A 115,343-nucleotide genomic window follows, 5' to 3' on the forward strand; every position below is an offset into this window, starting at 1 on the left:
CTGATATTTTGGTTTTTCATGAAAAAGACGATACGTTCAACACGTTTGTTTACAAAGAAAAATCTAAAAAATATTTGGTGATTGGTTCATCAAGTACATTGACTTCTGAATATCAAATTTTGGAATCTAAAAATCCTAATGGAGAATTTAGAGTTTTCCAAAAAAGAACTCGTGGATTAGAATATTCGATTTCGCATTATGGCGATAGTTTTTACATCGTTACTAATAAAGACAAAGCAACGAACTTCAAATTAATGAAAACACCAGAAACAGCTACTTCAGCTGAAAACTGGAAAGATTTAATCGGACACAGAAAAGATGTTTTGTTAGAAGGAATTGAAATTTTCAGAGATTATTTAGTTGTTGAAGAACGTTCAAATGGTTTAAATAAAATTCAAATTCGTCCATGGAATGGAAAAGGCGAGTACTATTTACCATTTGAAAGCGAAACTTATACAGCATACACAACTACTAACGTAGATTTTGATACTGAAATTTTACGTTATGGTTACCAATCAATGGCAACACCATCTTCTGTGATTGATTTCAATATGAGTACTCAGGAGAAAAAAGTATTGAAAGAACTAGAAGTTTTGGGTGGAAAATTCGATAAGAACAATTACATCGAAGAAAGAATTTGGGCAACAGCAACTGACGGAACTAAAGTGCCAATTTCAATTGTTTACAGAAAAGGTATTAAAAAAGACGGTAAAAATCCATTGTTATTATATGCTTACGGTTCGTATGGAGCTACTATGGATCCGTATTTTTCATCAACTCGTTTGAGTTTATTGGATAGAGGATTTATCTATGCAATTGCGCACATTAGAGGAGGAGAGGACTTAGGAAGAGAGTGGTATGAGAACGGAAAACTTTTAAAGAAAATTAACACTTTCACCGATTTTATTGACTGTTCAAAATTTGTTATTGCAGAAAAATACACTTCGGCAGCACATTTGTACGCAGAAGGTGGATCAGCTGGTGGTTTGCTAATGGGAGCAATTGTTAATATGGCGCCAGAATTGTACAACGGAGTAATTGCACAAGTTCCGTTTGTAGATGTGGTTACTACCATGTTAGATGATACAATTCCGTTGACTACTGGAGAGTATGATGAATGGGGAAATCCGAACGAAAAAGTATTTTATGATTACATGCTTTCGTATTCGCCATACGACCAAGTTAAAAAGCAAGATTATCCAAATATGTATGTGTCTACAGGGCTTCACGATTCGCAAGTACAATATTTTGAACCTGCAAAATGGGTGGCAAAATTGCGTGTTATGAAAACTAATGACAAACAATTATTCTTAGATACTAACATGGATGCAGGACATGGAGGAGCTTCAGGACGATTTGAAGCACTTAAAGAATTAGCTAAGGAATTTACATTTTTATTAGATTTAGAAAAAATTAAGAAGTAGTTCAAAATTTTTTGTTAAATTTGCAAGGTTTTGGAGGTGTCAAAAAGCGCCTAAAAAACAAAAAATCAAGTATAAAATACAATAAATGCTAGTAACGCATAGTATTTTGGAAACATTAAAACAAACAGTATCTTCATATGAAAGAAGAAATAAAAGCCTATAATAGTGTATTAGATTTAATAGGGAATACACCATTAATCAAACTGAGTAAAATTTCAGCTGATTTAACGGGTAATTTCTATGCAAAAGTTGAAGCCTTTAATCCAGGACATTCTACCAAGGATCGTATTGCATTATATATTATTGAAGAAGCAGAAAAAAGAGGTATCCTAAAACCAGGTGATACAATTGTTGAAACTACTTCAGGAAACACTGGATTTAGTTTGGCAATGGTAAGTATCATCAAAGGATATGATTGTATTTTAGCAGTAAGTTCAAAATCGTCGAAAGATAAAATTGATATGTTACGTTCAATGGGTGCTAAGGTATATGTTTGCCCAGCACACGTTTCAGCTGATGATGAGCGTTCTTACTACAATGTTGCTAAAAGATTACATGAGGAAACTAAAGGTTCGGTTTATATTAACCAATATTTCAACGAGTTAAATGTTGATGCACATTATAAATCTACAGGACCAGAAATTTGGGAACAAACAGGCGGTCAAATTACACACTTAGTAGCGTGTAGTGGAACTGGAGGAACTATTTCAGGAACAGCACGTTTCTTAAAAGAGCAAAATCCAAACATTAAAGTTTTAGGAGTAGATGCTTTTGGTTCGGTTTTGAAAAAATACCACGAAACAAAAGAATTTGATAACGCTGAAATTTATCCATACCGTATTGAAGGTTTAGGTAAAAACTTAATTCCAACAGCTACCGATTTTGATATCATTGATAAATTTATCAAAGTTTCAGATGAAGAAAGTGCACACACTACAAGAGAATTAGCTAAGAAAGAAGGTTTATTCGTAGGATATACTTCTGGAGCAGCTTTTCAAGCAGTGAAGCAATATGCTGAAGAAGGAGAATTTGATGAAAACAGTAAAGTAGTTATCATTTTCCCTGATCATGGTTCACGTTACATGAGTAAAGTATTTAGCGATGATTGGATGAACGAGCAAGGTTTCTTTGATTCGGTTAACCAAGAAGAAGCTTTAAAAATTGAAATTATCAAGTAATTTGATTTTAGATATAGAAGAAATCCTGAGTGAAAGCTCAGGATTTTTTTGTTTCACGCTTTTTAAAGTCTACATTAATTAAAAAATAAATCGTAATTTTATAATACATCGATGTTACATTTTAAAACAGTATAACGTGAAGCTAACCAATATAGCAGTAAAGAGCATTTCGCTTGCATTAATAACAGCATTTACAATTGTTGAGATAATTAATAAAGAAACTACGGTTTTTTATATCATCTATTTGTTTTGGTTCGATGAATTCATACGAACGGTTTTTGATAGAGTAGCGTATCGTTTTAAGAAAGAAAACATTGAAAATCCAATTCAATTTCAGCAGCAGAATAAAGAGCGATTCTTCTTGTTAGGTGTTTATTTTATATTTATCGTTGTTTTATTTGGCATCTTAATCGATTGGAAGCAAATGGATTTAATAGGATTGAATTATTCGGTTTTACTCTTTAAAAATCAGATTTTTAACTTTAGTTTACTAACCATTATTGCTAGAGAAATTTATTTGTATCAAAGTAAAATTGATAAAATACTAGCAAAAAGTGTAGCTTCAAATGGAATCATAATCCTGCATATTTCAATAGTTTTAGGGCTATTGATTTGGTTTTTATCCACTCAAAAATTCCAATTCATGCTTGATTATTCTAATGTAATTTCAATTATTCCTTTTTTACTTTTAAAAATAGGGTTTGAATTGAAATCAGTTGAGTAATTTTTGTTTTAGATATAAAAAAATCCCAATTGTAAGATTGGGATTTTTATTTTTTAATTATCTGGAATATTAGGTTCTACTAATTTCTTTAGTTTTTCTAAAGATTCCTGCCAACCCAAGTAACACATCTCAGTAGGAATCATTTCGGGAATGTTTTCTTGTAGTATTTTGATTTCTGTACCACACGAAACTTCTTTTAACCAAACCGAAGTTGTCATTTCGCCTGGTAAGTTGGGGTCATCAAAAGTGTCAGTGTATTTTAAAAATTCGTTGGGTTTGACATCGAGATAAGTTCCTCCAAAAGAATGTCCGTTACCGGTTGTAAAGTTGATGAACGACATTTTAAAACTACCTCCAATTTTTACCTCCATACTATGAACTTCACACAAGAAACCATACGGTGGAACCCACGAAGCCATTGCATTTTTCTCTGTAAATGCACGAAATACCTTTTCAGGTGGAGCCGTTACTACACGATGTAACGATACAAAATTATCTGCCATACTTTTTTGTTACTAATTTACGAAAAAAAAATAATTGGGTTTGATCATGAATTATAAATAGAGATTTTTTGTTTTGTGGCATGTAGTGCAGTTCCGAACTATTGGCTGTAAAGATTAATCATATTTGGGTGTTAAGTATATCTCTTCTTTGTTATTTGTTTTGATAGAAATTCTGATTTCTTTTAAACAAGTTCCTTTTTCATCTTTTGCCACACAATTTATTGAAATTTCATCAATAAGTGTATCATTTTTGTCTTTGATTACAATTTTAGAAAGTTCTTTATTACTGTAATAAAAATGCTGTGTGTGGAACGTTTCAAAATTATCTTCTATTTTATTTAATGTTCCATCAGAATTATAATAATAAATGGCTTCATTTTCTTTGTATTGTTTTTTAGTGTAACAGCTGATACGTTCTCGTTGTTTAGGTTTCCAACGTGTTTTACAATAATAAGGTTCTTTATCAGGATACAATTCTACTACAAACCATAATCTCTTTTCGGTTTCTTGCAATAGATTACCTAACGAATCGACAGTTTTGGAGTATTTGATGCGACCATTTCGAGTAAAAACCATTTCTTTTTTATGCAAAAGTTTTTTCTGATTATTTTCTACTACATATTTTTCTTCGATTGCAGATTTTATTCCATCAGGAAGTAGTTGCTTCTTAGTATACTTTTTAGTAGCGCACGATTGAATTGTTAAGAGTAAGATAATAATAAAAATAACTCTCATAATCGTAAAGTTTAGGAATACACTAAGTTACGAATTTTTAATTGTTTTTTTATGTGGGCACGGAATACAATTCCGCGCTATCGGGTTTTTTTAAGATTTTCAATTTATTTAAAAGCATCTTTCAAATCGGACAAAATTACGAGAATTAAAATAAATGCTAATAAGCAAAAAATAAAATGACCAAGGAAATATTTTAAACGTGTAATAGAATTACTTTCTTTTTCTTTATAACTTTTCCAACTATAATATACTCCGATAGGAGCTAACAATATGATTAATAGAATAGGGAAACCATTTAAAAAATCCAGAATAAAGTATGATTCTTTAACAAATGGTTTTATAATTATACTTGTAAATATGGCAACTAAAAGTCCAATTCCATAAACTTTATAAATTTTAACAGACTTACTTAAATATTTATGCTTTTGTGGTTTTAGTTTATTCATATTGTGTTTATAATTTTGATTTTAAACTAACTTCTAACGTTTCGCGGTTTACGAAAAAAAGGATTGTTTTTTGTTTTGTGTACACGGAATGCAATTCCGCGCTATTAGATTTTATAAAACAACTTATTAATTAATATTTCCTTTTTTAGTTTTCAAATCTTTAAAATTTGCTAAAATTAAAATTAAAGTAATAAATGCTGTTAGCATTTCTGTTCCTACGAATAGTTTGGCATATAGGCTATTTGCTTGTATCTCACTTGAATTATTCATAATAAAAATGCCAAAACTATAATATAAAAACTCTAAGAAGTGATTTGTATTTTTAACATTTATAAAGTTTTCATTATTGTAATCATATAAACACCAATAATATGATGCGAAAGTAAGAGATAAGAAGAAAACAATTCCTAAAGTGTGAGCTAAGAATTTAAATCTTCCTTGACTATTTTCTGAATGCTGATGTATTTTTTCGGTATGAAAAGTAATAAAATAAAAGTTGCTTAATAAAAGTGTGAAAAAAAAGAAAAAACCAAAAAAATATCTTTCAAATTCATTAAATTCTTTTTGGAATATGATGAAAACTAAATATGTGAAAAAAGGTAGAATTACAAAAACGCCATGTTTGTTTAAATAATTAATTAAGTTTTTCATTTGCAAAATATTTACAAGATTAATTCATTTACTATCATTCAGAGTATGTCTCTAAAGTATAATATTCGCTAATATATAAAAAAATCCTCACAATTTCTTGCGAGGATTTCGTATATAAGTTAGAAAAAGGATTACTCAGCGCTTTCTTGCATCGTATGATACACGTTCATTACGTCATCGTCTTCTTCAATTTTTTCTAATAGTTTTTCAACATCAGCTACTTGGTCTGGTGTTAATTCTTTTGTTATTTGTGGTATTCTTTCAAATCCAGAAGATAAGATTTCTAATCCACGAGTTTCTAATTCTTTTTGGATAGTTCCAAAGCTTTCAAAAGGAGCGTACATTAAAATACCGTCTTCGTCAGCAAAGATTTCTTCTACACCAAAATCAATCATCTCTAATTCTAATTCTTCCACATCTTGTCCTTCTGCTGGAATTCTAAAATTACACGTATGATCAAACATAAATTCTACCGAACCTTGAGTTCCAAACGTTCCATTGCATTTGTTGAAGTAACTTCTAATGTTAGCAACTGTTCTGTTGTTGTTATCTGTAGCCGTTTCAATTAAAATTGCAATTCCGTGAGGTGCATACCCTTCAAACAACACTTCTTTAAAGTTAGCCGTGTCTTTATCCGATGCTTTTTTAATAGCGCGTTCTACGTTATCTTTAGGCATATTAGCAGCCTTCGCATTCTGAATCACTGCTCTTAAACGTGAGTTGGTTTCAGGATTTGGTCCGCCTTCTTTAACGGCCATTACAATATCTTTTCCTATTCTAGTAAACGTTTTAGCCATTGCTGACCAACGTTTCATTTTACGGGCTTTTCTAAATTCAAACGCTCTTCCCATTGCTATATAATTTCAATATTCTTTATTCGTTGTTCAAAATTTCGATGCAAAAATAATAATTTCAAGTTCAAGTTCAAGTTCAAATTCAAGTTCAATTTTCAAGTTTGTTCTTGAACTTGAATTTGTCCTTGCTCTTGACTACTTTTTATAAAATGGCATTTTAACCACTTTAGCTTTAATATCTTTATTTCTAATTCTAATATAAATTTCAGAATCTGGTGTAGCTAAAGCCGTTGGAACATAGCCCATTCCGATAGCAATTCCCATTGAAGGTGATTGCGTTCCAGAAGTTACGATTCCAACTACATTTCCATCAGCATCAGCAATTTCGTAATCGTGACGAGGAATTCCTCTTTCGATCATTTCGAAACCAACTAATTTACGAGAAACGCCCGCTTCTTTTTGTTTCTTTAAGTTTTCAGAATTCGTGAATTCTTTATCGAATTTCGTAATCCATCCTAAACCAGCTTCTAATGGAGAAGTCGTATCGTTGATATCGTTTCCGTATAAACAGAATCCCATTTCTAAACGTAAAGTATCACGCGCTGCTAATCCAATTGGTTTGATTCCGAATGCTGCTCCAGCTTCAAAAACTTTGTTCCAAATGTATTCTGCATCTTCGTTTTTGAAGTAAATTTCAAATCCTCCAGAACCTGTATAACCTGTAGCCGAAACAATTACATCGCTTTTTCCAGCAAATTCACCAATTTGGAATGTGTAATATCCCATATTCGTTAAATCGATAGAAGTCAATGATTGCATAGCTTCTGCAGCTTTTGGTCCTTGAATAGCTAATAATGAATAGTCATCTGAAAGGTTTTGCATATCCACACCAAAATCATTATGTGAAGAAATCCAATTCCAATCTTTTTCAATATTTGAAGCATTCACAACCAACATGTAATGATTGTCTGCAATTTTATAAACGATTAAATCGTCAACAATTCCACCTTCGTTATTTGGTAAACAAGAATATTGTGCTTTTCCATCAACTAATTTAGAAGCGTCATTTGAAGTTACTTTCTGAATTAAAGCCAACGCATTTTCTCCTTTTAAGAAAAATTCTCCCATGTGAGAAACGTCAAAAACACCAACGCCATTTCTAACGATTTCGTGTTCTGCATTTACTCCTTCGTATTGCACAGGCATGTTGTATCCTGCAAACGGAACCATTTTAGCTCCTAAACTTTCGTGAATGTGCGTTAACGCTGTATTTTTCATGATTTGATGTTGTATTATTTGAGAGCGCTAATTTATTGAAAATTCTTAAAAATGCACCCAGAATTCCCTTAAAATTTGAGCGATATTTATTTTTTATTAATAATGCTGATAAATCTTGCATTTTAACAATTGTTTGCGGAATTTTGGACTTTTAAAATTAACAAAATGGAAACTACACATTATATAAGTTCAGATTTATTGTCTATCGATATGATTAACGAGATTGTTTTTCAAGGAAAACAGTTGGCATTATCAGAGGAAGCTATCGTAAACATTGAGAAATGTAGAAAATACTTAGACGATAAAATGAAATCAAACTCAGATCCAATTTACGGAATTAACACTGGTTTTGGTTCGTTGTGTAATGTGAAGATTTCGAATGAAAATTTATCAAAACTTCAAGAGAATTTGGTAAAATCGCACGCTTGCGGAACAGGGGAGGAAGTACCTCATGAAATTGTAAAAATCATGTTGTTGTTGAAAATCCAATCGTTAAGCTACGGACATTCAGGTGTTCAGTTGGTAACGGTGCAGCGTTTGATTGATTTTTACAACAATGATATTTTTCCAGTAATTTATACACAAGGTTCGTTAGGTGCTTCGGGCGATTTAGCTCCGTTGGCGCATTTATCGTTACCATTATTAGGAGAAGGTGAAGTATATTTAGATGGTTTCAGACAACCTTCAGCTAAAGTATTAGCCAAATTTGGTTGGGAACCAATCGTTTTACAATCTAAAGAAGGTTTGGCGTTGTTGAACGGAACACAATTCATGAGTGCTTACGGAGTATATTGCTTAATAAAAGCTGATAAAATTTCGTATTTAGCAGATGTAATCGGAGCGGTTTCATTAGAAGGATTTGATGGAAGAATTGAGCCTTTTACTGATTTGATACACTTAGTTCGTCCTCATAAAGGTCAAGTGCAAACAGCTGAAAGAATGCGCGATTTGTTAGAAGATAGTGAAATTATTGCGCAACCAAAAGTGCATGTGCAAGACCCATATTCATTTAGATGTATTCCGCAAGTACATGGCGCTTCGAAAGATACAATTGATTATGTGAAAAAAGTATTCCGAACTGAAATCAACTCGGTTACCGATAATCCTAATATTTTCGTAGGAGAAGATTTGATTATCTCTGGAGGGAATTTCCACGGACAACCTTTAGCATTAGCGTTAGATTTCTTAGGAATAGCGTTATCAGAATTAGGAAGTATTTCGGAAAGAAGAACCTATCAATTGATTTCTGGATTAAGAGGTTTACCAGCGTTTTTAGTAAACGATCCAGGATTGAATTCAGGTTTCATGATTCCACAATATACAGCGGCAAGTATTGCTAGTCAAAACAAACAATTAGCAACACCAGCAAGTATTGATAGTATTGTTTCGTCAAACGGACAAGAAGATCACGTGAGTATGGGAGCAAACGCTGCGACTAAAACGTTACGTATTGTTGAAAACGTAGAACGCATTTTAGGAATTGAATTATTAAATGGTTCGCAAGCTTTAGAATTCAGAAGACCATTACAATCAAGTGAATTCATTGAAAGTTTTGTGAAATCATATAGAGAAGAAGTTCCGTTTGTATCAGAAGATAGAATTTTACATTACGATATTGAAAAATCGGTTTCTTTTTTGAATAGTTTTCAAATTGAAATGGAAGACTAATAATCAAAATATATAAAATTAAAAAGCTCAAGATTTTCTTGAGCTTTTTTTATAAAAATAGAATTGTAATAATAGTTATAATTGCAGGAAGTGCTTGCACATAAAATATTTTTTTTGATGCGGAATAAGCTCCGAAAATTCCAGCAACAGTAACACAACAAAGAAAGAAGATAGCTATATTTCTACTCCAAATTTCATCGGAAATAGCCAAAGACCAAAGTAAACCAGCAGATAAAAATCCGTTATACAAGCCTTGATTGGCTGCTAAGACTTTTGTTTTTTCGAACAAATCTTCGGGAATGGTTCGGAATACTTTTTTAGCTGCAGTTGTCCATGCAAACATTTCTAGCCATAGAAAATACAGGTGAAATAAAGCTATAATTACGATGAGTATTTTACTAATGAAATGCATAATTATTCTTTTTCGTTAAAAGTGCGTTCGATTCTCTTGTCTGGAATTAACCAAATTAAAGCCACCAAAATATAAATGGCTCCTGAAATTTCAACAGAATATTTGGTTGCAATAACAGCGATTAAATATAAAACTACCGATAATTTTCCTTTGTAATCTTTTCCAATAGCCTTAGCTAAAATAGAATCTTTTCCATGGTCAATTAAAATGACTTTTTGTAAAATAAAATAAGCAATCGCATTCATTAATAAGACTAAACCATATAACATCATTGGAAATGAATTAAAATGATGTTCACCAATCCAAGCCGTTGTAAAAGGAATTAAAGACAACCAAAACAATAAATGCAAATTTGCCCAAAGTATTTTACCATTTACCTTTTTTACGGTATGCATCAAATGATGGTGATTGTTCCAGTAAATTCCAACATAAATAAAGCTCAAAATATAACTCAAAAACTTATGCGATAGTTTAATGACGGCTTCAAATGTAGTATCATCTGGTACTTTAAACTCCAAGACCATAATGGTGATAATAATAGCTAAAACACCGTCGCTAAAAGCTTCTAATCGGTTTTTGTTCATTTCGTATTTTTAAGTAAAAATACAATTAATGTAATTAAAGCAATAGCTTCAGTAAGCATTCCAATAGTTAACATAAAGTTAGCTCCAGGCCAATGCATAATTTTGAATAAAGCGCCAATTATTGTAATCGCCATCCCTAAAAGGAACAACACCAACGGAATTGTATATTGCTTTTTCATAATCTATCTAATTTTGAACACTGAACTATTTCCACTTAAAGTTTTTCTCAATTGCTTTAATCATTTCGCCTGCAATGTCTTTTTGAGTTGCACCTTCAATTCCTTCTAAACCTGGAGATGAATTTACTTCTAACAATAAAGGACCTTTTGACGAACGAATAATATCAACTCCAGCCACTTTTAAATTCATAGCTTTTGCTGCTTTAATAGCAATTTTCTTTTCGTCAGCAGTAATTTTCACTACCGAAGCAGTTCCGCCCATATGGATATTCGCTCTGAATTCTCCAGGAGCAGCTTCACGTTGCATAGCAGCAACAACTTTTCCATCTACAACAAAGAGTCTCAAGTCTTTACCATTCGCTTCTTTAATGAATTCTTGAACTAAAATATTGGCATTTAAACTCTTGAAAGCATTAATAACTGATTCGGCTGCTTTTTTGGTTTCTGCCAAAACGACACCTTTTCCTTGAGTTCCTTCTAATAATTTTACAATTAAAGGAGAACCACCCACCATTTTAATTAAATCGTCTGTGTCTAAAGGTGAATTGGCAAATCCAGTGGTTGGAATATCTACACCGTTATTCAATAATAATTGTAATGAAAACAGTTTGTCTCTTGATTGTGTAATGGCAGAAGCATTGTTCAAAGCAAATACTTTTAAAGCTTCAAATTGACGCGTTAAAGCACAACCATAATAAGTCATACTTGGTCGAATTCTTGGAATTACGGCATCAAAATCGTTTAGAACTTTTCCTCCACGATAATGAATTTCAGGTTTTGTTGCGTCTAATTTCATGTAGCAGTATTTCAAATTTAAGAAATGCATTTCATGACCTCTTAATTCGCCTGCTTCTAAAATTCGTTTGTTGCTATATAATTCTGGATTGCTTGCTAATAAACCAATTTTTAAACCTTTTTTGGATTCATTAGAAGCGTAGTAATATTCTTTTAGTTTTTCGGTTGTCGGTTGGCCCAATAAATAACGTTGCTCTGGATCGACCAAAACACGTCCCGACATCGCTTCACGACCTAATAACATTCGGAAACCCATCGAATCACGGTTGGTAAGTGTAACCTCGATTTCCCAAGTTTTCCCACCAATTTCTAGTTTGGTTTTGATAACGTAGCGTTGTTCTCTAAAACCACTAGAACTTTTAACGACTCTTTTATCAATTAAAGGAGCTTCACAATGTATAACTGCTTTAGCATTATTTTGAATTGGGTTGATATCAAATTTCACCCAACTTTCACTATCTTTTTCAAACGTAACAATATTGATAGCATGAAGTGCAGAAGTTTTTGCTCCTGAGTCAACACGTGCTTTAATTGTTGGGATTCCTAAAGTAGGGAAGGAACACCATTCTTCGCTACCTACAATAACTTTGTCTAACATTTTTAAACGAATAAATTAAGAATCTAATGTAGTATTTTTTTTAATATAATTTTAAAATTGCATAAAATAAAAAAACCAAGCTATGAGCTTGGTTCTTCTAATTTCTTAATTTCTATTTTGAGTTCTTGAGCCGTTTCATCTAAGTCCATGAAAATTTGATCGCCTTCATGAATTTTTTGAGTAATAATCTCTTCAGCTAGAGCATCTTCAACATATTTTTGAATGGCTCTTTTTAACGGACGCGCTCCAAACTGCTTATCAAAACCTTTTTCAGCAATGTAATCTTTGGCTGCTTCTGAAAGTTTTAAAGTGTAACCTAAATCTTTAACGCGGTCGTATAATTTGTCCATTTCGATATCAATAATTTTATCAATATCTTCTTTTTCTAGAGCATTGAAGACAATTACATCATCAATTCTGTTTAAAAACTCAGGAGCAAAAGCTTTTTTCAAAGCGTTTTCGATAATTCCTTTTGAATGTTCTTCTGTTTGTGCAGTTTTTGATGCAGTTCCAAATCCAACACCGGTTCCAAAGTCTTTCAATTGACGAGCACCAACGTTAGAAGTCATGATAATAATCGTATTTCTAAAATCGATTTTACGACCTAAACTATCTGTTAAATGTCCGTCATCTAATACCTGAAGCATCATATTGAAAACATCTGGATGTGCTTTTTCAATCTCATCTAAAAGTACTACGCAATATGGTTTTCTTCTTACTTTTTCAGTTAATTGACCACCTTCTTCGTATCCAACGTATCCTGGAGGCGCTCCAACTAAACGAGAAATAGCAAATTTTTCCATATATTCACTCATGTCAATACGAACTAAAGCATCTTCAGAATCAAATAATTCCTTTGCAATAACTTTAGCCAATTGTGTTTTTCCAACACCAGTTTGACCTAAGAATATAAACGAACCAATTGGCTTGTTCGGATCTTTTAAACCAGCGCGATTTCTTTGGATAGATTTTGCAATTTTTAATACTGCTTCGTCTTGTCCAATTACCTTACCTCTAATAAGTTCAGGTAAGTGAGCTAATTTATTACTTTCAGTTTGTGCAATACGATTTACAGGAATTCCAGTCATCATAGAAACTACATCAGCAACGTTATCTTCTGTAACGGTAACTTTGTTGTTTTTAGAATCTTCTTCCCATTGTTCTTGAGCAATTGCTAAATCTTTTTCGATGCGTTTTTCATCATCACGAAGTTTAGCAGCTTCCTCATATTTCTGTTTTTTAACGACCGTATTTTTCAGTTCGCGCACTTCTTCTAATTGACGTTCTAATTCCAAAATTTGTTTAGGAACATCAATATTAATAATGTGAACACGAGAACCTGCTTCGTCTAAAGCATCAATAGCTTTGTCTGGAAGAAAACGATCTGTCATGTAACGATTTGTCAATTTAACACAAGCTTCAATTGCTTCTGGTGTGTATAAAACGTTATGATGGTCTTCGTATTTTGGTTTGATGTTATTTAAAATCGTAATCGTTTCTTCAACAGATGTTGGTTCTACAATTACTTTTTGAAAACGTCTTTCTAAAGCGCCATCTTTCTCGATATACTGACGGTATTCGTCCAATGTTGTAGCACCTACACATTGAATTTCACCTCTTGCTAATGCCGGCTTAAACATGTTAGAAGCATCAAGCGAACCTGTTGCACCTCCAGCGCCTACAATAGTGTGAATTTCATCAATAAATAAAATGATATCATCATTTTTCTCTAATTCATTCATTACCGCTTTCATTCTTTCTTCGAATTGTCCGCGGTATTTTGTTCCAGCAACTAAACTTGCTAAATCAAGTGTAACTACACGTTTGTTGAATAAATTACGAGATACTTTCTTTTTAATAATTCGCAAAGCTAAACCTTCAGCAATAGCCGATTTTCCAACTCCAGGTTCTCCAATTAAAAGCGGGTTGTTTTTCTTTCTACGACTTAGAATTTGAGAAACACGCTCGATTTCTTTCTCACGTCCCACAACTGGGTCTAGTTTTCCTTCTTCTGCCATTTCGGTTAAGTCACGACCGAAGTTATCTAAAACTGGAGTTTTTGATTTTTTATTGGTTTTTCCACCTGAAGGCGGATTGTTAAATGAGCTTTCTTTTAAACTGTCATCTTGTCCTGAATCGTCATTGAACGACTCCGCTTTTGGCAAGTTTTCTAAATAATCGTCTTCGTTTGTCATCATGGCTGTATACTGTTCTTTAACGGTTTCGTAATCGATTTTTAATTTGCCCATCAATTTAGTTGTTGGGTCGTTTTCATTGCGTAAAATGCATAGCAATAGGTGAGCGGTACTTATTTCAGAGTTGTTGAAAAGTTTCGCTTCTAGAAAAGTTGTCTTCAATGCACGCTCGGCTTGACGCGTAAGGTGTAAGTTCTTCTTTTCAATATTTTGAATGCCATTAGGGTTAGCAGGGCTAAGTATCTCTACTTTTTTTCGTAAGTGAGATAAGTCCACAGCTAAATTATTCAAGATATTAATTGCTTTCCCATTGCCATCTCGAAGTATTCCTAGCATTAAGTGTTCGGTACCAATAAAGTCGTGACCTAATCGTAAAGCTTCTTCTTTACTGTAGGTAATTACGTCTTTAACTCTCGGTGAAAAATTATCGTCCATAGCATTAGTAATATAAGTAAATGTACAAAATTCTATAAGGAAATACAAAAATCATACCTTATAAAAAGACAGATAGGCTAAATGACAAAAAATATTTGAAAAATGAAAGAAAGTAGGATAGGATTTATAAGCAATTTGTAAACAAAATTGTTAATAAATAGTCGAAATTAGTGGTTCAAAATTTGTGTTAAAAGTTCAAAAAGCTGTATATTGGCACGTTTTAGTACTAATATATAATTTTAATGTAAATACTTATGTCAGAAGGAGAAAAGTTAATTCCTATTAACATAGAGGAAGAAATGAAATCAGCTTACATCGATTATTCGATGTCTGTTATTGTGTCAAGAGCACTTCCTGATGTTAGAGATGGTTTAAAGCCTGTTCACCGAAGAGTACTTTATGGAATGTATGATTTGGGAGTTAACTCAAGATCTGCCCACAAAAAATCGGCGAGAATTGTCGGAGAGGTTTTAGGAAAGTATCACCCACATGGAGATTCCTCAGTTTACGATGCTATGGTACGTATGGCTCAGGAATGGAGTATGCGTTATTTATTGGTTGACGGTCAAGGTAACTTTGGTTCTGTCGATGGAGATAGTCCAGCAGCAATGCGTTACACGGAAGCCAGAATGAAAAAGATTTCGGAAGAAATGTTGGCAGATATCGATAAAGAAACAGTTGATTTCCAATTAAACTTTGACGATACATTACAAGAGCCAACGGTTATGCCAACTAAAATACCAACTTTGTTAGTAAACGGAGCTTCGGGTATTGCGGTAGGTATGGCTACAAATATGGCACCTCACAACTTAACTGAAGTTGTTGATGGTATTTTGGCCTATATCGATAACAATGATATTGAAATTGATGAGTTAATAAATCATATCAAAGCTCCTGATTTCCCTACAGGAGGAATAATTTATGGTTACGAAGGAGTAAGAGAAGCATTCAAAACTGGTAGAGGTCGTATTGTAATGCGTGCTAAAGTTGGTTTTGAAGAAGTAAATGGAAAAGAAGCGATCATTGTAACTGAAATTCCTTATCAAGTGAATAAGGCAAATATGATTAAACATACTGCCGATTTAGTTAATGATAAGAAAATAGAAGGTATATCAAATATACGTGATGAATCGGATAGAAATGGTATGCGTGTGGTGTATGAATTAAAACGTGATGCGGTTCCAAACGTAGTTTTAAATACACTATATAAATATACGCAATTACAAGCTTCGTTCAGTGTAAATAATATTGCATTGGTAAAAGGGCGTCCGCAAATGTTGAATCTTAAAGATTTGATTTACCATTTCGTAGAACACCGTCATGATGTTGTAGTTCGTAGAGCACAATATGATTTAAGAAAAGCAGAAGAAAGAGCTCATATCTTAGAAGGTTTAATCATTGCTTCTGATAATATCGACGAAGTAATCAAAATTATTAGAGCTTCTAAAGATGGTGACGAAGCTAGAACGAAATTAATTGAACGTTTCAAATTATCAGAAATTCAAGCACGTGCAATCGTAGAAATGCGTTTGAGACAATTAACAGGTCTTGAGCAAGATAAATTACGTGCTGAATACGAAGAAATCATGAAATTGATTACGTATTTAAAAGAATTATTGGCAAGCAAAGAAATGAGAATGCAAGTAATTAAAGACGAATTAGCAGAAATCAGAGATAAATATGGAGATGAGCGTCGTTCGCAAATCGAATATTCTGGTGGAGATGTTAGTATCGAAGATTTAATTGCTGATGAAAGTGTTGTAATTACGATTTCTCATGCGGGTTATATCAAACGTACTTCATTATCAGAATACAAAACACAAAATAGAGGAGGAGTTGGACAAAAATCGGCTGGAACTAGAGATCAAGATTTCTTAGAGCATTTATTTGTAGCAACAAATCACCAATATTTAATGTATTTCACGCAAAAAGGTAAGTGTTATTGGATGCGTGTTTACGAAATTCCAGAAGGAACAAAAACAAGTAAAGGTCGTGCTATTCAAAACTTAATCAATATCGAAAGTGATGATAAAGTAAAAGCATTTATCTGTACTCAAGACTTAAAAGACCAAGATTACATCAATAGTCATTATGTGATTATGGCAACGAAACAAGGTCAAGTTAAGAAAACACCATTAGAACAATATTCACGTCCACGTCAAAACGGAATCAATGCGATTACGATTAAAGAAGACGATGAATTAATCGAAGCAAAATTAACTACAGGAAACAGTCAAGTTTTATTGGCAGTTAAGTCTGGCAAATTAGTTCGTTTTGAAGAAGAGAAAACACGTCCAATGGGAAGAACTGCTTCAGGAGTTAGAGGTATTACTTTAGCCGATGAAAAAGACGAAGTAATTGGAATGGTTTCTATCGATAAAGATCATGTTACAGAATCACAAATCTTAGTTGTTACTGAAAATGGTTACGGAAAACGTACAAAATTAGTTGATGACGATGGAGAAGATGTATACAGAATCACGAATCGTGGTGGTAAAGGTGTAAAAACTCTTAATATTACAGATAAAACAGGGGCTTTAATTGCAATTAATAATGTTACTGATGCTGATGATTTAATGATTATCAATAAATCAGGATTGACAATTAGAATGATGGTTTCTGATTTGAGAGTAATGGGAAGAGCAACGCAAGGAGTTCGACTAATCAACATCAAAGGAAACGATTCAATCGCTGCTGTAACTAAAGTACTTCGTGAAGATGAAGAAGTAGTGTTAGATGAAAATGGAGATATTTCTGATGCTGAGACTGGCATAGATATTGATTCGTCAGAAGAAGAAACACAAGAATAAATAAGATAAGGCCCAAATTTATTTTGGGCTTTTGTTTAACCCAGATTTTAAAACAATGAAAAAATTAGTATTAAGTGCAACACTTTTATTGTCAGTTGCCACATTTGCTCAAAAAGACGAGCTTAAAGTATTAAAAAAGATTTATGCTAAAGAATCTATTTCTGACAAAGATTTACAGGAGTATAAAACCGCAAGCGACGCATTACAAACTTTAGCAACAGAGGAGTCTGATAAAGTATATGCTAAATTTTACAAAACCATGTATCCAACAGTTGTTTTGGCTTCAAAAGGCGCAAAAGCAACTATGCAAGATCAAATGAATTTATATAAACCAGATTTTATAAAGGAATATGGTATTGTAATTAATGAAACACTTGAGTTTGAAAAAAAGTCAGGAAAAAAGATTTATACAGATGAATTAATTCAGGAGAAAGATGAATTTAAAAAAACATTAAATTCACTTGCTATGAGTTTAAATGGTGCTTCTAAGTTCAAAGAAGCATCTGAGGCATTTTATTCACTTTATACTTTTGATCCGAAAAACGAAGGTAGTTCTCTACAAAATGCAGCTCAGTTGGCTGTAAATGCTCAAGATTATAAATTGGCTGAGAACTTATATGAGCAATTTTATAATAGTGATTATTTTAATAATGGGATTCAGTATTTCGCGGTTAATAAAGCTAACGGAATAGAACAAAATTTTGGTAGTTCCAAAGAAGCTAAAGATTTGAGAACTAATTATATTTCTAAAGGTATTTTCGAAAAACCAAGAGATGAGAAAGTTAATAAAAGTAAAGGAGATGTTTTAAGAACTTTATCTATTTTAATTGCTCAAAATGAAGGTGATAAGAAAAAATTAGAATTGTATGTTTCAGAAGCAAGAAAATTACTTCCTAATGATCAAGATTTATTATTAACTGAATTTAATTTGTATTTCAATCAAGGTTATGAATTAATCAAAGATGATATGAAAATGGTTGAAGAAATTAATAAAGTTATTGATAACAAAAAGAAATATGATGAATTGGTTGCTAAAAGAAAAGAGATTTTCACAAAAGCGTTACCATTTTTTGAGAAAGCATATCAAGTAAAACCATCAGATGAAAATACTAAAAATGTTTTAAAGATAACATATGAAACTTTAGGTCAACCTGAAAAAGCAAAAGCTATCAACTAAAACAAAAAATCCCGATGAAAATCGGGATTTTTTTATATTATTTTTTTAATAACTCTCAGTTTGTGTGTGTGTCTATTGACTTCTGCATTATAAATTCCTAAATGGTCTAAACGATCAATTCGTACTTTTCCAGAGGCGTGAATGATGTAGTTGTTTTCCATCATAATTCCTACGTGAATGATATTGCCTTCTTCGTTATCAAAAAATGCCAAATCACCTGGTTCACTTTCCTCAATAAAACTTAAAGCTTCTCCTTGAGTGGCTTGTTGCGAAGCATCTCTTAAAAGAGAATACCCATTTAATTTATAAACCATTTGAGTAAAACCGGAACAATCAATTCCAAAAGGAGTTTTTCCTCCCCATAAATAAGGGGCATTCAAATACATGAAAGCGGTTTTAACTAAATCTGATTTTGGTTTTTGACCGCAAACTTTTATTCCTTCAAAACTATATTTGCTAGTGTTTATTTCTTCATTATCTAAAAAAGATAACGAAGCACCTAATGTAATCGAAGTTAATTGATTGTTTGGAGTAGTTATATATTCAACTAAATCAGAATTAAGAACGATAGGAGTATTATTTAACACAGTATAATGCTCTTCGGTTATAGGTTGATATTGTTTGGCGTCAATCCAACCAATGTAATTATCAAATGCCAATTCTATCTGCACCCATTTGGCAGTCATTTCAATAATTTTAAAGTGTTCGCCAAAGAGCAATTGCGAAACTTGTTCGCTTCGGTCGCTGGCTTCCGCTCTTACGGGAACTATGGCTAAATTACAAATTCCAAACATGTTGGTCTAAATAAGAAATGATGAATTAAGAATTTAATTACAAATGTAACTAAAATTCAAAATTCACCATTAATAAAGTTATAAATTATGCTCTTTCAATAACAATTGCCGAAGCACCACCACCACCATTACAGATAGCAGCCGCACCAATTTTTGCATTGTTTTGGTTTAAAACACTGATTAAAGTAACGATAATTCTAGCTCCAGAACATCCTAGAGGGTGACCTAAAGAAACCGCACCACCGTTTACATTAATTTTATCATTGTCTAATCCTAAGATTTGTGCATTAGCTAATCCAACTACAGAGAAAGCTTCGTTAAATTCAAAGAAATCAACATCAGAAATTGAAATTCCTGCTTTGTCTAATGCTTTTGGTAATGCTTTTGCAGGCGCAGTTGTAAACCATTTTGGTTCTTGAGCCGCATCAGCGTATGATTTAATGTAAGCTAAAGGAGTTAATCCTAATGATTGTGCTTTTTCTTCACTCATTAAAACTAAAGCCGCAGCTCCGTCATTAATAGTAGAAGCATTAGCCGCTGTAACAGTTCCTTCTTTTGTGAAAACTGCAGCTAATGAAGGAATTTTATCTAATTTAACATTAGTGTATTCTTCGTCTTTAGAAACTACGATAGCGTCACCTCTTCTTTGAGGTACTTCTACCGGAACAATTTCTGCGTCAAACTTACCAGCTTCCCACGCAGCCGCAGAACGCTCATATGATTGAATTGCGAAGTTATCTTGCGCTTCTCTTGTAATGTTGTATTCTGTCGCACATAAGTCAGCACAAACACCCATAGCGTTGTTATCGTATGCGTCAGTTAAACCGTCTTTCTGCATTCCGTCAACTAAAGAAGTTGGTCCAAATTTTACACCGTTTCTTAAGTGAACGTAATGTGGAATCAAACTCATGTTTTCCATACCACCCGCTACTACGATTTCAGCGTCTCCAGCCATGATAGCTTGAGCACCTTGCATAACGGCTTTCATACCACTAGCACAAACTTTATTTACAGTAGTACAAGCTACACTTTCAGATAAACCAGCATATAAAGCGGCTTGTCTTGCAGGAGCTTGGCCGTTTCCAGCTTGAACTACATTACCCATTAATACTTCGTCAACTAATTTAGGGTCTAAATTGATTTTATTTAAAGCGCCTTTGATGGCAGCAGCACCTAATTTTGTAGCAGGTACACTAGATAAAGCTCCCATGAAACTTCCAATTGGAGTTCTTACGGCAGAAACGATAACTACTCTTTTAGTCATGATAGAAAGGTTTTTTATTTGAATTGCGAAATTACTATTTTTATTCGAATTGAGGCAAGGTTTTTATTGATATTCTAAGTTAAAATCGAATTTTATTTTGATATTACCAATTTGATTTCATTTTTATTAAAAAGCTATTGTATTGATTGTAAGCGTTTTTTTAGGAATAAGAAAAATTTATTGAAAAAAACTCCCTAAAATGTTGTATAATTAAGAATGAAAATATACATTTGCAACCGCAAAAAAGATAAGTTCTTACAACAAAATAGGAGAGGTGCCAGAGTGGTAATGGAGCAGATTGCTAATCTGTCGACGGGTAACCGTCGCCTGGGTTCGAATCCCTGTCTCTCCGCTTTTATTTGTTTTTGCGGGGTGTAGCGTAGCCCGGTTATCGCGCCTGCTTTGGGAGCAGGAGGCCGCAGGTTCGAATCCTGCCACCCCGACGATAATAAAATAGGTTGCGTAGCTCAGCTGGATAGAGCAACTCACTTCTAATGAGTAGGTCCCAGGTTCGAATCCTGGCGCGATCACAAAAAGCCTTGCAATTGCAAGGCTTTTTTGTTTTAATCAATTCTGAGTAATCTTAGAGTCCCTCATATTTTCCATCTTCATCAACAAGATACACTTCTTCTAAAAACCAATTGTTTTCGATTTTAATAAAGTGATATTCGTAATCAGCATCTCGAAAACTGTTTTTTGGATCTTTAAATTTTGTTTTAATTATTGCGCTATTTTTTTTAATAATCTCTTTGCTTATTTTTTCTTTTTCTGGACAGTGGTTAGAATCGCTACCGAATGAAATTCCTTGATGTATTTTGCCTAATTGACAATATTTAGAAATTATTTTTTTATATTCTTTTTCAATATTCTCATCATTATTTTTAGTTTGGCTTAAATTATAAGCGTAATCGTTCCATTTTTTATAGTCTTTTATAAACTCAATAGTAAGTTTTGAAGGATCGTTTGATTTGATCTCCTGTGACATAACTCCATGTTGAGTAAGAAGACTTAAGATGATTAGGTAAATAATTTTCATTTTTTATAAATATTACTCCACACACTTCAAAAACTCCATAAAATAATTAGCGGGATTTGTTTTTATTTTCAAAGACTCAGAAATCAATTCATTTTTAACGACATAATCTTTTGATTCTCCTGAAAATTGAATTCTCACTAATGAAATGGGACTATTTTTTAACTCTTCAAAATTAGTTTTAGTAAAGTAAAAATAAGCTGTTAATAATCTAATGTTGCTTTTCTCTTCTGAATTATAGTTTAAATCACTACAAACATCATCAAAGGCATGCAAAAGGGTTACAATTTTGCCGTTCATCAATTGAATTACAATCTTCGAGTTTTTTGATAAACAATTTACGGGTATAAAATCATTACTTTTTTGTAATTGCTGCAGGCTCAACATTGGAATGCCATTGCTATTAAGTAATCCAAAAAAAATAAATTCTTTATTGTTTCCAAAAATTCTTTCATTCATCAATTTATGGGGTAATGATTTAAGTGAAGTAGAATCTGTTTTTTCTTCAATGTCGTATTTACAATCTTTATTTTGAGCGTTAACACTTAATGTAAGTAACAATAGTAGCGATAAAAGGTGTTTCATTTGGATTATAATTTGGTGCAAAGTAAAATTATTTTTTCATTATTTATATTCGTGGTGAAAAATGCAAAAATTGTTCCACCATCTGTAATTTTATATTTTTTCTTTATTTCTTCAGGTTTTATTGGGAAATTCCGTGTGGAAACATTCATTTTTTTACCTTGAATATGTTGCGAAATTTCATTTTTCTGAAACGGAACAATCGCATCAATTTGAAACTTTCTTCCAGGAAAATCGATGATTTCGTCCGAAGTGTACAAATGCGAATGTTGGTGCAATTTTCCAACAGCAAATAATTCGGAAACCGCTTCAAATCCACCTGATTTCATTAAAGACACATTAGGTTCGTAAAGATATTTTTTTGGCAAATTATAACGTGCTGAATACGATTTTGAACTTTCAATTTTGGTGATCGTTTGTTTTTCTTTTTCTTTTTCGATATTCACCGCTATAATTTCTGGAGAGTCATTGAAATTTTTCTCTATTTTCCAAAGCAATTCTTTTACTTCATTATCAACAGCTACGATATGTATTTCTGCTACATTTTTCAATTCTAATAATCCAGCATGAAGATCTAAAATAGGAGCGGTCTTAATTAAAATGATATCTGTAAATTGATAATAAAAATCTTGTAAATCAACTACATTTGGTAAACAATCAGCCAACATGAAGACTTTGCCTTTCGCATCATTTCTTCTAGAAGGATCAATGTAAATACAATCGAAATTTTGATTTAATTGTTCTAAGATTTGTGTGCTATCACCTTGATAACATTCGATATTAGTCGCTTTAAAAACTTCGAAATTGTGTTTTACGATTTTAGACAAATCAGCATTCAATTCGCAATGAATAACCGATTTGAATTGTTTTGAAAAGTAGAAGTCATCAATCCCAAATCCGCCCGTGCAATCGATTAAATTTTCGCCCGAAACTAGTGAAGCTTTATATTTTGCTGTAGTTTCTGAAGATGTTTGTTCGATAGAAATTTTCTCTGGATAAATAATATTTTCGGATAAATACCAAGTTGGAAGTTTATCTTTCGCTTTCTTTTTTGCAATGATTTGATTGATAATTGTCGTGTAATTTACTTCAGGAAAAGGGTTTTTCTTTAAAGCCAATTTTGAACTATCCGTATTCAGATTTTGGTTGATAAAATTTTGGATATCAATATGTAAAAGAGATTCTAAATTCAAAACTATAAATTTTTGGTAAGCGCTTTTATGATTTTATTATTGGGTAAAAATTCTTTACCAATTACTTTTAAAGAAGTATAAAATGGAACCGCAATAATCATTCCAGTGATTCCAAATAAAATTCCAGCAATTAATATCACTAAGAAAATTTCCAAAGGGTGTGAGTTGGTGCTTTTAGAAAAAATAAGTGGCGAACTAAAATTGTTGTCAATTACTTGTACTAAAGACATCCCGATTAATACATAAATTGCTGTTGGAAGTGTTTCTGTGGCAAAATCGGCACCAGAACCTATGCCGCTTGTCATAATTAACAAACCGGCAACTATTGAAGCAATTAGCGGACCTACATAAGGAACAATATTAAAAATAGCGCATAATAAGGCAATTATAATAGCATTTTCAACACCAAAAATTATAAATATAATTAGATATAAAAGCATTATAATGGTTAATTGTAGCAATAATCCTAAGAAATAGCGTGATAATAAATGATTGATATCTTGTATAGAATTCAATACTTTTTCTTTTTGATTTTCAGGAAGTAATCGTTTGAATTTTAGATATAACACGTCTTTTTCTTTTAAAAGAAAGAACGTTATGAAAAGTACCGAAGCAAACCCCATACTAAAACTTCCTAATGTGCTTAAAAAACTATTTAAGAAATTCGGAATAAATTCAAAAGTGGCAAAAGATGATAGTTTACTACTTTGAATCAGTTGTTTAGTATTAATATTATAAGAATCTAAAAAAACAGTAATATTTTCAAGCAATAAATGATAGTTTTTCTCCAAAGAGCTAACATCTAATAACGATAAGTTTTCGCCTTGTGCTAATAATAAAGGTACGAAAAGCAATACAAATCCAGATATAATAAGAAAAGCTATTAGTAAAGACGAAATAACAGCTAAAGTATTTCTGAATTTGAATCTTTGTTTTAAAAAATTAACCAAAGGATTCAATAGCAAAGAAATTACAATTGCAATAATACAATACAGTATTACAGTTGTAATTTGATACAAAAAAAACAAAACCAAGCATGATGCAACTAATATAGCAACCGCTCTTACAATTCCTATTGATAATTCTTTTGATGTCATTGTTTTCTTTTTGGCTAAAATAAAAAAAACTCACCACATAATGGTGAGTTTTCCTAATTAACTCAAATGTTTCATTTGATTATGGCTGTGCAAATGAAAATCTGGAACCTCCAGAAGCAAAAATGGCTAGCATTCTGCTTTTCTGTCCGTTTGAGAACATGTACATTCCAGCATCATCTGTGTAGTCCATGTAATTCATTGTCATTTCTATAGGTGTTCCTGTACAAGTAGAGTAGTGAGGGAAAGCAGGTAATCCGTAATTAGCTGTATTATGAGTTGGAGTATCGCTTACTAAATCGCTTCCGCAAGTAGTGTCACCCCAAATATGTCTTAAATTCATCCAGTGACCAACTTCGTGAGTAGCTGTTCTTCCTTTGTTGAAAGGTGCAGTTGCAGTACCTGTAGTTCCTAAATATTTTGAATCAATAACAACTCCGTCTGTTGCAGATGAACCACCAGGGAATTGTGCGTAACCTAAAATTCCACCACCAATAGTACAAACCCATAGGTTTAATTTAGTGGTTGGAGAAGTAGGATTGATTCCACCTTGAGTTGATTTTTTCATAGCATCACGAGTTCCCCACGATGTTTTAGTAGTTGATTTTCTGTAAACAGCATCAAGCACGAATGAAATTCCAACGTTAGCTTTTACTCCTGAGAAAACAGTAGGAACCTGGTTAAAATCTGAATTTGTTGCGTTGAAATCTTTGTTCAATACATCAATTTGAGATTGAATTTGTGTTAAAGAAATATTTTCAGCAGCAGTTCTATATAATACGTTTACAACTACTGGAATTTGAATTTTACCATTAACAAGTCTTCCATTTGTAATAGCATTTTGAGTAAATCTCTCAATTTCCTGCATTTTTGCAGCTAATTCAGGGTTTTCTCTTAATTGTTGTTCGTGAACTTCGTGTGATGCACATCCTCTGTGATCATGTTTTGAAGTTGCTGCCAATTCGCTAGAAGAACTAGATTCTTCGTTACTACAAGAAACTAATAACAGTAATGAAACTGCTGATAAAAGAAGTTTTTTCATAAATAATACATTTTAGTTAGTTGATTTTGGTTAATTAACAATTTAATAACGATATTTTATTTTTTTTATTATAATGTTTGTTTTTTTTACAATAAATCAAAGTTTTTGCAAAAAGGTATTCATTATTTTTCTCAAATAGTTATTAAATGTTTCTTTTCAAAACTAAAAAACTTTTGTAGAATTATTGTTACAGATTTTCTGTACTTTTTCAATTTATTTTTTCAGTGTTTATTGAGATTTTGAAAAAAAAAATGAAGTTTTTTAAAATAAAGAGGAAATAAAAATGAATTTTTAAGTTTAAAAAAAATTAATTCTTAAAAACGTAATTGATAATATTGGCACCCATTTTCAATGCTTTTTCTCTGGTTGATTGTGGATTATTATGCACTTCGGCATCTTCCCATCCATCACCTAAGTCGGTTTCGTAGGTGTAAAGCAAAACGATTCTACCATCAATGAAAATTCCGAAAGCTTGTGGTTTTTGATTGTCGTGTTCGTGAATTTTAGGCAATCCACCAGGAAAAGCAAAAGGTTCTTGAAATAAAATGTGATTGGAAGGAATTTCTGTAAGTGGATTATCAGGGAATATCTTTTTGATTTCTTTTCGAATGAATTCGTTCATTCCGTAATTGTCATCAATATGTAAAAAACCACCAGAAGTAAGATAATTTCTCAGGTTAATCACGTCATTAGCACTAAAAACAACGTTTCCATGACCGGTCATGTGAACAAATGGATAGGTGAATATTTCAGCACTTCCCACTTCAACAGTTGCGATTTTAGTATTAAAATTGGTCTTGATGTTTTGATTGCAAAATTTAACTAAATTGGGTAAAGAAGTTGGATTTGAATACCAATCGCCACCACCAGAATATTTAGCAACGGCGATTTCTTGGGTAAAGCCCAAATTCCAAACTAATAAAATTCCAAAAGCTAAAAATTTATTCATTTATCAACGCAATGGTCTGGCACGCTACTAAAGCTGCAGTTTCTGTTCGTAATCTTGTATTTCCCAAAGTTACAGGAATAAAATTATTTTCAATAGCCAAATTGATTTCTTTTGTTGAAAAATCGCCTTCCGGTCCAATTAAAATAGTTACTTTATTATTTTTATTAACTTCGTTTTTAAACGATTTCTTATCTGTTTCTTCGCAATGCGCGATGAATTTTTGTCCGTCGATGTTTGATTTTACAAATTGAGAAAGCGAAATTGGTTCATTAATTTTAGGTAAATAATAATGTAACGATTGTTTCATAGCGGCTTGAATTATTTTCTCCGCTCTATCAATTTTATATACTTTTCTTTCTGAATGATCGCAAATGATTGGGGTAATTTCATGAATGCCAATTTCAGTTGCTTTTTCTAAAAACCATTCTAATCGGTCGTTCATTTTGGTAGGGGCAACAGCAATATGTGTGTAAAAAGAATCTGGTTCTTTGAATGTTTCTTTGATGATTTTAACTTCGCACTTTTTCTCAGAAGCTAAAATAATTTCAGATTCAAATAAAAAACCTAATCCATTAGTAATAAATATTTTATCACTTTCTTTTTTACGTAATACTTTAACTATGTGTTTGCTTTCTTCTTTGTCGAAAAAGAAGTTTGAATCACCTTGTTTTATTTCTGAATTATAGAATAATTGCATAGGATTTAAAATTCAATTCGTGCTTTAGACGTTATTTCAGCGTTACTAAAATTTTCTTCTAAAAAGTTATAATAACCTACAATTCCAATCATGGCTGCGTTATCGGTTGTGTATTCAAATTTAGGAATATACGTTTTCCAACCATATTTCTTTTCTGCTTCTTTCAATGTAGTTCTAATTCCAGAATTTGCCGAAACACCACCACCAATTGCAATCTGATTAATTCCCGTTTCAGCAACCGCTAATTTCAGCTTATCCATTAAAATATTGATAATGGTATATTGAATGGAAGCACAAATATCCGCTTTGTTTTCTTCGATGAAATTAGGATTCAATGCTACATTTTTCTGAACAAAGTATAAAATTTGAGTTTTTAATCCGCTAAAGCTAAAATTCAATCCGTCAACTTTTGGTTTGGTAAATGGAAACGCTTTCGGATTTCCTTCTTGAGCAAATTTATCTACTAAAGGTCCGCCAGGATAGGGAAGTCCTAAAATTTTGGCGCTTTTATCAAATGCTTCACCAACAGCATCATCGGTAGTTTCTCCAATAATTTCCATATCGAAAAAGCTATTGACTTTTACAATTTGGGTATGTCCACCTGAAATAGTTAAAGCAATAAAAGGAAATGTTGGTTTTTCATAACCTTCTTCGGCAATAAAATGAGCTAAAATATGCGCTTTCATGTGATTAATTGCAATCAACGGAATATCTAATGCCATACTCATCGATTTCGCAAAAGAACCACCCACTAAAAGCGAACCCATTAATCCTGGACCTTGCGTAAAAGCTATGCAATTCAAGTCATTTTTAGTTATTCCTGCTTTTTTAATTGCAACATCAACAACTGGAACAATATTTTGTTGGTGCGCTCTAGAAGCTAGCTCAGGAACTACGCCACCATATTCTTCATGAATTGCCTGACGCGCTACAATATTAGATAATACTACATCGTCACAAAGTACAGCAGCAGCAGTGTCATCACACGAACTTTCGATAGCTAAAGTATATATTTTTCTTTCTGTCATTTTAGGCATGAAATTTGAACTAAAGATATTACAATTATCTTACAAAATTCCCTATTTTTGTTGGGTTATACCCAAAAGGGATAATTTTGACGCAAATTTAAAACAAAAGAACGTATCAAAAAATTTAAAAAAATACTATTTAGAACCCTAGTTGCAATATTATTGCTTCTATTGTTGTTGGGTATTCTTTTATCGTTGCCTTTTGTTCAAACTGCTTTGGGTAAATATGCAACTGATAGTTTAAATAAATCATTTGGAACCAATATTTCAATAGGTAAAGTTGCTATAACGCCTTTTGGTAGTGTAAAATTAGGAGAAGTGTTGGTTTTAGACCATCATCAAGACACTTTGTTTTACATTAAAAAGCTAAATACTTCTATTTTAAGTTTCAAGAAAATTTACGATCCAGGTCATCCTTACATGAAAGATGTAATTCTTAATGGATTAGATGCTCGTATTGTGAATTATAAAGGTGAAAAGTATACCAATCTTGATAAATTTATTGAAGCATTTGATGATGGATCACCTTCTTCTGGAAAATTTAGAATGAAAGCCAATAAAATGACCGTTTTCAATAGTCGTTTTCAATACATCGATCACAATCTTAAAACTCCAAAAATGCTCGATTTTACTCAGCTTAATGGAGAAATTAAAGATTTTTTCATAAAAGGTGCAAATGTTACTACTTACATTGAAAAGTTATCGTTTAAAGATCATCGAGGATTAGTGGTTGAAAATATTACATCTGATTTTACCTATACGAAAAAGAATATTTTGTTAGATGGTCTATCGATGAAAACGCCTGAATCAGAAATGAAAGGTAGAGTAGAGTTGAAATACGACCGAAAAGATTTTTCTGATTTTAATAACAAAGTAGTTTTTGATGTTCAATTTGATAAAGCTTCGATTGCATCAAACGATTTGAATTATTTCTATAACGAATTTGGTAAAAACAATGTTTTCTATGTGGATACGCATTTGATTGGAACATTGAACAATTTCACTACACATAATTTAAAATTAGTCGATAAAAATCAATCGGAGATTGTTGGAACCATTAATTTTCAGAATCTTTTTGGAAAAGGTGATCAAGCTTTTTACATGAAAGGAAATTTTGATAGACTTACTTCTAGTTATGATCGATTAAAAGCGATTTTGCCTCGAATTTTAGGTAAAAATTTACCATCAACTTTAGATAAGTTAGGAACGGTAAACATGATTGGCGGAGTAGAATTAACCCAAAAATATATTAATGCGGATGTTTATTTAATGTCTAAATTAGGCGAATTAGAAAGTAATTTGTCAATGCAAAATATTGATGTTATTGATAATGCATTGTACAAAGGAAATTTAATTTTAAATGATTTTGATTTAGGAACTTTGTTAGGTAAACAAGAAATAGGAAGAGCAACCCTGAATTTAGATGTTGACGGGAGAGGATTTACTCAAAAATTGTTGAATACTGCAATTAAAGGTGAAATCAGAAAATTCTATTACAACGGTTACAACTATCAAAATATTACGGTTGATGGAAGTATGAAAATGCCTTATTATAAAGGATATTTTAATAGTAATGATCCTAATTTGAAAATGGATTTTGACGGAACAATCGATTTGAGTTTAAAAGCCAAAAAGTATGATTTTAAAGCCCAAATTGACTATGCCGATTTACATATCTTAAACTTCTATAAAACAGATTCTATTTCCATTTTTAAAGGAACTATCGATTTTAAAGCTGATGGAAATTCAATTGATGATTTAGCTGGCGTATTGCATGTAAATGATGTTTCGTATCAAAACAGTAAAGATTCCTACTTTTTTGATGATTTTGAAATTGTTTCTTCTTTTGATAGTGATAGAGTACGAACAATCGATATCAACTCTCCCGATATTATAACTGGTCAAATTGTTGGAAAATACAAAGTTAGTCAGGTACAAAAAATGGTAGAGAATGCACTAGGAAGTTTGTATGCCAATTATTCTCCAAATAAATTAGAAAAAGGACAATTCATAAACTTCGATTTAACGCTTCACGATAAAATTGTTGAAGTATTTGTTCCCGATGTTAAAATATCTGAGAATACTAAGCTTAAAGGAAAAATTAATGGTGATGAAGGGAAATTTGTCTTCGATTTTACTTCGCCAAATATCATTGCATATGAAAATACTATTGAAAATGTAAATATTGAAATCGATAATAAAAATCCATTATATAACGCCTACATTACTGTTGATTCAATTAAAAATGACAAGTATAAAATTGCCGATTTTAATTTGATCAATGTTACTTTAAATGACACCTTATTTGTACGTTCCGAATTTAAAGGAGGTCCAAAAAGTGAAGATACTTACGACTTAAACTTATACCACACTATAGATGAAGACAAACAGTCAATTCTTGGATTTAAAAAATCGGAAATTAAATTTAAAGATTATGTATGGTTCATTAATGAAGGTGAAACGAACGATAATAAAATAGTTTTTGATAAATACCTTAAAAATTTCAATTTTGAAAAGTTGACTTTATCTCATAATGACCAAAAAATTGATTTCTTCGGTACCATGCGCGATTCAACGTATAAAGATTTTAAATTAACTTTTGATGATGTCGATTTAAACAAAGTCACACCTTCATTAGATAGTTTGTCTTTTGGTGGAAAAGTAAATGGAAATATAACGTACAAACAAGATCGAAATAAATACGAACCTATTTCTAATCTTACTATTGATAGCTTAAAAATCAATCAGTTTTTATTAGGCGATTTAGATTTTAAAATTGAAGGAAATGAAAATTTTAACCAGTTTAAAGTTAACTCTAGTTTGAAGCAAGAAGGACAAGAACACTTTTTCTTAGATGGAAATGTAAATTTTGTTGGTCAACAATCTAGTTTGGATTTGGTAGCTGGGTTCGATAAGTTTAATTTGGCGCCTTTTGGTTCCTTACTTGGTAATGTTTTGTCAGATATTAGAGGAAATGCAACAGGGCGAGCTACAATTGGAGGTTCATTGACTGAGCCCGAAATGGATGGACGTCTCTATCTTAACGATGCAGGAATGAGAGTTCCGTATTTGAATGTAGATTATGCGTTTGAGAAAAATGCCATAGTAGATTTAACCGAGCATCAATTTAGCTTGAGAAAAATTGAAGTAACCGATACCAAATACAAAACCAAAGGAGTAATTGATGGTACTATCCGACATGAAAATCTTGGCGATTGGGAACTTGATTTGCATTTAGTTTCTGATAATATTTTGGCTTTAGATACCAAAGATTCGGAAGATGCATATTATTACGGAACAGCTTTTATGAAAGGAAAAGCTAGTATTACTGGTTCTGTAGATGCTTTAAATATCAAAGTAGCAGGTGAATCTGAAAAAGGAACTTCTATAAAAATTCCTGTAAATGATGAAGAAGATTTAGGTAACAATTCGTTTATCAATTTTATGACAGTTGAAGAATTTCAAAAATCATTAACTGAAAAAATTTCTAAAGAAAATAGATACGAAGGAATAGAACTTGATTTTAATTTTGATATTGATACCGATACTGATATTGAGATTATTTTAAATCGAGAAACCGGACATGCCATGAAAGGTAAGGGCTATGGTTCTATGCAAATGAATATTAATACTTTGGGTAAATTTGAAATGTATGGAGATTTTCAAGTTCAGGAAGGGGAATACAATTTCAAATATGGCGGAATTATCGATAAAAAATTTAGTGTCGAAAAAGGGGGAACTATCCGTTGGGATGGTAACCCAATGGATGCTGTTTTAGACTTAAAAGCAACTTATAAAACTATGGCAAATCCAGCAGTTTTAGTTGAAAGTGCTTCTTTTAATAGAAAAGTTGATACCAATGTAACTATTTTACTAAACGGAAATTTAAGCAATCCACAACCTGATTTTAATATTGATTTCCCAACAGTTAGTTCAGTATTAAAAAGTGAAATTGATTATAAGCTACAAGATAAAGATACAAGACAAACTCAAGCTTTTGCTCTAATGGCAACTGGTTCTTTTGTAACAGCAGAATCTACAGGTAATGCCGCTTATGGTTCTTTAATTGAAGGAGCAAGTTCTATTATTAATGGTTTGTTTGCCGATCAAGATAGTAACTTACAATTAGGATTAGATTATTCGCAAGGAAATAGATTAACTGATATATCAGATAGAGTTGGAGTAACTATGAACACTCGAATTAATGACAGAATTTCAATTAATGGTAAAGTAGGAGTTCCTGTTGGTGGTGTAACTGAATCTGTCATTGTGGGTAATTTAGAAGTTTTAATTCAAATTAATGAAGATGGTTCGCTTAACGCACATGTATTTAACCGTGAAAACGACATCAATTACGTAGGAGAAGGAATTGGATATACGCAAGGTCTTGGAATTACGTATAATGTTGAATTTGATACATTTAAAGAAATGATGCAAAAAATATTCAATACAAATAAAAAGAAGACAGATCCATCTAAATCGCAAGATGATTTACCTGATTCAGAATTTCCACCGGAGTTTATTGAATTCATCAATCAAAGAAAAACAAAATCAACAGAGGCTATTAAACCAGAACCTATTCATGTTCCTGAAATCGATTAATTCGTAGTTTTTTAGTAGAAAAATCAAAAAGTTATTAACGAAAACGTTTGAATTTGCGACTATAATTAAATAGTTTGCAAGAATCACTGTTTTTTTATTTTTCGTTTTATAACTTTACATAAACAATCAAAATATATGTCAACAAAGATTAAAAGAGTAGGTGTTTTAACTTCTGGTGGAGATTCTCCAGGAATGAATGCTGCCATTCGTGCAGTAGTTAGAGCTTGTGCTTATTATAATGTAGAATGTGTTGGTATTTACAGAGGATACCAAGGAATGATAGAAGGTGATTTTAAAGAAATGGGACCTCGTGATGTGAAAAACATTATTAATAAAGGAGGTACAATTTTAAAATCAGCTCGTTCGGCAGATTTTCGTACCGCAGAAGGAAGAAAAAGAGCATACGAAAACTTAGTAGCCGCTGGAATTGATTCATTTGTAGTAATAGGTGGAGATGGTAGTTTTACAGGTGCTGAAATCTTCAATGAAGAATATAAATTTCCTGTAATCGGAATTCCAGGAACCATTGATAACGATATTTTTGGAACAAGTCATACATTAGGATACGACACCGCTTTGAATACCGTAATTGATGCTATTGATAAAATTAGAGATACCGCAAACTCTCACAACCGATTATTTTTCGTAGAAGTAATGGGAAGAGATGCAGGTCATATCGCATTAAATGCTGGAATTGGAGCAGGAGCAGAAGAAATCCTAATTCCAGAAGAAGATTTTGGTTTAGAACGTTTAGTGGAATCATTAAAAAGAAGTAAGGATTCAGGAAAAACTTCAAGTATTGTGGTAGTTTCAGAAGGAGATAAAATTGGTAAAAATGTTTTCGAATTAAAAGATTACATAGAAGAAAATATGCCAGAATATGACGTACGTGTTTCAGTTTTAGGACACATGCAGCGCGGTGGTTCTCCATCTTGCTTTGATCGAGTTTTAGCGTCTAGATTAGGAGTTAAAGCAGTTGAAACTTTATTAGAAGGAAAATCAAACTTCATGGTGGGTTTATATCAAGATAAAGTAACACTAACACCATTAGAACAAGCCATTAAAGGACAAAGTGAAATAGATATGGAATTGGTAAAAGTATCCGATATCGTATCATCATAATAAAAATAGTAAACAAAAGAAAAGAAAATGTCAAAAGTAAAATTAGGAATTAACGGATTCGGAAGGATCGGAAGAATTGTATTTAGAGAAACGTTCAATAGAGATAATGTAGAAGTAGTAGCCATCAACGATTTATTAGATGTAAATCATTTAGCTTATTTATTAAAATACGATTCAGTTCATGGTCGTTTTAATGGAAAAGTAGAAGTTAAAGAAGGTAAACTATATGTAAACGATAAATTTATAAGAGTCACAGCAGAAAAAGATCCTAAAGTAATTAATTGGGGAGATGTAAATGTAGATGTAGTGGCTGAATGTACTGGAATTTTTACCACATTAGAAACAGCGCAAGCTCACATTGATGGTGGTGCGAAAAAAGTAGTCATTTCATCTCCTTCGGCGGATGCACCAATGTTTGTAATGGGAGTAAATCACACCGAAGCAAAAGCTTCGGATACTATTGTTTCTAATGCTTCATGTACAACAAACTGTTTGGCACCATTAGCAAAAGTTATCAATGATAATTTCGGAATTGTTGAAGGATTAATGACAACCGTTCATTCATCAACAGCAACACAAATGGTAGCTGATGGTCCTTCTAAGAAAGATTGGAGAGGTGGACGTGCTGCAAGTGTAAATATCATTCCTTCGTCAACTGGAGCTGCAAAAGCGGTTGGAAAAGTGATTCCAGAATTAAACGGAAAACTAACAGGAATGTCATTCCGTGTACCAACAGTTGATGTTTCGGTTGTAGATTTAACAGTTAAATTAGCTAAAGAAACTACTTATGAAGAAATCATGAAAGTATTAAAATCGGCTTCAGAAAACGAAATGAAAGGCATTTTAGGATATACTGAAGATGATGTAGTTTCTCAAGATTTTGTTGGCGATTCAAGAACTTCTGTAGTAGATGCTAAAGCTGGAATTGGGTTAAACTCTACTTTCTTTAAATTGGTTTCTTGGTACGATAACGAATACGGATATTCAAGTAAATTAATTGACTTATCAGTACATATTGCTGGTTTAAAATAATATTTCTTTAAAAAAATCCCGTTACATTTGTGTGCGGGATTTTTTTGTTCCTTAAACTAAACTAACACCAACCAAATGAAATTATTAGTTGACAGTGGTTCTACTAAAGCCGATTGGATTGCTATTGATGATAACGGAAAAGTATTATTCACTACTCAAACTTTAGGATTAAACCCTGAAGTATTACACAAAGAAGAAATTATCAATCGTTTAGACGATAAATTTGATATTTCGCACAACAAAGACAAAGCAACTCACTTGTTCTTTTACGGAGCAGGTTGCGGAACCGATAGAATGAAAGACTTTCTAACATTAGTTTTTCAAGAATATTTTACAAATGCTAATGTAGTTGTTCATGAAGATACGTATGCTGCGGTTTATGCTACAACGCCAAAAGATCAAAAAGCCATTGTTTGTATCTTAGGAACTGGTTCGAATTGTTCTTATTTTGATGGAAAAGTTTTGCACCAAAAAGTACAATCTCTTGGTTATATTGCCATGGATGATTGTTCTGGAAATCGTTTTGGACGTCATTTAATTCGTGGATATTATTTTGGTAAAATGCCAAAAGAATTAGCACAAGAATTTGAAGAAGAATATAATGTGGATGCTGATTACATCAAGCAAAACTTATATAAAGAACCAAATCCAAATGCGTACTTAGCAACATTTGCAAAATTCTTAATCAAGCATAAAGACACCGAATTCTGTCAAAAATTCATTCAAGAAGAAATGGAATGTTTTGTTGAAAACTACGTTGAGCAGTTCGAAAATTGTAAAGAAGTTCCAGTACATTTTATAGGTTCGATTGCGTTTTATTTGAAAGAGGAATTAACAGAAGTATTAAAAAAACGCGGAATTACAATAGGAAATGTGTTACGAAGACCAATTGACGGATTAATTGAATATCACATTTTAAACAAATAATTAAAATGAAATAGATAAAATCTCAAATCAGAAGCAATTGATTTGGGATTTTTTATTTTTATCTTTGTAAGGAAATTAAAGAATATGGAAATAGCCATTATAGCGCACGACGGAAAAAAAGCCGATATGGTGCAGTTTTTAAATAAAAACAAAGCCCTTTTATTAAGAGACAATCTTAAAATTATTGCTACTGGAACAACTGGTTCAAAAGCAGAAGCAGCTGGTTTTAAAGTAAAGAAAATGCTTTCAGGACCATTAGGTGGTGATGCTCAAATTGCAGCAAGAGTAGCAGAAGGAAAAACCAAAATGGTATTGTTTTTCAAAGACCCAAACTCCAGTCACGCCCACGAAGTGGATATTAATATGCTAATTCGTATTTGCGATGTTCATAATGTCCCTTTAGCTACGAATGAAGCAACAGCGCAGTTGTTATTGTTGGGATTGGATGAAGTTTAACTTTTATTTATTTTGTGGGCAAGGAATGTAATTGCGTGCTTTTGATTAAATTCAAAAGTATCCATTGAAGCAAACCGCAGTTAGTGGCTGGATTCAATTTTTCCCAATCCATTTTCCTTTACACCAATTTATAACTTTACCATAAATATCCATTTCAAAAAGATAATTGATAACTTCGTTTTTGTAGGTTTCGACAATTGTGACAAAGTTTTGATTTTCATCTCTTTTCAGATTTGATATAACAAAAGTTCTTGGATAATCACCTTTTTTAAACTTCTTTATTTTTTTAAATCTATTATCATTACTTAAATTAATGTTTTTTAACTTAATATTATTTTTACTTTCAACTAAAGCAAACATAGTGTCTTGCCATTTAAGTGCGTATTTTTCAGTACAATCTGATTCCCAATAATTATAATCCTGAACTTTAATAACAAAGTTAATTTTCGATGAAGTTTTATCAATTATAGAATCTTTATAAAATTCAAATGCTTTTTGTTCAAAATTAATGTTTTCTTGTCCGAAAAGCGATAAAAAACTAATAAGGATAAATGATATAGAAAATTTTGATTTCATTCTTTTAATATAATTTTATACTTATGATTAATAAATAAATAGTGTATTAAAGTTATTACTTTTAGCTAATATATAAAAAAATCCCCACAAAAATTGTGAGGATTTCAAATTATAAAGTGTAGCAAATTTATTTCACTGCTATCATTGAGATTTCAATATTTACATTTTTTGGTAAGCAGGCTACTTGTAAGGTTTCTCTTGCTGGCGCTGTGGCTTCATCAAAATAACTTCCGTAAACGGTATTAATTCTTGCAAAATCACCCATATTCATAATAAAAATGGTAGTTTTAATTACGTTTTCAAATGTCATGTCGGCTGCAGCTAAAACGGCTTTCATGTTTTCCATTACTTGTTTGGTTTCAGTTTCAATATCGTCTAAAACCAACTCCATAGTGGCTGGGTCTAAAGCAATTTGCCCTGAAGTGTATAAGGTGTTGCCTACCAAAACAGCTTGGTTATAAGGTCCAATAGGAGCAGGCGCTTTATCGGTATAAATAATTTTTTTCATGTTGTATGTTTATTATTGTGTGAAAACGCGGTCTGGTAATTGGCGTTTGTCGTATTTAATATCACTTAATATAGAAGATGAAATTCCTATGAAAAAGCCCCAGTAGGTGTTTTGTCCAAATGGTACCCAGTTGAAACTCATTCTCCAACTTTCTAAATCACGTTCAAAACGCAATTGCGTAAACGTAACGCCTTTTTGCACAAAATCATATCCTGATGAAAATCCAACTTTCCATCTTGGCGCTAATTCGATATTTCCTGATGCCATTAAAGAGTGAGAAGCAATTTCGTTTTGTCTGTTTGTATTGTTGTAATTCATTGAATAAGCAATAACTAAATCCCAAGGCAGTTTAGTATTGTACCATTCTGAATTAGAATCTTTTTTTTCACCTTCTTCGTCTTTTTTAAACAAACTTTGGCGGTTATCACTTAAATCAGCACCTACACCAAATAAATCGTCTTCACGACCTCCATTTTGAACATTTTGTTCATTTGATTTATTTTTATTGTCACCATCAGCACTTGAAAAACTATAGTTTAAAGTTAAATTGGCGCGAGGCAATCTTAGTAAACTCCCACCATTATCAATATTGAATTTTTCTATTCTTCTTCCCGAATTGTCAATCGCATACGGATCAAGAACGGCTGCAAAATTGACACTCATCTTTTGTTTGAACAATTGTGTTCCACCACTAACCGAAATTTCTTTTAATTTTAAAGAATCGGCTGTAAAATCGTATCGAGTAGCAAAATTTAAGTTGTTTAAAAGCATTACTTTCTTAGTCTCACCTTTTTTACTTTCCTTGTCTTTTACTTTGGCTTCAAAAGTATTACTTACGGAAAAATTTAATGCGTTGGAAATATTATTTGAAGGCGAACCAAAAAGACCGTTATCAAATTTTGTATAATCGGCAAAATTTATTCCAGTAGCATCTAAAGCATATCTTTCAAAGTATTGATCAAAACTTGGGGTATAACCATATGAAATATTTGGTCGAACTACATGGCGAATAGCTTCAATTTTTTTACCTTCTCCAAAATTAAAAGTACCATAAAGTGTTGTTCCAATTCCAGCATTGAAATTATAAGTACGGTAAGATTCAAAACCTTTTTGATCTATAGTAACTACTTTGTTTTCTGTAGCGCTATAAAATTTTTCGATAGTATTTAATGTCCAAACTTCATTATAGTTAGCACTAGCTGTAACACTAAAGTGTCTAAAAACTTTAAAATTGGTGCTAATAGGAATAGAGTGTTGAAATCCAGTTCTTGCATCTCTAAACATTTGAGGCTTAAAGAATAAAGAATCAGTAGTACGAATTCTGTTTTCTCCTCTAATATTATATTGTAAATTAATATTTTTTATGAATCCTTTTTTAACTCCATCTTTGGAAGCAAAGGGAAAAATACGATCAACACTTGCTTGAAACGTTGGAAGTGTCATGTCGATTTGTTGCGTATTTGTATTTTGAGAATGCGTTGCAGACAAAGACATGTTTACTTGAGGAACCGTTTGAAAGGTTTTTGAATAGGAAACAGAAGAACTTAAATTGTTATTTACTGTTGAACCAATGTTATTCAAATTTACCGATTGTCTAAAGTATTGACTACTTCCTAAATTTACCGATGCCGAAAATCTAGAATTAGGTGAAGCTTTAGTGTCTTGGCTATGCGACCATTGAATATTGTATTGTCTGGATTTTAAATAATCTGGAAAACCTTTTTCACTTTGAATGTTGTTTTCAAATCTAAGATTTACACGACCATTAAATTTATAGCGTTTGGCGTAACTACTTTCGGCTCGTAAACCATAACTACCATTTGTATAATAATCTCCTAAAACGGCTAAATCATAATAATCACTTAGTGCAAAATAATAACCTCCGTTTTGTAAAAAGTAACCTTGTCTGTTGTTTTGTCCTGGAGTTGGCATGATAAAACCTGAAGTACTTTTCTCGGTCATTGGAAAATAACCAAACGGCAACCAAATAGGAGTAGGAACATCCGCAATGTACATTTGAGTAGAACTAATTACAACTTTTTTCTTAGGTACAAACTTTACTCTTTTAACTAAAAAATAATATTCTGGTTCTTCTATATTTTTAGAAGTAGTCATTCGGGCATTTTTCATAAAATAAACCGAATCATTTTCTTTTTTAGAAATTTCAGCTTTTATAAAAAGTTCACCTTGTTGCGTTCTCGAATTCCAAACTTTAGCTCTTTTTGATTTGGTGTGAAAAATAATAGAATCGGGTTCAACAACATTGTCTCCTTGTTTGAATATAGGACGTTGAATATAATTTCCAGCCGAATCTTTTAATCTTCCAGCATAAACTAGATTTTTTTCATAGTCTAAAACAATTCTACCAGCTTTAAGTTCAAAATCGGTATAGTAGATTTCTGCTTCATCGTGAAGAGTAACAGTTTTTTTCTTTTGGTCAAGTTTTTCATATTCTTTCGCTTTCATATTTACCACACCATCTAAGAAAGGTTTTTTCTTTTTTATAGTGTCTTTAGTAGAAGCAGTAGAATCTTTAACTTTTTCAAGATCAGACTTCGTTAAAATAACGGTACCTGGAATTGGATTTTCTTGAGAAAAAATAGAGGTGGTTCCTAATGTTAGAAAAATTACTGAAAAAACGATATGAAATAACTTTGTATGCAATGCTTTTAATAGTATTTTTGTAAAAATTTGGCTCACTTTTTGAAGTGTCAAACTTACATATATTTTTTTGCAAAAATAATGTTTTAATATAATTATAACTTATAAACTTATCAATTGTTTTATGCCATCTAAAAAAAACACTAAATACTTGTCTTTACTGGTTTTATTTTTCACTTTCAGCTTTGGATTTAGTCAAAACACTTCTAAATTTAAGGTGGTTTTAGATGCTGGTCATGGAGGAGAAGACCCAGGCGCAATAAAAAACGGAATAAAAGAGAAAGATATCGTTTTAGATGTGGTGCTTAAAATTGGTAAGATTTTAGAGAAAAATAATAGTATCGAGGTAGTTTATACTCGAAAAACTGATGTTTTTATAGGATTAAGAGAGCGTGCTAATATTGCTAATAAAGCAAAGGCAAATTTATTTATTTCAGTGCATTGTAATGGAGTTAAAAGTACTGCAGCAAGAGGTACAGAGACTTTTGTAATGGGAATGTCTCGAACCGATACTAATTTAGATATTGCAAAAAAAGAGAATGGTGTTATCTTTTTAGAGAAAGATTATAATGAAAAGTATAAAGGTTTTGATCCAAATAATCCGGAAACGTTGTTAGGTTTAAAAATATTGCAAGAAGAGTTTCTAGATCAAAGTATTAGTTTGGCATCTGAAATAGAAACTAACTTTGTTAAAAATAATAATAGATTTTCAAGAGGAGTAAAGCAACAACCTATTTGGGTTTTAGATGCTACCGTTATGCCAGGAGTTTTAATTGAATTAGGTTTTGTGACTCATCCTGAAGAAGGAAAATACCTAAGTTCTGAAAAAGGGAAAGAAGAAATGTCGGAATCGATTTCAAATGCAATTGTATCGTATAAAAATAATTTCTTTAATGGTGTAGTTGCTGAAAGAGAAACGGTTGAAAATGTAATACCTACAAAAGTTGATTCAAATTCTGAAAGCAATAGTTCTGATAATTCAAATAACGAAAAATCAAACAAGACGTATTATAAAGTTCAAATTTCAGCTGGAACAAAAAAACTGGATACAAAACCATCAAATTTTAAAGGTTTAAAGCAAATATCAGTTGAAAAAGACAAAAAGGTATATAAGTATTTTTACGGAGAAGAAACGGATTTAGTTGCTTGTAAGAAAAAATTAGAAGAAGCAAAGAAAAAAGGATTTACTTCGGCTTACATAGTAACATTTACAAAATAAAAAGAAAAGCGTATGTTTAAGAGAATTGTATTTGTAGTTATTGCAATGCATTTTTTATCAGGATATAGTCAAGGTCAAAAGTTTAAAGTAGTTTTAGACGCTGGCCATGGCGGAAAAGATTATGGTGCCGTATATCATGGTAACATTGAAAAAAATATTGCTTTGCAAACAACACTTCGAGTAGGAGCTATTTTAGAAAAGGATCCTCAAATTGATGTGGTGTATACACGTAAATCGGATGTTTTTATTGAATTACAGCAACGTGCCAATATTGCCAATAAATCGAAAGGAAGTATTTTTGTTTCGATGCATTGTAATGCGAATAAAAACCAAGCCGCTTCAGGAAACGAAACTTATGTAATGGGTATTACCCGAAATGCTTCGAACTTAGAAGTAGCAAAAAACGAAAATGAAGTAGTTACTTTGGAAACCGATTATAAAATTAAATATGATGGCTTTGACCCAAATTCGCCCGAATCAGTTATCGGAATTTCAATTTTACAAGAAGAACACCTTGACCAAAGTATTGAGCTAGCAGGAAGAGTTCAGGAATTTTTCACGAAGAAAACCGACAATAAGAATAGAGGTGTAAAGCAAGCTGGATTTTTAGTACTGCGCCAAATTACGATGCCAAGAGTTTTGGTTGAAATGGGATTCGTGTCTAATAAAGAAGAAGGAGAATTTTTAAATTCAGAAGACGGTCAAAATAAATTAGCTGAAGCTATTGCGGGAGCTATCATGGATTATAAAAATGAATTCTTCAATCCTTCAAACAATGACGATGTTAAAGAAGACGTCAAAATCATTGCTAAAAAAGAAGAAACAATTGTAAAAGAAACTCCAAAGAAAGAGGAAGCTGTTAAGAAAGTAGAAAAAGCTACAGAAAAAGGAATTGTATTTAAAATTCAAATTTCGGCTAGTACAAAAGAATTAGCAACATCGCCTTCAAATTTTAAAGGATTAAGCCCAATTTCGGTTGAATCTACAGGTAGTTTATTTAAATATTTTTACGCCTCAGAAAAAAATTACGATGTAGCTAAACAAAAGTTAGAAGAAGCCAAGAAAAAAGGATATTCTTCTGCATTTATTGTAGCTTATAAAGATGGAATAAAAATAAACGTTACCGATGCAATAAAATAAAATAAAAGTTTATTTTTGTTAAAAATTATAAAGCTTTGAAACTAACTAAAGAAATCAAAACCGCCATCCTCGTTATTGTCTCAATATTTTTATTTATTTGGGGATATAATTTTTTAAAAGGGAAAGACTTATTTGATAGTAGCACACGTGTTTATGTTGTGTACGATAATGTAGCCGGACTTGTGAATTCAGCACCAGTTACGTTAAACGGATTAGCTATTGGTAAAGTTAATTCCATTAATATTCAACCTGATGGAAAGTTATTAGTAGAAATGCAAATCACAACTGATTTTCCAATTGCTAAATCTAGTGTTGCCGAAATCTATGATTCTGGTTTAGTAGGAGGAAGACAAATTGCTATCAAACCTAATTTTCAAGATAAGGATTATATCAAAACGGGTGATTACTTAAAAGCGAGTAGCAAGTTAGGATTAACGGATGCTTTAGCCCAACAATTAGAACCTTTACAATATAAAGTTCAAAAATTATTAGACAATGCTGATGTTTTATTTACAAACGTAAATGAAATTCTAGACGAAAAAACAAAGCAAAATCTTAAAAATAGTATTGCTGAACTAAACAAAACACTTTCCGAATTTAGTGTAGCTTCAAAAAACATCAACGAAATGATTGCTGATAACAAATCGAAAATCAATTCAACGATGACTAATTTTGATAAAACAGCTGCTAATTTTTCAAAAATGTCTGATTCTCTAGCTAAAGCTAATTTGGGACAAACGGTTAAAAATTTAGAAAAAACATTAGCAAATGTTGATAAAATAATGACCGACATAGAACAAGGAAAAGGAACTATGGGGAAATTAATGAAAGACGATGCTATGTATAATAACTTTACTAATACTTCTAAAGAATTAGAATTGTTATTACAAGACGTTCGACTAAATCCAACACGTTATGTAAATGTTTCTGTTTTTGGCAAGAAAAACAAACCTTATGTAGCGCCAGTAAACGATACAATTAAAAAGTAAATTTTATACGATGCAATTTTTAGATAATATTTTCTTCGCATTGCTTTTAGCAATTGGTATTGGTTATTTTGCAATTAATGTAAAAAAACTAATTCGTAATATTAAATTAGGACACGATGTAGATCGTAGTGATAATGCTTCTGAACGTTGGAAGAATATGACTATGGTTGCTTTGGGTCAATCTAAGATGGTAAAACGTCCTGTTGCTGGATTTTTACACATTATAGTATATGTTGGATTCGTAATTATCAACATCGAAGTAATCGAAATTATTATTGATGGACTTTTCGGAACCCACAGAGTGTTGTCATTCATGGGAGGATTTTACGATGTTTTAATTGGTTCATTCGAAATTTTAGCTTTCTTAGTTTTAATCACAGTAATTATCTTTTGGATTAGAAGAAATGTTACCAAATTAGGTCGTTTCGCTAGTTCCGATTTAGATGGAAAACCAAGAAACGATGCCAATTATATTTTATATTTTGAAGTTGTATTGATGTCATTATTCTTATTAATGAATGCGGCTGATTTTCATTTGCAAAATTTAGGAATAGGACATTATAATCAAGCAGGAAGTTTTCCGATTTCTCAATTTATCGCTCCAATGTTTAATGGAATGAGTGAAGGTTTGGTTGTAATTATTGAAAGAGCTGCTTGGTGGTTACACATTGCCGGAATTTTAGTTTTCTTGAACTATTTATATTTCTCTAAACACTTACACATTTTACTAGCTTTCCCTAATACTTACTTTGCAGATTTAAATGCAAAAGGGAAATTAAACAATTTAGAAAGTGTTACAAATGAAGTAAAATTAATGATGGATCCAAGTGCTGACCCGTTTGCAGCGCCAGCAAATCCAGATGCAGTTCCTGCTAAATTTGGAGCTTCTGATGTTCAAGATTTAAACTGGGTGCAGTTATTAAATGCATATAGTTGTACCGAATGTGGTCGTTGTACGTCTTCATGTCCAGCAAATCAGACAGGTAAAAAATTATCGCCTCGTAAGATCATGATGGATACGCGTGATCGTTTAGAGGAAGTAGGAAGAAATATCGATTTAAATAAAGGTGTATTTGTTGATGATGGAAAATCATTATTAAACGATTATATCACACCAGAAGAATTATGGGCTTGTACAACTTGTAACGCTTGTGTTGAAGAATGTCCTATTAATATTAGTCCGTTATCAATTATTATTGATATGCGTCGTTATTTGGTAATGGAACAAAGTGCAGCACCAATGGAATTGAACAATATGATGAGTAATATTGAAAACAACGGTGCGCCTTGGCCTTACAATCAAATGGATCGTTTAAATTGGGTAAACGAATAATTTTACATTAACTATCATAATAGTATATAATATGTCTGAAAATTTAATTGTACCAACAATGGCCCAAATGATGGCCGAAGGAAAACAACCTGAAATTTTATTTTGGGTAGGTTCTGCTGGTAGTTTCGATGACAGAGCAAAAAAAATCTCAAGAGCTTTCGTTAAAATTTTAAATAAAGCAAATGTAAATTTTGCAGTTTTAGGAACTGAAGAAAGTTGCACGGGTGATGTTGCAAAAAGAGCTGGAAATGAATTTCTATTTCAAATGCAAGCATTAATGAATATTGAATTGCTTAATGCTTACGAAGTAAAAAAAATTGTAACATGTGATCCTCATTCATTTAACTGTTTAAAAAATGAATATCCTAGTTTGGGTGGAAATTATGAAGTTTTGCACCACACTCAGTTTATTCAGCAACTTTTGAAAGAAGGGCGTATTGATTTTAATAAAGATACTTATAAAGGTAGTCGTATTACTTTTCATGATCCGTGTTATTTAGGTAGAGCTAACAATGAATACCAAGCTCCTAGAGAAATATTATCTCAAACAAATGCACAAATTGTTGAGATGAAGAGAAGTAAAAGTTCTGCTTTATGTTGTGGAGCTGGTGGAGCTCAAATGTTTAAAGAACCTGAAAAAGGGAATATGGAAATCAATGTTTTAAGAACACAAGATGCTCTTGAAACGACTCCCAATATTATAGCCACAGGTTGTCCTTATTGCAATACAATGATGACCGACGGAATAAAATTTGCACACAAAGAAAATGAAGTTAAAGTCTTAGATATTGCTGAAATAATTGCAAACGCACAAATTTTATAAATTAAAACCAAAACATGAAAAAAATCTTATTATTACTTGTCCTTGTAGGAAATGTTGCTTTTGCTCAAAAACTTACTAAAGATCAATTATCTGATAAATTAGCAGAAAAAGCTTGTGAATGTACTGAAAAACAAGAGCTTACAAAAGAAAATTTTGAATTAACCATCGGAATCTGTTTGATTGAAGGTATCAATGCTTATGAGAAAGATGTAGAAAAACATTATGGGAAAAATGTAATTTCTAACGATAAAAAAATGGAAGAGTTAGCAACTAATATTGGCGCTAGAATGGGATTAAAATGTCCGGCTGTTTTTAAATTTATGTTAGATGAAGAATCAGGAGAAGCTGAAGAAGTTGTTGATGCTGAAGAACTAACAATTTCTGGAAAAATTTCAGAAATTAAATCGGAGCAATTCATAACATTTATTGTAAAAGAAGATTCAGGTAAAACTAATCAATTCATCTTATTAAGTAGTTTTGATAATGCCTTTTTGTTAACGGATAAAGTCTTAAAAGCATCTGATGCTGTTGACGTTGTATATTATGAAATGGAATTGTTTGATGCTAAATTAGGCAAGTTTGTATCGTATAAAATTGTTACTGATATCATAAAAAAATAAACATGTTTGTACCATTTGATAGCTTACCAGAAGAATCAAAAATTTGGATTTATCAATCCAATAGAAAATTTTCTGACGAAGAAATTCAAGAAATTGAAAAAGATTTGACTTCTTTTTTAGAAGATTGGTCTGCTCACGGTCAACAATTAGAAGCTTCTTTTATAACAAAATACAATCGCTTTATAATTATTGCAGTAAATCAGGAAGTACAAGCCGCAACTGGATGTTCAATTGATGCTTCTGTTGCATTTATTCAAAATTTGGAGCAAAAATATGAAGTTGATTTATTGGATAAAATGAATGTAACCTTTAAAATGGGTGAACACGTTGCTTTTAAACCACTTATCGATTTCAAAAAATTAGCAAAAGAAAAAGCTGTTTCTGGAAATACTATTGTTTTCAATAATTTGGTAAACACATTAGGTGAATGGCAAGATTTTTGGGAAGTTCCAGCTAGCGAAAGTTGGCATAACAGATTTTTTTAGATTCATTTCTCAAAATATTTCATGGATAGCGATATATTCTTATTAAGTATTTCCGGGCATGACAAGCCCGGATTAACTTCTTCTTTAACTGCTGTTTTAGCAGAATATGATGCAAATGTTTTAGATATTGGTCAGGCTAATATTCACGACACACTTTCATTAGGTATTTTGTTTCAAATCAAATCGGGAAAAAAATCAGCTGCTGTACTAAAAGATATCTTATTCAAATCTTATGAATTGGGTATTAAGGCTAAATTCAAACCCATTTCGCTAGAAGATTACGAAAAATGGGTAAAACTCCAAGGTAAAGACCGTTATATCGTAACGCTTTTAGGTGAAAAATTAACTGCCGAACAAATTTCAGAAGTGACAAAAGTTATTTCTGAAAAAAACTTGAATATCGATGCAATCAAGCGTTTAACAGGTAGAGTTTCTTTAGTTAAAGAAGATGATTATCCAAGATCTTCAATTCAATTATCTATTCGCGGACAAATAAAAGATAAGTCTGAATTTACTGAAAAATTCATGGCAATTTCTTCCGAATTAAATCTAGATATCGCCTTTCAAGAAGATAATATCTTTAGAAGAAATCGTCGTTTAGTTTGCTTTGATATGGATTCTACTTTAATTCAAACCGAAGTAATTGATGAACTTGCCGAACTTGCTGGTGTTGGCAAACAAGTTAGAGCCATTACCGAATCTGCCATGCAAGGTGAAATCGACTTTCAAGAAAGTTTCAAACAAAGAATGCTACTTTTAAAAGGTTTAAGAGAAGAAGTTCTTGAAGAAGTTGCTGTTAATTTACCGATAACCAAAGGAGCTAGAAGATTAATCGATACTTTGAAATCGTATGGTTTTAAAACCGCAATTCTTTCTGGTGGATTTACTTATTTTGGAAAATATCTGCAAAAAGAATTGGGAATCGATTATGTTTATGCCAATGAATTAGAAATCAAAGACGGAGTTCTTACCGGAGGTTATCTTGGTGAAATTGTTGATGGTAATAAGAAAGCTGAATACCTAAAAGAAATTGCACTTAGAGAAGGAATTGATATTAACCAAACTATTGCTGTTGGTGATGGTGCTAACGATTTACCAATGCTTAATCTTGCTGGTTTAGGAATTGCTTTTCATGCAAAACCTAAAGTAAAAGATAATGCGCAAAGTTCAATTTCGAGCATTGGATTAGATGGTGTTTTGTATTTATTAGGCTATCACGACCGTCATATCGATTTGATAGATTAATTTTCAGGTCTTCCAAAAAAAGATTAGAAACTCTAGTTAACAACTTTCTTCATAAAATAAACCTAAAACGCTTTATTTTAAAGTAAAGATGTAGTATTTTGGCATGGATTTAGTTCTAAGTTAAAAAATCAAACTATAATTTATGCAAAGAGTGCTCACACTACTGTTTTCGGTAGTTTTTATACATATATCATTTTCCCAAAATACAACTAAACCTGTTTTAACTGCTAAAAAAGTAGTTTCACAACAAGTTTGGGTCGACAGTATTTACAATCAATTTTCATTTGAAGAAAAAGTAGGGCAGTTGTTTATGGTTGCGGCTTATTCTAATAAAGACGAAGCGCACAATAAATCAATCGATAAATTAGTAGAAGAATATAAAATTGGAGGATTAATTTTTTTTCAAGGTGGACCTGTGCGTCAGGCTAAGTTAACCAATCGTTTTCAAGCAAAATCAAAAGTGCCATTATTCATTGGAATTGATGCAGAATGGGGATTAAGTATGCGATTAGATTCTACGTATCGTTATCCTTGGAATATGACGCTTGGTGCTGTTCAAGATATGAAATTGATTGAAAAAGCTGGAAATCAAATGGCAAAACAATCAAAACGAATGGGAATTCATTTCAATTTTGCGCCAGTCGTTGACATTAATACCAATCCAAAAAATCCAATCATTGGAAATCGTTCGTTTGGTGAAACTAAAGAAAATGTGACCACAAGAGCTATTGCATTAATGAAAGGTCTTCAAGATGAAGGCGTTTACGCAACAGCGAAACATTTTCCAGGTCATGGAGACACTTCAACCGATTCGCATCATACCTTGCCGGTAGTTAATTTCGATAGAAAAAGATTAGATGATATTGAGTTGTATCCTTATAAAGAACTGATTAATAATGGTTTGTCGAGTGTAATGGTAGCGCATTTGAATGTGCCTAGTTTAGAACCAAGAGCCAATTATCCAACCTCAATTTCGTATCCAGTTGTTACTGATATCCTAAAAAATGAACTGCAATTTGAAGGTTTAATTTTTACCGATGCCTTGAATATGAAAGGTGCAAGTAATTTTAAAAAACCTGGAGATATTGACTTAGAGGCTTTTTTAGCTGGGAATGATGTATTGTTATTTGCTGAAAATGTTCCAGTTGCAATAAAAAAGTTCAAAGAAGCTTTTGACAAAGGAATTATTACCGAAGAACGTTTGATGTATTCGGTTAAAAAGATTTTGACTTATAAATACAAAGCTAATTTAAACAACTATCAACCCATTGTTTTGGATAATTTATACAAAGATTTGAATGCAGTTGAATATGATGCTTTAAATTACAAATTATATGAAAATGCAGTAACTGTAATTAAAAATCATGATAAGTTAATTCCGGTTCGCGATATTGAAAAAGAGAAAATTGCCTACATCAAATTAGGAAACGATAAATCAGATACGTTTTTGGCTAATTTGAGAAATTACGCTTCAGTAAGTGAAATTACTAACAAGAATTTAGATTCGGTTTTAGTACAATTACAAGATTATACAAAAGTAATCATTGGTTATCATAAACAAGATGGAGCATGGAGAAATCACAATTTGAACTTCAAAGAAATGTTGTGGATTAACCAGATTGCGAAACAAAATGATGTGATATTAACGTGTTTTACCAAACCATATTCATTAACCAATTTAAAAAATTTCGAAGATATTGAAACCATAGTAGTTGCCTATCAAAACAATGATATTGCTCAAACTATTGCGCCTCAAATTATCTTTGGATCAATGGGAGCAAAAGGAAAATTACCTGTTTCTATTGATGATGAATTTAAGGTAAATGAAGGAATCGAAACCTTAGAAATTAAACGTTTAGGATTTTCAATTCCAGAAAATGTTGGAATGAATTCAAAAGTTTTGACTAAAATTGATTCGATTGCCAACTATGCGATTTCTAAGAAAATGACACCTGGACTTCAAGTAGTTGTGGCTCGAAAAGGAAAAGTAATTTATCAAAAATCATTCGGAAATCATACGTATGAATCTACTCAAAAAGTTAATAATACAGATGTGTATGATATTGCTTCTTTAACCAAAATTGTTGCTACTTTGCCAAATGTAATGCAAGAATTTGATCAAGGTCATTTAACGTTGGAAACCAAGTTAAAAACCATGTTGCCAGAAGCTAAAAATTCAAACAAAGCAAATGCAACAGTTTTGGATATGTTAACGCATCAAGCTCGTTTTCAACCATGGATTCCGTTTTATAAAGCTACTTTAGATAGTTTAAATAGACCGAGTACACATTTTTATAGAAGTGAGTTTTCAGATGAATTTCCAGTTCATGTAGCTGATAAATTGTATTTGAGAAAAAATTATAATGATACGATTGTAAAAACCATTTTAGACAGTGAATTGTTGCCTAAAAAACAATATAAATACAGCGATTTTACTTTCATTCTTTTTAAAGAATATTTAGAATTACACAATAAAAAATCACTTGAAGATTTGGCACATGCTAATTTTTTCGAGCCATTAGGAGCTAATTCTATTATGTACAATCCATTGCGAAAAATGAATGCAAATAGAATTATTCCAACGGAAAATGACAACTATTTCAGACATCAGATAGTTCAAGGATATGTACACGATATGGCTGCTGCTATGCAAGGCGGAATTTCAGGTCATGCGGGTTTGTTTGCCAATGCTCTAGATGTTGCAAAAGTGATGCAAATGTTTCTTCAGAAAGGAAGTTATGGCGGAAGAACATATATTTCTGAAAGCACTTTTAATATTTTCAATACGTGTTATTTCTGTAAAGATGGGAATAGAAGAGGAGTTGGTTTCGATAAACCACAATTAGGAAACGAAGGTCCAACATGCGGTTGTGTTTCACTAACAAGTTTCGGTCATACCGGATTTACAGGAACCATGACTTGGGCTGATCCTGAAAAAGAAATTGTTTATGTTTTCTTATCTAACAGAACGTTTCCAGATTCTAATGCAACTAATAAATTATCAAAAGAAAATATTAGAGAAAATATTCAAAAAGTGATTTACGAAGCGATAATTGAGTAATTTTTGTAAATTTATTCAATACAATCTTCAACCAACTAATTATGACATCAGCAGCAACTACAGTAGATCAATACATCAACGAAGCTCCAGAAGATAGAAGAGAAGCGTTGCAAAAATTAAGAAATGTAATATTAGAAAATCTTCCCGAAGGTTTTCAAGAAGCTATGGGTTATGGTATGGCAGGTTATGTTGTGCCACATTCAATTTATCCAAAAGGATATCATTGTGATCCCAAGCAAGCTTTACCTTTTATGGGATTTGCGAGTCAAAAAAACAGCATCAATTTTTATCATATGGGTATTTATGCTAAGCCAGAATTATATGATTGGTTTGTTACTGAATATCCAAAATATTCGAAACAAAAATTAGATATTGGTAAAAGTTGTTTACGCATCAAAAAACCAGAAAACATTCCGTTTGAGTTAATAGGCGAGTTGGTGAAAAAAATCACGGTTGCCGATTGGATTACTACTTACGAATCTGAGTTTAAAAAATAATTTTAACAAATGTTTTATAATTGCCAATTCTAGAAGTGGTAATTTTATTTCAAAATTTACCTAAATGAAAATTGCTATAGTTTGTTATCCTACATTTGGTGGAAGCGGTGTTGTTGCGACTGAACTTGGTTTGGAATTAGCCAAAAGAGGTCACGAAATTCACTTCATTACTTACAGTCAACCCGTGCGATTAGCCTTGTTGAATCCAAATGTACATTATCACGAAGTTCACGTTCCAGAATATCCTTTGTTTCACTATCAACCTTATGAATTAGCACTTTCTAGCAAGTTGGTTGATATGGTGAAATTGTACAAAATTGATGTTTTACACGTACATTATGCCATTCCTCATGCGTATGCAGGTTATATGGCAAAACAGATGTTAGCCGATGAAGGTATTCATATTCCAATGGTGACTACTTTACACGGAACCGATATTACTTTGGTTGGAAATCATCCATTTTATAAGCCAGCAGTTAGTTTTAGTATTAATAAATCAGACGTGGTTACAAGTGTTTCTCAAAGTTTAAAAGACGATACGTATCGCTTGTTCGATATTAAAAATGAAATTGATGTTATTCCAAATTTTATTGAATTAAATAAAGACAAATTAAAAGAGAATATACCTTGTCATCGTTCTCTAATGGCACCAGATAATGAAAAAATCATTACTCATATTTCCAATTTCAGAAAAGTCAAACGAATAGATGATATCGTTAGAATCTTTTTTGAAATCCAAAAAGAAGTACCTTCAAAATTAATGATGGTAGGTGAAGGTCCTGAAAAAGAAGGAGCAGAGCAATTATGTGAACAATTAGGTATTCAAAACAAAGTCATTTTCTTTGGAAACAGTAACGAAATTGATAAGATTTTATGTTTCTCCGATTTATTCTTATTGCCATCCGAAACAGAAAGTTTTGGATTAGCCGCTTTGGAAGCTATGGCTTGTGGTGTTCCTGTTATTTCAAGTAATTCTGGTGGTCTGCCAGAGGTAAATAAAGATGGTTTTTCTGGATATTTAAGTGATGTAGGAGATGTTGCTAAAATGAGTAGTGATGCTATTTCACTTTTAAAAGATGAAAATAAGTTGGCTCAGTTTAAAGTAAATGCATTAGCAACGGCTAAACTTTTTGATATTCAAAACATTATGCCTTTATACGAACAAGTTTATTTTAAAGCCTTAAATAATTCGAAATAATGATTAAAATTTTACCTTTATTAGTCTTAATAATGTCTTGTAGCGCTCCAAAAGAAGTTACGGATAATTCATTCTCTGTTATTTACAAAAGTGAAATGGGTGGTGCTGAAAAACCTGGTCATCTATTAATTCAAGATAATGAAACCTATATTCAATTTATTGAATCGCTTAAATTGGATGAATCTGAATATGCTAAATTTTTAGCAGTAGATTTTAAAAAGAAGAATGTTTTGGTTTTGTATCAGGGTCAAAAAAATTCAGGAGGCTTTGGTATTGATATTGAATCTGTGTTAAATGAAAATAATTCTATAATTGTTAAGAAAATAGAAATAGGTCCTAAAAAAGGGGAAGTGGCAACAACAGTTATTACATCACCTTATTGTATAGCTTTAATTCCCAAAGGAGATAAAATAATAATTGAATAAAAAAAGTCCCAATTTAATTGGGACTTTTTTTCTATAATTAAAATCGGTATCTAATTCCTAATGCGATATCTGGACCAAAACTATCTTCTCTAAATTGGTTATCACCACTATTGTTTAAATAGAATTCAGGTCTAATGTCTAATGATAATTGAATTGGTGCTTCATTAAAATTATACTCAATTCCTAAATCTCCAGCAACTAAAGCAAATGCTCCGCTGTCGCTAATTCCATTTTTGTCATAACTCCAGCTTCCTAAACCAGCACCAACACCAGCATACCAGTTGAAACCGCCTTCAATGTTCCAAACCCATTGATATAAACCAACTAATTTTAAAGCATCAACATCTTTGCTGTTTCTCCATCCTAAATCAAATTCTAAACGATTGTTAGAACCAATTCCTCTTTGATAAGAAATTTCTCCTCCGAAACCATCATTGTCTCCAATACGTAATCCCAATGCGTTTTTAGAAATGTCCTGAGCTTGTGCGTTAAATGCTAACCCAATTAGCATAAAAGCAGATAAAAATAATTTCTTCATATTAAATGTTTTTACAAATATAGCTAAATTTTTACAAATTTCATGCCAATTTAGTCAATCATATAAATATCAAGGTACTCTTTTTGGTTTTGTGTTCCTGTTGCAGGTATACCAAATTGTTCAGCTACAGTTGAATTTATAGAATAAGAAGTATCTGTATTAGTATAAACAACTCCAATTCCTTCTGCAGTATATAAGGTAGAAATTATTAAGTCTTGTGGAGCTAAAACAGTAATTGGAATTGTAAAACCACCAACAGTTTGTTCAGTTGTGACAGATACATTAAGCTTAATTTTTGTTGCTTTTACATTATTGTAAGCCTCACCATTAGGTGAAGTAAACGTAGTAAAGCTTTCTCCTCCATAACTTTGTAATGAATAGTTAATTGTTAACGGAAATCCATTGAATGTTTCTTGAATAGTTCCTGTTACAGGATTACTGTTTAAAGCTTGATTATTAGATGCATTACTATTAAAAATAACAAAATCATCTAAGGATAAATCAAAATTAATTGGTAAATTTTGACCAGATGCTAAAGACAAATCTCCTGATAATAATAATTTTGAGTCACTTTTTCGCACACCATTATTTCGTAAAGATGATGAATAAAATCCTGTAGCAACATCATCTCTAGTTTGAAATTTTTTATAGGTTTTTGTATTAAAAACAACATCTCCAGAAATATACAAAGAATCACGAGTAAAAGTTCCTTCACTATCAACATCGTAAGTCCAATAATTTCCATCAGTTAAAGGAATTGTAAAATTATCAGCTCCATTTCCGTTTTCATCGTCATTAGAACAAGAAATAAATAATGAAGAGACACATAAAAATGTTAATAATATTGTTTTTTTCATATTGAGTTAAGTTAAATTAGTAAGCTAATATAGTATTTTTACTTAATTAATTGAGAATTTTCAATACAATTTTTACTCATAGTATTTTATCTAAACTATTTTTTAAATTATCATTACATTTGTTAATATTTATCAATTTAATTAACGTAGTCTTTAGTTATGGCAGGAAATACTTTTGGAAAATTATTAAAATTAACCACTTTTGGAGAATCTCATGGAGAAGCTTTAGGAGGAATTATTGATGGGTGTCCAGCTGGAATTCATTTAGATTTTGATTTTATTCAAGCCGAAATGCAAAGAAGAAAACCTGGTCAATCTTCTATTGTTACACAACGAAAAGAAGAAGACGAAGTACAGTTTCTATCTGGAATTTTTGAAGGTAAAACTACAGGAACTCCAATTGGTTTTATTATTCCAAATACCAATCAAAAGTCAGATGATTATTCGCATATAAAAGACTCGTACCGACCAAGTCATGCCGATTATGTATACGAACAAAAATACGGCATTCGTGATTATCGTGGTGGAGGAAGAAGTTCGGCTCGCGAAACCGCAAGTAGAGTAGTAGGTGGTGCCATTGCAAAGCAAATTATTGCTGAAATTAAAATAAACGCTTTTGTTTCATCTGTAGGCGAAATTTTCATTGATAAACCTTATCAAGATTTAGATTTTTCAAAAATTGAAAGTAACTCAGTTCGTTGTCCAGATTTGGCCACAGCTGAAAAAATGGAAAATCATATAAAAGAAATTAAAAAACAAGGTGATACTGTCGGAGGAACAATTACTTGTGTAATTCAAAATGTGCCAATAGGTTTAGGAGAACCTGTTTTTGATAAATTACATGCCGAATTAGGAAAAGCAATGCTTTCAATAAATGCAGTAAAAGGATTTGAATTTGGTAGCGGATTTTGTGGAGCCAAAATGAAAGGAAGTGAGCACAACGATTCATATAATACTGATGGAACTACAAAAAGTAATCTTTCAGGAGGAATTCAAGGCGGAATCTCAAATGGGATGGATATTTATTTTCGAGTAGCATTTAAACCTGTTGCAACATTGATTCAAAAACAAGAAGTTTTAACGAATCAGGGTGATATTATAGAGCAGCAGGGAAAAGGCCGACATGATCCATGTGTGGTTCCAAGAGCGGTCCCTATCGTAGAGGCTATGGCAGCTTTAGTAATTGCAGATTATTTTTTATTAAATAAAATGTATTCATAAAAAACAATGAATATCTTTATTTAAGATTCGGTTAAAATGTAGATTTATTTTAGAATAAAATGCACAATAAAAATAAAAAACCCTGTAAAATCAATACTTTACAGGGTTTTCTGTGGAGCAGAGTAGAGGTGTTTCGAACTTTTTTAAGGAAGATCTGAGACAATTATATTTGATATTTCTAAAATTCCAATGACAAAATCAATTGAAAACAAGAAGAAATGACCTTGGTCTTAATTCGTTTTCTTATAGCTCCACACAGCTAAGCCATTAATTAATATTGCAAAAATTAAAATTACTACTAAATTAGGTAGTACTTCTTTAAGGCCAGCACCTTTTAATAAAACCATTCTTATAAACTCAACGAAGTAACGAATAGGATTTAATAAGGTGATGTTTTGAGCCCATTTTGGCATACTTTCAATAGGTGTAAATAAACCACTCATTAATATAAAAATTACCATAAAAAACCACGCAATAAACATCGCTTGTTGTTGTGTTTCAGTGTGGTTAGAAATATAAAGTCCAAATCCTAAAATTAAGAGTAAATAAATAGAAGTAAATCCATAAACTAAAAGAATACTTCCTAACATTGGAACATTAAAAACTACTTTTGAAATAACTAATCCAACACTCAATATAATAAGTCCAAGCACCCAAAAAGGGAATAATTTTCCAATTATGAATTGATATTTTTTAATAGGTGTAACATTAATTTGTTCTAAAGTTCCTAATTCTTTTTCTCTAACAATATTCATAGCTGAAAGAAAAAGCGTTAGCATTGTTACCAATAAAACTAATATTCCAGGTACCATAAAGGTCTTGTAATTTAAAGTGTTATTATACCAAAATGAGGGTATAGTTTCAATCCTACTAAGAATAATTTGATTTTCAGTTGTATTATAAATTTTAACAGCAATATCTTGATTTACTTGTTGTACTATTTGAGAGACATAAACATTTTGAACTCCTGCTGTAGCAGCATCTATGGCATTAATTTGGATTTGTAATTCTGCTTTTTTTTCGTTTTGAAGCATTTTTTCAAATTGATTGGGAATTTCTATCACAATGTCTGTACTTCCTTTTTGTAAAAAATCTAAACCTTCTTTTGGGTTTGTAAGTTCTTTAGTCACACTAAAATAACTGTTAGCATTAAATTTATCTTTTAAAACACGTGAAGAAATAGAATTATCTGAATCTATAAATGAAATTCTAATGTTTTTGACATCAAAAGTTGCTGCATTAGAAAGGATTAATAGTTGTAATATTGGTAATATAAATATCAATCTCAGCATGCTTTTATCTCTAAAAATTTGCTTAAACTCTTTCTGTATTATGAATAAAATAGTTCTCATTTTTTAAATTTTTATTCTAATCGGGTTTTGTAATTTTTGATACTTAGCCCAATAAAAATCAATGTCATTAATGTCAAAATCAATGTTTCTTTGATAATATAGCTTATTCCTACTCCTTTAAGCATAATTGATTTTACAATAATAATAAACCATTTTGCGGGAATTATATTACTCATAATTTGCATGGGTAATGGCATGGACGAAATAGGAAAAATAAACCCTGAAAGTATTATAACAGGAAGCATTAACCCCATTAAAGAAAGCATCATTGCGGTTTGTTGCGAATTTGAAACTGTTGAAATCAAAATACCTAATGAAAGTGCCGTAATGATAAATAGAATACTTTCAAAAGCTAATAAAAAAAGACTTCCTCTCATTGGCATTCCAAAAATAAAATAGCCCATTGAAACAATAACAACGGCATTTATAATTGATAAAAAAACGTAAGGAAAAACTTTTCCAATAATCACCTGAAAAGGTTTTAGAGGTGAAACCAATAATACTTCCATAGTTCCTAATTCTTTTTCTCTTGTAATAGAGATAGAGGTCATCATGGCAGAAACTAACATTAAAATCACTGTCATTACACCAGGTACAAAGTTAAAAACGCTTTTTAGTTCAGCATTGTATAACATTCGAGTTTGCATAACAATTGAAACACTTTGTTCTTGAGTTGTGTTTTTTTGATTTTGATAATTTTGAATTATTGATTGTGTATAGTTTGTAATAGTATTAGCAACATTAGGTTCTGTTGCATCGGTAATAACTTGAACAGTTGCTTTTTTTTGATTTTCTAATTTTTTTGCAAAGTCTCTTTCAAATAGTAATACAGCTTTTATTTTTCCATTTTTGAATTCGGATTCAATAGCTTTTTCATTATCTATTTGATTCTCTATATTAAAATATTTTGATGCTTTTATTTTTTGGATAATTTTCTCAGATTCAGCATCTTTTGCATAATCTAAAATGGCAATATCTACATTGTTGATTTCGTTTGTTATAGCAAAGCCAAACAGTAAAATTTGAGCAATTGGCATACCAAATAGGATAAACAATGATCGTTTGTCTCTAAAAATATGGTAGAATTCTTTTTTTACAAAACCTTTAAATCGTTTCATAGTATATATTTTTATTCAATATTTCGAGCTAATTTTAAGAATACTTCATTCATAGAGTCCACATCAAATTGCTTTTTTAAGTTTTTAGGTGTATCCAAGGCTTCAATAACACCGTCTACCATAATAGAAACACGATCACAATATTCGGCTTCATCCATGTAATGTGTGGTTACAAAAATAGTGGTTCCTTTATCTGCTTCCGTATAGATAAGTTCCCAAAATTGTCTTCTGGTTATAGGGTCTACACCACCTGTAGGTTCATCTAAAAAAACAATTTTTGGTTCATGTAACAAAGAAACTGAAAAAGCTAGTTTTTGTTTCCATCCCAATGGTAATGATCCTACTCTTGATTTTGTAATATCTCCTAATTGCAATTCTTCAATAAGTTCAGCTGTTTTTTTCTTAATTTGTTTTCTTGAAAGACCATAAATTCCTCCAAAAAAGGTAATATTTTCCTTAACAGTTAAGTCATCGTACATTGAAAATTTTTGGCTCATGTAGCCAATACTTTTTTTAACTTCGTCGCTTTGGGTATGCACATCAAAACCCGCCACGTTTGCATTACCGCTTGAAGGATTTGAAATACCTATTAGCATTTTCATTGCTGTAGTTTTTCCTGCGCCATTTGCTCCAAGAAAGCCAAAAATTTCGCCCTTATTCACATGAAAAGAAATTCCTTTTACAGCAGTAAAATCACCAAATTTTTTGGTAAGATTTTCTACTTCTATGACTTTTTCATTACTAATATGGTTTACCATTTTTTCATTTTTTATAAATCCATAAAAACATCTTCAATTGTTGTAGTTGCTTTTTGAATAATAATATTTGTATGCTGTTTTTCTTCGAGATAAATTTTTAATTTTTGAAGATCTAATTCGATATTATTGTCGATGTAATGCACATACTCGCCAAATGCAAAAACACTATATTGAGTTGGGAATTTTTTTAAATGTTCAATCAATTGATGCATTTTATTGGTTTTTATGTCATAAATCGTTTTTTCGTATGAGCTAACTATATTTTCGGGGGTATCAATTTTTAGAATTTCACCTTTTTGAATTAAGGCGATTCGGTCACACAAAACCGCTTCGTCCATATATGGAGTAGATACTAAAATTGTAATTCCTTTTTGTTTTAAGCGTTTTAGCATTTCCCAAAATTCTTTTCTTGAAACGGGATCTACACCAGTTGTAGGTTCGTCTAAAAATAATACTTCTGGTTTGTGAATTAAGGCACAACAAAGCGCTAATTTTTGTTTCATCCCACCTGATAATGCACCAGCTCTTCGATTTTTAAAAGGTTCTATTTGCACGTAAATATCTTCAATCAAATCGTAATTTTCTTCAATAGTTGTTCCGAAAATTGTCGCAAAAAAAGCTAAATTTTCAGCAATCGTTAAATCTTGGTATAACGAGAATTTTCCGGGCATATAACCTACTGAATTTCGAATTTCTTTTACGTTTTTTATTATATCGTGCCCTGCAACAATAGCATTACCTTCGTTTGGAATCAATAATGTAGTTAAGGTTCTAAAAAGCGTTGTTTTTCCAGCACCGTCGGGACCAATTAAGCCAAACAATTCTCCGCTTTTCACTTCAAATGAAATGTTTTGTATGGCAGAAACATTTTTAAATGATTTTGATATGTTTTGTACTGAAATACTCATTTCGCTTTATTTTATCAAAAGAAAGTTACTTTCTTCATGAGCGTCAATCCAATGTTTTATGTTGATAGGAATATTTACATAACTACCAGATTTTAGATTTATTTTTTCTCCTTTTTCATCATTATAAGTTGCATTTCCAGATACACAAACTAAGAGTGCTGGTACTTTTGTTATATGCTCTGCTAATTGTTCATTTTTTGCTATTTGTAATGAAATTACTTTAGCCTCTGTTGGTTGAAATAAAATTTGAGTTTGTACTGCTTTTTGTTCAGTATGTAGGCTTTTTAAATTCATAGTATTTGTTGTTTTTAAATTTGATTCAGATGTTTTACATCCAATAACTATTGATAATACTGCGATTATGGCAATTTGTTTCATTCTTTTATTTTTTTTGATTAATTAATACTATTTATTTTATCCAGATTTCTGCAGGCATTCCAATTTTTAAGCTTCCATCATTTTTTACTCTTATCTTAACTGCATAAACCAGATTAGCTCTTTCTTCTTTGGTTTGTATAATTTTCGGCGTAAATTCTGCTTGTGAACTTATCCATATAATGTTTCCAATATACTCTTTGGTTTGTTCAAAATCATCTATTTTTACTTTAACTTGTTGTCCAATTTTAATACTTGATAATTGAGTTTCTGAAATATAAACACGTAGATTCATTTCTTCAAGATTGGCAATCTTGTAAAGTGGTTTTCCAAATGTTGTAACTTCATTAGGTTCAGCATACTTAGTTAAAACAGTTCCTTTAATAGGGTTTACTAAATTGCATTTTTTTATTTGATCGTTAATTTTTTCAATTTGCACCGAAAATGAATTGGCTTCATTTTTAATAGGTGCATTTTGAGTTCCCACACCTTTAATTTGTTCTTCAATGACTTTTACTTTTCCATTAATTTCATCAACTTGCCTTTTTGTAGCAGCATTTTCTGAAAACATATTTTTAATTCGGGTTTGTTCTATTTTTGCTGTTTTTAATTGTTCTTGTAAAACTTGTTTTTGAGACAACACATTTCCTGATTTTGAACTAACTGTTTTTTGAGATGCTATAAGTTGCATTTTAGTATAATATAATTGCAAAGTATCAATTAAACCAACAGTTTTACCTTTTTCCACAACGTCACCCTCTTCGAGGTTTAGAAACTCAATTTTTCCATTACTCTCAGACGAAACAGTTATTTCTGTAGTTTCAAAATTTCCATAAGCATCTGCTTTTTCATTATTTTTATTGCAACTTATTATAAACATTGCTAATACAAGTAAGGCTATATTTTTCATTTTAATTTCCTTTAATAATTTGATAATTTGCTTGAGTTAATTGTAGCTGTATTTGGTGTGATTTTTGATTGTTTTTTGATTCAAAAAGTTTATCAATTTCATTTAAATATTCCGAAGTTGTAATAACACCATTTTTCATTTGAGCTTCAGACGATTTTACTATTTTTTGGCGTAAATCAATTATTTCTTCATCCGATTTTAGTTGTTGATTTATTTTTTGAATTTCAAAATCTGTTTCTTGTAATTGTCTATTTAAGTTTAATTGAAAAGTTTCTTTTTCAGATGCTATTAATTGTTTTGATATTTCAAGAACTTCTTTTTCTTTTTTTGTTTTATTCCAATCAAATAATGTCCAATTCAATCGAATTCCTGTCACATAAAAAGCTTCAAATGAATTATTTAGCATGTTCAATGCGGGGTTTCCGTAACCGCCTTGTATAAAAGCATTTAATTTAGGGAGATTTGATTTAGAAACGATGATTTGTGAAGCTTCTAATTGCTGGTTTTGTAAATTAAAAAAATCAAATTCAGGACGTAATGCTTCTGTAGTTTCTAATGATATTGAATTTTCTAAAATTGTATTCTCATCAAAATTTGTTGCGGTTAATTTTTCTAGATGATACAGTAGTTTTCTTTTATCAAATTGTAAATCGTTTATTTGTTGTTGAATTTTAATGATTTCAGCTTCTAAAACTTGCTCAGAAGCTGGCAATATTGCACCGAATTTAACAGCCGTTTTCACTTCTTTGTTCTTCTCTATTAATAAACTCATTTTTGATTGCAATAATTCATTTTTTTCTTGCAATAATAAGATGCCAAAAAAGTATTGGTTAACAATATTTTTTAATTGATATAGAGACACTTCAATTTGTTGTTGTTGTGTTTTAAATTGAATTTCTTTTAGTTTTGACTGAGCATTTAACAATCCACCATTATAAATCAGCTGATTGACATCAAGAGTTGCTCTGTATTGGTCTTTGTTTAATGGCTCTACAGTTGCATTAGGTATTGAAAATGGAATTTGTGTTACTTCTGACTGATAGGTTGCTTGAGCGTTTAATGATACTTTTGGTAATTTATCTAATCCTATTATTTCATTTTGTAATTTGAGCTGAGAATTTAAAGCTTCATTTTGTTTAGATAACGGATAATTAATTCGTACTAATTCATAACATTTATCAAGAGAAATTTTCTCTTGTGCATTTGTATAACCATACAAGGTTACAAAAAAGATTAAGATTAGATTTTTCATTACTTTTTAATTGAGGTGATAATTTGTTCGTAAATATATTTTTTACGTTCTTCCATTAGTTGCATAAATTCTTCATTAGATACCTGAATCATACCTTTAAGCAAAGCTTGAGCTGCAAAAGGAAAAACTGTCATTGAAAAAATATCTATCAATAATTGTTTTGGATTAATTGGTTTTAGAATACCTAACTTGATTTCATTTTCAATTTGATGAATTAATTTTGTTGGATCTGGTCGATTCTCTTTTTTAAGAAATTTTGTAACAAACTCAGGGTTATTATTCATTTCCTGAATTATGAATTGTGGTAAGAATGGATAATTCATTACAAATGAAATATAACTATCAGTGAATTTTTTTATCTTTTCAAAGATGGAATCTTGAGATTTAAATATTTCATTTATTTGTGGAGCTAATTTTCCAAATGCATTCATAAATACAGCTTCAAATAATAACTCTTTGTTTTTGAAACAATAGTGAAGCATGGCCTTATTTATACCTGCTTCATCTGCAATTTCTTGCATTCTTGCTCCTTTAAACCCTTTTAATTGGAATACTCTAAATGCAGCCTCAAATATTTTTTCTTCTGTTGTCATAAGTTAACTATTTGGTTTAACCATTTGGTTAACAAATGTACTTTTTTTATTTCAGTTTAACTATTAATAAATCATTTTAATATTTTTTTAACTTTTTTTTGAAACATGATTTTTATCATATTAAAGGATGTTTTTGTCTTTTAATTTTGACCTATAAAATGATAGTAACGAAACTATTATTTAAACCAATATTTAAAACTAATTTTTCTACCATGAGTAATTTTATTAAAAAAGTTTTGGTATTATGTGTAGCTTGTGCGGCAAGTATAGCATGTAAACAAAACGGTGACTCAACCACTAATTATGCTGATATTGCAGTTGGTGATCAAATGATTGCAGAACTAACAGCACCTCCATTTGTTCCAAAACCTATTGGAGATCGTCCTGCTAAAAAATTAATTGTAAACATGGAAATCAAAGAAATCGAAGGAGAAATGGCCGACGGTGTTAAGTATGTTTACTGGACTTTTGGAGGTAGTGTTCCAGGAAGTTTTATTAGAACTAGAGTAGGTGATGAAGTTGAATTTACTTTGAAAAATCACCCAGACAACAAATTGCCTCATAACATCGATTTACATGCCGTTACAGGTCCAGGTGGTGGAGCAGCATCTTCTTTAGTAGCGCCAGGACATGAAAAAACATTTAATTTTAAATGTATTAATCCTGGATTGTATGTGTACCATTGTGCAACAGCTCCTGTGGGAATGCACATTGCAAACGGAATGTATGGTTTAATTTTGGTAGAACCAGAAGGTGGTTTACCTCCAGTAGACAAAGAATACTACGTAATGCAAGGTGATTTTTATACGAAAGGTAAATATGGAGAACCAGGAATGCAACCTTTTGACATGACAAAAGCAGTAGATGAACATGCGGATTACGTAGTCTTTAACGGAAAAGTAGGTGCTTTAACAGGTGATAAAGCTTTAACCGCTAAAGTAGGTGAAACAGTTAGAATTTACATGGGTAATGGTGGTCCAAACTTAGTTTCATCCTTTCACGTTATTGGAGAAATTTTTGATAAAGTACATATAGAAGGTGGTGACATGATCAACAAAAATGTACAAACTACTTTAATTCCTGCTGGTGGTTCAGCTATTGTAGAGTTTAAAGTGGATGTTCCTGGAACATTTATTTTAGTAGACCATTCCATTTTTAGAGCATTTAATAAAGGAGCCTTAGGAATGTTAAAAGTAGAAGGAGCCGAAAATGCTAAAATTTACTCAGGTACAACTCAAGAAGGAATATATCATCCAGAAGGAGGAACCATCCAAAATATGCCAAAAACTGGTAATGGTAAAGAAGTTGTCGTTAATAAAACTTTAAGCCAACAAATGACAGATGGTAAAAACATTTATTCAAGAACTTGTTTTGCATGTCACCAGTCAGAAGGACAAGGTATTCCTGCAGCGTTCCCTCCGCTATCTAAATCAGATTTTTTAAATGCAGATCCAAATAGAGCTATAAGCGCAGTACTTCATGGTTTAAGCGGCGAAATTACAGTGAATGGTAAAAAATTTAATTCAGTAATGACTAGTCAAAACCTTACGGATCAAGAAATTTCAGATGTTTTAACTTATGTATATAATAGTTGGGGAAACAACAAAACAAAAGTAACTCCAGAAATGGTTAAAAATCAGAGAGCAAAACCAGCACCAAAAACAAAAGATATACATTAATATAAAAAAAATAAAGAATGGAAGCTCAATTTATTAAACGATTTCACTACTGCCTAATTTTATTATTTTGGGTTTCCATTTCTTTTTCTCAGGTATCCGAAGATATGGTAACCATAGGAGCAGGGAGTTATGTTCCTTTATATGGAACTGCAGATAAAAAACCAGTCTACATCAAATCCTTTTTGTTAGATGTATATCCGGTTACAAATCAAGAATATTTAGAATTCTTAAAAACCAATTCGGCTTACCGAAAATCAAAAATCAAACGTCTTTTTGCCAATACTACTTACTTATATGAATGGAGTGGCGATTTGAATTTCGGTAAATTAAATCCAAATGCGCCTGTTACCAATGTTTCTTGGTTTGCTGCAAAAGAATATTGCGAATGCCAAGGTAAAAGATTAGCAACATTAGATGAATGGGAATATGTAGCCATGGCAGACGAAAAAAGAAAAGATGCTCGTTCACGAGAAGAATTCAATAAATACATCTTGAGTTGGTACGAAAAAAACAAAACCTATAATAATTCTGTTGGGAAAACATTCAAAAATTACTGGGGTGTTTACGATATGCACGGACTAGTTTGGGAATGGACTTTCGATTTTAATAGCATCTTTTTATCAGGAGAATCTAGAAAAGATAAAGATACCGATAAAGATTTGTTCTGCGGAAGTGGTTCTGTCAACGCAACCGATTTAATGAATTATGCCGCTTTTATGCGCTATGCTTTTAGAGGCAGTATAAAAGCGAATTACACTACAAAAAATTTGGGCTTCAGATGTGCCAAAAACATCTCTAATTGAGTTTTCAATTAAAAAAATATGTCATGAAAAAGATAATTTTACTAGTAATTGCCTCTATTTTTATTTTAGGATGCAATTCAAAAGAAGAAAAACAAAATATAAAAGATAAACCTATAACCGATTTATCAATTTATAATTTGCCTGAAAAATGGACCAATCAAGACGGAAAAGATATTGAGCTGAAAGATTTGAGAGGAAAAGTACTAGTTATGGTGATGATTTATACTTCATGTAAATCTGCTTGTCCAAGATTAGTAGCTGATATGCGAAATATTGAATCTAAAATTCCGGAAGAATACAAAGATAAAGTCCAAATGGTTTTAGTAAGTATCGATCCAACAGTAGATACTCCAGAACGATTAAAAGATTTTTCTATCGAAAATAAAATGACTGGAAATCAATGGGTTTTCTTACGTTCTAATGAAGAAAACACTAGAGAGTTTGCAGCGGTTTTAGCAGTAAATTATAAAAAAATATCTCCAATTGATTTCTCACATTCCAATATAATTAGTGTATTTAATGCGGAAGGTGAATTAGCATTCCAACAAGAAGGTTTAGGAGTTAGTTACGATAAAACGGTTTCAAAAATCAAAGAAGAAGCAGAGAAAGTAGAGTAGTGGCTTCCAATTCAAAATCTACAAAAAAACATGAAACTTCACAATAAATTTATGGTTGCAGTTGCTTTTGCAATTTCAACAGCGGGTTCTTTTGCTCAAGAGTTAGAAGTTAACCTACAAATAAGACCTCGTTTTGAATACCGAAATGGATTCAAAGAACTAATGAAAGATGATTTTTATCCAACTTCGTTTGTTTCCCAACGCTCGAGAATGATTTTTTTCTACAAACAAGAAAAATTTAAAGCCAATTTATCACTTCAAAACGTAAGAGTTTGGGGCGATGTGGCTACAACTTCACCATCTGATAAAAATGGAGTGGCTCTATTCGAATCTTGGATTTCGTATGATTTCAATACAAACTGGACAGCTAAATTCGGTCGACAAGTGCTTTCATACGATAATCAAAGAATTATGGGTGGAATCGATTGGTTACAACAAGGCCAAAGTCACGATGCGGTTTTGGTTACAAATAAAAAAAATAACTACCAAATGGATTTCGGAGCTGCGTTGAATAATAACAATGAAGCTCTTTACGAATCTGCATATGTGACGAACTATAAAAACATGCAGTTTATTTGGTTCAACCAAAAATTTTCAAAACTAAGTTTGAGCTTTTTAGCGTTGAATAATGGCTATCAATATGAAAATTTAACCGAAAATAAATTCCAAGTAGCGTATTTGCAAACCCTTGGAACTTATGGAAAATGGGATACTTCAAAATTCTATGGTGATTTCGGTTTGTATGCTCAAACAGGTGAAGCTGCTGTTACTAACGATAAAGTTGATGTTGGTGCGTATTATGCGGGATTTAATTTAGGATACAAATTCACAGCTCCATTTAAAGCCGAATTAGGTTTTGAATATTTATCAGGAAAAGATCAAAATGAAACTGATACAAAAGTAAAATCATTCACGCCAATATTTGGAACCAACCACGGCTTCAATGGTTTTATGGATTATTTCTATGTTGGAAATCATAAAAACTCAGTAGGATTGCAAGATGTTTACACTAAGTTTATTTACGATAAAAATAAATGGCAAGTAACGTTATCTCCACATTTATTTTATAGTTCGGCATCAGTTTACAACATGACTACTTTAGAAGAACAAGACAATTATTTAGGAACAGAAATCGATATAACAGGGACTTATAAATTAGATAAAAACTTTATAATTTCTGGAGGTGTTTCTAAAATGTTTGGAAGCAACACTATGGAAATTTTAAAAGGAGGGAATAACAACAATTGTAACAATTGGGCTTGGGTAATGGTATCATTTAATCCGCAATTGTTTACATATAAAAAATAGGTTAATTAATTATAAATAGGGTTATTGTTAATTAAAAAAGGACTGCTAATATAAAATTTAGCAGTCCTTTTACTTTAAAAAGAGTCGCCATGTAATTATGACGACTCCGTTTAAAGAACCTAATTAACTAATAAAACTTATCTTGTAAAACAACGGCACTTGGAAACAAAATATTATTTTCTAAATGAATGTGCGCATGTAAATCTGCTTCAAATTCTTGTAACATTTGGTACGTTACTTTGTACGTGTTACAAGCATCTGCAGGTGGTATATAATTGTTTGATAATTCTACAATTTTTTCAAATCGTTCACCTTCATTTTCATGTTCTTCCATCATCATGGCAATTGGGTTGGCTACAGAACCAAATCCAGGAATATTTATAGGTGAATTATTTCTATTGGCTTCCACCATTTTTTTGATGAATGGAAATAAAATTAACTCTTCTTTTTTCATATGTTGAGTTAATTCATCAGCACTTCTTTTGAATAATTTTTTAATTTCAAAAAGTTCTGGATGTTGTGCACCATGTACTTGCTCTAGCTTAATTAAAAACGAAAGCAATTGCGGGATTTTCTCTTCCACATAACGATGGTGTTTTTTTTCAATATAATCAATCAGTAAATCTAATTCCCAAGATTTAAAATCAATGCCTTGATTATTGTTGTTAGATGTAACTCTTTCTAATTCATCTAAAAGAGCAAATTTATCTATCCCTTTTTTTGCACATACTTCATCAATAGTTCGGTTCCCTTTGCAACAAAAATCGATACCTAGTTGACTAAAAACACCTGCGGTTCTGTAATCGTCAGCTACTATTGTGCCTACTGTTTTGTTTGAATCTATTACCATATTTCTATATTTAATATTATAAAAGACAAATTTATCCTTAATTTAATTTTCATTATATGATTTTAATCATATTTAATGTTTTTTTTTGGTGTTTATTTTGCTGTATAATTAAAAAGGATGAAAAAGTCCTTAATTATAAATTATTCTTAACTAATATCTAAAATATGTTATCAAAATCACAAGCACGAGCATTTTTTTTAGGCGGAACAGTAGTTACCTTTTTAGTCTTTATTGGCTTAACTATCTATTCGTTCATGCCTAAAAATGATCAAACTTATCATGATAAGATTGATGCAAAAGTTATTCGAGGAAAAGAAATTTGGGAATCGAATAATTGTATGGGTTGTCATACCATACTTGGTGAAGGAGCGTATTATGCTCCTGAGCTAACAAAAGTTATAGAAAGAAGAGGAGAAGGCTACGTAAAAGCCGTTTTACAATCTCCTGTTCCTTGGGGACCAAAAGGCAGAAAAATGGTCAAATACGAAATGAATGATGCCGATGCAGAAGCGATGGTCGCTTACTTTAAATGGATTGGTAACATTGATTTGAATGGTTTTGATCGAGTGGTTTCTCCTTTAGCTAAAGACAAATAATAATCCAAAATATAGAGTTATGAAATATAAATCACAAAAAGTAGCGTATTGGTTCTTTGGATTATGCATGTTATTATTTGCATTACAAATTATCTATGGTTTTATTATGGGCTTTGCCCGAATAGGAATGGATGGTCTTCATGACTTTATTCCGTTCAATACAGCGAGAGCCGTTCACACTAATTTATTAGTAGTTTGGTTATTAACCGGTTTCATGGGAGCCGCATATTATATTATTCCTGAAGAAGCACAAAGAGAATTAGTCAATGTGAAATTGGCTTATGTACAGTTGATTTCATTAGCTGTTGTTGGAGTTTTAGCTATTGTTGGGTATCACTTTAATATTTGGGAAGGCCGAAAATTCCTCGAAATTCCAAGAGAATTAGATGTTTTAGTAGTAATCAATGTCTTACTGTTCTTAGGATTAATCCTAACCACTTTATACAAAGCAGAACGTAGAACTACAACAGCATTAGTCTTGACTATGGGATTGGTTTTTGCTGCCTTATTATATTTACCAGGTATGATTTGGTTTGATAGCCAAGTAACCGATTCATTCTTCCGTTGGTGGGTAGTACATTTATGGGTTGAAGGAGTTTGGGAACTAATCATGGGAGGTATTTTATCGTACTTATTAATCAAACTTACTGGTGTTGATAGAGAAGTTATTGAAAAATGGTTATATGTAATTGTAGGATTAACGTTCCTTTCAGGTTTATTAGGAACAGGTCACCATTATTATTATATAGGAGTTAATAAAATTTGGTTAATCGTAGGTGGAATTTTCTCAGCATTAGAACCATTAGCGTTCTTAGCGATGGCATTATTCGCAGTGTACATGTATAGAAAAGGTGAAAAATCACATCCAAACAAAATTGCTTTATTCTGGACAATCGGCGCTTCTATTGTATCTTTTGTAGGAGCTGGGTTATTAGGTTTTGCACATACATTACCACAAACGAATCTTTACACACACGGAACATTAGTAACGGCAATGCACGGTCACTACGCATTCTGGGGTGCTTATGCTATGATTGTTTTAGCAATAATCAGCTATGCGTTGCCCAATTTAACAGGAAGAAAACGTTACAACAATACAAGTGGTCATATGGCTTTTTGGTTGTCAAATGTGGGAATGTTAGGAATGACGGTAGCTTTTGGAGTCGCTGGTGTTGCTCAAGTATATTTAGAACGTAAAATGAAATTAGATTTCATGGATGTGCAAAATGAAATTGCAATTCACTTCGTAGTGTTACTGCTTTGTGCAACACTTTTTACAACAGGAATTACATTATTCATTATTGAGTTTATCAAATATGGTAAACCCACAGATGAAGCACTTGTAAAAGAAGAATAGTTATTAATTATTTTGGTTAGAAATTTAAAATTAATAGCTAACCGAGACCAAGTGCCCAGAGTTGTCGCTGCCAGCATTTGGTTTCGGTTTTTTTTAAAATAAATTGTCATGATAGTAGCAGAAAAAACAATATTTTATAAAGCAGTAGGTTCAGAAATTGAAGTTTTCAATCAGATTAACCAATTGCAATTACCTTTATTATTGAAAGGACCAACAGGTTCAGGAAAGTCGCGTTTTATCGAATACATGGCTAATGAACTGAATAAAACATTAGTTACTGTAAGTTGCCACGAAGAAACTTCAGCAACCGATTTAATTGGACGTTTCATCATCAAAGGAGCTGAAACCATTTGGATTGATGGACCTTTATCCATAGCCGTAAAAAACGGATATATTTTATATCTAGATGAAGTTGCCGAAGCACGACCAGATGTCATCGTAGCCATTCACTCCTTAACCGATCACAGAAGAGAACTTTTCATTGATAAATTAGGAGAAACTATTAAAGCACATCCTGATTTTTTATTAGTCGCTTCGTTTAATCCTGGCTACCAAAAAGGATTTAAAGAATTAAAACCATCAACTCGTCAACGATTTGTAGCACTTTCATTCGATTATCCTAATCCAAAAGTTGAAACAGAAATTTTAATTAACGAAACAGGAATTGAAGCTGATATTGCTCAAAAGTTAGTTACTATAGGAACTAAAATTAGAAATCTTACCGAATTAGGTTTAACCGAAACCGTTTCTACTCGATTATTAGTTGACGCAGCCAAATTGATCAACAACGGATTACCAAAACGATTAGCGGTTCACGTTGCCGTTGTAGAACCTTTAACAGACGAACAAGAAACCATTCAAGCCTTAAAAGATTTGTGTGATTTAATGATTTAAAAGAATTGAAAAATGGGCTTTGAATTAGATGAGATTATTTATAAAAAAGTACTCAAATACTTTAAAAACAAGCGACTAAATGATGTTGAAACTCTTAGCCGTCAAATCAACTTGTCTGATATTAAACCACGATTAACACTTTTTGCAAGAGCCATCTCTGGTGCTCCAATCGAAATTTTTCCTGCCGAACGCGAAGGGGGTTACAAAAACAAAAACTTTTTCTTACCAATTAATTGTTCGCTATTTCCAACAAAAGAAGAAAATCTAAAATTCTATTTTTTTAGAACGGTGTATTTGAGTGTTCAAAAACAATTGAATTTGAATTGGGATAACCAAGACAATTCACCTGAACTTTCCTTGGAAAAAGCTACTGAAACTGCACCATTGGTTTTAGAAAAAATGTTTCAGGATTATCCATCCATGCAAGAGTTTTATTATGATGCGGTGTCAAAATTACCCATCAATAAAAAAGACCAAACCATTGATTATTCTTGGCTGTATGGAAAATGGATGAAAAATACGCCCGAAATTGAAGATGAAAATGTGTTACAAAATTTTGATGACAATACTAAGAAAATTCAAAATAACGTCGTAGCCGAAACCACACTTCATGCCAAAGCTGTAGAAGAAATCGAATCGCTAACTATCGACAAAAAACAACAAGAAGATTATGTGTTAATGCACAGTTTCGAGAAAATTGAAACTGCAGAAGAATTCAACGGAAATTGGCGCGATTTTGATGGTGCCGATGATTTAGAACAACATCAAGAAGCGTTGGAAGAGATGAATATGAAGTTTACCGTTCGTGTTGACGATATGGTACATTCCGTATATCAAGCAGATTTTGTGGAAAATACTTCTATTGCCGAAAGTGCTGAGGTTGATGAAAAAGGCTTCCATTTAAAATATGATGAATGGGATTTCAAAAAACGAAATTACTTAACAAACTTCTGTAAAGTATATCCGAAAACCCAACTTAAAACTCACGCAACTTATTATAAAAACACGATGGCAAAGTACAAAACCACTTTAAATGGTTTACGAAAAATGCTTACTAGCGTGAATAATAAAATGCAACAACAACGAAGACAATTACAAGGTGACGCTTTCGATTTAGACGCGTTAACCGATTTATATACCGATATTCATTCTGGAAAATCGCCTGACGAACGCATTTATTTATCCCAAAGAAAAAAAAATAAAGAAATTGCTATTTTGGTTTTGTTAGACATTAGTCTTTCAAGCGATGGTTATGCCGCTGGAAATCGGGTGATTGATGTAGAAAAAGAAGTTTCCATTTTATTTGGTGAAATTTTACATGAGTTCGACATCGATTTTGCGATTGACGGATTTTATTCCAAAACCAGAAATTTCACAACCTATTTAACTTTGAAAGATTTCAACGAAAGTTGGGACAAAGCCAAACATAAAATAGGCGCAGTTGAACCTAATGGCTACACTCGAATTGGTCCCGCTTTACGTCATGCAGGAGCAAGAATGGATCAATTGGATGCTAAAAACAAATGGATTATCGTGCTTTCCGATGGAAAACCAAACGATTACGATAAATACGAAGGTCAACACGGTATTCATGACATCAAACAAGCGTTACGAGAACTAAATGAACGAAAAATTAATTCCTATGCGTTAGCTATTGAAGCGCAAGCCAAATATTATTTACCGCAAATGTTCGGTCAAAATCATTATCAAATATTAACATCTCCTGAAGCTTTGCTGAAATCATTGGTAAAACTTTATGAGAAAATCAAACATCAATAAAATGTCAACATCAGAAACACATACAAACGTGATTGAAGGACATCCCATTCATACTTATTTCGTAGAAACCGATTTAATACATCAATTATTAGAAGAATTAAATACCATTAATCCAAAAGAAGAATTTCAGAAATTCTATAATGTCTTTAATCATTTAGCAACAGTTGAAAAACGTTTTGAACGAAAAGAAAATCAATTATTTCCGTTTTTAGAGCAAAAAGGTTGGACAGGACCATCGCGTAATATGTGGTCGTTTCATGATACGATTAGAGAAATGTTTCGCATAGTCAGAAAAAATTTGGAAGACCAAGATTTTACTTCAGCCAAACACAATACCAATTTAATATCTCAAAATTTATATCGTTTATTGGAGGTAGAAGAAAATGTTTTGTTTCCGAATGCGTTGGATTTATTATCTGAAGAAGATTGGATTAAAATGCGAAAAGGAGAAGATGAAATAGGGTGGATGTTGACCGAAGCACCACCAAAATTCCCAAAAGAATCGGAGTACATTCATCCATCACAAGATACAGAACGCAGAACAGATGTTGTTTTTGACGAAAAAGCAGCACATTATGATGAAGGTTACATGACGGTTGAACAAGTAAACTTGCTTTTCAAAACCTTGCCAATCGATTTAACTTATGTAGATGAAAACGATAAAGTAATTTTCTACAATCGAGGTGAAGAACGTGTTTTTCCAAGAAGCGCTGGAATTATTGGCAGGGAAGTTCGTTTTTGTCATCCACCGAAAAGTGTCGATACCGTTTTACAAATTTTAGAAGCCTTTAGAAAAGGAGAAAAAAATGAAGCATCCTTCTGGATAAATTATAAAGAACGTCTGATTTACATTCGCTATTTCGCAGTTAGAGATGCACAAAAACGTTACAAAGGCGTAATCGAAATGTCACAAGACATCACCGAAATCAAACAAATTGATGGCGAAAAACGATTGTTAGAATGGAAATAATAAATTAGAAAATTATGAGAATTATAGGAACCATTTTATTCAGCATTTTTATCCTTTTTATTTTTTCTTGCGAAACAGTAGACCATCATCATGCACCAAAAACAGCGAATGAAGCGTTGAAAGAATTGATGGATGGAAACCAGCGCTACGTGGATAATATGCCTATACATCATGATTTTATTGATGAAGCACACCATTCAGAAAAAGACCAACATCCGCACACTTTTGTGTTGTCGTGTATCGATTCTCGTGTGCCGCCTGAAATTGTTTTTGACCAAGGAATTGGAAATTTATTTGTAGCGCGTGTTGCTGGAAATATAGAAGATGATAATATTTTAGGAAGTATGGAATATGCTATTCAAGTAAAAGGAACAAAATTGTTGGTGGTGTTAGGACATTCCAATTGTGGTGCGGTTCAAGGTGCAATCGATAATGTCAATTTGGGACATCTTACGCAGTTAACCAATCAAATTAAAGTTGCTTTTAGTCACCACAGAACGTATCCACTACCGGAACATTTATCCGATGAAGCTGGACGATTAAATGTGCTTTCAACCATAGACCACATTCTTACATCTAGTAAGATTATTAGAGAATTGGTCAAGCAGAAAAAAATCAAAATAGTAGGAACATTTTACGATTTACACACTGGTAAAGTCGAATTAATAAAATCATGAACAATACAAAATCAATATACTATCCGCCAGGAGGAGTTTTAATTTGGATAATCATTTACTTAGAACTCATCACTTTCGGAATGGCCATTTTAGCATTAGCCTATTACGGTTCGGAAGAACGAGAATTGTTTCACAATAGCAGTTTAAAACTGAATAAAACAATTGGAACAATAAATACGATTCTTTTATTAACCAGCGGATTTTTTGTAGCCAAAGGAATTCACTTTTTTAAAGCATCCAATATAAAAAAAACTTTATCCTATTTCAATTGGGCAATGATTGGAGGTTTCGGATTTCTAGTTTTAAAATCAATAGAATATTATGAAAAATTAGAAGCAGGATTACACATGGATTACAATTCGTTTTTTAGATTTTATTGGCTATTAACGGGTTTTCATTTTATACATGTTTTGGTGGGATTAGTAATTTTATTAGTAATTACATTTTCCATCAGAAAAAAACAAACAGAAGCATCCTTTGAAGATATAGAAGCAAGTGCTAGTTTTTGGCACATGTGCGATTTAATTTGGTTGCTTTTATTTCCAGTTATTTATTTACTTTTTTAATTATATAGGTTATGAAAGATACAATTACTTCAACGTTTGTTTTATTGCTCACGCTCACTTTAGTGGCTGCGTTTGCGGCATCTAATGTTAGTCCAGAAATTATTGTTACCACAGTTGTTGCTCTGGCGTTTATTAAATTTTGGTTAGTTGCTTTTCAGTTTATGGAATTAAAAAAAGCGCATCCTTTTTGGAAATATTTGATTATAGGTTTTGGAGGGTTGATGGGACTTATTTTAATGATTTTACTCTAGTTTCTTCAAATTTCAAAGCATGATAATAATCATATATTAATCTGATAGATTGTGTTTTATTTGTTCCTATTTATTTTGGGAAGAAATAAATTGAAATCGCAACGAACAAAAAATATAAATAATGATTTTACAAAAAAACGTACACAGCTTTCATATTCCAGTTATGGGATTAGCTTTTACTATCGACAGTCCCGTGCGAGTAGCGCAATACGGAATTGATTCTGTAATTTCCATAATGGATGACGATTTGATAGAAAAAATGACCGCTTTTTACGCTGAAAAATTCAAACATCCTTACGAAGAAATATCACAAAAGGTAGAAGATTTCAGAGCAAAGCGAATTACCAATTATTTGAATTTATTAGATAAAGTGGTGACTCAAAAATTCGAATCATTCAAATCAGAATTGATAGAAAAAAGAACACAATTAGAAGATTTTATCTCCATTTTACCCTCAAGTTCTGAATTAAAATTGCAATTGGAACAAGTAATAGCGTCTGGAAAAAACAATATGATGGAGTTAAAAACTATTCTAGACCATCATTTTGCATCAGGAAGTATCGATGTGAATATCATGACGAAAATTGATAAAGATAACTTTATTGATGACGAACAATTGCCAGTAATCTACAACGATGCTCATGCCGCTTTGAGAGGTTTTGTAAACAGTACAACAAATTCATCAGTAATCTTTTCTGCTGGAATGAATCCAAGATTATACGGTTACATGGAATCCTTTAACGAATTTTATCCCGATACCAACGGACAATTTCAAAAGAGAATTGTTCTAAAAGTAAGCGATTTTCGTTCGGCAATGATTCAAGGAAATTTTCTAGCTAAAAAAGGACTTTGGGTTTCTGAATATCGTATCGAATCAGGACTAAATTGTGGCGGACACGCTTTTGCTACCGACGGATTTTTATTAGGACCAATTCTAGAAGAATTTAAAAATAAAAAAGATGAATTGATTCAATCAGCTTATTCGCTATTTACAAATGCTTTAGCGTCAAAGAATAAAATAGTTCCAAACGAACCACCGATTTTAAAAATCACAGTTCAAGGTGGAGTAGGAACAGCAGAAGAACATCAGTTTTTATTAGATTATTATCAAGTGGATGCAGTAGGTTGGGGTTCTCCATTTCTTTTAGTTCCAGAAGCGACTTCTGTTGATGTAGAAACCCGTAAACTATTAGCAACAGCAAAAGAAGAAGATTTGTATTTGAGTAATATTTCGCCTTTAGGAGTTCCGTTCAATACCATCAAAGGCACAACCAATGACTTTTTTAAAAGCCAGCGTATTGCGTCTGGAAAAGCTGGAAGTTCATGTCCTAAGAAATATTTAGCATTAAGTAAAGAATATAAAAAAGAAGGAAGTTGTACCGCATCTAAAAAACATCAGGACAAGAAAATAGAAGAATTAGAAGCAAAACGCAACTCGATTTCTTATGAAGCATATAAGAAAGAATATACAGCTATTACCGAAAAATCATGTTTGTGTGTTGGGTTAGCCAATGCAAGTCATTTAGAATTAGGAATTCCAATGAAAGGACAAGCACAAGGCGTTGTGGTTTGTCCTGGGCCTAATATGGCGTATTTTTCAAAAGAAGTGTCTCTAAATGAAATGATTCAGCACATCTATGGAAAAAAGGAAATCGAAAATCACACCGATAGACCAAATATGTTTGTTAAAGAATTAGGATTGTATGTTTCGTATTTAAGCAATCAAATTAATGAGGCTTTCGAAATAACGCCTCAACAAATAAAAAAATGGGAAACGTTTAAAACCAATCTTTTAAATGGAATTTCCTATTACAAATCGGTTTTTGAAAACAGTTCTTATTTTCAAGGGAACAACGAAAGATTAGGAAAAGAAATACTAAAAATGGAATCCCAACTAATAAGTTTTGAATTCAATACAATACCCGTTTAATTATGGAAAAACACAGTTATAATTTAAGTTTAGAATGGACAGGCGATAGAAAAGGAATTTTATCATCACCCGAGTTTCCATCTACAGTTGAGGTGGTTACGCCTCCAGAATTTGATAAAGGAATCGCAGGTCATTGGTCTCCTGAACATTTATTTACTGCTTCGGTTTTAAGTTGTTTTATGACTACTTTTTTGGCCATTGCCGACTATTCCAAGCTAGAATACGAAAAATTTGAATGCAAAGCAGAAGGAATTTTAGAATCGATTGAAGGAAAATTTTTGATGACAGAAATTATTTTAAAACCAATAGTGTACATCAAAAATCAAGAAGAAATAGAAAAAACAGAACGCATTTTGCACAAATCAGAAAAGGCGTGTTTAATTTCCAATTCGATTATTTCAAATGTGGTTTTAGATTTTGAAGTGAAGGTAGTGTAATTTTTATAAATAGGTTGTTGTAAAGGTTGTTTCCAGTTTTGGAGACAACCTTTTTTTATTAAACAATTGTTAATAATAAAGATAAAAATATCCTTTTTTATGATTGTAATCATACTTTTAAGCGGCTCAATTTCAGAAATTTGTAGTAATAATTTTAATATTAAAAAATCATGAACAAATCAATTTTACTTGTTTTATCTCTTGCTTTAGCTATAGCATGTGGTAAAAAAGAAGCGTCTGCTGAAGATAATTATCAGCCTGGTGGAGGCGAAGCTACAACTGAAGCAGCAGATCCTGCATCGTATGATCCAAAACGAGGTGAAGGAAAATACGATACCGTTGAGTTAGGAGCAACTTTAGATCAAGCGATGGCCACAAAAGGTGAAGAAGTTGCAGGTGTAAAATGTACATCGTGTCATAAAATGACAGATGAAAAATTAGTTGGACCAGGATGGAAAGGAGTAACCGAAAGAAGAACTCCTCAATGGATTATGAACTTCATTACCAATCCAGATCCAATGATTGACAAAGACCCTGAAGTACAAGCGCAATTGGAAATTTGTTTAGTTCGTATGCCTAACCAAGGTGTTTCTGATGATGAAGCTAGAGGAATTTTAGAGTACATGCGTAAAAATGACGGTGTAAAATAAACGTAAAAGGGTATTGTGTTAAGTGAAAGTAATGCAATACCTTAATTTAACTACATATATCATGAAAAATAAATTTGTACAAGCAATTTTAGTAATTGCTCTAGGAGGTGCTTTGGTTACTTCCTGTAAACCAAAAAGCTCAGGAGATGCTGTAAGTGGAGATGCTGCTGAGAAAGCATACGTTGCTCCAGGAAAATACGATGAGTTTTACAATTTCGTATCAGGTGGTTTTAGTGGACAATTAAGTGTTTACGGATTACCAAGTGGACGTTTATTCAGAGTTATTCCAGTATTTTCTGTTGACCCAGAAAAAGGTTGGGGATACAGTGAAGAAACAAAACCAATGTTAAATACCTCTCACGGATTTGTGCCTTGGGATGATTTACATCATACCGAAATGTCTCAAACTAACGGTGAAGTTGACGGTCGTTGGGTTTTTGGGAATGCTAACAATACCCCTCGTATTGCTAGAATTGATTTAAAAACATTCAAAACGGCTGAAATTATCGAACTTCCAAACAGTGGAGGTAATCACTCTTCTCCATTCATTACTGAAAATACAGAATATGTGGTAGCGGGTACTCGTTTTAGTGTTCCAGCCGATTATTCTAATGGAGACGTTCCAATCAACACTTATAAAGAAAATTACAAAGGACATATCAGTTTTGTAAGTGTGGATAAAAAATCGGGAGAAATGGATTTGGCTTTCCAAATTGTAACTCCAGGTGTAAACTTTGACCTCTCGCATGCTGGTAAAGGAAAATCTCACGGATGGTTCTTCTTTTCTTGCTATAATACAGAACAAGCCAATACTTTATTAGAGGTTAATGCTTCTCAAAAAGATAAAGACTTTATCATGGCAGTGAACTGGAAAAAAGCAGAAGAATACATCAAAGCTGGAAAAGGTAAAAAACAAAAAGTGAAATATGCACACAACACTTGGGATGAGCATACACACTCTGCAAAATCTGTTATGAAAGACGAAGTATTGGTTTTAGATGCTTCTGAATTAAAAGATATCTGTTATATGATTCCTTGTCCAAAATCACCTCACGGATGTGACGTTGACCCAACAGGTGAATTCATAGTAGGTTCAGGTAAATTAGCAGCATTGATTCCAGTATTTAGTTTTGATAAATTACAAGCTGCTATTAAAGGGAAAAAATTTGAAGGTAACTACGGAGGAATTCCAGTTGTTAAATACGAAGCTGCTCTTCATGGTGAAGTTCAAAAACCAGGTTTAGGTCCATTACACACAGAATTTGACGGAAAAGGAAATGCTTATACAACATTCTTCGTTTCTTCTGAAGTAGTGAAATGGGATATCAAAACCTTAAAAGTATTAGATAGAGTTCCTACTTATTACTCTGTAGGTCACTTATGTATTCCTGGTGGAGATAGTAAAAAACCATTTGGAAAATACTTAGTTGCTTATAATAAAATTACAAAAGACCGTTATTTACCAACAGGTCCTGAGTTAGCGCAATCAGCACAAATATTTGATATTAGTGGCGATAAAATGAAGCTAATTTTAGACTTCCCAACCATTGGAGAACCGCATTATGCACAAGCGGCTCCGGCTGATTTAATTCGAAACAATGGTCAGTTGAAATTCTATAAATTAGACGATAACAAGCATCCTTATGCTGCCAAAGGTGAAAAAGAAGCAAAAGTGGTTAGAGAAGGAAACAAAGTACATGTTTATATGACATCTATTCGTTCTCACTTTGCTCCTGACAATATTGAAGGTGTTTTCCTTGGTGATGAAGTATATTTCCACGTAACCAACTTAGAGCAAGATTGGGATGTACCTCATGGATTTGCTGTAAAAGGCGCTAATAATGGTGAATTATTAATCATGCCTGGTGAAACTACCACATTGAAATGGGTTCCAGATAGAGTAGGAACATTCCCATTCTACTGTACCGACTTCTGTAGTGCGTTACACCAAGAAATGCAAGGTTACATTAGAGTTTCTCCAAAAGGTTCAAATGTTCCACTACAATTTAGTTTAGGAACAAACCTTCCTGCAACAAAATAAATTTTTAACAAAAGGGGCAAAATAACTTTTGTCCCTTTTTTAAACTCAATTTTATGGAAACTACAAAAATTTCTTTAGTTTCAAAAATCCTTTTATTCCTTATTTCTGGATTGTTTATTGGTTCATTATTTGTTCCTATGTGGCAAATCGATTTGGATGCGCCTCAATATCCTGAAGGATTAGTTTTAAAATTACATGCCAACAAAATTGGTGGCGATGTAGAAATCATTAACGGTTTAAATCACTACATCGGAATGGCAACTTTGCACACCGAGAATTTTATTGAATTTAAGATTTTACCTTATATTTTCGGAGTTTTTTCTTTAATTTCAATAACTTTAATTTTTATCAATAACAGAAAATTCGTACTAGCATTTTTCGGAACCTTCATTCTTTTCGTTATCTTAGCAGGTGTAGATTTTTACCGCTGGAATTACGAATACGGACATAATTTAGATCCGAATGCGGCTATTAAAGTTCCTGGAATGGCTTATCAACCACCTTTAATTGGATACAAACAATTATTGAATTTTGGAGCGTATTCAGTTCCTGATATTGGGGGATGGTTTTTAATTGCAGCTGGTGCCATGTTATTTTACATTTTAGTTAAAGAATTCAACTTATTCAGAAGAAAACAAACTATATAGTTATGAAGAAGATTGTACTTTTATTTTCGTTTATTTTTATGATTTCGTGTGTTTCAAACGAACCAAAACCTATAAAATTAAATGTAGATACTTGCGAATTTTGCAAAATGACCATTTCAAACGGTAAATTTGGAGCCGAATTATTGACCAAAAAAGGACGCTACTATAAGTTTGATGATTTGTCTTGCATGTTGTTATACGCAAAAGAAAATGCGGATGTACAAGTACAATCTTTCTTTGTTAACGATTATGCAAAAGACAATACTTTAATTCCAGCCGAGCAAAGTTTTTATTTACGTGGTGGTTCGATAAATTCTCCTATGCGAGGCAATTTTGCAGCTTTTACTTCCGATAAAGACCAAGACAATTTTCAAAAACAACTTAATGCCAAAACGTTAACTTGGGAACAAGTTTTCACAATGTATTAATGAAAAAAATTAGTTTCATATTATTCCTTTTGTTTTTTTCAATTGGGAAAGCGGCTACTATTAATGTAGGTGCTAACTTTCCAATGAAGAAAATCAAGCAAGCCCTTGCATTAGCAAAAGATGGCGATACGATTCTTGTACATTCGGGCATTTATAAAGAGGGAACGATTTTAATCAATAAAAAAATCTATTTTATTGGTAAGAACTTCCCTGTTTTAGATGGTCAGAATAAAAAAGAAGTGTTGTCCATAAACGCCAATGATGTGGTGGTTAAAGGATTTAAAGTCATTAATTCAGGTCATGCCGCTTTAAATGATCCTTGTGGAATTCGTGTTTACGATAAAAATAATGTCACAATTCAAGGCAATATTCTTGATAATAATTTCTTCGGAATTTACCTTCAAAACAGCAATAATTGTATTGTAAAAAACAATGTTGTTAGAGCTTACGGTAAAGCCGAACAGTTAATTGGAAACGGAATTCACTGTTGGAAAAGCAACAATCTGCAAATCATTGGAAATAAAATCAGTGGGCATCGAGATGGAATTTATTTCGAATTCGTAACCCAATCCGTTATTTGGAGAAATATTTCAAATAATAATATCCGCTACGGATTGCATTTTATGTTTTCCAACGATGATGCTTACATCACTAATGTTTTCAAGAACAATGGAGCTGGTGTTGCCGTTATGTTTACTAAAAATGTAAAAATGTTTAATAATTATTTCGAGGAAAATTGGGGCGATTCTGCTTACGGATTGTTACTGAAAGAAATCGCAGATAGTTATATTTTTAATAATCGATTTGCTCGAAATACTTCCGGAATCTATATGGAAGGAACTTCGCGAATCAAAGTAGAAAAAAATGTGTTTGAATCGAATGGTTGGGGAATGAAAATCCAAGCCAGTTGTATGGAAAACGAAATCGTGAATAATAATTTCTTGAAAAACACTTTCGATATTAGTACCAATGGAAGTTTGGTTTTGAATACATTTAATACGAATTATTGGGATAAATATGAAGGCTACGATTTGGACAAAGATGGAATGGGCGATGTTCCGTATCATCCACTGAGTTTATTCGCGGTGTTAACTGAAAATACGCCATCTGCCATGTTGTTGTATCGCAGTTTTATGATTACACTGTTAGACAAATCTGAAAAAGTATTGCCCAGTATAACACCTGATAATTTTATAGATAATAAGCCTTTAATGAAGTCACTGCCGCTATGATTGAGATAAAAGAATTGCAGAAAAAGTTTGGAAAATTTGAAGTTTTAAAGAACATTAATCTTTCTTGTAAAAAAGGAGAATGTATCGCTTTAATTGGTCCAAATGGTTGTGGAAAAACCACTTTAATAAAAGCTGTTTTGGGAATGGTTCTGCCTGATTCGGGTACGATTCATTTTAACGGAAATTCCGTTTTAGGTGAGTATTTGTATCGCGAAAAAATTGGCTACATGCCACAAATAGGAAGGTATCCTGATAATATGACGATTGGTCAAATTATCGAAATGATAAAAAAGATTCGAAATTCATCAGATGATTTGGATGAGGATTTGTTACACGCTTTCGAATTAGAGAAAATGTTCGACAAGCAAATGCGAACGTTATCAGGCGGAACTACGCAAAAAGTAAGTGCTGTTTTAGCCTTTCTTTTTAATCCAGATGTGTTGATTTTAGATGAACCCACCGCTGGTTTAGATCCGTTAGCGGCTGAGGTTTTGAAAGAAAAAATCATCAAAGAGAAAGAAAAAGGAAAATTGATTTTGATTACGTCGCATTTATTAAGTGAATTGGATGATTTAATTACCGAAATCATTTTTATGCAAGAAGGAAAAGTACATTTTCATCAAAAAGTAGAAGAATTAAAAACCACTACTGGCGAAGAAAAAATCTCAAAAGCGATTGCCAAAATTTTAAAGAACAAACAAAATGAACCGAATAATTAAAATCATATTATCAGACATTATCCGAAACAAAATTGTTTTAGCTTACACGCTGATTTTGTCTATTTTATCGTGGAGTTCTTTTGCATTAGAAGACAATTCGTCAAAAGGGTTACTAACGATTTTGAATGTGATTTTGTTCACAGTTCCGTTGGTTTCTATTTTATTTGCTACGATTTATTTGTACAACAGTGCCGAGTTTATTGAGCTTTTATTAAGTCAACCCATAAAAAGGAGAAAAATTTGGCTGAGTTTGTTTTTCGGATTGTCATCGGCTATGGTATTTGCTTTTTTCATTGGTGCTGGAATTCCGTTATTAATCAATTCGCCTGATAGTATCGGTTTAATGATGTTACTCAACGGATGTTTAATTTCGGTCATCTTCGTTGCACTAGCTTTTTTGAGTTCGATTTTGACTAGAGATAAAGCAAAAGGAATTGGTTTAGCGATTATGATTTGGTTGTATTTCGCACTATTATTTGACGGAATGGTCTTGTTCTTATTGTTCCAATTAGCCGAATATCCAATTGAAAACATGATGGTAGGAATCACCACATTTAGTCCGATAGATTTAGCTCGAATTCAAATTCTTTTGCATTTAGATGTTTCTGCTATGATGGGATATACGGGAGCAATTTTTAAAGATTTCTTTGGAACTTCGGTTGGATTGGTAGTCTCATTTGTTTTGTTGAGCTTGTGGGCGATAATTCCTTTTTTCATTTCGATGCGAAAATTCAACAAGAAAGACTTGTAATTTTTATTTAATCAAATTACAAAATGAAAACAGATATTAGAAATAGAAAAGATATTGAACTTTTAGTAGATACCTTTTATGATAAAATTAAAACCGATGCAGTTATCGGTTTTCTGTTTACCGAAATTGCCCAAGTGAATTGGGAAACTCATTTACCCAGAATGTACGATTTTTGGGAAAACATTCTTTTTTATACCGGAAACTACAACGGAAGTCCGATGCAAGTGCACAAAGACTTACACAGTAAATGTCCTATGAATCCAGAACATTTTCAACATTGGGTAATTGTATTTACTACGACTGTTGATGAATTATTCGAAGGCGAAAAAGCCATCGAAATCAAAGAAAGAGCACTCAATATTGCGAATGTTATCATGTATAAAACGTTAGCGTAATGTATCATCATTTCTTATTAATTATCCATTTATTAGCGGCAACCGTTTGGATAGGAGGGCATCTTATTTTAGCGACTCGTTATTTACCTGAAGCTATCAAAACTAAAGATTTAGAAAAATTAAAAGCTTTCAAAGATAAGTTTGAACCTATCGGAATGCCTTCTTTAATTGCGCTTGTAATCACTGGAATTTTAATGGCCTATGATTATGATGTTACCATTACCAAATGGTTTTCCTTCTCAAACGGAATTGAAAAAGTAATTTCCATCAAACTTATTTTGTTTATTACTTCGTTAACATTAGCCATTTCAGCCCAACTTTTTATTTTTCCCAAACTTACCTCAAAAAGATATCATTACGTTACGATTCTTATCGTAATTGTAACTTTGATTGCCATTTCGATGTTGGTTTTAGGTTCCTTAATTCGATTAGGAGGGATATAAAATAAAAAGCGTAAACTATTGAAGTCTACGCTTTTTACCTTTATAAAAGATGAATTAATAATTGTTTTCTATTTTGGAAGTAAAACGTCGCCAATTACATGGATAATTCCGTTTGATGTTTCAATGGAAGCCACAATTTCTGAACCGTTTACGAATGTTTTTCCGTCTTTTTTAGTGATTTTCACTTTTCCACCAAATACCATGTCAAACTCTTGTCCGTCTTGCATGTATTCCGTTTTTAGTGAACCTACATAAGTGTGATAGCCTAAAATGTTTTCTAAATCGCCTTTTTTCTCTGGTTTTAATAAGCCTTCAACGGTTCCAGCAGGTAATTTATCAAATGCGGCATTGGTTGGTGCAAATACAGTAAATGGTCCAGCATTACTTAGAGAGGTTACCAATCCTGCAGCTTTTACAGCGGTAACCAATGTGGTGTGATCTTTACTTCCAATTGCGGTTTGCACAATGTTTGGATTTGATGTTGCATCAACTACATTTTCTTGTCCTCCAGAAGGTGCTTCAGTAGTCTCTGATGTTGATTCTGATGCCGTTTCTTCACCTTGTTTACATCCAAAGGTGATTAGTAAACTAGCTAATAATAAAGTTTTAATGGAATTTTTCATAATTTGAATAATTTATACACACAAAGTACTTGATTATCTGCTCATTATTTTATGCGTAGAATCATAAAAAATACTTTTTTATCCTTTTTTTGTAAAAAAAGTTGTCCATAAAATACTTGTGAAAAGAAGTATAGCAATTCCAAACAAAACTTCATTAATGTTAGGAATTAAAGTATAACTTAGTGATGCTATTCCTTGAATTCCAAGTACAACTTCATTCAATACAACTCCAATACTAAATAAGACTAATCCTAAAATGGTTTTCTTATTCACCGCAATAAAATCATTCACATAAATGTAAAACAGTAGGGAAAGCGAAATAATAGCTAATAAAATCAAGTGTAAATACGCAATCACAATAGGTCTAAAACCAAAGGCTAATTTGCTAATTGCAGGAACGGTGGAGCCCAATTGCAATAAGAATTTCGCACTCAAAGCAAAACTTATAAATAAAATCAAATATTTTAAATATCCAGGAAGCGTAACGAATATAGATTTATTTTCTTTGATAATGGTTTTAAACAATAAATACCAAATAACAACTTGAATAACAGCCGAAATAGCAGTTAAAATGTAGATTACGAGAGGTAAGTCTAACCAAAGCGTAGATAGAAAATATCCTGCAATACACGACCAAAATAACCAAATAAACGATTGCGAATAAATTCGATTAGCGTTTGAAGATACTTTTAAATAATCCAATAACAATCCCATACAAGCAAAGAAAAACCAACCGTTGTATTGAAAATGTAAATAATAATAAATGGAAGCCAAATATTCATTCTGATGAATGTTTTTAGTGGCCATCATGTATGCCAAAGCAAAAGTACCTAAAGACGAAATCACATTAAAAAACAAAGCCGCTTTGAACCATTTTATCGCAACAGCATTTGTTTCAAGTTGTTTGCAATCTTTAAAGAATACATAAGCAAACCAATAAGAAACAAAAATAGAAAGGGTTGAAAAAGTAATTGAAATTGCACCATAACCTTGCATGATAAAGGAAATCAGCATTACATAAGAGCAAATTAAATTCGCAATTAAAATAAGATTGTATTTTTTAAATGCGATTTTGTTGAGTGTATCGTGTTTTTGTAAAAAAGCAATGAGTAAGGTAATTAAAGTATGCGAAACCCAACCCGCAAAAGCAAAATGAGAATGCGAATGTTGTAAACTTTTTTGATCGAGAAGCGGAAATTCAAACAGAATCTTATAACGCATTAAAAGTCCTAATAATGCAACAAGCATCAGATTAAAAATCGAAAACCGAATCCAAAAAGTGGTTTTAAAAGACATCAGTAATATAATTTATGATTAATAATTTCCACTTTATTCGTTTTGCTCATTCTTGAAAGTTCTCGAATCACAGTTTCCACACGTAAACCTGTAAAGTTGGCAATTTCTTGTCTTGTAAATTCTACCAATTCTTTTTTAGGACAATCGGGGTTTTTGTGGGCATTTAAAAAGGCTAAAATTCGAAACTCTGGTTTTTGATTTACAATGTCTTTTGTAGTTCTAGCTTTAGTGTGAATTCGTTCGGCCATCAGATTCAAGAACTGTTTCTGAATAAATGGATATTCCTCTAAAATCCTTAAAAACTTCTCTTTCGAAATTTTAATTAGCTTAGAATCTTTAAAAGCTATCGCTGTTGATGGATAAACTTCATCAATAAATAAAGGAGGTTCTCCAAAACTCTGACCACATTTAAAGTAGCCCTGAGTAAATTCTTTACCTTCTTCATTTGAATTAAACATTCTTACGCAACCATCAATGATTTGATAGTAAAAATTTGCCGATTCCTCTTCATGGAAAATAATTTCGTTTTTCTTATACTCTTTGGCAATAGCGCCCCAAGTAAATAATAAATCTAAGTCTATCTGCATAAGGGGGATGTTATAGGCTTCAGTTATTTTAGATAAAGCACAAATTAATCTCAATAAAATTAAACAAAATATGACTGAAATCATATTAAACCCTTATTTATTTCATTTAAATTTGTACCATGAAGCAATTACTAGTCATACTAACCCTTTTAATGTTTTTAAAGCCAATACTTCCGGTTTTAGAATACGTGGTTAATTATGATTATATTGTTAATGAACTTTGTGAAAATAAATTGAAACCTGAACTAAAATGTAATGGGAAGTGTCATTTAACAAAAGAATTAGCAAAAGCTTCAGAAGGTAATTCTCATAATTCTTCTGATAAAAAAATAACTTTCGAGCAAACTGAAATTGTATTTTTTCAAGAAATTAAACCTATTGAGATTAGACAAATTTATTTTTTAAATAAAACTTCTATTGGTAACAATTATTCTAACTTATACTTTCACTTGAATGATTGTGCCTTCTTTCATCCGCCTACATTTATTTCTTAATTAAATATTGGTTTTTGTTAGTTCTTACAATGAATTAACCCACTCAACTTATGTCATAATTTGTCTGAAAATAGATTTCGGATACAATTATAATACACTTTAATTAAAAATAAAATGAAAACTTCAATAAAATATTTAGTAGCTATTTTTGCTATCGCCTTCACTTTTGTGTCTTGTTCAAATGATGATGAAACTACAGTAAATGAATTAGACGGAATCACTAAAATAAAAGAAATTACAAACGATACTCATACGATTGAATTGTATTCTCAAATGGGAAGTTTAGAGCAAGGATACAATGAAATTAGCCTAAGAATTAAAGACAATACAACAGATAAATACATAAAAAATGCAGAGGTAAGTTGGGCACCATTAATGCACATGACTTCTATGTCGCATTCATGCCCATATTCAGCGGTAGAAAAAGTAACCGAAAATGGTACTTTATATAGTGGTTATATTATGTTTCAAATGGCTCAAAATGAAACAGAATATTGGGATTTAAAAATTGATTACACAATTGATGAAGTAACTTACACTATAACTGAAGTTATTGATGTACCAGCTTCTGCAAAACGTAAAGTAAATACATTTATGGGTTCGGATGGTACAAAATACTTAGTAGCTTTAATTGAACCGAATACCCCAAAAGTTGCAATTAATAACATGCAAGTTGGTGTTTGGAAAATGCAAAATATGATGACTTTCCCAGTTGTGGATGGTTATACTGTAAAAATTGACCCAAGAATGCCAAGTATGGGAAATCATACTTCTCCAAATAACGTTCATGCGACACAAGCTACTACTGGTGGATTATACGATGGAAAATTATCGTTGACTATGACGGGGTATTGGAAAATAAACCTACAATTAGCAAATGCAGAAGGAACTGTTTTAAAAGGAGAAGAAATAACAGAAACCGTTACTGCTAGTAGTATTTTCTTTGAAATTGAATTCTAATAATCTCATCTAAAAAAGGTCATTATCTCTTTTAGTAATGACCTTTTTTAAAAAATACTTATCATGAAAAAATTAGTAGTATTTTTTCTGTCATTTTCCTTTTATTTTTCATTCAGTCAGGAAGTAGATTCTCTAAAAACCAAAGAACTTAAAGAAGTTTTGGTGGTGGGAACAAAAGCACCATTGCATGAAAAACAAGGAAAAACACTCGCTACTTTAGATGAATTTTTGCAAAAATCAACCAAAGTAGATTTAATAAAAAGAGGTGCATATGCCTGGGAACCTATTATTAATGGTATGGCATCCGAACGCACTGTTATAACTATTGACGGAATGCGAATTTTTGGCGCCTGTACTGATAAAATGGACCCAGTAACTTCGTATGTTGAAGTATCTAATTTATCAGAAGCTACGATTTCATCAGGGCAACAAGGAAGTTGTCATGGAAATACGATTGGTGGTTCAATAGATTTAAAAAGAAGCCAACGCCAATTTACCAATGCAGGTTGGGAATTCTACGTCAACTCAGGTTATGAAACGAATAATCGTCAAAAAATCATTGGTTCAGCAATCAATTATGCCGATAGTTTGTTTTATGTAGATACTGATGTAATGTATCGCGATGCCGAAAATTATAAAGCAGGAAATGATAAAGAAATTCATTTTTCACAGTTCAGAAAATTGAATTTATCGGCTACTTCTGGTTATCGATTGTCTCCTAATAAAAACATTGAAGCTTCAGTAATTTTTGATAGAGCTACCGATGTTGGTTATCCTGCATTACCAATGGATGTTTCTTTGGCGGAAGCTTTAATTACTTCGTTGAAATACAATTATAAACCTAATTCAGAGCAAATCGATAATTGGGAAACTAAACTCTATTTCAATACAATTACGCACACCATGGACGACACCAAACGTCCTGATGTCCCTATTCACATGGACATGCCAGGTTGGAGTGATACCTATGGTTTTTATTCAAAAATCAATGGAAAATATAAAAAACATCAATTTTTAGGCAATTTGAATTCGTTTTATAATCGTTCCGTTGCCGAAATGACGATGTATCCATCTGATCCAAATGAAAACTTAATGTTTATGTACACTTGGCCAGATGTTCGTACCTTGTACACTGGAATTTATTTGGAAGATAATTTCGAAATCAATTGTCATTCTAATTTGAAATTTACTACGAATTTAGGGTTTCATAATAACAACGTTGCGAGTGATTTCGGCTTGCAAAGTTTACAGATTTTTTATCCAGAAATGGAAGCTTCAAAATCTCGATTTCTAAAAAGTGTTTCCACTAATTATTTCTACAACAAAGACGGAATTTCTTATGGATTCGGAATGGGGTATGGAGAACGTGCTCCATCAGTTTCAGAAGGATATGGTTTTTATTTATTTAACAGCTTTGACGGATTTGATTACATAGGAAACCCCAACTTAAAAAACGAAAAATCTTTAGAAGTGAATGCCAATATTGGTTTCAAAAATGCGAAATGGCAAACTAAAATATCAGCATCGTATTTTCACATTTACGATTATATCATCGGAATTCCTGATGCTTCGGTAGCGCCTATGACTATTGCTGCCAATGGAATAAAAGTCTATACCGCTTTAGATTATGCTACTATTTTATCTTCTGATTTTACGGTAAGTTATCAATTATCAGATTTCTGGATTTGGAAAGGACAATTTGTCTACAACTTAGGTAATGATAATGAGAGTAATGGATTACCTTTCATGAGTCCGTTTAACTACATGACTTCTTTAGGATTTAGACCAGGAAAATTCAGTTCGGAATTACAGTTAAAAGGAAATGCCACACAAACTGAATACAACCCTTTTTATGGTGAAGACAAAACACCAGATTATACGATTGTAAATGCTAATTTTGGTTATAAATTTACCTTTGAGAAATCAAAAATGATTGTAAATACAGGTATTGAAAACATTTTCGATGCCAATTATACCACTTATACAGATTGGAATAACCTACCAAGAATGGGACGAAATATCTTTATCAATTTGATGTATCAGTTTTAAATTACAGTTTAGAGGAATTGGTTTTATAACGATTTCAAGAAAGTTTCTCCTGATTTAATTCCCAAAGCTAATTCTTCTAAATTCGTAGTTTCTAGCATACGGGCTAATTCATTTCGGATGCTTTTAAATTTATCATGTACTGGACAAGGATGAGTTTCTGAACATTGCGATAAACCTAATCCGCAACCATGAAAAACAGTATCACCATCTATTGCATTTACAATTTCAACTAAAAAGGTAGAATCAATTCGTTTTTTGGGAATATAAAATCCGCCATTAACACCTTTAACAGAATCAATGATTCCAGCTTTAACCAATATTTGTAGAATTTTGGCCGTAAAAGCTTGTGGTGAATCAATTTCTTTAGAGATATCAACAAAACCTACTTTTTTTTCTTCTAAAGAATGTTTGGCAATAAATATGGTAGCTTTTATAGCATAATTACATGATTTTGAAAACATAATCAGTTGTTAATTATAAAATTAAGTGCCAAATATACAATGTAATTAGTATTAATAGGATGATTTTTATCATCACTTTTTCAATTAAATATTCTTTAATAAGGAAAATCGAATTTGTTTTTTTTCCAAGATTTGACAAACAAATACACGATAAAAGTTCCCATACTTAAAAATAAAATCGTTCCAAATATAATGAATAGCAATACCCAATTTCCACTAGAACTACTCATTTTGTTAAAGCTTTCATTAGCTAAACCGGCTTGCCATAGCGCACGATGAATTCCCATCCCAATCAATGAACTCAGAAAAAAGAAGAGTGTACCTTGTACTACCCAAAAGGTAATGGTACCAAATTGTTTCCATTTACTGTTATTAAAAGTAGGTTTTATGAAATAAAAGGCAGCAGCAATGATAATCATGGTGTTAATTCCAATGGTGGTTCCCATCGCATGAGCCACTGTAATGTGTGTTCCGTGTGTGAACAAGTTAATCGCGGGAATTGACATAAATAGCGCAAGTGATAAGTTTATGGTTACCCAATAATCAGCAGCCATTAAAAATCGGTAAGGAAAGAAATAATAAAACTGCTTATTTTCCTTAATTTGTTTGCTCCATTTATAAAAAATTCGAATCAAGATAATCCATTCGGTCATACTCACGGCATAGGCAATGTAATGAATGAATTTTTCAGTTGGAAGCAAGTAAATATGATGTCCCCAATTGAACATCAAATTAAATATTCCTAAAAAATACATCGCAAATGATAGTTTTTGGTAGGACGATTTTTCGTCGCCACTAATTTTTTCCATCAAGTAAAATGCAACACCATAAATGATTTGATTTATAGCACCCACGAGCGAACCATTTACTTTCCACTGAATGGTCATATCGGCAATAAAATGTTCTCTGAAATAAGGGGAAATCCACAAATAGTTTTCAATAAATGTAAAAATAAAGAACACCAATCCGGTTAACCACATCCAATAATAAACGGGCCATTTTACTTTAAATCCAATTTGATGAATATAGAACACCAAGAAGACAATAAAAGAAATAAAAATGGGTAAAGCCCAAACGGGATTGAATTCCCAATATTCTCTTCCTCCAAAATCACCTGTAAAGTAACTGTAGAAAATCCCAGTTAAAGCAATTATCCATAGCGTAAAATGAAGGTATTGTAGAAAGGTACCAAACCGTGAAGTTCTTTTTTTCTGAATAATTAAAGTTAAAAAACCTAAGCCCGCTGTTATGATGCCTAAATAGGCACTACTCACATGAAGTGGTCGAAGCGATAAAAATCCCATTACACCCGATTTTGGTTCGGTTATTCTGTAGCTTTCGGAAGCTAAATGTCCAAAAAAAAGTCCTGCTAACAATAATAACAAGGCGATTCTGATGAGCCAAATTCCAATATTTCTCATTTCTTTTCTAAGCTAAAAGTTCCTAGTATTTCAGGCTGATAATCCTGCGGATTTGAAGTTCCCGATTGATCTACATTTTTTAAAAATAGTAAAAGTACTTTCATTTCGTCTTCTGATATTTCAAAGGCTGGCATTTGCTTAACACCTGATTTTACTATTCCTCTAATGTAATGTTCGTTGTTACCACTTCTAGAATAAACATTGGTTAAATCAGGACCCAAATAACCGCCTAAACCATACAATTGATGACATGTATGACAGTTGTATTTCTGCCAAACCAATCTTCCTTCGGCTACTAAATGAAGTTCTTTTTCAGAATATTGACTTGGACTAAAAAGCGGAATAGTATAAATCCAAACACTAAACGCTATGAAACAAACGAAGAGCACAAAAAAAATGTGTTTTGGATGGGCAAATAGGTTCAGCATTACGAAATAGTTTTTTCTTTTTTAACAGATTTTGCTCGGTATCTTTTGGGTAAACTATCTTTTAAAATAATTTCAGCCGTTTGAATCAAATTATAAGTTTCACACAAAAACGGATGAGAATTATAATTTTTGAATTTCTTTTTGAAGCGTTTGCTCATCTCGGTGACCATTTCAAATACTTTTTCGGTGTTTTTCATATTTTCATATAATGAATCATATTTCATGAAATGTTGTAGTTGATTTCTAAATTGTAAGATTTCATCATGATGAATATTTTTATAGCGAATAGGAGTTATTATAGCTTTACTGTTTTTAACGTCGTCAATAGTAGCTTCAAGATTTTTAGCTAAATCATGCGCATAAACAATCGCTTCTAATAATGAATTGGATGCCAATCGATTCGCACCATGAAGTCCGGTGTGAGAACATTCTCCGATTGCAAACAATTGTTTGATAGAAGTAGCTCCCGTTTCATCCACCACAATTCCGCCACATTGATAATGTGCAGCTGGAGTTATCGGAATTAAATCTTTGGAAACATCAATACCATTTTCAAAACAATAATTATAAACCTTTGGGAATTTCGTTTTGAAAGTTTCTATCGGTAAATGTCTTACATCGAGCCAAACGTGTTTAGAATGTTCTTTCTTCATTTCGTCAGAAATGGCTTTCGAAACAATATCTCGAGTTGCTAATTCACCATCAGGATGATATTCGAAAACAAAACGCTCCATTTTATGATTTAAAATATGAGCTCCAAATCCTCGAATCGCTTCGGTAATTAAGAACGCCTGACTTTTATTAGGTTCGTAAAGCGCTGTGGGATGAAATTGAATATGTTTCATTTTTTCCAATTTAGCGCCCGCTCGATATGCCATCGCCACGCCATCTCCTGTAGAAACAAATGGATTAGAAGTAACCCCAAACACTTGTCCTGAACCACCAGTTGCTAAAATGGTTGCTTTTGCTACGATGGAAGTCACTTCACTTTTTTCATCAAATCCAATGATTCCGATGCTTTTTTGATTATCTAGCAAAACATCTGTGGCAAAAAAAGAAGTTCTTATGGTAACATTCGCCAAATTTTGAACGACTTGAATCAACTTGGTTTCAATTTCTAATCCTGTTTTGTCTTTGTGATGTACAATACGATTTTGAGAATGGCCGCCTTCTAATCCTAAATCCAATTCGCCTGAATTATTCTTATCTAATTCCACGCCCCATTGAATCAATTCTTGCAATCGGGCAGGAGCTTCTGTAATCACATGTTCGACTACTTTTTTATCGCAAATGCCTTTTCCTGCAAGTAAGGTGTCTTGAATATGTTGTTGGTAACTGTCTTTGATAAAGTCGTGTACTACGGCAATTCCGCCTTGAGCGTAATAGGTATTGCACTCGTCAATGGAAGTTTTGCTAAGTAAGGTGATTTGTAGGTTTGGATTTTGTTCACTGAGATATTTCGCTAGAGATAATCCTGCTAATCCTGTGCCTACTATTAATATATCTGTTTCTAAATTTTGCATGATGTTTTAGTTTAGCGCTAACATTCTTTGAATAGGAAGTAAAGCTTTTTCGATGATTTCGTTGCCCAAAAGCACTTCTGGACTTTCATCTTGTAAACATTGATAGAGTTTCTCTAAGGTGTTGACTTTCATAAACGCACACTCACTGCACGCACACGTATTGTCTTCTTTTGAAGGCGCTGGAATTAATGTTTTGGTTGGATTATCCAATTGCATTTGATGTAAAATTCCCGCTTCTGTGGCTACGATAAAAGTGTCGTTTGTGCTGTTTTTCACATGATTCAACATGCCTGATGTCGAACCAATGTAGTGTGCTACTTTTAAAATATGCGTTTCCGATTCAGGATGAGCAATGATGGTAGCGGTTGGATGTTTTTTATATAAGTCGATTAATTTTTCTAAAGAGAATGCTTCGTGAACAATGCAAGAACCTTCCCATAAAACCATGTCTCTTCCAGTTTCAGCAATTAAATATTTACCTAAATTTTTATCAGGAGCAAACACAATGGGTTGGTCTTCTGGAATGGAACCAATCACTTTTTTAGCATTAGAAGAAGTGCAAACAATGTCAGTTAATGTTTTTATTTCTGCAGTGCAATTAATGTAAGTTACAACGGTATGATTTGGATATTTTTCTAAAAAAGTTTTGAATTCTTTGGGTGGACATCCATCGGCAAGCGAACAACCTGCTTTTACATCAGGAACGATTACTTTTTTATTAGGATTGACAATTTTAGCTGTTTCTGCCATGAAATACACTCCTGCAAAAACAATAATATCAGCATCAACTTGAGATGCTTTTCTTGATAATTCCAGACTATCACCTACAAAATCCGCTATTTCTTGGATAGCTTCTTCTTGATAATAATGGGCTAGAATAACTGCATTTTTTTCTTTCTTTAAAGCAAGAATCTTTTCTTTTAAATCCGTAATCGTTTTCATTAAAGGATGTTTTTATCTTCTATACAAATAAATTTTTTAAAGCTTAAGAAAAGTCTCTCCAGTATTGAATTCACTAATTAAATCAAGAAGGGAAGTCTCTCTAAGGGTTTTCTTCAAATTTTCACGTAATGGCTTATATTTATGATGAAATGGACAAGGTTGTTTGTCGGAACAATCGTGAAGTCCTAAACTGCATCGGTCAAATAAGTCATTTCCGTCGATAGCTTTTACCAGCTGGTCTAATTTTATTTTTTTCAATTGTGCTTTTTCAATTTCAAATCCACCACCATTTCCTTTAATCGATTTTATGATGTCGGCTTTTACTAAACGCTGTAATATTTTAGCTGTAAAAGGTTCTGGCGATTCAATTTTTCTAGCAATATCCCGAATACCACAACGTTTGCCTGCAGACGATTCTGAGGCAATGTAAATTGTAGCTCGTATGGCATATTCACAGGTTTTCGAAAACATATTTAAAATTTACACAAAGTTAGGCATTTTAAATCATCGAATTATGATTTTAGTCATATTCTGATTTATATCCTTTTCCGAAATAGATTGCGAATCGGGGAGTGGTGCAATGGTGTTTTGATAGTTTCTAAAGTTTTGAATGAAATAGGTTTTATCGTAACCTAATTCTACTAAAACGTTTTGCATCGAAGCAATATCTTCAGGATTTAGTAAAGAAGAATGATACGTAGTACGAATTTCAAACGGAATCGTACTTTTCTGAAGCAATTCAAAGCAAGAAATGAATTGTGAATAAAAATCCGATTTTGTAATAGCAAAAAATTTCTCTTTGGTGCCTTTGAAATCCAAAGCTACATAATCAATAAGCTTTTCTTTAATTAGTTTTTCAAGTACTTTAGGCTGACTTCCATTGGTATCCACTTTAATTAAAAAACCCAAACTTTTGGCTAATTTGATGATGGGTATAATGTCTTTATGAATCAAACATTCGCCACCACTAAACACAACAGCATCTAACAGATTTCTTCTGGTTTTTAAAAACGAAAAGATTTCGGAAAAGTAAAACAAGCCTTTCCCGAAAACTATTTCTGGATTATAACAATAATCACATTTCATATTACACCCTGCAAACCACAAGATACAAGCTGATTTATCAGGATAATCTAATAGGGTGAAGGGTGTAAAACTATGAATGGCTTTTTTGTTTAGAAAATCAAGATTTACATTCTCTAAAATGGGTACGTTGTTTGTGTTCACCTTTTTTTCCAATATTAAAACTTTCTACGGGTCTGTGATAGCCCATTACTCGTGTGTAAACCAAACATTTGGTTCTCTTTTCATTGTGTTGAAGCAAGGCTTCAGTGGTTTGTGTTTGCATAAGATGTTGTTTTTAAGGTTGCTAATAATTCTTCATCGCATTTAGGACAATATTCGTGTTCGCCATTTAAATAGCCGTGTTTAGGACAAACGCTAAAAACAGGAGTCACCGTGATGTAAGGCAATTTGAAATTGGTAATTACTTTTTTAACAAAATTGCGACACGCTTCTACCGAACTCAATTTTTCATTCATATACAAGTGTAAGACCGTTCCGCCAGTGTACTGACATTGTAAATTGTCTTGCAACAACAAAGCTTCAAACGGATCTTCTGTATAATCTACTGGCAATTGTGAACTATTGGTATAGTAAATATTTTCACCTTCTCCTGCTTGAATGATGTTGGCATAACGTTTCTTGTCTTCCTTAGCAAAACGATAGGTTGTACCTTCTGCTGGAGTAGCTTCTAAATTGTATAAATTACCTGTTTCTTCTTGATAAGCTCTCATTTTGGTTCGGATGTGTTCCAATATTTCGGTTGCGAATGCCATTCCGTAATCGGAAACAATGTCTTCTTTTCCATCGGTGAAGTTTTGAATCATTTCATTAATACCGTTTACGCCAATTGTGGAGAAGTGATTTCTGAAATGTGGTAAATAACGTTTGGTATAAGGGAATAATCCTCTATCATACATTTCCTGAATGAAAACGCGTTTTTTCTCTAAAGTTGCTTTCGAAATTTCTAACAAACGATCTAAATCGGAATATAATTTGGCTTTATTGCCTTTGTTTAGATAACCTAATCTTGCCATGTTGATTGTCACGACACCAATACTTCCCGTCATTTCGGCACTTCCAAATAAACCGTTGCCTCTTTTTAATAATTCACGTAAATCGAGTTGTAAACGGCAGCACATGCTTCGTACAGCATTAGGTTTGTAAGCATTTGGATTTTCAATTTTATTGCCGTTTTCATCATACGTATATTGACTTCCAATGAAATTCTGGAAATAAGACGAACCAATTTTAGCTGTATTTTCGAAAAGAATATCTGTGTTTTCTCCGTACCAATCAAACTCTTCAGTAATATTAACCGTTGGAATAGGGAAGGTGAAGGGTTGTCCATGCGCATCGCCTTCAGTCATAACAGTATAATACGCTTTGTTGATGAGATTCATTTCTTTTTGAAAATGTTCGTAACGCATTTCGGTTATATCAGAAACGCCTCTTTCTTGTACTCTTTGTATAAAGTCATCATTGTTAATTCCTTTGAAAAGATGTTGTTCATTTCGAGTCGGAATTTGCTCTTTTAAATCGTCTGGAACTACCCAATCCAAAGTAATATTCGTAAACGGCGATTGTCCCCATCGTGCTGGAACATTCAAATTGTAAACGAAACTTCGAATCGCTTTTAAAACATCTTCATACGCTAAATTATCTTTGAAAACATAAGGAGCCAAATACGTGTCAAAAGAACTAAAAGCCTGAGCACCTGCCCATTCGCTTTGTAAAATTCCTAAAAAATTGGCCATTTGCCCTAATGCTTCTCTGAAATGATTAGGTGGTCTGCTTTCCACTCTGCCTCGAACACCGTTAAAACCTTCATTTAATAAAACACGTAAACTCCAACCCGCACAATAACCTGTTAAACAATCTAAGTCGTGAATGTGAATATCGCCATTACGATGTGCGTAGCCTTCTTCTTTCGAATAGACTTTGTCTAACCAATAATTCGCAATGATTTTTCCAGCGACATTATTGACTAAGCCTGCATTTGAATACGAAGTATTAGCGTTGGCATTGATGCGCCAGTCGGTTTGGTTGGTGTATTCTTCTATGGTTTGGGTACTGTCAACATAAGTGGTGTCATCATTCAAGCCTAATACGTGTTCGCGTTGAAGTTTTCGAGTATGACGAAACAACATGAAAGAACGCATTACTTCATAATGTCCATATTCGTAAAGTGTTTTTTCAATTTTATCTTGAATGTCTTCTACTGCCCAAGTGTCTTGATGAGACAACAATTGGAACACCGTTTCAATAACTTTTAGGTTTAAAGTTTCGCTTACACTGGCAAAAGCTTTTGTAATGGCTTCTTCTATTTTGAAAGGTTCAAAGGGTAAATAGGTGCCGTTTCGTTTGATTACAAATTTGTCCATATTGCAGAATTTTATTGTGGTATGGAGCAAATTTAGATATTAAAAAGACTTTTTAGTCTTATTTGAATAAATAGTAATCAACAATTTAATTGTAATTATTGTTAATAAGTTATTTTGTAAATAATTATTTTTAATCCACTCTTAATTGTAAACGAACATATTTTGCTATTTAAAAAAAAGATGAAGTAAATTGATTTTATAAATGATCAAAATATAGACAGTTTAGTTATTGGTTGTCTGTTGATTTGGCTCAATAATTAATTTTTGAGAATATTTCTTTTTTTAATATGGTTTACGGTTTTCCGTAAAATTTATTGAAACCCTTTATTTACTTTAGCTCCCGAGAGTACCCCCGTAAAAATACCTGGTTTGAAAATCAGGTATTTTTACGGGTTGTATGAGTACTTTTTTTTTCTTATGTTTGGGAAGTAAGTTTTTTATGACAATGGTTAATCAAAATCCAGTGCAAATTGCTAGAGATAGAATAGATAAGCAGTTGTTTCCTAGTATTAGTGTGATATATAATAAGACGTAAAAACAACTTAGCGTATAGAGTACCAAAAATATTCTGCAGATTAAAAGCCATTTTGATGATTTATAAAAAATAATACGCAACAATAGTTGAGCATATCTACCCCAAAACAGCTAGCTATGTTCAACTAAATAGCAAAAAACTGAGCATATATACATATTATGCTTCATGCTAAAAAATCACCGACACAAACAATACGACAAGAATGGAAATAGACACTTTACTAAAATTGATACAAGATTGGACAAACCGAGTTCCATTAATCATTCTCGGAAGTGGAGCGTCTGTTCCGTTTCGACTTCCTTCTATGTGGACACTTGGAGAACATTTAAAAAACAACATATCATTTTCAGAATCTGACGACATTGCCCAATTCGAAGATTTCAAATTAACACTTGACAAGGTAAATGATTTAGAAACAACATTACTTCAAATACAATTAAGACCAAAAGTATTAGAAAAAGTGATTTTTGAAACTTGGTCGCTTGTAAATAAGCATGATATTGAAGCATTTGAAATTTTACTCGAAGGAAAAGTGGAATTCCCATTGGCAGAATTGACAACTCATCTATTAAAAGCCGCTCAAAGAAAAGTGTCAATTGTTACAACTAATTATGACAGACTTGCAGAATATGCAGCAAGCTTTTCTAATGCTTTTATCTGTACTGGATTTTCTCAAAATTTTGTAGGTCATTTTTCCAAGAGTATACATCAACAAGACTTAACAAAATTAAATGGTTTTAAAGGACAAGTGAACATCTGGAAGGTTCATGGTTCTTTAGATTGGTTTAAGTCTCATGAAGAAACAGACAGACAATTACCTTATCGATCAACTATTCCTGTAAATCATAAACCATTAATTGTTACACCTGGGCTTTCCAAGTATTATGAAACACAATTGGAACCATTCAGGACAATTTTTACCGAAGCTGATAATGAAATTGAAAAGGCTACTTCTTTTCTCTGTATCGGCTACGGTTTTAATGACATTCATGTCCAACCAAAATTAATAGCACAAATAAAAAGTGGCAAACCAATAATAGTAATTACAAAAGAGTTGACACCGAAGACAAAGCAATCAATAATTGATGCAGGCTGTAAACAATACATTTTGATTGAAGAAGCCAACGGAAAAGATACTCGAATTTACTCATCTTCATTTACTGGAGAATTAATAATTCCTGATGTTAACTATTGGGCACTTTCTGAGTACCTCAAACTAATAAAAAACTAAAATGGCAATATTTAATTTTGACGACAGTCAGGCAATCGGAACAGTTTTTAGTGTTGATACTGCAACAGTAATTATCAAAGTTCAAGAGTTAGATAAACTTAGGAAACTTCATGTAAACCAGCTCGTAGCAATTAGAAGTGCAAAAGCTGGACAACATTTAATTGGTTTGATAAATAGAATAACTCGTAAGGCGTCAGATGAAGAAAACCCAGTTGAAAGTGATTTAGGATTAAGTGGATTTCTTTTTACGGAGAACATTCTCAAAGTCAATCTTATTGGAACTTTGCTCGACAGGCATGGACTTAAGGAAAACGTATTTAAACGCAATCTTGACACCGTTCCTGAGATTGAAGCTCAGTGTTTTCCAATAGATGGCGAAAACATTACTAAGTTCATGACAACAATCTCAAGTCAAGAAAACTACAAAATACCTTTAACAATTGGGAAATATTCAATTGATGAACAAGCACAAGCATTTTTAGATGGTGATAAATTGTTTCAACGACACGCTGTAATTGTTGGAAGTACAGGTTCAGGAAAATCATGGTGTGTGGCAAAACTAATAGAGCAAATTGCACAACTTCCAATGGCAAACTGTATACTTTTTGACATTCATGGAGAATACAGCGGTAAACAATTCAAAATGGAAGGTTTGCAACACTTACGTGTTGCGAATCCTTCCGATTTAGGAAAGACCGGAAATTTAGAGAATGATGTTTTAATGTTGCCTTATTGGCTTCTTACATATGAAGAAATGCTTGCAATGCTTCTTGACAGAAGTGATAGCAATGCACCGAATCAAGCTATGCTGTTTTCCAAAACAGTGTTTGCAGAAAAAATAAAATATTTGGATGAAATTGGAGATACAACTTTCAAAAGTAGCATCACAATAGATAGTCCAATCCCTTATAAAATTGATAATATCCTGAATGAACTTGCAGAATTGGACGAACAAATGGTTGAAGGAGCGAGACCAGGAACTGAAAAGCAAGGTCCTTTCTTTGCTAAACTGACAAGGTTTGTACAAAGACTCGAAGCTAAAAAACAAGACAAACGACTAGGTTTCCTTTTCCAAATTTCTGATGATGAATTAGACATTAATTGGTTGAATAAACTTTGTGAGCGATTAATGTTGGGTACAACTTCTAATCCAAGGAATGCTGGCGTGAAAATTATTGATTTTTCAGAAGTTCCATCTGACGTACTTCCATTAGTTATAGGATTAGTAGCAAGACTTGTTTTTACAGTTCAACAATGGACAATTAAGGAAAACCAACATCCAATTGCTTTGCTTTGTGACGAAGCTCATCTTTATATTCCCGAAAGAACAAATCAAGATGCAGCCGCTGAATTAGGTTTGAAAAGTTTTGAAAGAATTGCAAAAGAAGGAAGGAAATATGGCGTTAGTTTGACAGTAATAAGCCAAAGACCAGCAGAAGTAAATAGAACAGTTTTAAGTCAATGTAATAACTTTATTGCATTGAGATTATCAAATGCAGAAGACCAAGCTGTAATTAAACGTTTACTTCCTGACAATTTATCTGGACTGACTGACGTGCTTCCTATTTTAGATATTGGGGAAGCTTTGGTTGTTGGTGACGCATCTTTACTTCCTACAAGAATTATAATTGATGAACCAAATATCAAACCTGAAAGTGCGACAGTGAAATTTTGGAAAGAATGGAGTGCTGAAACATCAAAACAAGATATAGAGGCGGCAGTAAGTGGACTAAGAAAACAATCAAAATCGTGAAAGAAGCACAAAGGCATAACATTGGTTTTGCAAAATGGCGGGTTCAGTACTTCTATGAAAGTTTAGAGTAAGGTTCAAGTTCTGTTTTTCAAATAAACATTTGTGCTAAAAATCAGCTACTTCACAAAGCCTCAAACCTTTAGTAGTAAGTTTAAATATGAGAACATACCAACACATTACAGATTCAAAAGCTATCAAATTAATGGTGAATTCTATTCCTGATCATTGGGTAATAAGAGAACTCACAGAAAGAGATTATGGTATTGACTTAATGATTGAGTTATTTGAAAAAGCAGGAATAGATGAAGATGGATATAATTTTTTCGAGTCAACGGGTCACGTTTGTTATTTACAAGTTAAAGGAACTAATAAAGATTTAAAAGTTAATGAAGATGATACATTAAGCTTCAGTATTGATAAGAAAACTTTATTTTATGTTGAAAAATTTTCAACACCTTTTTTACTAGCTAGAGTTTATGTAAAAGATGGAATTCAAAATATTTATTTTCTTTGGTTACAGCGATATATAAGTGATGTTTTGGATATCGAAGAAAAAGATTGGCGAACAAAGTCTTCCAAAACAATAACATTGTATATTCCGGCAGAAAATATTTTCAAAGAAAATTTTAAAAAAATAGAGAAGATTGCATCACGTATTAAATATCTTGAAGAGCTATTAGAATTCCAAGAACGATATAATGAAATTGAAAGAGCACTCATTCTCATTATACAGTATCAGGATGAATTTGAGCACTATTTGGATATTTTTACCTCGTTAAGAAGACTACTAAATTTGACTACACTTCTATCCCAAAATAATTGTTGTATTGATAAAGATTGTGTATTAGAGTTAATTGAATATCTTAAAAAGGTTAGAAATGGAAATGAAAGTCCAACACAAATGGAAGATTTTCCGTATAATTTCAATTTCAATCAATTATTACAATCTTCAATAAATACTAGATTTATAGAGGAATTCATAGCTGAAAATGATGGCGATACAGTTTATTAAACCTGCTGTTTGCAGCTGTTTGCTTCAATTGCTACTTCCTGATTTTCCTATGGAAAATAAGCTGCTGTATGAAATGTTTTGATATATTTTTAATTTGCAGAAGAAATTATAGAAAACATAGAAGTAGTCTAGAGAGTTTCAGAGCGATAATTGAGAGTTTTAAAGGTTAATGACCTATGAATTATAAAGAAAAACTAGTATCTTCATAGGTGAGATACTAGTTTTTTTTGTTTTCATATAGATCATTTTAATCAAAACTTTACATAGGTTATAGATGTGTAATTATCTATATTGTTCCGAATTAATATGTTTTAAAACGTATTAATTTTAGTAGTTGGTTTTTAAACTTAATCATGATCTTGTTTATCTATTTTTGACCTAAAGTATATCTATAAAATTCTATCTTCAGACCTATTTTTTTAACTATTTCTTTGACCTATACTTATCTACTTTTTGATAGATTAATTATCTATTTTTTTTTCACTTTCGAATCTACTTTTTTAATTTTTCCTTTTATCTATTTTTGACCTTTAGTATATCTATAAAATCACATTTTTAGACCTACATCTTTCAACTATTTCTTTGACCTATACTTATCTACTTTTCGATAGATTAATTATCTATTTTTCAATTATTTCTTTGATTTATTTTTGACCTATTCTTATCTACTTTTCGATAGATTCTTATCTACTAGTTAACCTATTTTGCATAGATTTTAAGACCTACTTACAAATCTATAATTTCATCTGTTTTTTATCTATTTACGACCTATAGCTTACCTGTAAAGATTTGGTTTGTATTGTTTTTCAAATTATTATATAAAAGTTTGTTTTATTACAAACTTTTATATAAATTCGTAGGGTATTAAAAAATATTACTATGATTAACGTTGCAGATTACTTTTCCGTTTTAGAGAAAGCACCTGATTTATTTAATAAAGTTCAGGAAAAAGTATTTTTAAAAACAGAGATCGACATAGTTTATTCAGATATAAAAAATTGGGAAAGATCTAATTTGCTTTCAGAATACAACGAAGCAGAAAAAGGAAACTGGAATAAAATTAGTTATTCTGAATATGTTTGGATAAAAATTGTAGAACAGTTAAAAGATTTTGGATGTAACAACGAAGATATAATAGTATTAAAAAAAGTACTTGTAAATAAATTCAAAGTAAATGATTACATCGCACTATTTGATGAGATAAAGAAAATTATAGGAAATACAGAGTTTGAAATGTATTCTCAACTATATAAAGAGTTAAATGAATTAGATCCTCATAAAGAGTTTAATTTTAATCTTTTAGATATTTTTATTGTAAATATAATCTATACAGGTGAGCAACTTTCTTTATTTATAAGAAAAGATGAATCGCAATATTTTCTTCCTTTTTCTGATACAATGTTAAAAGAATATAGTAACTCTAATGTTAGAAGTTTAGTTGATGATTTTCTGAATTTTCCGTTCTATAATATTCCAATAAGTAATTATGTTTCTAAATTTTTAAGTAATAGAAAAGATATAAAAAATAATTTATTTACAATGATACTTACGGAACAAGAAAGTAAGTTATTAAAAATTATAAGAAAGAATTTTGAAAAAATTAAACAATTAAAAGTAAAATACAAGACAGGAAATATTGAATTAATTGAAGTTACTACAATAAAAAAAGTAGCTTTAGAAAGCAAAATAATCAATCACATTAAAAAGGCGGATTATAAAAAGATAACTATAGATATTGCTAACGGAAATATAGTAAACTTTGAAGATACCGAAAAAATAAAATTATGATACTGAATAACTCAGATCTATAAATAAATAGTAAGCTTATCGTAGAAAGCGAAAGTGATGCACATGTGTAATAAACATGGTTTCATTTAAAGAATGTAAAAAAATATTAAACAAAAAAGGAGTTAAATATTCAGACGAGAATATTAGAGAAATTAAAGAGTTATTAGAGTTTTATGCAAAATTAACTGTTGAAGAATTTTATAAAAAAAATGATTATGAAAAGAGCAGTCATAATGTGTCGTGTAAGTAGTGATGAACAAGCTAAAGGATATAGTTTAGATATTCAACATGAACAATTAGTTACCTATTGTAGAAGAAACAATATTGAAATTGTAAAAGATTTTCGTGAAGACCATTCTGCTAAAAATTTCAACAGACCAGAATATCAAAAGTTTCTTGCTTTTTTAAAGAAAAACAAAGGAGCTTTAGATTTATTGCTTGTTACTTCCTGGGACAGATTTTCAAGAAATCTAACAGATTCACTAATAATGATAAGAACTCTTGAAAAATATGGGGTAGAGGTACAGGCTATAGAACAACCAATAGATATGAGAATTCCAGAAAACAAAGCTATGTTGGCAATGTTTTTAGCTATTCCCGAAATCGACAATGAAAGAAGATCAATAAAAATTAGAGGTGGAATTCGTGCAGCTCTTAAATCTGGAAGATGGTCTAGAATGGCTCCTTTAGGATATAAGAATTCCAGAGATGCGAATAACAAACCAATTGTTATTGTGGGTCATAATGCTAATTTAATCCAAAATGCTTTTAAAGAATTTAGCGAAGGTAAACCACAGAGTGACATTATAAGAGATTTGAGAAAAAATGGAATTAAAGTAAGTAGAAGCAATATGTCTAAATTACTAAGAAACCCATTTTATATGGGTAAAATAATTATTCCAAAACTAGGTGAAGAACCTACTCAAATTATTAACGGTATTCATGAAGCAATTGTATCTGATAGTTTGTTCTTTAAAGTACAAGATGTATTAAATGGAGTTAAATCAAATAAGAAAGAAGGATATTCCTTTCAAAGAGAAGAATTTCCTTTAAGAGGTATTCTTTTTTGCTCTTCATGTAATGCAAAGTTAACGGCTAGTAAATCTAGAAGTGCAACTGGGAGAAGATATGCTTACTATCATTGTAATTATTGTAAAAATGAAAGATTTCCAAGCGAAGATGTTAATTATAACATGGAATCTATTTTGGGAGAATTTCAGTTTACAAAAGAATCAAAATTACTATATGAGTTGATGGTAAAAAATTTGTTGAATAATAAAACTGGTGAAGATGAATTATCACTTGATAAATTAACTACACAATTGAATGAACAAAATATTCGAATACAAAAACTTCAAGATCTATATGTAGATGGTAATATTGATAATGAAAATTATATGTTAACATTACAACGCTATGAAGGAATAAGAAGAGATTTAAAAGATAGAATTGAAGCATTAAATGTTACTGATCTTACATATGGTAAATGGTTAAAGTCAGGTATTTCAGTTCTAGGTAATCTAAATAATTTTTATAATAATGGCTCTGTTGGAGATAAACAAGCTTTATTAAGTTCGATATTTCCTGAAAAAATTTATTTTGACGGAAAAAAATGTCGAACTCAAAGAATTAACGAAGTTTTACGCATTATAATGCTGAATAACAGTGTTTTAGAAAATAAAAAAAGTGAACAAATCTACAAAAATATAGAGTTGTCCACTTTAGTGGAGTCGGAGAGAATCGAACTCTCGTCCAAACAAGCAATCAAAAAGCTTTCTACACGCTTAGTTTCATCTTGAATTTTCGACTAAAAGCAAGGCTAGAAACCGCCACTTTTAGCTTAGCTTTATCAGTGTCAAGAAGGATTTAAAGCATTACCTTCTCTAGGTTTACATTTACGGTTCTCCTAAACCAACCGCCATAAACCAAGGCTTTTGAGGAGAATCCAGCTTTCCTACCTAGTAGGAACTTGGCAAATCTTACTATAATTCAGATTAAGCAGCTAAAGCGTAATTATTTTCGCCGTTTATAGGTTTGTACATTTGGATTTACGAGCTAAACATACAATGCTCGACGTGCTTACTAATCAATTCCACTCGCTGTCAAAACCAGTCGACCCCATGTGTAATAAGTAATGTTTTTTGAATAATATTATACTCAAAAAGTGAGCCAAAAATACTACCAATTTTTCAATAAAAAAACTATTGTGCAAACTAAAGTAAAAAGTTATATTTGTAACATTAAATCAATATTCAGTTATAAATACTGTTGGCTATGAAGTTTGGAATCATCAAAGAAAGAAAAAATCCACCGGATAGAAGAGTAGTTTTTACTCCAGAAGAGTTAGTACGCTTACAATCAGAACATCCAGAAGCGGAAATAAAAGTGGAAAGTTCAGATATCAGAATCTTCTCTGATGACCAATATCGTAATTTAGGATTAAATGTCACTGCCGATATGTCGGATTGTGATGTTCTTTTTGGAGTAAAAGAAGTTCCTGTTGAGGCTTTAATTCCAAATAAAAAGTACTTTTTCTTTTCGCACACGATTAAAAAACAGCCATACAATCGCAAATTGTTAAAAGCTATTTTAGATAAAAATATCGAATTATACGATCATGAAACTATTGTAGATGCAACCAATCACAGATTAATTGGCTTTGGTCGTTATGCTGGATTAGTAGGGGCTTATAATGGATTCAGAGGATTCGGAATCAAATACGATTTGTTCACTTTACCAAAAGCAGAAACCTTAAGTGGTAAAGAAGATTTAATTGCGCGACTAAAACGCCAAACGCTTCCAAATATTAAAATTGTACTTACCGGACATGGTAAAGTAGGAATGGGAGCTAAAGAGATTTTAGACGGAATTAAAATCAAACAAGTAAGTGTTGAAGACTTTTTAAATAAAAACTATACAGAACCTGTTTACACTCAAATCGACGTATTAGATTATAACAAACGTATTGATGGTCAGGTTTTAGATAATACTGATTTTTATAAAAACCCACAAGATTACGTTTCTAATTTTGAACGTTTTACGAAAGTTGCTGATATGTACATCGCTGGACATTTTCACGGTAACGGTTCGCCAGATATTTTAACTCGTGATATGCTTCGTGCAGCTGATAATAAAATTCAAGTAGTTGCCGATATTTCTTGTGATGTTGATGGACCAGTAGCTTGTACAATTAAAGCATCAACAATTGCAGAGCCTTTCTTTGGATACTTACCAAGCGAACACAAAGAAGTTTCGTATACTCATCCGGCTTCTATCATGGTGATGTCAGTTGATAATTTACCTTGTGAATTACCTAAAGACGCTAGTGAAGGTTTTGGAGAAATGTTCATGAAACACGTAATTCCAGCTTTCTTTAATGGAGATAAAGATGGAATTTTGCAAAGAGCCAAAATTACAGAAAACGGTCAACTTACAGAACGTTTTAAATATCTACAAGATTACGTTGACGAAAAACAAGAAGCTATAGCTACTAAATAATAACAAGCCCGATGTGAATCGGGTTTTTTGTTTTTATAATAAAACGTATATATTTGTTAAAACTAATCAAAAACTAATGAGCAATCAAATCAAAACCAATTATCCTGCATTATATACACTAATTACAGTGTTTTTCTTTTGGGGATTTATCGCAGCTGGAAACAGTATTTTTATACCTTTTTGTAAAAGTTATTTTTCACTAGATCAATTTCAATCTCAGTTGGTTGATTTTGCTTTTTATACCGCTTATTACATAGGAGCCTTATTATTGTTTGCTTTGGGTGATTTATCAGGAAAAGATATCGTAGGAAAATGGGGCTATAAGAAAAGTATTGTTTATGGATTATTATTTTCAGCACTAGGAGCTGGCGCCATGATTATTGCCGTTGAAGCAAGTGTTTACGCGGGAATGTTAGTAGGATTATTTATAGTTGCTTTAGGTTTTTCATTACAACAAACTGCAGCCAATCCTTTTGCTATTTTATTAGGTGATCCAAAAACGGGAGCGAGTAGAGTAAATCTTGGAGGCGGAATCAATTCTTTTGGAACTACAATAGGTCCTATTATAGTGGCATTAGCATTATTTGGTACAGCTGCATCCATTTCAGACGAACAGATTAAAACATTAGAACTTAATAAAGTAGTATTACTATATGTTGGAGTAGGCTTATTATTCGTGGCTGCTGCAGCTTTATTTTGGTTTTCAAAAAAAGTGCCTAGCGGAATTGCAAACGAACCAATGGAAAAGGCTAATAAAGCATTAAGAACATTAGTGATTATGACAGTTTTATTAGCTGCTTGTTTTGTGCCAATTTTTAAAACCTATCAATTAGATACAACTAATTATTGTGATGCAGATTTTTCAGATTTAGAACAATATAGAATGCTTTGGCTTTCAGGTGCTTTATTAGTAGTTGTTGGTGGTTTGATGTTTTCTTATACATCCGCAAAAAAGAAATCGGAAGGTTGGGGTGCGATGCAATATCCTCAATTGGTTTTAGGAATGTTAGCGATATTTACCTATGTTGGAGTAGAAGTTGCTGTTGGAAGTAATTTGGGTGAATTATTAAAATTAGATGAATTTGGAGGTTTACAATCTTCAGAAATTGCACCTTATATTTCAATGTATTGGGGAAGTTTAATGATTGGAAGATGGGCAGGAGCTATCAGTGTTTTCAATTTGCAAGGAATGAAGAAAACATTAGCTTTACTGATTATTCCAATTATCGCATTCGGAATTATTTTAGGAGTGAATATCATTTCTGGAAAAGATATGAAACCCTTGTATTGGTATATCGTTTGTGTGATTATTCAAATTATAGCTTTCTTTTTGAGTAAAGATAAACCGGCAAGAACCTTAATGATTTTTGGAACTTTTGGTGTAATTGCAATGTTAATTGGATTGTTTAGCACTGGAACAATTGCTATTTATGCCTTTTTATCTGGTGGATTGGCTTGTAGTATTATGTGGCCTTCTATTTTTAGTTTGTCAATTATTGGATTAGGAAAATATACTTCTCAAGGTTCGGCATTCTTAGTAATGATGATTTTAGGAGGTGGGATTATTCCTCCCTTACAAGGAAAATTATCAGATATAATTGGAATTCACCAATCGTATATTGTTGCAGTTGTTTGTTTCGCTTATTTAACATTATTTGCTGTATTAGTGAAGGGAATTCTAAAAAAACAAAACATTGATGTAGATGCCATTGAAGCGGAGGGAAGTCATTAATTAGTAAAAAGTAATTAACTTATAATATAGTAAAAAACTCCAATTAAAAACTAATTTTCATTTGGAGTTTTTTTAATTTCATTTCTATGGAAACACGTTTTATTGTCCTTTTTTCAGTTGCTTTTTTTGTTTTTGTTATTGGTTTATGGGTTCTTAAAATTGATCAAAAAAGAAGATTAGCAAAAAAAGAAGAAAAGCCATTATCAAATAAAGAAATTATTGCTCTTTTAGATGATCCTTTAACTGGAGAAAAAATGAAAGTAAGCGAAACTCAGAATGAATATGAATATTCTGATGAAATACCTGATGAAATTGTTTTCTATGATGAAAATAGGAGAACATCCGAGCATGTTTTGAATAAATACTATACAGAAGATGGTGATTTAGAAAGAGAGTTTATCTTAATTAAAAATTATTTATTGGATAATGGATTTAATTTTCAAATCTTCTCCGAATCTGAAATTGAATTTTTAGAAAACTCTATAACATTTACAAGTTTTGAAGATTGGACTTGTACAGATATGTATCATAAAAATAATCTGTCTTTTTTTATAGCTAATACAACTTCAAAAGCTATTAATAGTAAGTATCACTCTAGAAATGAGAATACAAATATTGTTTTGTGGGTTAAGGATTTCAAATTTTCTGGACATTATTGTTTTATTAAACAGCCCATAATTCATAATATTGTGAATGTATTTATTGATGAAAATACCGAAATAATTAAAGGGTATAAAACAGAGATAATTAAAAAATCTACTCAAGAGAAAGTAATCACAGATTATTTTAAAAATTTAAATTCAAGTTTTGATTTAGAAATCGAAGTTTTTAATTCAAATATTATAATTAGGATGATGAATGTAGCTTCTTATGAGAATATGATAAAATTATTAAACTCTTTAAAAACCTCCGATTGATAATTTTCAATCGGAGGTTTTGTTTTTATTTATTCCACTCAATCTTTCTAGAGAAATACATCACGGCTGCTAATATTAAGAATAATCCAATACTTCCTACTAATAGCGCATAATCTTCCAATTGGATAATCACATAAATAAAAGTATATAAAACACTCAATGCGGCTCCAATAAACATAGGGAATTTTTTATCTTTTAAAATCGAAATCGAATAGAGAGAAATCATAATGATAACGGAAGCTCCAGCTATTAAATAGGCAAAAGAAAAAGTACTGTGTTCTGTAATCGAAATTAGCAAAGTGTAAAACATAATTAAAGCAATTCCAATCATTGAATATTGAAAGATATGAATATTGATTTTACTAATTGATTGAATCAAAAAGAAAATCAAAAACGTTAATCCAATTACCAAAAAACCATATTTTGAAGCACGCTCGTTTTGTTGGTATTCGTCAACTGGCGTAATGAAATCTGCAGCAAAAGCGTATTTTCCTAGTTCTGGTAAACTTTCAAAATAGTGTTGTGCAAACGGACGGTTGAAATGTAATACTTTCCAATTTGCTTCAAAACCTTTATCCGTAATTTCTCTTGAAATAGGAGAGAAGTTGCCATTGAAGTTAGGCGAATTCCAATTCGATGTCATTTTAGCATCGGTAGTTTTTCCTATTGGAACTATTTTTACTTGCTTACTTCCGTTGAATGAAATTGTAAAATTAAATGAAGCTTTGCTTTCCATCGTTTTATAATCAAAGTAATTAGTTTCTAAACTTTCAATACTATCGTTCACATTATTAGCAACCGATTCAAAAGCTAAATTTTGATTTCCAATTTTCATTTTCACTTCGTCTTTCAAGCTTTTTAAATTCGTGGTACGAATCATAATTTTAGCTCGATTCCAATAAATGTTTTCGGCTGGTATTCCTTTCGAAGCGAAATTAGGAGTAGTATAATTTCCATCAAATTGCATTTTGGTGGTAAAAACATTCGATTTGTAAATGCTTCTTTCCAAAGGTTTTACCATGGTAACTTCGGTTTTGTTATTCAAGGTTTCTGGAAAGAAATAGGCATAATTATTGGCACCCGACATAGGGTCTTTGTACGGCACTTTTAAAATAGGACCATAAAAATAAACGGAATTTCCCCATTTGGAAGTCGTTTCAGTAATAACTTCTTTTTGGCGCTGACTTCTCTCTACAATTAATTCTTGCACTAAAGCAAGTGGAATGATTAATACTAAGGTTAGAATCCCAACCATGATCATTTTAGCGGTTGTGGTTTGAAAGAACGATACTTTTGGTTCTTGTTGAAATTGTGTTTCCATGATGTTTGATTTATAGTTTTATTAAGTGAATGTGTTTAAAGAGTATAGATTACAATTAAAAAGTAAACGAATGTAATAGGAACATTTGCAAATAGAATTAATGCTTGTCTCTCAATTTGAGGTCTGTTTAGAGGTTCAGTAATCCAATCAATTATGAGTTTTAAAAGCATTAAACCATTTATAAGAAATGAAATCAGGACGTAATAAATTCCGACTGTTACTATTATATCAGAGTTTTTAAATATGAAATGAAGTAATAATAATAGTGTACCAATTCCAAATGATACAATTGCCATTTGGGTTGATAATGGCAGTTTTAAAAAATCTTTTTCCATAATACAATGATTCGTTTATTTATTTCTGATGATAGGTTTTTTATGATTTCCATTCCGATAAAGAATAAAATTCCGATGGTCATACTAATGTTAATGAGTTTGTTCATGTTATTGAATATTAAAGGTTTGTTGAATGTGAGTTAGTGGAATCGAAAGCATATTTAAAAAATCCAATCTGTAGAATTCATGTGCTTGTTTTCCTCTTTGATATTGTTGTTTGAAATACGAAAATCGAGTAGGATAGAAGAGTGTTCCAGAAACGATTACCATTATCAAATACAAACTTCGTTTACCGTTGCCGTACAAATAATATTGCATACCTATTTCTTCCACAACTGAAATTCCAGTGTTGGTTAGCACGTGAATAATATCATGGTCTTCTAACTTAGGTTGGATTTCAAAATTAAATTTCAGTAAAAAGCAACCTAAGTGAAATCCCAAGCTATCATTAGGAAGTTGTATCAACTGATTAATTTCAATATCCCAAGCTTTTCCTTTTTTAAAGAATTTTTGATATGGTTTTTTACTGAGTTCGTACATTTTTTCTATAAATAAATCTCTCATAATAAATATTTAAAAGTACTTTGAATTTCAAAGTATTTAGATAAAAAAATAGGTTTAACTTTTTTTGATTAATTTTTCAAGCGCCTCGATGTGAGAAGTAAAGGCAATTCTTCCTTCTTTTGTAGCACTATATTTTGTGTTGGGTTTTTTGCCAATAAACTGTTTCTCAATTTGAATGTAATTTTCTAATTCTAGCGCTTTAGTATGCGATGCTAAGTTACCATCTGTTACGCCTAAAAGTTCTTTTAGCATATTAAAATCGGCACTTTCATTCACCATCAATACCGACATAATCCCCAAACGAATTCGGTGATCAAAGGCTTTGTTGATATTTTGGATGATGTTTAGCATTTTTAAAAGTTTATAGGTTAAAAAGGTTAAAAGTTGTCGAAAATTGTTTCAACTATTTCAGAATCATATAACTGAGATGGAGCTACTACAGCTTCATTGAAAGGGATATTATTTCCATATCTTTCTTTCATAATGCTTTTTACCAATGGATTATCAAGATTAAAATCTTTCAGTTTTTTGGTTTTACATAGTTCTATATTGGCTCCATTTTTATAAATTTTCCAAACTAATTCCGAACAATAAATTTTATTATCACTCCATTCAAAATACAAATCATAATCTTTGTTATTCATTGATTTTCCGTATGACTTCATTTTTTGTAAAACTTCATTAGTCAATATTTTATCTGAGTTTTTTAATCTTTTTACAACATATTTAGCATCTTTTCCATGAGAAATCCAATCTTCAAGCAAAGTCATTTTAACAGGTTGAACCGCTTCATATACGTAAGTTTTACCATTTTCAATAAAGATGATTCCACAATGAGAAAAATTTGAATTGGTTGCAATTTTAACTGCTTCACATTGTTTAGATTGTGAAGTTTGAAAAATGATATCACCATTTTGAAAAGCAACTTCTTTACTATTTATTTCTTTACAATTAAATGAAATAAAAATTAAGCCAAAGAAAAGCGATACAATTAGATTTTTCATCTTACTTTCTCTCGTATTTAAAATACATTAAACTTCCATATAAAATGTGACAACCTCCAAAACCTAATGCCCAGAATAATAAGCCATAACCTAAGAACCAAGTCGATAATAATCCCAAAGCAATCATGGTTATTCCTAAATAACGAACGTCTCCTAAAGTATATTTACTAGCATTTACACAGGCTAATCCGTAGAATATCAAAGTTAATGGAGCAACTAAACCCAACATGTCTTTTTCGATTAAAAAGATAATAAAAAATCCACCGGTTGCCAAAGGAATCATAAAGTTGATAACCAATCTTTTTGAAGCGGTATTCCATACATTTTCATGACTTTTTCT

Annotated in this window: 111 protein-coding genes, 3 tRNA genes, 1 other RNA gene and 1 pseudogene (2 of these 116 running past the window's edge); 61 read left to right on the forward strand and 55 right to left on the reverse strand. The window is 31.8% G+C overall.

The window, feature by feature from the left end; genetic code table 11:
* The 3 genes from C8D80_RS01485 to C8D80_RS01495 form a co-directional block, all read left to right on the forward strand.
* Positions 1-1,424, forward strand: the 3' portion of a protein-coding gene (locus C8D80_RS01485; protein WP_162845021.1) for a S9 family peptidase. It extends 712 nt beyond the left edge of the window; 1,424 of the gene's 2,136 nt are visible here — the last part of the coding sequence; its start codon lies off the left edge, out of view; it ends in the stop codon at positions 1,422-1,424.
* A gap of 137 nt (positions 1,425-1,561) precedes the next feature.
* On the forward strand, positions 1,562-2,602 hold the full coding sequence (locus C8D80_RS01490; RefSeq protein WP_133606644.1) for a PLP-dependent cysteine synthase family protein: 1,041 nt from the start codon (positions 1,562-1,564) through the stop codon (positions 2,600-2,602).
* A 136-nt stretch (positions 2,603-2,738) separates the two neighbouring features.
* Positions 2,739-3,326 carry a hypothetical protein gene (locus C8D80_RS01495; protein WP_133606646.1) on the forward strand — a complete coding sequence of 196 codons (588 nt, stop codon included), beginning with the start codon at positions 2,739-2,741 and terminating at the stop codon, positions 3,324-3,326.
* Positions 3,327-3,379: 53 nt separating this feature from the next.
* Here C8D80_RS01495 and C8D80_RS01500 read toward each other — a convergent pair whose 3' ends face one another.
* From C8D80_RS01500 to gcvT, 6 genes are all read right to left on the reverse strand, one after another.
* Complete coding sequence (locus tag C8D80_RS01500; protein ID WP_133606648.1) at positions 3,380-3,829, reverse strand: SRPBCC family protein; 450 nt, start codon at positions 3,827-3,829, stop codon at positions 3,380-3,382.
* A 114-nt stretch (positions 3,830-3,943) separates the two neighbouring features.
* Positions 3,944-4,564: a hypothetical protein gene (locus C8D80_RS01505; RefSeq protein WP_133606650.1), complete on the reverse strand. Its 621-nt coding sequence runs from the start codon at positions 4,562-4,564 to the stop codon at positions 3,944-3,946.
* Between the two features lie 104 nt (positions 4,565-4,668).
* Complete coding sequence (locus tag C8D80_RS01510; protein WP_133606652.1) at positions 4,669-5,010, reverse strand: hypothetical protein; 342 nt, start codon at positions 5,008-5,010, stop codon at positions 4,669-4,671.
* 126 nt (positions 5,011-5,136) lie between these two features.
* Entirely contained in the window at positions 5,137-5,661 is a 525-nt protein-coding gene (locus C8D80_RS01515; protein WP_133606654.1) for a hypothetical protein, read from the reverse strand.
* Between the two features lie 131 nt (positions 5,662-5,792).
* Positions 5,793-6,512 carry a YebC/PmpR family DNA-binding transcriptional regulator gene (locus tag C8D80_RS01520; RefSeq protein ID WP_133606656.1) on the reverse strand — a complete coding sequence of 240 codons (720 nt, stop codon included), beginning with the start codon at positions 6,510-6,512 and terminating at the stop codon, positions 5,793-5,795.
* Positions 6,513-6,650: 138 nt separating this feature from the next.
* The gene (gene gcvT / locus C8D80_RS01525) at positions 6,651-7,733 is read right to left on the reverse strand and encodes a glycine cleavage system aminomethyltransferase GcvT (RefSeq protein ID WP_133606658.1); all 1,083 of its coding nucleotides are present in this window, start codon (positions 7,731-7,733) and stop codon (positions 6,651-6,653) included.
* 165 nt (positions 7,734-7,898) lie between these two features.
* Here gcvT and hutH point away from each other — a divergent pair, with 165 nt between their 5' ends.
* Positions 7,899-9,401 carry a histidine ammonia-lyase gene (gene hutH / locus C8D80_RS01530; protein WP_133606660.1) on the forward strand — a complete coding sequence of 501 codons (1,503 nt, stop codon included), beginning with the start codon at positions 7,899-7,901 and terminating at the stop codon, positions 9,399-9,401.
* A 49-nt stretch (positions 9,402-9,450) separates the two neighbouring features.
* Here hutH and C8D80_RS01535 read toward each other — a convergent pair whose 3' ends face one another.
* The 5 genes from C8D80_RS01535 to C8D80_RS01555 form a co-directional block, all read right to left on the reverse strand.
* Entirely contained in the window at positions 9,451-9,813 is a 363-nt protein-coding gene (locus C8D80_RS01535) for a DUF1304 domain-containing protein (protein WP_133606662.1), read from the reverse strand.
* A gap of 2 nt (positions 9,814-9,815) precedes the next feature.
* The gene (locus C8D80_RS01540; RefSeq protein ID WP_133606664.1) at positions 9,816-10,397 is read right to left on the reverse strand and encodes a TMEM175 family protein; all 582 of its coding nucleotides are present in this window, start codon (positions 10,395-10,397) and stop codon (positions 9,816-9,818) included.
* A complete protein-coding gene (locus C8D80_RS01545) occupies positions 10,394-10,576 on the reverse strand; it encodes a GldL-related protein (RefSeq protein WP_133606666.1) in 183 nt (60 codons plus the stop codon). The genes C8D80_RS01540 and C8D80_RS01545 overlap by 4 nt, the downstream gene beginning before the upstream one ends.
* Before the next feature lie 25 nt (positions 10,577-10,601).
* Positions 10,602-11,969, reverse strand: a complete 1,368-nt coding sequence (gene rimK / locus C8D80_RS01550) for a 30S ribosomal protein S6--L-glutamate ligase (RefSeq protein WP_133606668.1) — start codon at positions 11,967-11,969, stop codon at positions 10,602-10,604.
* A gap of 80 nt (positions 11,970-12,049) precedes the next feature.
* Positions 12,050-14,599: an ATP-dependent Clp protease ATP-binding subunit gene (locus tag C8D80_RS01555; protein WP_133606670.1), complete on the reverse strand. Its 2,550-nt coding sequence runs from the start codon at positions 14,597-14,599 to the stop codon at positions 12,050-12,052.
* A gap of 254 nt (positions 14,600-14,853) precedes the next feature.
* On the opposite strand from C8D80_RS01555, the gene gyrA reads away from it, so the two are divergent.
* Together gyrA and C8D80_RS01565 are read left to right on the forward strand one after the other, a co-directional pair.
* A complete protein-coding gene (gene gyrA, locus C8D80_RS01560) occupies positions 14,854-17,409 on the forward strand; it encodes a DNA gyrase subunit A (RefSeq protein ID WP_133606672.1) in 2,556 nt (851 codons plus the stop codon).
* A 55-nt stretch (positions 17,410-17,464) separates the two neighbouring features.
* Entirely contained in the window at positions 17,465-18,586 is a 1,122-nt protein-coding gene (locus tag C8D80_RS01565; RefSeq protein WP_133606674.1) for a hypothetical protein, read from the forward strand.
* 32 nt (positions 18,587-18,618) lie between these two features.
* On the opposite strand, the gene C8D80_RS01570 is transcribed toward C8D80_RS01565, so the two are convergent.
* Positions 18,619-19,380, reverse strand: a complete 762-nt coding sequence (locus tag C8D80_RS01570; RefSeq protein ID WP_133606676.1) for a C40 family peptidase — start codon at positions 19,378-19,380, stop codon at positions 18,619-18,621.
* A gap of 85 nt (positions 19,381-19,465) precedes the next feature.
* Entirely contained in the window at positions 19,466-20,644 is a 1,179-nt protein-coding gene (locus tag C8D80_RS01575) for an acetyl-CoA C-acyltransferase (RefSeq protein ID WP_133606678.1), read from the reverse strand.
* 268 nt (positions 20,645-20,912) lie between these two features.
* Here C8D80_RS01575 and C8D80_RS01580 point away from each other — a divergent pair.
* From C8D80_RS01580 to C8D80_RS01590, 3 genes are all read left to right on the forward strand, one after another.
* Positions 20,913-20,996 (forward strand) — tRNA-Ser (locus C8D80_RS01580).
* Positions 20,997-21,012: 16 nt separating this feature from the next.
* Positions 21,013-21,087 (forward strand) — tRNA-Pro (locus tag C8D80_RS01585).
* Positions 21,088-21,100: 13 nt separating this feature from the next.
* A tRNA-Arg gene (locus C8D80_RS01590) sits at positions 21,101-21,174 on the forward strand.
* Positions 21,175-21,227: 53 nt separating this feature from the next.
* Here the strand turns inward: C8D80_RS01590 and C8D80_RS01595 are convergent.
* The 8 genes from C8D80_RS01595 to tsaD all read right to left on the reverse strand — a co-directional run bounded on the left by C8D80_RS01595 (position 21,228) and on the right by tsaD (position 28,262).
* Positions 21,228-21,680: a hypothetical protein gene (locus C8D80_RS01595; protein ID WP_133606680.1), complete on the reverse strand. Its 453-nt coding sequence runs from the start codon at positions 21,678-21,680 to the stop codon at positions 21,228-21,230.
* 12 nt (positions 21,681-21,692) lie between these two features.
* Complete coding sequence (locus tag C8D80_RS01600) at positions 21,693-22,262, reverse strand: hypothetical protein (protein ID WP_133606682.1); 570 nt, start codon at positions 22,260-22,262, stop codon at positions 21,693-21,695.
* Between the two features lie 5 nt (positions 22,263-22,267).
* On the reverse strand, positions 22,268-23,452 hold the full coding sequence (locus C8D80_RS01605; RefSeq protein WP_133606684.1) for a class I SAM-dependent methyltransferase: 1,185 nt from the start codon (positions 23,450-23,452) through the stop codon (positions 22,268-22,270).
* A gap of 2 nt (positions 23,453-23,454) precedes the next feature.
* On the reverse strand, positions 23,455-24,549 hold the full coding sequence (locus C8D80_RS01610; protein ID WP_133606686.1) for an AI-2E family transporter: 1,095 nt from the start codon (positions 24,547-24,549) through the stop codon (positions 23,455-23,457).
* Between the two features lie 79 nt (positions 24,550-24,628).
* A complete protein-coding gene (locus tag C8D80_RS01615) occupies positions 24,629-25,588 on the reverse strand; it encodes a zinc metalloprotease (protein ID WP_133606688.1) in 960 nt (319 codons plus the stop codon).
* A gap of 307 nt (positions 25,589-25,895) precedes the next feature.
* Positions 25,896-26,537 carry a DUF4159 domain-containing protein gene (locus C8D80_RS01620; protein ID WP_133606690.1) on the reverse strand — a complete coding sequence of 214 codons (642 nt, stop codon included), beginning with the start codon at positions 26,535-26,537 and terminating at the stop codon, positions 25,896-25,898.
* Positions 26,530-27,234: a 16S rRNA (uracil(1498)-N(3))-methyltransferase gene (locus tag C8D80_RS01625; RefSeq protein WP_133606692.1), complete on the reverse strand. Its 705-nt coding sequence runs from the start codon at positions 27,232-27,234 to the stop codon at positions 26,530-26,532. The genes C8D80_RS01620 and C8D80_RS01625 overlap by 8 nt, the downstream gene beginning before the upstream one ends.
* Positions 27,235-27,239: 5 nt before the next feature.
* Positions 27,240-28,262 (reverse strand): tRNA (adenosine(37)-N6)-threonylcarbamoyltransferase complex transferase subunit TsaD, encoded by a 1,023-nt coding sequence (tsaD, locus tag C8D80_RS01630; RefSeq protein ID WP_162845022.1) that lies wholly within the window; start codon positions 28,260-28,262, stop codon positions 27,240-27,242.
* Between the two features lie 216 nt (positions 28,263-28,478).
* Here tsaD and C8D80_RS01635 point away from each other — a divergent pair, with 216 nt between their 5' ends.
* The 5 genes from C8D80_RS01635 (at position 28,479) to C8D80_RS01655 (ending at position 36,401) form a co-directional block, all read left to right on the forward strand.
* A complete protein-coding gene (locus C8D80_RS01635; protein WP_242004795.1) occupies positions 28,479-32,864 on the forward strand; it encodes a translocation/assembly module TamB domain-containing protein in 4,386 nt (1,461 codons plus the stop codon).
* 135 nt (positions 32,865-32,999) lie between these two features.
* On the forward strand, positions 33,000-33,986 hold the full coding sequence (gene pfkA / locus C8D80_RS01640; RefSeq protein ID WP_133606699.1) for a 6-phosphofructokinase: 987 nt from the start codon (positions 33,000-33,002) through the stop codon (positions 33,984-33,986).
* A 27-nt stretch (positions 33,987-34,013) separates the two neighbouring features.
* A complete protein-coding gene (gap, locus tag C8D80_RS01645) occupies positions 34,014-35,018 on the forward strand; it encodes a type I glyceraldehyde-3-phosphate dehydrogenase (protein WP_133606701.1) in 1,005 nt (334 codons plus the stop codon).
* A gap of 75 nt (positions 35,019-35,093) precedes the next feature.
* The gene (locus C8D80_RS01650) at positions 35,094-35,945 is read left to right on the forward strand and encodes an N-acetylglucosamine kinase (protein WP_133606703.1); all 852 of its coding nucleotides are present in this window, start codon (positions 35,094-35,096) and stop codon (positions 35,943-35,945) included.
* An 84-nt stretch (positions 35,946-36,029) separates the two neighbouring features.
* Positions 36,030-36,401, forward strand: a complete 372-nt coding sequence (locus C8D80_RS01655; protein ID WP_133606705.1) for a methylglyoxal synthase — start codon at positions 36,030-36,032, stop codon at positions 36,399-36,401.
* Between the two features lie 93 nt (positions 36,402-36,494).
* On the opposite strand, the gene C8D80_RS01660 is transcribed toward C8D80_RS01655, so the two are convergent.
* The 3 genes from C8D80_RS01660 to C8D80_RS01670 all read right to left on the reverse strand — a co-directional run bounded on the left by C8D80_RS01660 (position 36,495) and on the right by C8D80_RS01670 (position 40,200).
* Entirely contained in the window at positions 36,495-36,977 is a 483-nt protein-coding gene (locus C8D80_RS01660) for a hypothetical protein (RefSeq protein WP_133606707.1), read from the reverse strand.
* 127 nt (positions 36,978-37,104) lie between these two features.
* The gene (locus C8D80_RS01665) at positions 37,105-37,485 is read right to left on the reverse strand and encodes a RidA family protein (RefSeq protein WP_133606709.1); all 381 of its coding nucleotides are present in this window, start codon (positions 37,483-37,485) and stop codon (positions 37,105-37,107) included.
* Positions 37,486-37,497: 12 nt separating this feature from the next.
* Positions 37,498-40,200, reverse strand: a complete 2,703-nt coding sequence (locus C8D80_RS01670) for a putative LPS assembly protein LptD (protein ID WP_133606711.1) — start codon at positions 40,198-40,200, stop codon at positions 37,498-37,500.
* 70 nt (positions 40,201-40,270) lie between these two features.
* Here C8D80_RS01670 and C8D80_RS01675 point away from each other — a divergent pair, with 70 nt between their 5' ends.
* The 12 genes from C8D80_RS01675 to C8D80_RS01730 all read left to right on the forward strand — a co-directional run bounded on the left by C8D80_RS01675 (position 40,271) and on the right by C8D80_RS01730 (position 53,181).
* Positions 40,271-41,365 carry an N-acetylmuramoyl-L-alanine amidase family protein gene (locus tag C8D80_RS01675; RefSeq protein ID WP_133606713.1) on the forward strand — a complete coding sequence of 365 codons (1,095 nt, stop codon included), beginning with the start codon at positions 40,271-40,273 and terminating at the stop codon, positions 41,363-41,365.
* Positions 41,366-41,377: 12 nt separating this feature from the next.
* A complete protein-coding gene (locus C8D80_RS01680) occupies positions 41,378-42,505 on the forward strand; it encodes an N-acetylmuramoyl-L-alanine amidase family protein (protein ID WP_133606715.1) in 1,128 nt (375 codons plus the stop codon).
* A 35-nt stretch (positions 42,506-42,540) separates the two neighbouring features.
* Positions 42,541-43,494 carry an MlaD family protein gene (locus C8D80_RS01685; protein ID WP_133606717.1) on the forward strand — a complete coding sequence of 318 codons (954 nt, stop codon included), beginning with the start codon at positions 42,541-42,543 and terminating at the stop codon, positions 43,492-43,494.
* Positions 43,495-43,504: 10 nt separating this feature from the next.
* Positions 43,505-44,827, forward strand: coding sequence for a (Fe-S)-binding protein (locus C8D80_RS01690; RefSeq protein ID WP_133606719.1), 1,323 nt, complete (start codon positions 43,505-43,507; stop codon positions 44,825-44,827).
* 31 nt (positions 44,828-44,858) lie between these two features.
* Positions 44,859-45,650 carry a (Fe-S)-binding protein gene (locus tag C8D80_RS01695; protein WP_133606721.1) on the forward strand — a complete coding sequence of 264 codons (792 nt, stop codon included), beginning with the start codon at positions 44,859-44,861 and terminating at the stop codon, positions 45,648-45,650.
* A gap of 14 nt (positions 45,651-45,664) precedes the next feature.
* On the forward strand, positions 45,665-46,270 hold the full coding sequence (locus tag C8D80_RS01700) for a hypothetical protein (RefSeq protein WP_133606723.1): 606 nt from the start codon (positions 45,665-45,667) through the stop codon (positions 46,268-46,270).
* Positions 46,271-46,272: 2 nt separating this feature from the next.
* Positions 46,273-46,755 carry an ABC transporter ATPase gene (locus C8D80_RS01705; protein ID WP_133606725.1) on the forward strand — a complete coding sequence of 161 codons (483 nt, stop codon included), beginning with the start codon at positions 46,273-46,275 and terminating at the stop codon, positions 46,753-46,755.
* 21 nt (positions 46,756-46,776) lie between these two features.
* Complete coding sequence (gene serB, locus C8D80_RS01710) at positions 46,777-48,000, forward strand: phosphoserine phosphatase SerB (protein WP_133606727.1); 1,224 nt, start codon at positions 46,777-46,779, stop codon at positions 47,998-48,000.
* A 142-nt stretch (positions 48,001-48,142) separates the two neighbouring features.
* Positions 48,143-51,061 carry a glycoside hydrolase family 3 N-terminal domain-containing protein gene (locus C8D80_RS01715; RefSeq protein ID WP_133606729.1) on the forward strand — a complete coding sequence of 973 codons (2,919 nt, stop codon included), beginning with the start codon at positions 48,143-48,145 and terminating at the stop codon, positions 51,059-51,061.
* A gap of 41 nt (positions 51,062-51,102) precedes the next feature.
* Entirely contained in the window at positions 51,103-51,558 is a 456-nt protein-coding gene (locus C8D80_RS01720; RefSeq protein WP_133606731.1) for a DUF1801 domain-containing protein, read from the forward strand.
* Between the two features lie 64 nt (positions 51,559-51,622).
* Positions 51,623-52,756, forward strand: a complete 1,134-nt coding sequence (gene bshA, locus C8D80_RS01725; protein ID WP_133606734.1) for an N-acetyl-alpha-D-glucosaminyl L-malate synthase BshA — start codon at positions 51,623-51,625, stop codon at positions 52,754-52,756.
* Entirely contained in the window at positions 52,756-53,181 is a 426-nt protein-coding gene (locus C8D80_RS01730; RefSeq protein ID WP_133606736.1) for a protease complex subunit PrcB family protein, read from the forward strand. Before bshA ends, C8D80_RS01730 begins: the two co-directional genes overlap by 1 nt.
* Positions 53,182-53,218: 37 nt before the next feature.
* Here C8D80_RS01730 and C8D80_RS01735 read toward each other — a convergent pair whose 3' ends face one another.
* Together C8D80_RS01735 and C8D80_RS01740 are read right to left on the reverse strand one after the other, a co-directional pair.
* On the reverse strand, positions 53,219-53,719 hold the full coding sequence (locus C8D80_RS01735; RefSeq protein WP_133606738.1) for an outer membrane protein: 501 nt from the start codon (positions 53,717-53,719) through the stop codon (positions 53,219-53,221).
* 50 nt (positions 53,720-53,769) lie between these two features.
* Positions 53,770-54,576 carry a hypothetical protein gene (locus C8D80_RS01740; RefSeq protein WP_133606740.1) on the reverse strand — a complete coding sequence of 269 codons (807 nt, stop codon included), beginning with the start codon at positions 54,574-54,576 and terminating at the stop codon, positions 53,770-53,772.
* Positions 54,577-54,735: 159 nt separating this feature from the next.
* On the opposite strand from C8D80_RS01740, the gene aroC reads away from it, so the two are divergent.
* Positions 54,736-55,797: a chorismate synthase gene (gene aroC / locus C8D80_RS01745; protein WP_133606742.1), complete on the forward strand. Its 1,062-nt coding sequence runs from the start codon at positions 54,736-54,738 to the stop codon at positions 55,795-55,797.
* A gap of 230 nt (positions 55,798-56,027) precedes the next feature.
* Here the strand turns inward: aroC and C8D80_RS01750 are convergent, their stop codons facing one another.
* The 8 genes from C8D80_RS01750 to C8D80_RS01785 are packed head-to-tail and all read right to left on the reverse strand — an operon-like array spanning position 56,028 to position 63,063.
* Positions 56,028-57,149 (reverse strand): ABC transporter permease, encoded by a 1,122-nt coding sequence (locus C8D80_RS01750; RefSeq protein ID WP_133606744.1) that lies wholly within the window; start codon positions 57,147-57,149, stop codon positions 56,028-56,030.
* Between the two features lie 11 nt (positions 57,150-57,160).
* Entirely contained in the window at positions 57,161-58,267 is a 1,107-nt protein-coding gene (locus tag C8D80_RS01755) for an ABC transporter permease (protein ID WP_133606746.1), read from the reverse strand.
* 11 nt (positions 58,268-58,278) lie between these two features.
* Positions 58,279-59,025: an ABC transporter ATP-binding protein gene (locus C8D80_RS01760; protein WP_394364572.1), complete on the reverse strand. Its 747-nt coding sequence runs from the start codon at positions 59,023-59,025 to the stop codon at positions 58,279-58,281.
* Between the two features lie 11 nt (positions 59,026-59,036).
* Entirely contained in the window at positions 59,037-59,933 is an 897-nt protein-coding gene (locus C8D80_RS01765) for an ABC transporter ATP-binding protein (protein ID WP_133606748.1), read from the reverse strand.
* Positions 59,934-59,939: 6 nt separating this feature from the next.
* Positions 59,940-60,311 carry a cupin domain-containing protein gene (locus C8D80_RS01770; RefSeq protein WP_242004794.1) on the reverse strand — a complete coding sequence of 124 codons (372 nt, stop codon included), beginning with the start codon at positions 60,309-60,311 and terminating at the stop codon, positions 59,940-59,942.
* Positions 60,312-60,342: 31 nt separating this feature from the next.
* Positions 60,343-61,218: an HlyD family secretion protein gene (locus tag C8D80_RS01775; protein ID WP_133606750.1), complete on the reverse strand. Its 876-nt coding sequence runs from the start codon at positions 61,216-61,218 to the stop codon at positions 60,343-60,345.
* 1 nt (position 61,219) lies between these two features.
* Positions 61,220-62,470, reverse strand: coding sequence for a TolC family protein (locus tag C8D80_RS01780; protein ID WP_133606752.1), 1,251 nt, complete (start codon positions 62,468-62,470; stop codon positions 61,220-61,222).
* A complete protein-coding gene (locus C8D80_RS01785; protein ID WP_133606754.1) occupies positions 62,470-63,063 on the reverse strand; it encodes a TetR/AcrR family transcriptional regulator in 594 nt (197 codons plus the stop codon). Before C8D80_RS01785 ends, C8D80_RS01780 begins: the two co-directional genes overlap by 1 nt.
* A gap of 212 nt (positions 63,064-63,275) precedes the next feature.
* On the opposite strand from C8D80_RS01785, the gene nirK reads away from it, so the two are divergent.
* From nirK to C8D80_RS01805, 4 genes are read left to right on the forward strand one after another with little or no spacing between them, the layout of a single operon-like run.
* Complete coding sequence (gene nirK, locus C8D80_RS01790) at positions 63,276-64,742, forward strand: copper-containing nitrite reductase (protein WP_133606756.1); 1,467 nt, start codon at positions 63,276-63,278, stop codon at positions 64,740-64,742.
* A 17-nt stretch (positions 64,743-64,759) separates the two neighbouring features.
* A complete protein-coding gene (locus tag C8D80_RS01795) occupies positions 64,760-65,545 on the forward strand; it encodes a formylglycine-generating enzyme family protein (RefSeq protein WP_242004793.1) in 786 nt (261 codons plus the stop codon).
* Positions 65,546-65,568: 23 nt separating this feature from the next.
* Complete coding sequence (locus C8D80_RS01800) at positions 65,569-66,162, forward strand: SCO family protein (RefSeq protein WP_133606758.1); 594 nt, start codon at positions 65,569-65,571, stop codon at positions 66,160-66,162.
* A gap of 30 nt (positions 66,163-66,192) precedes the next feature.
* Positions 66,193-67,470, forward strand: coding sequence for an alginate export family protein (locus C8D80_RS01805; RefSeq protein WP_242004792.1), 1,278 nt, complete (start codon positions 66,193-66,195; stop codon positions 67,468-67,470).
* Between the two features lie 127 nt (positions 67,471-67,597).
* Here C8D80_RS01805 and ric read toward each other — a convergent pair whose 3' ends face one another.
* Positions 67,598-68,320, reverse strand: a complete 723-nt coding sequence (gene ric / locus C8D80_RS01810; RefSeq protein ID WP_133606760.1) for an iron-sulfur cluster repair di-iron protein — start codon at positions 68,318-68,320, stop codon at positions 67,598-67,600.
* A gap of 164 nt (positions 68,321-68,484) precedes the next feature.
* Between ric and C8D80_RS01815 the strand changes: the two genes are divergently transcribed.
* The 19 genes from C8D80_RS01815 to C8D80_RS01905 all read left to right on the forward strand — a co-directional run bounded on the left by C8D80_RS01815 (position 68,485) and on the right by C8D80_RS01905 (position 85,083).
* The gene (locus C8D80_RS01815; protein WP_133606762.1) at positions 68,485-68,916 is read left to right on the forward strand and encodes a c-type cytochrome; all 432 of its coding nucleotides are present in this window, start codon (positions 68,485-68,487) and stop codon (positions 68,914-68,916) included.
* A gap of 19 nt (positions 68,917-68,935) precedes the next feature.
* Positions 68,936-70,273 (forward strand): cbb3-type cytochrome c oxidase subunit I, encoded by a 1,338-nt coding sequence (locus tag C8D80_RS01820; protein WP_133606764.1) that lies wholly within the window; start codon positions 68,936-68,938, stop codon positions 70,271-70,273.
* Positions 70,274-70,381: 108 nt separating this feature from the next.
* On the forward strand, positions 70,382-71,167 hold the full coding sequence (locus C8D80_RS01825) for a CbbQ/NirQ/NorQ/GpvN family protein (protein WP_133606766.1): 786 nt from the start codon (positions 70,382-70,384) through the stop codon (positions 71,165-71,167).
* Positions 71,168-71,179: 12 nt separating this feature from the next.
* Positions 71,180-72,946, forward strand: coding sequence for a nitric oxide reductase activation protein NorD (locus C8D80_RS01830; RefSeq protein WP_133606768.1), 1,767 nt, complete (start codon positions 71,180-71,182; stop codon positions 72,944-72,946).
* A gap of 1 nt (position 72,947) precedes the next feature.
* On the forward strand, positions 72,948-73,916 hold the full coding sequence (locus C8D80_RS01835; protein WP_133606770.1) for a DUF438 domain-containing protein: 969 nt from the start codon (positions 72,948-72,950) through the stop codon (positions 73,914-73,916).
* 14 nt (positions 73,917-73,930) lie between these two features.
* Positions 73,931-74,593 (forward strand): carbonic anhydrase, encoded by a 663-nt coding sequence (locus C8D80_RS01840; RefSeq protein WP_133606772.1) that lies wholly within the window; start codon positions 73,931-73,933, stop codon positions 74,591-74,593.
* The gene (locus C8D80_RS01845; RefSeq protein WP_133606774.1) at positions 74,590-75,159 is read left to right on the forward strand and encodes a cytochrome c oxidase subunit 3; all 570 of its coding nucleotides are present in this window, start codon (positions 74,590-74,592) and stop codon (positions 75,157-75,159) included. The genes C8D80_RS01840 and C8D80_RS01845 overlap by 4 nt, the downstream gene beginning before the upstream one ends.
* 11 nt (positions 75,160-75,170) lie before the next feature.
* Positions 75,171-75,410, forward strand: coding sequence for a cytochrome C oxidase subunit IV family protein (locus tag C8D80_RS01850; RefSeq protein ID WP_133606776.1), 240 nt, complete (start codon positions 75,171-75,173; stop codon positions 75,408-75,410).
* A gap of 124 nt (positions 75,411-75,534) precedes the next feature.
* Positions 75,535-77,340 carry a hypothetical protein gene (locus C8D80_RS01855; protein ID WP_133607981.1) on the forward strand — a complete coding sequence of 602 codons (1,806 nt, stop codon included), beginning with the start codon at positions 75,535-75,537 and terminating at the stop codon, positions 77,338-77,340.
* 2 nt (positions 77,341-77,342) lie between these two features.
* Positions 77,343-77,777 carry an OsmC family protein gene (locus C8D80_RS01860; RefSeq protein WP_133606778.1) on the forward strand — a complete coding sequence of 145 codons (435 nt, stop codon included), beginning with the start codon at positions 77,343-77,345 and terminating at the stop codon, positions 77,775-77,777.
* Positions 77,778-77,947: 170 nt separating this feature from the next.
* Complete coding sequence (locus C8D80_RS01865; RefSeq protein ID WP_133606780.1) at positions 77,948-78,427, forward strand: c-type cytochrome; 480 nt, start codon at positions 77,948-77,950, stop codon at positions 78,425-78,427.
* A gap of 61 nt (positions 78,428-78,488) precedes the next feature.
* Positions 78,489-80,468 carry a Sec-dependent nitrous-oxide reductase gene (gene nosZ, locus C8D80_RS01870; protein ID WP_133606782.1) on the forward strand — a complete coding sequence of 660 codons (1,980 nt, stop codon included), beginning with the start codon at positions 78,489-78,491 and terminating at the stop codon, positions 80,466-80,468.
* A 53-nt stretch (positions 80,469-80,521) separates the two neighbouring features.
* The gene (locus tag C8D80_RS01875) at positions 80,522-81,115 is read left to right on the forward strand and encodes a hypothetical protein (RefSeq protein ID WP_242004790.1); all 594 of its coding nucleotides are present in this window, start codon (positions 80,522-80,524) and stop codon (positions 81,113-81,115) included.
* A gap of 2 nt (positions 81,116-81,117) precedes the next feature.
* Complete coding sequence (locus tag C8D80_RS01880; RefSeq protein WP_133606784.1) at positions 81,118-81,543, forward strand: nitrous oxide reductase accessory protein NosL; 426 nt, start codon at positions 81,118-81,120, stop codon at positions 81,541-81,543.
* On the forward strand, positions 81,543-82,775 hold the full coding sequence (locus C8D80_RS01885; RefSeq protein ID WP_133606787.1) for a nitrous oxide reductase family maturation protein NosD: 1,233 nt from the start codon (positions 81,543-81,545) through the stop codon (positions 82,773-82,775). Before C8D80_RS01880 ends, C8D80_RS01885 begins: the two co-directional genes overlap by 1 nt.
* Positions 82,772-83,494 (forward strand): ABC transporter ATP-binding protein, encoded by a 723-nt coding sequence (locus C8D80_RS01890; protein ID WP_133606789.1) that lies wholly within the window; start codon positions 82,772-82,774, stop codon positions 83,492-83,494. The genes C8D80_RS01885 and C8D80_RS01890 overlap by 4 nt, the downstream gene beginning before the upstream one ends.
* Positions 83,478-84,245, forward strand: coding sequence for an ABC transporter permease subunit (locus tag C8D80_RS01895; protein ID WP_133606791.1), 768 nt, complete (start codon positions 83,478-83,480; stop codon positions 84,243-84,245). The genes C8D80_RS01890 and C8D80_RS01895 overlap by 17 nt, the downstream gene beginning before the upstream one ends.
* Positions 84,246-84,268: 23 nt before the next feature.
* Positions 84,269-84,640: a group III truncated hemoglobin gene (locus C8D80_RS01900; RefSeq protein ID WP_111567259.1), complete on the forward strand. Its 372-nt coding sequence runs from the start codon at positions 84,269-84,271 to the stop codon at positions 84,638-84,640.
* The gene (locus C8D80_RS01905; RefSeq protein WP_133606793.1) at positions 84,640-85,083 is read left to right on the forward strand and encodes a copper resistance protein CopD; all 444 of its coding nucleotides are present in this window, start codon (positions 84,640-84,642) and stop codon (positions 85,081-85,083) included. Before C8D80_RS01900 ends, C8D80_RS01905 begins: the two co-directional genes overlap by 1 nt.
* A 68-nt stretch (positions 85,084-85,151) precedes the next feature.
* Here the strand turns inward: C8D80_RS01905 and C8D80_RS01910 are convergent, their stop codons facing one another.
* From C8D80_RS01910 to C8D80_RS01920, 3 genes are all read right to left on the reverse strand, one after another.
* The gene (locus C8D80_RS01910) at positions 85,152-85,706 is read right to left on the reverse strand and encodes a fasciclin domain-containing protein (protein WP_133606795.1); all 555 of its coding nucleotides are present in this window, start codon (positions 85,704-85,706) and stop codon (positions 85,152-85,154) included.
* Positions 85,707-85,784: 78 nt separating this feature from the next.
* Positions 85,785-86,954, reverse strand: coding sequence for a hypothetical protein (locus C8D80_RS01915; protein ID WP_144728168.1), 1,170 nt, complete (start codon positions 86,952-86,954; stop codon positions 85,785-85,787).
* 47 nt (positions 86,955-87,001) lie between these two features.
* Entirely contained in the window at positions 87,002-87,589 is a 588-nt protein-coding gene (locus tag C8D80_RS01920; RefSeq protein ID WP_133606799.1) for a Crp/Fnr family transcriptional regulator, read from the reverse strand.
* Between the two features lie 119 nt (positions 87,590-87,708).
* On the opposite strand from C8D80_RS01920, the gene C8D80_RS01925 reads away from it, so the two are divergent.
* The 3 genes from C8D80_RS01925 (at position 87,709) to C8D80_RS01935 (ending at position 91,092) form a co-directional block, all read left to right on the forward strand.
* Positions 87,709-88,083, forward strand: coding sequence for a hypothetical protein (locus C8D80_RS01925; RefSeq protein ID WP_133606801.1), 375 nt, complete (start codon positions 87,709-87,711; stop codon positions 88,081-88,083).
* A 114-nt stretch (positions 88,084-88,197) separates the two neighbouring features.
* Positions 88,198-89,043, forward strand: a complete 846-nt coding sequence (locus tag C8D80_RS01930; protein ID WP_133606803.1) for a FixH family protein — start codon at positions 88,198-88,200, stop codon at positions 89,041-89,043.
* A gap of 63 nt (positions 89,044-89,106) precedes the next feature.
* Complete coding sequence (locus C8D80_RS01935) at positions 89,107-91,092, forward strand: TonB-dependent receptor plug domain-containing protein (protein WP_133606805.1); 1,986 nt, start codon at positions 89,107-89,109, stop codon at positions 91,090-91,092.
* 23 nt (positions 91,093-91,115) lie between these two features.
* Here the strand turns inward: C8D80_RS01935 and C8D80_RS01940 are convergent, their stop codons facing one another.
* From C8D80_RS01940 to C8D80_RS01980, 9 genes are all read right to left on the reverse strand, one after another.
* Positions 91,116-91,553, reverse strand: coding sequence for an RrF2 family transcriptional regulator (locus tag C8D80_RS01940; RefSeq protein ID WP_133606808.1), 438 nt, complete (start codon positions 91,551-91,553; stop codon positions 91,116-91,118).
* Positions 91,554-91,648: 95 nt separating this feature from the next.
* Positions 91,649-92,974 carry a cbb3-type cytochrome c oxidase subunit I gene (locus C8D80_RS01945; protein WP_133606810.1) on the reverse strand — a complete coding sequence of 442 codons (1,326 nt, stop codon included), beginning with the start codon at positions 92,972-92,974 and terminating at the stop codon, positions 91,649-91,651.
* A complete protein-coding gene (locus C8D80_RS01950) occupies positions 92,971-93,402 on the reverse strand; it encodes a c-type cytochrome (RefSeq protein WP_133606812.1) in 432 nt (143 codons plus the stop codon). Before C8D80_RS01950 ends, C8D80_RS01945 begins: the two co-directional genes overlap by 4 nt.
* Complete coding sequence (gene nadB, locus C8D80_RS01955) at positions 93,402-94,925, reverse strand: L-aspartate oxidase (protein WP_133606814.1); 1,524 nt, start codon at positions 94,923-94,925, stop codon at positions 93,402-93,404. Before nadB ends, C8D80_RS01950 begins: the two co-directional genes overlap by 1 nt.
* Positions 94,926-94,931: 6 nt before the next feature.
* On the reverse strand, positions 94,932-95,867 hold the full coding sequence (gene nadA, locus C8D80_RS01960) for a quinolinate synthase NadA (RefSeq protein ID WP_133606817.1): 936 nt from the start codon (positions 95,865-95,867) through the stop codon (positions 94,932-94,934).
* A 36-nt stretch (positions 95,868-95,903) separates the two neighbouring features.
* Entirely contained in the window at positions 95,904-96,338 is a 435-nt protein-coding gene (locus tag C8D80_RS01965; RefSeq protein ID WP_133606820.1) for an RrF2 family transcriptional regulator, read from the reverse strand.
* A gap of 33 nt (positions 96,339-96,371) precedes the next feature.
* Positions 96,372-97,094: an anaerobic ribonucleoside-triphosphate reductase activating protein gene (locus C8D80_RS01970; protein WP_199757190.1), complete on the reverse strand. Its 723-nt coding sequence runs from the start codon at positions 97,092-97,094 to the stop codon at positions 96,372-96,374.
* Entirely contained in the window at positions 97,051-97,215 is a 165-nt protein-coding gene (gene nrdD, locus C8D80_RS01975) for an anaerobic ribonucleoside-triphosphate reductase (protein ID WP_111567273.1), read from the reverse strand. The genes C8D80_RS01970 and nrdD overlap by 44 nt, the downstream gene beginning before the upstream one ends.
* Positions 97,196-99,313 carry a ribonucleoside triphosphate reductase gene (locus C8D80_RS01980; protein ID WP_133606823.1) on the reverse strand — a complete coding sequence of 706 codons (2,118 nt, stop codon included), beginning with the start codon at positions 99,311-99,313 and terminating at the stop codon, positions 97,196-97,198. The genes nrdD and C8D80_RS01980 overlap by 20 nt, the downstream gene beginning before the upstream one ends.
* A 737-nt stretch (positions 99,314-100,050) precedes the next feature.
* On the opposite strand from C8D80_RS01980, the gene C8D80_RS01985 reads away from it, so the two are divergent.
* The 5 genes and pseudogenes from C8D80_RS01985 to C8D80_RS12885 form a co-directional block, all read left to right on the forward strand.
* The gene (locus C8D80_RS01985; protein ID WP_133606825.1) at positions 100,051-101,079 is read left to right on the forward strand and encodes an SIR2 family protein; all 1,029 of its coding nucleotides are present in this window, start codon (positions 100,051-100,053) and stop codon (positions 101,077-101,079) included.
* 1 nt (position 101,080) lies between these two features.
* Positions 101,081-102,832 carry an ATP-binding protein gene (locus C8D80_RS01990; protein WP_133606828.1) on the forward strand — a complete coding sequence of 584 codons (1,752 nt, stop codon included), beginning with the start codon at positions 101,081-101,083 and terminating at the stop codon, positions 102,830-102,832.
* Between the two features lie 157 nt (positions 102,833-102,989).
* Positions 102,990-103,844, forward strand: coding sequence for a DUF4365 domain-containing protein (locus C8D80_RS01995; protein WP_133606831.1), 855 nt, complete (start codon positions 102,990-102,992; stop codon positions 103,842-103,844).
* Positions 103,845-104,723: 879 nt separating this feature from the next.
* Positions 104,724-105,632, forward strand: coding sequence for a hypothetical protein (locus C8D80_RS02000; RefSeq protein ID WP_133606833.1), 909 nt, complete (start codon positions 104,724-104,726; stop codon positions 105,630-105,632).
* A gap of 233 nt (positions 105,633-105,865) precedes the next feature.
* Positions 105,866-106,612, forward strand: a pseudogene (locus tag C8D80_RS12885) (recombinase family protein); the annotation flags it as partial.
* A 742-nt stretch (positions 106,613-107,354) separates the two neighbouring features.
* Here C8D80_RS12885 and ssrA read toward each other — a convergent pair.
* Positions 107,355-107,752, reverse strand: a transfer-messenger RNA (tmRNA) gene (gene ssrA, locus C8D80_RS02015).
* Between the two features lie 154 nt (positions 107,753-107,906).
* On the opposite strand from ssrA, the gene C8D80_RS02020 reads away from it, so the two are divergent.
* From C8D80_RS02020 to C8D80_RS02030, 3 genes are all read left to right on the forward strand, one after another.
* On the forward strand, positions 107,907-109,130 hold the full coding sequence (locus tag C8D80_RS02020) for an NAD(P)-dependent oxidoreductase (RefSeq protein WP_133606836.1): 1,224 nt from the start codon (positions 107,907-107,909) through the stop codon (positions 109,128-109,130).
* Positions 109,131-109,206: 76 nt separating this feature from the next.
* Positions 109,207-110,862 (forward strand): MFS transporter, encoded by a 1,656-nt coding sequence (locus tag C8D80_RS02025; RefSeq protein WP_133606838.1) that lies wholly within the window; start codon positions 109,207-109,209, stop codon positions 110,860-110,862.
* Between the two features lie 86 nt (positions 110,863-110,948).
* Positions 110,949-111,779: a hypothetical protein gene (locus C8D80_RS02030; protein ID WP_133606841.1), complete on the forward strand. Its 831-nt coding sequence runs from the start codon at positions 110,949-110,951 to the stop codon at positions 111,777-111,779.
* A gap of 25 nt (positions 111,780-111,804) precedes the next feature.
* Here the strand turns inward: C8D80_RS02030 and creD are convergent, their stop codons facing one another.
* The 7 genes in view from creD to C8D80_RS02060 are tightly spaced (at most 54 nt apart) and all read right to left on the reverse strand, a layout consistent with a single transcriptional unit that may run on beyond the window.
* Positions 111,805-113,100 carry a cell envelope integrity protein CreD gene (gene creD, locus C8D80_RS02035; protein ID WP_133606844.1) on the reverse strand — a complete coding sequence of 432 codons (1,296 nt, stop codon included), beginning with the start codon at positions 113,098-113,100 and terminating at the stop codon, positions 111,805-111,807.
* Positions 113,101-113,135: 35 nt separating this feature from the next.
* Positions 113,136-113,396, reverse strand: a complete 261-nt coding sequence (locus C8D80_RS02040; protein WP_133606846.1) for a hypothetical protein — start codon at positions 113,394-113,396, stop codon at positions 113,136-113,138.
* Positions 113,397-113,416: 20 nt separating this feature from the next.
* Positions 113,417-113,542 (reverse strand): hypothetical protein, encoded by a 126-nt coding sequence (locus C8D80_RS12860; RefSeq protein WP_262709734.1) that lies wholly within the window; start codon positions 113,540-113,542, stop codon positions 113,417-113,419.
* 1 nt (position 113,543) lies between these two features.
* Complete coding sequence (locus C8D80_RS02045; protein WP_133606849.1) at positions 113,544-113,999, reverse strand: hypothetical protein; 456 nt, start codon at positions 113,997-113,999, stop codon at positions 113,544-113,546.
* 54 nt (positions 114,000-114,053) lie between these two features.
* Entirely contained in the window at positions 114,054-114,350 is a 297-nt protein-coding gene (locus C8D80_RS02050) for a winged helix-turn-helix domain-containing protein (protein ID WP_133606851.1), read from the reverse strand.
* A 26-nt stretch (positions 114,351-114,376) separates the two neighbouring features.
* Positions 114,377-115,003, reverse strand: a complete 627-nt coding sequence (locus C8D80_RS02055; protein ID WP_133606854.1) for a YiiX family permuted papain-like enzyme — start codon at positions 115,001-115,003, stop codon at positions 114,377-114,379.
* Between the two features lies 1 nt (position 115,004).
* Positions 115,005-115,343, reverse strand: the 3' portion of a protein-coding gene (locus C8D80_RS02060) for a hypothetical protein (RefSeq protein WP_133606856.1). It continues 285 nt past the right edge of the window; 339 of the gene's 624 nt are visible here — the last part of the coding sequence; its start codon lies beyond the right edge, outside the window; the stop codon is at positions 115,005-115,007.

Source organism: Flavobacterium cheniae (genome assembly GCF_004363695.1).
Lineage (GTDB): Bacteria > Bacteroidota > Bacteroidia > Flavobacteriales > Flavobacteriaceae > Flavobacterium > Flavobacterium cheniae.

Coding starts and splice junctions, on each gene's coding strand:
- pfkA (WP_133606699.1), top strand. CDS start 33,000: ATGTCAACAAAGATTAAAAGAGTAGGTGTTTTAACTTCTGGTGGAGAT.
- C8D80_RS01740 (WP_133606740.1), bottom strand. CDS start 54,576: ATGAAAAAAACAATATTATTAACATTTTTATGTGTCTCTTCATTATTT.
- C8D80_RS01705 (WP_133606725.1), top strand. CDS start 46,273: ATGTTTGTACCATTTGATAGCTTACCAGAAGAATCAAAAATTTGGATT.
- C8D80_RS01915 (WP_144728168.1), bottom strand. CDS start 86,954: ATGCTTGTTGCATTATTAGGACTTTTAATGCGTTATAAGATTCTGTTT.
- C8D80_RS01505 (WP_133606650.1), bottom strand. CDS start 4,564: ATGAGAGTTATTTTTATTATTATCTTACTCTTAACAATTCAATCGTGC.
- C8D80_RS01765 (WP_133606748.1), bottom strand. CDS start 59,933: ATGAGTATTTCAGTACAAAACATATCAAAATCATTTAAAAATGTTTCT.
- C8D80_RS02055 (WP_133606854.1), bottom strand. CDS start 115,003: ATGAAAAATCTAATTGTATCGCTTTTCTTTGGCTTAATTTTTATTTCA.
- C8D80_RS01940 (WP_133606808.1), bottom strand. CDS start 91,553: ATGTTTTCAAAATCATGTAATTATGCTATAAAAGCTACCATATTTATT.
- C8D80_RS01785 (WP_133606754.1), bottom strand. CDS start 63,063: ATGACAACAGAAGAAAAAATATTTGAGGCTGCATTTAGAGTATTCCAA.
- C8D80_RS02000 (WP_133606833.1), top strand. CDS start 104,724: ATGATTAACGTTGCAGATTACTTTTCCGTTTTAGAGAAAGCACCTGAT.
- C8D80_RS01925 (WP_133606801.1), top strand. CDS start 87,709: ATGAAGCAATTACTAGTCATACTAACCCTTTTAATGTTTTTAAAGCCA.
- C8D80_RS01515 (WP_133606654.1), bottom strand. CDS start 5,661: ATGAAAAACTTAATTAATTATTTAAACAAACATGGCGTTTTTGTAATT.
- C8D80_RS01720 (WP_133606731.1), top strand. CDS start 51,103: ATGACATCAGCAGCAACTACAGTAGATCAATACATCAACGAAGCTCCA.
- C8D80_RS01930 (WP_133606803.1), top strand. CDS start 88,198: ATGAAAACTTCAATAAAATATTTAGTAGCTATTTTTGCTATCGCCTTC.
- C8D80_RS01820 (WP_133606764.1), top strand. CDS start 68,936: ATGAAATATAAATCACAAAAAGTAGCGTATTGGTTCTTTGGATTATGC.
- C8D80_RS01655 (WP_133606705.1), top strand. CDS start 36,030: ATGGAAATAGCCATTATAGCGCACGACGGAAAAAAAGCCGATATGGTG.
- C8D80_RS01835 (WP_133606770.1), top strand. CDS start 72,948: ATGTCAACATCAGAAACACATACAAACGTGATTGAAGGACATCCCATT.
- C8D80_RS02025 (WP_133606838.1), top strand. CDS start 109,207: ATGAGCAATCAAATCAAAACCAATTATCCTGCATTATATACACTAATT.
- C8D80_RS01815 (WP_133606762.1), top strand. CDS start 68,485: ATGTTATCAAAATCACAAGCACGAGCATTTTTTTTAGGCGGAACAGTA.
- C8D80_RS01490 (WP_133606644.1), top strand. CDS start 1,562: ATGAAAGAAGAAATAAAAGCCTATAATAGTGTATTAGATTTAATAGGG.
- C8D80_RS01620 (WP_133606690.1), bottom strand. CDS start 26,537: ATGAATAAATTTTTAGCTTTTGGAATTTTATTAGTTTGGAATTTGGGC.
- C8D80_RS01570 (WP_133606676.1), bottom strand. CDS start 19,380: ATGTTTGGAATTTGTAATTTAGCCATAGTTCCCGTAAGAGCGGAAGCC.
- C8D80_RS01700 (WP_133606723.1), top strand. CDS start 45,665: ATGAAAAAAATCTTATTATTACTTGTCCTTGTAGGAAATGTTGCTTTT.
- creD (WP_133606844.1), bottom strand. CDS start 113,100: ATGGAAACACAATTTCAACAAGAACCAAAAGTATCGTTCTTTCAAACC.
- nirK (WP_133606756.1), top strand. CDS start 63,276: ATGAGTAATTTTATTAAAAAAGTTTTGGTATTATGTGTAGCTTGTGCG.
- C8D80_RS01895 (WP_133606791.1), top strand. CDS start 83,478: ATGAACCGAATAATTAAAATCATATTATCAGACATTATCCGAAACAAA.
- gcvT (WP_133606658.1), bottom strand. CDS start 7,733: ATGAAAAATACAGCGTTAACGCACATTCACGAAAGTTTAGGAGCTAAA.
- C8D80_RS01875 (WP_242004790.1), top strand. CDS start 80,522: ATGGAAACTACAAAAATTTCTTTAGTTTCAAAAATCCTTTTATTCCTT.
- C8D80_RS01615 (WP_133606688.1), bottom strand. CDS start 25,588: ATGAAAAAACTTCTTTTATCAGCAGTTTCATTACTGTTATTAGTTTCT.
- C8D80_RS02020 (WP_133606836.1), top strand. CDS start 107,907: ATGAAGTTTGGAATCATCAAAGAAAGAAAAAATCCACCGGATAGAAGA.
- C8D80_RS01830 (WP_133606768.1), top strand. CDS start 71,180: ATGGGCTTTGAATTAGATGAGATTATTTATAAAAAAGTACTCAAATAC.
- C8D80_RS01675 (WP_133606713.1), top strand. CDS start 40,271: ATGCCATCTAAAAAAAACACTAAATACTTGTCTTTACTGGTTTTATTT.
- C8D80_RS01610 (WP_133606686.1), bottom strand. CDS start 24,549: ATGACATCAAAAGAATTATCAATAGGAATTGTAAGAGCGGTTGCTATA.
- C8D80_RS01825 (WP_133606766.1), top strand. CDS start 70,382: ATGATAGTAGCAGAAAAAACAATATTTTATAAAGCAGTAGGTTCAGAA.
- C8D80_RS01535 (WP_133606662.1), bottom strand. CDS start 9,813: ATGCATTTCATTAGTAAAATACTCATCGTAATTATAGCTTTATTTCAC.
- C8D80_RS01690 (WP_133606719.1), top strand. CDS start 43,505: ATGCAATTTTTAGATAATATTTTCTTCGCATTGCTTTTAGCAATTGGT.
- aroC (WP_133606742.1), top strand. CDS start 54,736: ATGGCAGGAAATACTTTTGGAAAATTATTAAAATTAACCACTTTTGGA.
- rimK (WP_133606668.1), bottom strand. CDS start 11,969: ATGTTAGACAAAGTTATTGTAGGTAGCGAAGAATGGTGTTCCTTCCCT.
- C8D80_RS01920 (WP_133606799.1), bottom strand. CDS start 87,589: ATGCAGATAGACTTAGATTTATTATTTACTTGGGGCGCTATTGCCAAA.
- C8D80_RS01770 (WP_242004794.1), bottom strand. CDS start 60,311: ATGAAACAAATTGCCATAATCGCAGTATTATCAATAGTTATTGGATGT.
- C8D80_RS01500 (WP_133606648.1), bottom strand. CDS start 3,829: ATGGCAGATAATTTTGTATCGTTACATCGTGTAGTAACGGCTCCACCT.
- C8D80_RS01775 (WP_133606750.1), bottom strand. CDS start 61,218: ATGAAAAATATAGCCTTACTTGTATTAGCAATGTTTATAATAAGTTGC.
- C8D80_RS01985 (WP_133606825.1), top strand. CDS start 100,051: ATGGAAATAGACACTTTACTAAAATTGATACAAGATTGGACAAACCGA.
- C8D80_RS01800 (WP_133606758.1), top strand. CDS start 65,569: ATGAAAAAGATAATTTTACTAGTAATTGCCTCTATTTTTATTTTAGGA.
- C8D80_RS01575 (WP_133606678.1), bottom strand. CDS start 20,644: ATGACTAAAAGAGTAGTTATCGTTTCTGCCGTAAGAACTCCAATTGGA.
- C8D80_RS01730 (WP_133606736.1), top strand. CDS start 52,756: ATGATTAAAATTTTACCTTTATTAGTCTTAATAATGTCTTGTAGCGCT.
- hutH (WP_133606660.1), top strand. CDS start 7,899: ATGGAAACTACACATTATATAAGTTCAGATTTATTGTCTATCGATATG.
- C8D80_RS12860 (WP_262709734.1), bottom strand. CDS start 113,542: ATGAACAAACTCATTAACATTAGTATGACCATCGGAATTTTATTCTTT.
- nadA (WP_133606817.1), bottom strand. CDS start 95,867: ATGAAAACGATTACGGATTTAAAAGAAAAGATTCTTGCTTTAAAGAAA.
- C8D80_RS01695 (WP_133606721.1), top strand. CDS start 44,859: ATGTCTGAAAATTTAATTGTACCAACAATGGCCCAAATGATGGCCGAA.
- C8D80_RS01545 (WP_133606666.1), bottom strand. CDS start 10,576: ATGAAAAAGCAATATACAATTCCGTTGGTGTTGTTCCTTTTAGGGATG.
- C8D80_RS01750 (WP_133606744.1), bottom strand. CDS start 57,149: ATGAGAACTATTTTATTCATAATACAGAAAGAGTTTAAGCAAATTTTT.
- C8D80_RS01595 (WP_133606680.1), bottom strand. CDS start 21,680: ATGAAAATTATTTACCTAATCATCTTAAGTCTTCTTACTCAACATGGA.
- C8D80_RS01935 (WP_133606805.1), top strand. CDS start 89,107: ATGAAAAAATTAGTAGTATTTTTTCTGTCATTTTCCTTTTATTTTTCA.
- C8D80_RS01795 (WP_242004793.1), top strand. CDS start 64,760: ATGGAAGCTCAATTTATTAAACGATTTCACTACTGCCTAATTTTATTA.
- C8D80_RS01945 (WP_133606810.1), bottom strand. CDS start 92,974: ATGAGAAATATTGGAATTTGGCTCATCAGAATCGCCTTGTTATTATTG.
- nadB (WP_133606814.1), bottom strand. CDS start 94,925: ATGCAAAATTTAGAAACAGATATATTAATAGTAGGCACAGGATTAGCA.
- C8D80_RS01520 (WP_133606656.1), bottom strand. CDS start 6,512: ATGGGAAGAGCGTTTGAATTTAGAAAAGCCCGTAAAATGAAACGTTGG.
- C8D80_RS01540 (WP_133606664.1), bottom strand. CDS start 10,397: ATGAACAAAAACCGATTAGAAGCTTTTAGCGACGGTGTTTTAGCTATT.
- C8D80_RS01990 (WP_133606828.1), top strand. CDS start 101,081: ATGGCAATATTTAATTTTGACGACAGTCAGGCAATCGGAACAGTTTTT.
- serB (WP_133606727.1), top strand. CDS start 46,777: ATGGATAGCGATATATTCTTATTAAGTATTTCCGGGCATGACAAGCCC.
- C8D80_RS01890 (WP_133606789.1), top strand. CDS start 82,772: ATGATTGAGATAAAAGAATTGCAGAAAAAGTTTGGAAAATTTGAAGTT.
- C8D80_RS01755 (WP_133606746.1), bottom strand. CDS start 58,267: ATGAAACGATTTAAAGGTTTTGTAAAAAAAGAATTCTACCATATTTTT.
- C8D80_RS01735 (WP_133606738.1), bottom strand. CDS start 53,719: ATGAAGAAATTATTTTTATCTGCTTTTATGCTAATTGGGTTAGCATTT.
- C8D80_RS01850 (WP_133606776.1), top strand. CDS start 75,171: ATGAAAGATACAATTACTTCAACGTTTGTTTTATTGCTCACGCTCACT.
- C8D80_RS01905 (WP_133606793.1), top strand. CDS start 84,640: ATGTATCATCATTTCTTATTAATTATCCATTTATTAGCGGCAACCGTT.
- C8D80_RS02050 (WP_133606851.1), bottom strand. CDS start 114,350: ATGCTAAACATCATCCAAAATATCAACAAAGCCTTTGATCACCGAATT.
- gyrA (WP_133606672.1), top strand. CDS start 14,854: ATGTCAGAAGGAGAAAAGTTAATTCCTATTAACATAGAGGAAGAAATG.
- C8D80_RS02030 (WP_133606841.1), top strand. CDS start 110,949: ATGGAAACACGTTTTATTGTCCTTTTTTCAGTTGCTTTTTTTGTTTTT.
- C8D80_RS01715 (WP_133606729.1), top strand. CDS start 48,143: ATGCAAAGAGTGCTCACACTACTGTTTTCGGTAGTTTTTATACATATA.
- C8D80_RS01555 (WP_133606670.1), bottom strand. CDS start 14,599: ATGGACGATAATTTTTCACCGAGAGTTAAAGACGTAATTACCTACAGT.
- C8D80_RS01780 (WP_133606752.1), bottom strand. CDS start 62,470: ATGAAAAATCTAATCTTAATCTTTTTTGTAACCTTGTATGGTTATACA.
- C8D80_RS01845 (WP_133606774.1), top strand. CDS start 74,590: ATGAACAATACAAAATCAATATACTATCCGCCAGGAGGAGTTTTAATT.
- C8D80_RS01660 (WP_133606707.1), bottom strand. CDS start 36,977: ATGAAATCAAAATTTTCTATATCATTTATCCTTATTAGTTTTTTATCG.
- tsaD (WP_162845022.1), bottom strand. CDS start 28,262: ATGACAGAAAGAAAAATATATACTTTAGCTATCGAAAGTTCGTGTGAT.
- C8D80_RS01865 (WP_133606780.1), top strand. CDS start 77,948: ATGAACAAATCAATTTTACTTGTTTTATCTCTTGCTTTAGCTATAGCA.
- C8D80_RS01910 (WP_133606795.1), bottom strand. CDS start 85,706: ATGAAAAATTCCATTAAAACTTTATTATTAGCTAGTTTACTAATCACC.
- gap (WP_133606701.1), top strand. CDS start 34,014: ATGTCAAAAGTAAAATTAGGAATTAACGGATTCGGAAGGATCGGAAGA.
- C8D80_RS01625 (WP_133606692.1), bottom strand. CDS start 27,234: ATGCAATTATTCTATAATTCAGAAATAAAACAAGGTGATTCAAACTTC.
- C8D80_RS02045 (WP_133606849.1), bottom strand. CDS start 113,999: ATGAGAGATTTATTTATAGAAAAAATGTACGAACTCAGTAAAAAACCA.
- C8D80_RS01680 (WP_133606715.1), top strand. CDS start 41,378: ATGTTTAAGAGAATTGTATTTGTAGTTATTGCAATGCATTTTTTATCA.
- bshA (WP_133606734.1), top strand. CDS start 51,623: ATGAAAATTGCTATAGTTTGTTATCCTACATTTGGTGGAAGCGGTGTT.
- C8D80_RS01600 (WP_133606682.1), bottom strand. CDS start 22,262: ATGAAACACCTTTTATCGCTACTATTGTTACTTACATTAAGTGTTAAC.
- nosZ (WP_133606782.1), top strand. CDS start 78,489: ATGAAAAATAAATTTGTACAAGCAATTTTAGTAATTGCTCTAGGAGGT.
- C8D80_RS01980 (WP_133606823.1), bottom strand. CDS start 99,313: ATGGACAAATTTGTAATCAAACGAAACGGCACCTATTTACCCTTTGAA.
- nrdD (WP_111567273.1), bottom strand. CDS start 97,215: ATGCAAACACAAACCACTGAAGCCTTGCTTCAACACAATGAAAAGAGA.
- C8D80_RS01995 (WP_133606831.1), top strand. CDS start 102,990: ATGAGAACATACCAACACATTACAGATTCAAAAGCTATCAAATTAATG.
- C8D80_RS01840 (WP_133606772.1), top strand. CDS start 73,931: ATGAGAATTATAGGAACCATTTTATTCAGCATTTTTATCCTTTTTATT.
- C8D80_RS01760 (WP_394364572.1), bottom strand. CDS start 59,025: ATGGTAAACCATATTAGTAATGAAAAAGTCATAGAAGTAGAAAATCTT.
- ric (WP_133606760.1), bottom strand. CDS start 68,320: ATGGTAATAGATTCAAACAAAACAGTAGGCACAATAGTAGCTGACGAT.
- C8D80_RS01965 (WP_133606820.1), bottom strand. CDS start 96,338: ATGTTTTCGAAAACCTGTGAATATGCCATACGAGCTACAATTTACATT.
- C8D80_RS01650 (WP_133606703.1), top strand. CDS start 35,094: ATGAAATTATTAGTTGACAGTGGTTCTACTAAAGCCGATTGGATTGCT.
- C8D80_RS01860 (WP_133606778.1), top strand. CDS start 77,343: ATGGAAAAACACAGTTATAATTTAAGTTTAGAATGGACAGGCGATAGA.
- C8D80_RS01900 (WP_111567259.1), top strand. CDS start 84,269: ATGAAAACAGATATTAGAAATAGAAAAGATATTGAACTTTTAGTAGAT.
- C8D80_RS01950 (WP_133606812.1), bottom strand. CDS start 93,402: ATGCTGAACCTATTTGCCCATCCAAAACACATTTTTTTTGTGCTCTTC.
- C8D80_RS01880 (WP_133606784.1), top strand. CDS start 81,118: ATGAAGAAGATTGTACTTTTATTTTCGTTTATTTTTATGATTTCGTGT.
- C8D80_RS01510 (WP_133606652.1), bottom strand. CDS start 5,010: ATGAATAAACTAAAACCACAAAAGCATAAATATTTAAGTAAGTCTGTT.
- C8D80_RS01805 (WP_242004792.1), top strand. CDS start 66,193: ATGAAACTTCACAATAAATTTATGGTTGCAGTTGCTTTTGCAATTTCA.
- C8D80_RS02040 (WP_133606846.1), bottom strand. CDS start 113,396: ATGGCAATTGTATCATTTGGAATTGGTACACTATTATTATTACTTCAT.
- C8D80_RS01565 (WP_133606674.1), top strand. CDS start 17,465: ATGAAAAAATTAGTATTAAGTGCAACACTTTTATTGTCAGTTGCCACA.
- C8D80_RS01665 (WP_133606709.1), bottom strand. CDS start 37,485: ATGAAAAAAATTATTTATACCGATAAAGCGCCTGCTCCTATTGGACCT.
- C8D80_RS01885 (WP_133606787.1), top strand. CDS start 81,543: ATGAAAAAAATTAGTTTCATATTATTCCTTTTGTTTTTTTCAATTGGG.